The organism is Dorea sp. AGR2135 (assembly GCF_000420885.1).
In the GTDB taxonomy this organism is placed as follows: Bacteria; Bacillota; Clostridia; order Lachnospirales; family Lachnospiraceae; genus Dorea; species Dorea formicigenerans.
The window spans coordinates 1-115,343 of record NZ_ATVU01000003.1; the positions used below are offsets into that span (position 1 = coordinate 1).

128 protein-coding genes and 1 riboswitch (1 of these 129 running past the window's edge) are annotated in these 115,343 nt (G+C 39.8%); of the genes, 19 read left to right on the top strand and 109 right to left on the bottom strand.

Features of this window, described 5'->3' with window-relative positions; genetic code table 11:
* Nucleotides 1-260: 260 nt before the first annotated feature.
* The 9 genes from G593_RS0102590 to G593_RS0102635 all read right to left on the bottom strand — a co-directional run bounded on the left by G593_RS0102590 (nt 261) and on the right by G593_RS0102635 (nt 7,553).
* Nucleotides 261-593, bottom strand: a complete 333-nt coding sequence (locus tag G593_RS0102590; protein WP_028087922.1) for a DUF3784 domain-containing protein — start codon at nt 591-593, stop codon at nt 261-263.
* Nucleotides 594-668: 75 nt separating this feature from the next.
* Nucleotides 669-1,178: a GGDEF domain-containing protein gene (locus tag G593_RS0102595; protein ID WP_049946446.1), complete on the bottom strand. Its 510-nt coding sequence runs from the start codon at nt 1,176-1,178 to the stop codon at nt 669-671.
* A 46-nt stretch (nt 1,179-1,224) separates the two neighbouring features.
* Nucleotides 1,225-1,533 carry an ArsR/SmtB family transcription factor gene (locus tag G593_RS0102600; protein ID WP_029730636.1) on the bottom strand — a complete coding sequence of 103 codons (309 nt, stop codon included), beginning with the start codon at nt 1,531-1,533 and terminating at the stop codon, nt 1,225-1,227.
* A 135-nt stretch (nt 1,534-1,668) separates the two neighbouring features.
* Nucleotides 1,669-2,379 (bottom strand): 2Fe-2S iron-sulfur cluster-binding protein, encoded by a 711-nt coding sequence (locus G593_RS0102610; protein WP_330360783.1) that lies wholly within the window; start codon nt 2,377-2,379, stop codon nt 1,669-1,671.
* Nucleotides 2,376-3,929, bottom strand: a complete 1,554-nt coding sequence (locus G593_RS0102615) for an FAD-binding protein (protein WP_029730638.1) — start codon at nt 3,927-3,929, stop codon at nt 2,376-2,378. Before G593_RS0102615 ends, G593_RS0102610 begins: the two co-directional genes overlap by 4 nt.
* A complete protein-coding gene (locus tag G593_RS0102620; RefSeq protein ID WP_008703787.1) occupies nt 3,926-4,465 on the bottom strand; it encodes a hypothetical protein in 540 nt (179 codons plus the stop codon). The genes G593_RS0102615 and G593_RS0102620 overlap by 4 nt, the downstream gene beginning before the upstream one ends.
* Before the next feature lie 10 nt (nt 4,466-4,475).
* Nucleotides 4,476-4,994, bottom strand: a complete 519-nt coding sequence (locus G593_RS0102625) for a DUF6921 family protein (RefSeq protein ID WP_009532262.1) — start codon at nt 4,992-4,994, stop codon at nt 4,476-4,478.
* 16 nt (nt 4,995-5,010) lie between these two features.
* Nucleotides 5,011-7,134 (bottom strand): heavy metal translocating P-type ATPase, encoded by a 2,124-nt coding sequence (locus G593_RS0102630; RefSeq protein ID WP_029730640.1) that lies wholly within the window; start codon nt 7,132-7,134, stop codon nt 5,011-5,013.
* Nucleotides 7,135-7,193: 59 nt separating this feature from the next.
* Nucleotides 7,194-7,553: an ArsR/SmtB family transcription factor gene (locus tag G593_RS0102635; RefSeq protein WP_015512809.1), complete on the bottom strand. Its 360-nt coding sequence runs from the start codon at nt 7,551-7,553 to the stop codon at nt 7,194-7,196.
* 443 nt (nt 7,554-7,996) lie between these two features.
* Between G593_RS0102635 and G593_RS0102640 the strand changes: the two genes are divergently transcribed.
* Together G593_RS0102640 and G593_RS0102645 are read left to right on the top strand one after the other, a co-directional pair.
* Complete coding sequence (locus G593_RS0102640; protein WP_029730641.1) at nt 7,997-8,845, top strand: tyrosine-type recombinase/integrase; 849 nt, start codon at nt 7,997-7,999, stop codon at nt 8,843-8,845.
* Complete coding sequence (locus G593_RS0102645; RefSeq protein WP_029730642.1) at nt 8,842-10,017, top strand: IS91 family transposase; 1,176 nt, start codon at nt 8,842-8,844, stop codon at nt 10,015-10,017. The genes G593_RS0102640 and G593_RS0102645 overlap by 4 nt, the downstream gene beginning before the upstream one ends.
* Before the next feature lie 287 nt (nt 10,018-10,304).
* Here G593_RS0102645 and gcvPA read toward each other — a convergent pair whose 3' ends face one another.
* From gcvPA to G593_RS0102695, 10 genes are all read right to left on the bottom strand, one after another.
* Nucleotides 10,305-11,723 (bottom strand): aminomethyl-transferring glycine dehydrogenase subunit GcvPA, encoded by a 1,419-nt coding sequence (gene gcvPA, locus G593_RS0102650; protein ID WP_242827023.1) that lies wholly within the window; start codon nt 11,721-11,723, stop codon nt 10,305-10,307.
* A gap of 234 nt (nt 11,724-11,957) precedes the next feature.
* Nucleotides 11,958-13,157, bottom strand: a complete 1,200-nt coding sequence (locus G593_RS0102655) for an ATP-NAD kinase family protein (protein ID WP_029730644.1) — start codon at nt 13,155-13,157, stop codon at nt 11,958-11,960.
* A 111-nt stretch (nt 13,158-13,268) separates the two neighbouring features.
* The gene (gene hemW, locus G593_RS0102660; RefSeq protein ID WP_029730645.1) at nt 13,269-14,360 is read right to left on the bottom strand and encodes a radical SAM family heme chaperone HemW; all 1,092 of its coding nucleotides are present in this window, start codon (nt 14,358-14,360) and stop codon (nt 13,269-13,271) included.
* Nucleotides 14,360-16,174, bottom strand: coding sequence for a translation elongation factor 4 (gene lepA, locus G593_RS0102665; RefSeq protein WP_005334431.1), 1,815 nt, complete (start codon nt 16,172-16,174; stop codon nt 14,360-14,362). Before lepA ends, hemW begins: the two co-directional genes overlap by 1 nt.
* Before the next feature lie 124 nt (nt 16,175-16,298).
* Nucleotides 16,299-17,285: a DNA polymerase III subunit delta gene (gene holA / locus G593_RS0102670; RefSeq protein ID WP_029730646.1), complete on the bottom strand. Its 987-nt coding sequence runs from the start codon at nt 17,283-17,285 to the stop codon at nt 16,299-16,301.
* Nucleotides 17,269-19,017 carry a DNA internalization-related competence protein ComEC/Rec2 gene (locus G593_RS0102675; RefSeq protein ID WP_242827024.1) on the bottom strand — a complete coding sequence of 583 codons (1,749 nt, stop codon included), beginning with the start codon at nt 19,015-19,017 and terminating at the stop codon, nt 17,269-17,271. Before G593_RS0102675 ends, holA begins: the two co-directional genes overlap by 17 nt.
* A gap of 107 nt (nt 19,018-19,124) precedes the next feature.
* Nucleotides 19,125-19,811, bottom strand: coding sequence for a hypothetical protein (locus G593_RS0102680; protein ID WP_029730648.1), 687 nt, complete (start codon nt 19,809-19,811; stop codon nt 19,125-19,127).
* Nucleotides 19,812-19,872: 61 nt separating this feature from the next.
* Nucleotides 19,873-20,196, bottom strand: a complete 324-nt coding sequence (locus G593_RS0102685) for a helix-turn-helix domain-containing protein (RefSeq protein ID WP_009262568.1) — start codon at nt 20,194-20,196, stop codon at nt 19,873-19,875.
* A gap of 233 nt (nt 20,197-20,429) precedes the next feature.
* Nucleotides 20,430-20,750 (bottom strand): helix-turn-helix domain-containing protein, encoded by a 321-nt coding sequence (locus tag G593_RS0102690; protein WP_029730649.1) that lies wholly within the window; start codon nt 20,748-20,750, stop codon nt 20,430-20,432.
* Between the two features lie 126 nt (nt 20,751-20,876).
* The gene (locus tag G593_RS0102695; protein ID WP_029730650.1) at nt 20,877-21,089 is read right to left on the bottom strand and encodes a hypothetical protein; all 213 of its coding nucleotides are present in this window, start codon (nt 21,087-21,089) and stop codon (nt 20,877-20,879) included.
* Between the two features lie 219 nt (nt 21,090-21,308).
* On the opposite strand from G593_RS0102695, the gene G593_RS0102700 reads away from it, so the two are divergent.
* From G593_RS0102700 to G593_RS0102725, 6 genes are all read left to right on the top strand, one after another.
* Entirely contained in the window at nt 21,309-21,698 is a 390-nt protein-coding gene (locus G593_RS0102700) for a helix-turn-helix domain-containing protein (RefSeq protein ID WP_029730651.1), read from the top strand.
* A gap of 124 nt (nt 21,699-21,822) precedes the next feature.
* Complete coding sequence (locus G593_RS0102705; RefSeq protein WP_029730652.1) at nt 21,823-23,691, top strand: recombinase family protein; 1,869 nt, start codon at nt 21,823-21,825, stop codon at nt 23,689-23,691.
* On the top strand, nt 23,684-24,469 hold the full coding sequence (locus tag G593_RS0102710) for a hypothetical protein (RefSeq protein ID WP_029730653.1): 786 nt from the start codon (nt 23,684-23,686) through the stop codon (nt 24,467-24,469). The genes G593_RS0102705 and G593_RS0102710 overlap by 8 nt, the downstream gene beginning before the upstream one ends.
* The gene (locus G593_RS0102715) at nt 24,426-24,827 is read left to right on the top strand and encodes a hypothetical protein (protein ID WP_009262575.1); all 402 of its coding nucleotides are present in this window, start codon (nt 24,426-24,428) and stop codon (nt 24,825-24,827) included. The genes G593_RS0102710 and G593_RS0102715 overlap by 44 nt, the downstream gene beginning before the upstream one ends.
* Nucleotides 24,824-25,777, top strand: coding sequence for a hypothetical protein (locus tag G593_RS0102720; protein ID WP_029730654.1), 954 nt, complete (start codon nt 24,824-24,826; stop codon nt 25,775-25,777). Before G593_RS0102715 ends, G593_RS0102720 begins: the two co-directional genes overlap by 4 nt.
* Nucleotides 25,778-25,779: 2 nt before the next feature.
* Entirely contained in the window at nt 25,780-26,703 is a 924-nt protein-coding gene (locus tag G593_RS0102725; RefSeq protein WP_029730655.1) for a DUF6551 family protein, read from the top strand.
* Nucleotides 26,704-26,712: 9 nt separating this feature from the next.
* Here G593_RS0102725 and G593_RS0102730 read toward each other — a convergent pair whose 3' ends face one another.
* From G593_RS0102730 to G593_RS0102990, 53 genes are all read right to left on the bottom strand, one after another.
* Nucleotides 26,713-28,110: a recombinase family protein gene (locus G593_RS0102730; protein WP_081646469.1), complete on the bottom strand. Its 1,398-nt coding sequence runs from the start codon at nt 28,108-28,110 to the stop codon at nt 26,713-26,715.
* A complete protein-coding gene (locus tag G593_RS0102735) occupies nt 28,067-29,563 on the bottom strand; it encodes a recombinase family protein (protein WP_029730657.1) in 1,497 nt (498 codons plus the stop codon). Before G593_RS0102735 ends, G593_RS0102730 begins: the two co-directional genes overlap by 44 nt.
* A 149-nt stretch (nt 29,564-29,712) precedes the next feature.
* A complete protein-coding gene (locus tag G593_RS0102740; protein ID WP_029730658.1) occupies nt 29,713-30,675 on the bottom strand; it encodes an N-acetylmuramoyl-L-alanine amidase in 963 nt (320 codons plus the stop codon).
* Between the two features lie 30 nt (nt 30,676-30,705).
* Nucleotides 30,706-31,119, bottom strand: a complete 414-nt coding sequence (locus G593_RS0102745) for a phage holin family protein (RefSeq protein WP_009262581.1) — start codon at nt 31,117-31,119, stop codon at nt 30,706-30,708.
* Nucleotides 31,120-31,181: 62 nt separating this feature from the next.
* Nucleotides 31,182-33,092: a DUF859 family phage minor structural protein gene (locus tag G593_RS0102750; protein ID WP_029730659.1), complete on the bottom strand. Its 1,911-nt coding sequence runs from the start codon at nt 33,090-33,092 to the stop codon at nt 31,182-31,184.
* 16 nt (nt 33,093-33,108) lie between these two features.
* Nucleotides 33,109-33,663: a hypothetical protein gene (locus tag G593_RS0102755; RefSeq protein WP_029730660.1), complete on the bottom strand. Its 555-nt coding sequence runs from the start codon at nt 33,661-33,663 to the stop codon at nt 33,109-33,111.
* An 11-nt stretch (nt 33,664-33,674) separates the two neighbouring features.
* Nucleotides 33,675-35,492, bottom strand: coding sequence for a hypothetical protein (locus G593_RS0102760; RefSeq protein ID WP_029730661.1), 1,818 nt, complete (start codon nt 35,490-35,492; stop codon nt 33,675-33,677).
* Between the two features lie 12 nt (nt 35,493-35,504).
* Nucleotides 35,505-36,962 carry a phage tail spike protein gene (locus G593_RS0102765; protein WP_029730662.1) on the bottom strand — a complete coding sequence of 486 codons (1,458 nt, stop codon included), beginning with the start codon at nt 36,960-36,962 and terminating at the stop codon, nt 35,505-35,507.
* On the bottom strand, nt 36,959-37,609 hold the full coding sequence (locus tag G593_RS0102770) for a hypothetical protein (RefSeq protein ID WP_009262586.1): 651 nt from the start codon (nt 37,607-37,609) through the stop codon (nt 36,959-36,961). The genes G593_RS0102765 and G593_RS0102770 overlap by 4 nt, the downstream gene beginning before the upstream one ends.
* Entirely contained in the window at nt 37,606-40,596 is a 2,991-nt protein-coding gene (locus G593_RS0102775) for a phage tail tape measure protein (protein ID WP_029730663.1), read from the bottom strand. Before G593_RS0102775 ends, G593_RS0102770 begins: the two co-directional genes overlap by 4 nt.
* Before the next feature lie 103 nt (nt 40,597-40,699).
* Complete coding sequence (locus G593_RS0102780; RefSeq protein ID WP_029730665.1) at nt 40,700-41,035, bottom strand: MmcQ/YjbR family DNA-binding protein; 336 nt, start codon at nt 41,033-41,035, stop codon at nt 40,700-40,702.
* A gap of 58 nt (nt 41,036-41,093) precedes the next feature.
* Nucleotides 41,094-41,450, bottom strand: a complete 357-nt coding sequence (locus G593_RS0102785) for a nuclear transport factor 2 family protein (RefSeq protein WP_029730666.1) — start codon at nt 41,448-41,450, stop codon at nt 41,094-41,096.
* Between the two features lie 47 nt (nt 41,451-41,497).
* Nucleotides 41,498-41,749 carry a hypothetical protein gene (locus G593_RS0102790; protein ID WP_005330582.1) on the bottom strand — a complete coding sequence of 84 codons (252 nt, stop codon included), beginning with the start codon at nt 41,747-41,749 and terminating at the stop codon, nt 41,498-41,500.
* A 91-nt stretch (nt 41,750-41,840) separates the two neighbouring features.
* Nucleotides 41,841-42,005 (bottom strand): hypothetical protein, encoded by a 165-nt coding sequence (locus tag G593_RS20455; RefSeq protein ID WP_196801955.1) that lies wholly within the window; start codon nt 42,003-42,005, stop codon nt 41,841-41,843.
* Nucleotides 42,002-42,376 carry a hypothetical protein gene (locus G593_RS0102800; RefSeq protein ID WP_029730667.1) on the bottom strand — a complete coding sequence of 125 codons (375 nt, stop codon included), beginning with the start codon at nt 42,374-42,376 and terminating at the stop codon, nt 42,002-42,004. The genes G593_RS20455 and G593_RS0102800 overlap by 4 nt, the downstream gene beginning before the upstream one ends.
* A complete protein-coding gene (locus G593_RS0102805; RefSeq protein WP_029730668.1) occupies nt 42,373-42,960 on the bottom strand; it encodes a major tail protein in 588 nt (195 codons plus the stop codon). Before G593_RS0102805 ends, G593_RS0102800 begins: the two co-directional genes overlap by 4 nt.
* Before the next feature lie 2 nt (nt 42,961-42,962).
* Nucleotides 42,963-43,280, bottom strand: a complete 318-nt coding sequence (locus tag G593_RS0102810) for a hypothetical protein (protein WP_044993980.1) — start codon at nt 43,278-43,280, stop codon at nt 42,963-42,965.
* Entirely contained in the window at nt 43,280-43,657 is a 378-nt protein-coding gene (locus G593_RS0102815; RefSeq protein ID WP_009266514.1) for an HK97 gp10 family phage protein, read from the bottom strand. The genes G593_RS0102810 and G593_RS0102815 overlap by 1 nt, the downstream gene beginning before the upstream one ends.
* Nucleotides 43,635-43,997, bottom strand: coding sequence for a phage head closure protein (locus G593_RS0102820; RefSeq protein ID WP_029730672.1), 363 nt, complete (start codon nt 43,995-43,997; stop codon nt 43,635-43,637). Before G593_RS0102820 ends, G593_RS0102815 begins: the two co-directional genes overlap by 23 nt.
* Nucleotides 43,997-44,266, bottom strand: a complete 270-nt coding sequence (locus G593_RS0102825; RefSeq protein WP_029730673.1) for a head-tail connector protein — start codon at nt 44,264-44,266, stop codon at nt 43,997-43,999. Before G593_RS0102825 ends, G593_RS0102820 begins: the two co-directional genes overlap by 1 nt.
* A gap of 17 nt (nt 44,267-44,283) precedes the next feature.
* Nucleotides 44,284-45,486, bottom strand: coding sequence for a phage major capsid protein (locus G593_RS0102830; protein WP_029730674.1), 1,203 nt, complete (start codon nt 45,484-45,486; stop codon nt 44,284-44,286).
* A gap of 18 nt (nt 45,487-45,504) precedes the next feature.
* On the bottom strand, nt 45,505-46,212 hold the full coding sequence (locus G593_RS0102835) for a head maturation protease, ClpP-related (protein ID WP_009262598.1): 708 nt from the start codon (nt 46,210-46,212) through the stop codon (nt 45,505-45,507).
* A 297-nt stretch (nt 46,213-46,509) separates the two neighbouring features.
* Nucleotides 46,510-47,769 (bottom strand): phage portal protein, encoded by a 1,260-nt coding sequence (locus G593_RS0102840; RefSeq protein ID WP_029730675.1) that lies wholly within the window; start codon nt 47,767-47,769, stop codon nt 46,510-46,512.
* An 18-nt stretch (nt 47,770-47,787) separates the two neighbouring features.
* Nucleotides 47,788-49,335, bottom strand: coding sequence for a terminase large subunit (locus G593_RS0102845; protein ID WP_029730676.1), 1,548 nt, complete (start codon nt 49,333-49,335; stop codon nt 47,788-47,790).
* A complete protein-coding gene (locus G593_RS0102850) occupies nt 49,335-49,814 on the bottom strand; it encodes a phage terminase small subunit P27 family (protein ID WP_009266521.1) in 480 nt (159 codons plus the stop codon). Before G593_RS0102850 ends, G593_RS0102845 begins: the two co-directional genes overlap by 1 nt.
* Nucleotides 49,815-49,890: 76 nt before the next feature.
* Nucleotides 49,891-50,070, bottom strand: coding sequence for a hypothetical protein (locus G593_RS0102855; RefSeq protein ID WP_009266522.1), 180 nt, complete (start codon nt 50,068-50,070; stop codon nt 49,891-49,893).
* A 92-nt stretch (nt 50,071-50,162) separates the two neighbouring features.
* On the bottom strand, nt 50,163-50,558 hold the full coding sequence (locus G593_RS21690) for a DUF4314 domain-containing protein (protein ID WP_029730677.1): 396 nt from the start codon (nt 50,556-50,558) through the stop codon (nt 50,163-50,165).
* Nucleotides 50,542-51,000: a gamma-glutamylcyclotransferase family protein gene (locus tag G593_RS0102865; protein WP_029730678.1), complete on the bottom strand. Its 459-nt coding sequence runs from the start codon at nt 50,998-51,000 to the stop codon at nt 50,542-50,544. The genes G593_RS21690 and G593_RS0102865 overlap by 17 nt, the downstream gene beginning before the upstream one ends.
* 96 nt (nt 51,001-51,096) lie before the next feature.
* A complete protein-coding gene (locus G593_RS0102870; RefSeq protein WP_029730679.1) occupies nt 51,097-51,987 on the bottom strand; it encodes an amidoligase family protein in 891 nt (296 codons plus the stop codon).
* A 127-nt stretch (nt 51,988-52,114) separates the two neighbouring features.
* Nucleotides 52,115-52,879 (bottom strand): hypothetical protein, encoded by a 765-nt coding sequence (locus G593_RS0102875; protein WP_029730680.1) that lies wholly within the window; start codon nt 52,877-52,879, stop codon nt 52,115-52,117.
* Nucleotides 52,880-52,945: 66 nt separating this feature from the next.
* The gene (locus G593_RS0102880; RefSeq protein ID WP_029730681.1) at nt 52,946-54,223 is read right to left on the bottom strand and encodes a DNA cytosine methyltransferase; all 1,278 of its coding nucleotides are present in this window, start codon (nt 54,221-54,223) and stop codon (nt 52,946-52,948) included.
* On the bottom strand, nt 54,201-55,457 hold the full coding sequence (locus G593_RS0102885; RefSeq protein ID WP_029730682.1) for a site-specific DNA-methyltransferase: 1,257 nt from the start codon (nt 55,455-55,457) through the stop codon (nt 54,201-54,203). The genes G593_RS0102880 and G593_RS0102885 overlap by 23 nt, the downstream gene beginning before the upstream one ends.
* Nucleotides 55,432-55,887, bottom strand: a complete 456-nt coding sequence (locus G593_RS0102890; protein WP_009262608.1) for a hypothetical protein — start codon at nt 55,885-55,887, stop codon at nt 55,432-55,434. The genes G593_RS0102885 and G593_RS0102890 overlap by 26 nt, the downstream gene beginning before the upstream one ends.
* Nucleotides 55,888-56,175: 288 nt before the next feature.
* Nucleotides 56,176-56,529 (bottom strand): HNH endonuclease, encoded by a 354-nt coding sequence (locus tag G593_RS0102895; protein WP_029730683.1) that lies wholly within the window; start codon nt 56,527-56,529, stop codon nt 56,176-56,178.
* 318 nt (nt 56,530-56,847) lie between these two features.
* Nucleotides 56,848-57,123, bottom strand: coding sequence for a hypothetical protein (locus G593_RS0102900; RefSeq protein WP_029730684.1), 276 nt, complete (start codon nt 57,121-57,123; stop codon nt 56,848-56,850).
* A 15-nt stretch (nt 57,124-57,138) separates the two neighbouring features.
* The gene (locus G593_RS0102905) at nt 57,139-58,128 is read right to left on the bottom strand and encodes a DNA/RNA non-specific endonuclease (RefSeq protein ID WP_029730685.1); all 990 of its coding nucleotides are present in this window, start codon (nt 58,126-58,128) and stop codon (nt 57,139-57,141) included.
* Entirely contained in the window at nt 58,121-58,540 is a 420-nt protein-coding gene (locus G593_RS0102910) for a hypothetical protein (RefSeq protein ID WP_029730686.1), read from the bottom strand. The genes G593_RS0102905 and G593_RS0102910 overlap by 8 nt, the downstream gene beginning before the upstream one ends.
* Before the next feature lie 5 nt (nt 58,541-58,545).
* A complete protein-coding gene (locus G593_RS0102915; protein WP_029730687.1) occupies nt 58,546-58,857 on the bottom strand; it encodes a hypothetical protein in 312 nt (103 codons plus the stop codon).
* Nucleotides 58,858-58,953: 96 nt separating this feature from the next.
* Nucleotides 58,954-59,286 (bottom strand): hypothetical protein, encoded by a 333-nt coding sequence (locus G593_RS0102920; RefSeq protein ID WP_029730688.1) that lies wholly within the window; start codon nt 59,284-59,286, stop codon nt 58,954-58,956.
* 115 nt (nt 59,287-59,401) lie between these two features.
* Nucleotides 59,402-59,767, bottom strand: a complete 366-nt coding sequence (locus G593_RS0102925) for a type II toxin-antitoxin system PemK/MazF family toxin (protein WP_009262614.1) — start codon at nt 59,765-59,767, stop codon at nt 59,402-59,404.
* Nucleotides 59,768-59,782: 15 nt separating this feature from the next.
* Nucleotides 59,783-60,271: a hypothetical protein gene (locus tag G593_RS0102930; protein ID WP_029730689.1), complete on the bottom strand. Its 489-nt coding sequence runs from the start codon at nt 60,269-60,271 to the stop codon at nt 59,783-59,785.
* 1 nt (nt 60,272) lies between these two features.
* Nucleotides 60,273-61,619, bottom strand: a complete 1,347-nt coding sequence (locus G593_RS0102935) for an SNF2-related protein (RefSeq protein ID WP_029730690.1) — start codon at nt 61,617-61,619, stop codon at nt 60,273-60,275.
* Nucleotides 61,600-61,884 carry a VRR-NUC domain-containing protein gene (locus tag G593_RS0102940; RefSeq protein ID WP_029730691.1) on the bottom strand — a complete coding sequence of 95 codons (285 nt, stop codon included), beginning with the start codon at nt 61,882-61,884 and terminating at the stop codon, nt 61,600-61,602. The genes G593_RS0102935 and G593_RS0102940 overlap by 20 nt, the downstream gene beginning before the upstream one ends.
* 254 nt (nt 61,885-62,138) lie before the next feature.
* Nucleotides 62,139-64,490, bottom strand: a complete 2,352-nt coding sequence (locus G593_RS0102945; RefSeq protein WP_029730692.1) for a virulence-associated E family protein — start codon at nt 64,488-64,490, stop codon at nt 62,139-62,141.
* Between the two features lie 13 nt (nt 64,491-64,503).
* Nucleotides 64,504-66,444, bottom strand: a complete 1,941-nt coding sequence (locus G593_RS0102950) for a DNA polymerase (protein ID WP_029730693.1) — start codon at nt 66,442-66,444, stop codon at nt 64,504-64,506.
* Complete coding sequence (locus G593_RS0102955) at nt 66,429-66,707, bottom strand: NUMOD4 domain-containing protein (RefSeq protein WP_029730694.1); 279 nt, start codon at nt 66,705-66,707, stop codon at nt 66,429-66,431. Before G593_RS0102955 ends, G593_RS0102950 begins: the two co-directional genes overlap by 16 nt.
* A 50-nt stretch (nt 66,708-66,757) precedes the next feature.
* Nucleotides 66,758-67,303, bottom strand: a complete 546-nt coding sequence (locus G593_RS0102960; RefSeq protein ID WP_029730695.1) for a DUF2815 family protein — start codon at nt 67,301-67,303, stop codon at nt 66,758-66,760.
* Nucleotides 67,304-67,308: 5 nt separating this feature from the next.
* Nucleotides 67,309-68,439, bottom strand: a complete 1,131-nt coding sequence (locus tag G593_RS0102965) for a DUF2800 domain-containing protein (protein WP_029730696.1) — start codon at nt 68,437-68,439, stop codon at nt 67,309-67,311.
* Nucleotides 68,439-68,741, bottom strand: coding sequence for a hypothetical protein (locus G593_RS0102970; protein WP_029730697.1), 303 nt, complete (start codon nt 68,739-68,741; stop codon nt 68,439-68,441). Before G593_RS0102970 ends, G593_RS0102965 begins: the two co-directional genes overlap by 1 nt.
* Before the next feature lie 14 nt (nt 68,742-68,755).
* Entirely contained in the window at nt 68,756-68,950 is a 195-nt protein-coding gene (locus tag G593_RS0102975; RefSeq protein WP_029730698.1) for a hypothetical protein, read from the bottom strand.
* A 9-nt stretch (nt 68,951-68,959) separates the two neighbouring features.
* A complete protein-coding gene (locus G593_RS0102980) occupies nt 68,960-69,364 on the bottom strand; it encodes a DUF7768 domain-containing protein (protein ID WP_029730700.1) in 405 nt (134 codons plus the stop codon).
* Nucleotides 69,365-69,580: 216 nt separating this feature from the next.
* The gene (locus G593_RS0102985; RefSeq protein ID WP_029730701.1) at nt 69,581-70,363 is read right to left on the bottom strand and encodes an NYN domain-containing protein; all 783 of its coding nucleotides are present in this window, start codon (nt 70,361-70,363) and stop codon (nt 69,581-69,583) included.
* 32 nt (nt 70,364-70,395) lie between these two features.
* Nucleotides 70,396-72,297 carry an ImmA/IrrE family metallo-endopeptidase gene (locus tag G593_RS0102990; protein WP_044993971.1) on the bottom strand — a complete coding sequence of 634 codons (1,902 nt, stop codon included), beginning with the start codon at nt 72,295-72,297 and terminating at the stop codon, nt 70,396-70,398.
* A 298-nt stretch (nt 72,298-72,595) separates the two neighbouring features.
* Here G593_RS0102990 and G593_RS0102995 point away from each other — a divergent pair, with 298 nt between their 5' ends.
* From G593_RS0102995 to G593_RS0103015, 5 genes are read left to right on the top strand one after another with little or no spacing between them, the layout of a single operon-like run.
* Nucleotides 72,596-73,003 carry a helix-turn-helix domain-containing protein gene (locus G593_RS0102995; RefSeq protein WP_029730703.1) on the top strand — a complete coding sequence of 136 codons (408 nt, stop codon included), beginning with the start codon at nt 72,596-72,598 and terminating at the stop codon, nt 73,001-73,003.
* A gap of 44 nt (nt 73,004-73,047) precedes the next feature.
* The gene (locus tag G593_RS0103000) at nt 73,048-73,569 is read left to right on the top strand and encodes an ImmA/IrrE family metallo-endopeptidase (RefSeq protein WP_029730704.1); all 522 of its coding nucleotides are present in this window, start codon (nt 73,048-73,050) and stop codon (nt 73,567-73,569) included.
* Nucleotides 73,570-73,575: 6 nt separating this feature from the next.
* Nucleotides 73,576-73,812: a hypothetical protein gene (locus G593_RS0103005; protein WP_029730705.1), complete on the top strand. Its 237-nt coding sequence runs from the start codon at nt 73,576-73,578 to the stop codon at nt 73,810-73,812.
* 26 nt (nt 73,813-73,838) lie between these two features.
* The gene (locus G593_RS0103010; protein WP_029730706.1) at nt 73,839-74,153 is read left to right on the top strand and encodes a hypothetical protein; all 315 of its coding nucleotides are present in this window, start codon (nt 73,839-73,841) and stop codon (nt 74,151-74,153) included.
* Nucleotides 74,150-74,875 (top strand): DUF6557 family protein, encoded by a 726-nt coding sequence (locus G593_RS0103015; protein ID WP_029730707.1) that lies wholly within the window; start codon nt 74,150-74,152, stop codon nt 74,873-74,875. Before G593_RS0103010 ends, G593_RS0103015 begins: the two co-directional genes overlap by 4 nt.
* A 38-nt stretch (nt 74,876-74,913) precedes the next feature.
* Here the strand turns inward: G593_RS0103015 and G593_RS0103020 are convergent, their stop codons facing one another.
* Nucleotides 74,914-75,099: a hypothetical protein gene (locus G593_RS0103020; RefSeq protein ID WP_029730708.1), complete on the bottom strand. Its 186-nt coding sequence runs from the start codon at nt 75,097-75,099 to the stop codon at nt 74,914-74,916.
* A gap of 160 nt (nt 75,100-75,259) precedes the next feature.
* Between G593_RS0103020 and dcm the strand changes: the two genes are divergently transcribed.
* On the top strand, nt 75,260-76,474 hold the full coding sequence (dcm, locus tag G593_RS0103025) for a DNA (cytosine-5-)-methyltransferase (protein WP_029730709.1): 1,215 nt from the start codon (nt 75,260-75,262) through the stop codon (nt 76,472-76,474).
* 33 nt (nt 76,475-76,507) lie between these two features.
* On the opposite strand, the gene G593_RS0103030 is transcribed toward dcm, so the two are convergent.
* From G593_RS0103030 to G593_RS0103155, 27 genes are all read right to left on the bottom strand, one after another.
* Entirely contained in the window at nt 76,508-77,218 is a 711-nt protein-coding gene (locus G593_RS0103030) for a PmeII family type II restriction endonuclease (protein ID WP_029730710.1), read from the bottom strand.
* A gap of 74 nt (nt 77,219-77,292) precedes the next feature.
* On the bottom strand, nt 77,293-77,559 hold the full coding sequence (locus G593_RS0103035; RefSeq protein WP_029730711.1) for a hypothetical protein: 267 nt from the start codon (nt 77,557-77,559) through the stop codon (nt 77,293-77,295).
* A 196-nt stretch (nt 77,560-77,755) separates the two neighbouring features.
* Nucleotides 77,756-78,460 carry a ComEC/Rec2 family competence protein gene (locus G593_RS0103040; protein WP_049946447.1) on the bottom strand — a complete coding sequence of 235 codons (705 nt, stop codon included), beginning with the start codon at nt 78,458-78,460 and terminating at the stop codon, nt 77,756-77,758.
* 4 nt (nt 78,461-78,464) lie between these two features.
* Nucleotides 78,465-79,382 (bottom strand): GerMN domain-containing protein, encoded by a 918-nt coding sequence (locus G593_RS0103045; RefSeq protein ID WP_029730713.1) that lies wholly within the window; start codon nt 79,380-79,382, stop codon nt 78,465-78,467.
* A 14-nt stretch (nt 79,383-79,396) separates the two neighbouring features.
* The gene (locus tag G593_RS0103050) at nt 79,397-80,863 is read right to left on the bottom strand and encodes a sensor histidine kinase (RefSeq protein ID WP_005334435.1); all 1,467 of its coding nucleotides are present in this window, start codon (nt 80,861-80,863) and stop codon (nt 79,397-79,399) included.
* Complete coding sequence (locus tag G593_RS0103055; RefSeq protein ID WP_005337074.1) at nt 80,820-81,509, bottom strand: response regulator transcription factor; 690 nt, start codon at nt 81,507-81,509, stop codon at nt 80,820-80,822. The genes G593_RS0103050 and G593_RS0103055 overlap by 44 nt, the downstream gene beginning before the upstream one ends.
* A 15-nt stretch (nt 81,510-81,524) precedes the next feature.
* Nucleotides 81,525-82,253 (bottom strand): helix-hairpin-helix domain-containing protein, encoded by a 729-nt coding sequence (locus tag G593_RS0103060; RefSeq protein ID WP_005337073.1) that lies wholly within the window; start codon nt 82,251-82,253, stop codon nt 81,525-81,527.
* Nucleotides 82,254-82,378: 125 nt separating this feature from the next.
* Nucleotides 82,379-82,810, bottom strand: a complete 432-nt coding sequence (locus tag G593_RS0103065; RefSeq protein ID WP_005334438.1) for a DMT family transporter — start codon at nt 82,808-82,810, stop codon at nt 82,379-82,381.
* 125 nt (nt 82,811-82,935) lie between these two features.
* Nucleotides 82,936-84,129: an aspartate aminotransferase family protein gene (locus G593_RS0103070; protein ID WP_029730714.1), complete on the bottom strand. Its 1,194-nt coding sequence runs from the start codon at nt 84,127-84,129 to the stop codon at nt 82,936-82,938.
* The gene (gene argB, locus G593_RS0103075) at nt 84,116-85,015 is read right to left on the bottom strand and encodes an acetylglutamate kinase (RefSeq protein ID WP_029730715.1); all 900 of its coding nucleotides are present in this window, start codon (nt 85,013-85,015) and stop codon (nt 84,116-84,118) included. Before argB ends, G593_RS0103070 begins: the two co-directional genes overlap by 14 nt.
* A gap of 56 nt (nt 85,016-85,071) precedes the next feature.
* Nucleotides 85,072-86,295 carry a bifunctional glutamate N-acetyltransferase/amino-acid acetyltransferase ArgJ gene (gene argJ, locus G593_RS0103080; protein WP_005337068.1) on the bottom strand — a complete coding sequence of 408 codons (1,224 nt, stop codon included), beginning with the start codon at nt 86,293-86,295 and terminating at the stop codon, nt 85,072-85,074.
* A gap of 130 nt (nt 86,296-86,425) precedes the next feature.
* Nucleotides 86,426-86,869: a GNAT family N-acetyltransferase gene (locus G593_RS0103085; RefSeq protein ID WP_005337066.1), complete on the bottom strand. Its 444-nt coding sequence runs from the start codon at nt 86,867-86,869 to the stop codon at nt 86,426-86,428.
* 24 nt (nt 86,870-86,893) lie between these two features.
* The gene (gene argC / locus G593_RS0103090) at nt 86,894-87,934 is read right to left on the bottom strand and encodes an N-acetyl-gamma-glutamyl-phosphate reductase (protein ID WP_005334447.1); all 1,041 of its coding nucleotides are present in this window, start codon (nt 87,932-87,934) and stop codon (nt 86,894-86,896) included.
* A 789-nt stretch (nt 87,935-88,723) separates the two neighbouring features.
* Nucleotides 88,724-89,971, bottom strand: a complete 1,248-nt coding sequence (locus G593_RS0103095; protein ID WP_005337064.1) for a glutamate-5-semialdehyde dehydrogenase — start codon at nt 89,969-89,971, stop codon at nt 88,724-88,726.
* A 156-nt stretch (nt 89,972-90,127) separates the two neighbouring features.
* Complete coding sequence (gene purD, locus G593_RS0103100; protein WP_029730716.1) at nt 90,128-91,402, bottom strand: phosphoribosylamine--glycine ligase; 1,275 nt, start codon at nt 91,400-91,402, stop codon at nt 90,128-90,130.
* 82 nt (nt 91,403-91,484) lie between these two features.
* A complete protein-coding gene (gene purN / locus G593_RS0103105; RefSeq protein ID WP_029730717.1) occupies nt 91,485-92,108 on the bottom strand; it encodes a phosphoribosylglycinamide formyltransferase in 624 nt (207 codons plus the stop codon).
* The gene (gene purM, locus G593_RS0103110) at nt 92,102-93,127 is read right to left on the bottom strand and encodes a phosphoribosylformylglycinamidine cyclo-ligase (protein WP_029730718.1); all 1,026 of its coding nucleotides are present in this window, start codon (nt 93,125-93,127) and stop codon (nt 92,102-92,104) included. The genes purN and purM overlap by 7 nt, the downstream gene beginning before the upstream one ends.
* A 48-nt stretch (nt 93,128-93,175) precedes the next feature.
* On the bottom strand, nt 93,176-93,688 hold the full coding sequence (gene purE, locus G593_RS0103115; RefSeq protein ID WP_029730719.1) for a 5-(carboxyamino)imidazole ribonucleotide mutase: 513 nt from the start codon (nt 93,686-93,688) through the stop codon (nt 93,176-93,178).
* A gap of 42 nt (nt 93,689-93,730) precedes the next feature.
* A complete protein-coding gene (locus G593_RS0103120) occupies nt 93,731-95,779 on the bottom strand; it encodes an aminopeptidase (RefSeq protein WP_029730720.1) in 2,049 nt (682 codons plus the stop codon).
* Nucleotides 95,780-96,127, bottom strand: a complete 348-nt coding sequence (locus G593_RS0103125; RefSeq protein WP_005334460.1) for a DUF6142 family protein — start codon at nt 96,125-96,127, stop codon at nt 95,780-95,782. It abuts the gene before it with no gap.
* On the bottom strand, nt 96,111-96,575 hold the full coding sequence (locus G593_RS0103130) for a VanZ family protein (RefSeq protein WP_005337052.1): 465 nt from the start codon (nt 96,573-96,575) through the stop codon (nt 96,111-96,113). Before G593_RS0103130 ends, G593_RS0103125 begins: the two co-directional genes overlap by 17 nt.
* 56 nt (nt 96,576-96,631) lie before the next feature.
* On the bottom strand, nt 96,632-96,784 hold the full coding sequence (locus tag G593_RS20460; RefSeq protein WP_005334464.1) for a hypothetical protein: 153 nt from the start codon (nt 96,782-96,784) through the stop codon (nt 96,632-96,634).
* Nucleotides 96,785-96,884: 100 nt separating this feature from the next.
* A complete protein-coding gene (pyrE, locus tag G593_RS0103140) occupies nt 96,885-97,565 on the bottom strand; it encodes an orotate phosphoribosyltransferase (RefSeq protein ID WP_029730721.1) in 681 nt (226 codons plus the stop codon).
* Between the two features lie 89 nt (nt 97,566-97,654).
* Nucleotides 97,655-98,797 (bottom strand): tyrosine-type recombinase/integrase, encoded by a 1,143-nt coding sequence (locus tag G593_RS0103145; protein ID WP_023923926.1) that lies wholly within the window; start codon nt 98,795-98,797, stop codon nt 97,655-97,657.
* Nucleotides 98,798-98,927: 130 nt separating this feature from the next.
* A complete protein-coding gene (locus tag G593_RS21405; protein ID WP_081646477.1) occupies nt 98,928-99,104 on the bottom strand; it encodes an excisionase in 177 nt (58 codons plus the stop codon).
* Between the two features lie 4 nt (nt 99,105-99,108).
* On the bottom strand, nt 99,109-100,191 hold the full coding sequence (locus G593_RS0103150) for a replication initiation factor domain-containing protein (RefSeq protein WP_029730722.1): 1,083 nt from the start codon (nt 100,189-100,191) through the stop codon (nt 99,109-99,111).
* Between the two features lie 86 nt (nt 100,192-100,277).
* Nucleotides 100,278-100,607, bottom strand: a complete 330-nt coding sequence (locus G593_RS0103155) for a hypothetical protein (RefSeq protein WP_029730723.1) — start codon at nt 100,605-100,607, stop codon at nt 100,278-100,280.
* Nucleotides 100,608-100,856: 249 nt separating this feature from the next.
* Between G593_RS0103155 and G593_RS0103160 the strand changes: the two genes are divergently transcribed.
* The gene (locus tag G593_RS0103160) at nt 100,857-101,540 is read left to right on the top strand and encodes a helix-turn-helix domain-containing protein (RefSeq protein WP_029730725.1); all 684 of its coding nucleotides are present in this window, start codon (nt 100,857-100,859) and stop codon (nt 101,538-101,540) included.
* Nucleotides 101,541-101,768: 228 nt separating this feature from the next.
* On the opposite strand, the gene G593_RS20680 is transcribed toward G593_RS0103160, so the two are convergent.
* Complete coding sequence (locus G593_RS20680) at nt 101,769-102,494, bottom strand: helix-turn-helix domain-containing protein (RefSeq protein WP_242827025.1); 726 nt, start codon at nt 102,492-102,494, stop codon at nt 101,769-101,771.
* Nucleotides 102,495-103,700: 1,206 nt separating this feature from the next.
* Nucleotides 103,701-103,773: riboswitch (Fluoride riboswitch) on the top strand.
* A gap of 172 nt (nt 103,774-103,945) precedes the next feature.
* Between G593_RS20680 and G593_RS0103170 the strand changes: the two genes are divergently transcribed.
* The gene (locus tag G593_RS0103170; RefSeq protein WP_029730727.1) at nt 103,946-105,169 is read left to right on the top strand and encodes a chloride channel protein; all 1,224 of its coding nucleotides are present in this window, start codon (nt 103,946-103,948) and stop codon (nt 105,167-105,169) included.
* A 238-nt stretch (nt 105,170-105,407) separates the two neighbouring features.
* Here G593_RS0103170 and G593_RS0103175 read toward each other — a convergent pair whose 3' ends face one another.
* From G593_RS0103175 to pyrF, 3 genes are read right to left on the bottom strand one after another with little or no spacing between them, the layout of a single operon-like run.
* Nucleotides 105,408-106,310, bottom strand: a complete 903-nt coding sequence (locus tag G593_RS0103175; RefSeq protein WP_005334469.1) for a dihydroorotate dehydrogenase — start codon at nt 106,308-106,310, stop codon at nt 105,408-105,410.
* Nucleotides 106,310-107,095 carry a dihydroorotate dehydrogenase electron transfer subunit gene (locus G593_RS0103180; protein WP_005337045.1) on the bottom strand — a complete coding sequence of 262 codons (786 nt, stop codon included), beginning with the start codon at nt 107,093-107,095 and terminating at the stop codon, nt 106,310-106,312. Before G593_RS0103180 ends, G593_RS0103175 begins: the two co-directional genes overlap by 1 nt.
* Before the next feature lies 1 nt (nt 107,096).
* Entirely contained in the window at nt 107,097-108,023 is a 927-nt protein-coding gene (gene pyrF, locus G593_RS0103185) for an orotidine-5'-phosphate decarboxylase (protein WP_005334472.1), read from the bottom strand.
* A 486-nt stretch (nt 108,024-108,509) separates the two neighbouring features.
* Between pyrF and G593_RS0103190 the strand changes: the two genes are divergently transcribed.
* From G593_RS0103190 to G593_RS0103200, 3 genes are all read left to right on the top strand, one after another.
* Nucleotides 108,510-109,619, top strand: coding sequence for an ABC transporter ATP-binding protein (locus tag G593_RS0103190; protein WP_029730728.1), 1,110 nt, complete (start codon nt 108,510-108,512; stop codon nt 109,617-109,619).
* A gap of 103 nt (nt 109,620-109,722) precedes the next feature.
* Complete coding sequence (locus tag G593_RS0103195; protein WP_029730729.1) at nt 109,723-110,649, top strand: PucR family transcriptional regulator; 927 nt, start codon at nt 109,723-109,725, stop codon at nt 110,647-110,649.
* Entirely contained in the window at nt 110,642-111,142 is a 501-nt protein-coding gene (locus tag G593_RS0103200; protein ID WP_029730730.1) for a hypothetical protein, read from the top strand. The genes G593_RS0103195 and G593_RS0103200 overlap by 8 nt, the downstream gene beginning before the upstream one ends.
* Before the next feature lie 75 nt (nt 111,143-111,217).
* Here G593_RS0103200 and G593_RS0103205 read toward each other — a convergent pair whose 3' ends face one another.
* The 5 genes from G593_RS0103205 to G593_RS0103225 all read right to left on the bottom strand — a co-directional run.
* Entirely contained in the window at nt 111,218-112,414 is a 1,197-nt protein-coding gene (locus G593_RS0103205; RefSeq protein WP_029730731.1) for a S41 family peptidase, read from the bottom strand.
* Between the two features lie 74 nt (nt 112,415-112,488).
* A complete protein-coding gene (locus G593_RS0103210) occupies nt 112,489-113,622 on the bottom strand; it encodes a murein hydrolase activator EnvC family protein (protein ID WP_005337036.1) in 1,134 nt (377 codons plus the stop codon).
* Nucleotides 113,623-113,655: 33 nt separating this feature from the next.
* Nucleotides 113,656-114,564, bottom strand: coding sequence for a permease-like cell division protein FtsX (ftsX, locus tag G593_RS0103215; protein WP_005337034.1), 909 nt, complete (start codon nt 114,562-114,564; stop codon nt 113,656-113,658).
* Complete coding sequence (gene ftsE, locus G593_RS0103220; RefSeq protein WP_005337032.1) at nt 114,554-115,240, bottom strand: cell division ATP-binding protein FtsE; 687 nt, start codon at nt 115,238-115,240, stop codon at nt 114,554-114,556. Before ftsE ends, ftsX begins: the two co-directional genes overlap by 11 nt.
* 17 nt (nt 115,241-115,257) lie before the next feature.
* Nucleotides 115,258-115,343 carry the 3' portion of a PucR family transcriptional regulator gene (locus G593_RS0103225; protein WP_005337030.1) on the bottom strand. 1,003 nt of this gene lie beyond the right edge of the window, so only the last 86 of its 1,089 coding nucleotides appear in the window; its start codon lies off the right edge, out of view — the gene reads right to left on this strand; the stop codon is at nt 115,258-115,260.

Consider the following 115,343-nt stretch of genomic DNA (forward strand, 5'->3'; position numbering starts at 1 on the left):
ATAATTTCTGATTTTTGGCTACCTTAACCCACCGTCTAAAGCCAGTGGGATTGCGGTAGCCTTATTTCAAATTTTGAAACCACAAAATTACGTATGGAATGTAGTTTGAACGAATAATATTTTCCATAAAAAATTATTCAATTTTTGTATAAACTTTCTTATCTTTCCATCAAAAAAAATCTGTATCCCCTTACGCTCTTGGGTGGCGTAAGGGGTTTACAGATTTTTATTACTACTTATTCTCTACATACTGGAAGTTATTACTTTCTGCATAGTGTGTTTCCTAAAATGATAATTACCACGACATCAACCAAAATAATCCCCAATGCAATATATATAAAAAATGCAGGCAAAATATTTTCAAACAAGCTCATAGTTAATGCAAGAATTGCTATAATAGACATTCCAATTCCCATTGTTCTGCATAACTTCTTTTCATCATATTTTTCCTTTTCTTCTCTTGAAGCTGTATTATATCCAGAAATGAACCAGCTTCCATGTCCAGAAAGTAAAATAATAGAAAGTACAGCAAATATCACAAAGACAATCCACACTATCCAATCAGAGCCTGTTGCTAAATCTGCTAATTTCATTTACATACTCCTCCTTACATTTCATTTTCTTAATTTTATAAACTTGAATTTTACAAGTAAAATGACCGAAATTATTTATTTGCTATTTCTACGATCATTATGCTCATAGTATTTCATTTTATCTTGATACATCTGTTCATCGATTCTATTCATAAAATCATCTATTGTTTCGTTACTTAGATTAGTTATTGCGTATCCCATAGATGCAGATAACTGATACGGTTTATCGTTCTTTTCATTCTCTGTCACAAAATTCTTTTTAGCAGATTTGATTATTTTTTGTATGAGCTGATCATCTGTTGTATTTAGCATTATAACAAATTCATCACCAGCATATCTTGTTACTACACCATATTCAGAGAACGATTTCCGAAGTAAATCAGCAACAATACACAATGCCAGATCTCCTTCTGCGTGTCCGTAGTTATCGTTAATCTGTTTAAATCCGTTCAGATCAATCATAATACCGGATACCCAGCAGTCCTTTTTATTACAGACTCGCTTATGTAAAAATTCCAGATACACGCGATTATATAATCCTGTAAGGCAATCTGTAAAAATAATCTCGTTTTTTAGTGCTGTCATTATTCCCGCGACCGGTATTGCAATAGATGCCCAGGTGATTGCAATTTCAACGAAAAATGCCTGAATAACTACCCCTAATATAACAGGAGCAAGTAAGGGATTCTATAAAGTGTTTGTAATTCATCAATGTCTCACAATTCAAAGAATAGTGATGCCATTTTCCTTCCTTACGATCATTCACAAGGCCGCATCCTACCAATATCTTCATATCATGGGATAAAGTTGGCTGGGTAATTTCAAATCTTTCCAAAAGTTTACACCCGCACTTTTCTCCATCCGACAGCATCTGTACAATTTCCAGCCGGTTCGCATCGCCCAAAGCCTTGCATATCAAAGCCACATCCATTGCATTCATATTGACACCTCACATTGATCATTGTCTATGTTCAATATAATATATACATAGATATTTGCCAATGTATGTGTTTTAAAAAAGAGAATCAAGTTTTTGATTCTCTTCATACATTCATTATAGCTTTTATCATCCATTTTATTTGCCCCAAACAGCCGCTGCATTCGACCTTACAAGCAGTTCTTCCACAGGCAGACCAATCGGACAAATATCATGACAAGATAACGACTTCCCGCATCCCTCAAAATATTTCTTCTTATATTCAGCAGAAATCTCATTCAAATGAGTGCTTTCCTGTTCTTCATTCAGAATCCGAAATGCGTTGACTGCAGCAACAGCGCCTGCGAAAGTCCCATTTGCAGAGAAGTTAGGACACACTTCAAGGCAGCAGCCACACATCAGACAGCGTGCCGACTGGTATCTCGGTTCATGTGTCCACGAACTCATATAAGCTTCACTTTCAAGCCAAAGGTTCAGTTTTTTCAAATTTTCAAACAGATTTGACCGGTCAACGATCAAATCTCTTACAAGCGGAAATTTGCTTAAAGGTTCCAAGGTGATTGTAGAACCTTTTAACATATGTAGAAATGTAGAGCAGGCCAGCCGGGGAAGTCCGTTGATCAGCATGGCACACGCTCCGCATTTCCGTACCATACAACCGCATTCCCATCCAATAGGAGCAGCCGTATTCCCACATGCATCTGTCAGTGGGTTACGACTATTCAATTCGTTTAAGACAGCGGCAATAGAACTATTTTCACTTCCGTCAAACTCAAATTCCTGCCAATAACTATCTGATTTCTGACTCTCCTGCCGCCTGATTTTTATTTTATATACCAAGTGAATCACCGCCTTTCTGGAACAGGTACAAAGGAAATCTGTATCTGCTTTCCATCAAATCTGGCTACCGTTGTTTTAAGGTAATCATTGTCATTGCTCTTCGGATAATCCTCCCGCCAGTGTGCACCACGGCTTTCTTTTCTTGCAAGAGCACTCTTTAGAACTGCCATGCCAAGCAATGGAAGATTTCCTGTCAGCGCTTGTACCGTTTGAATCCCATTTAACAACGTATTCTCATTTCTGACAACGCCCATAGTCTCCTGCATCACTTTGTTTAATTGCTTTATTTCTGAAATTTGAGACGCTGGTGGAAAATCTATCTGTGTCGCACAAGATAGATCTACTACATCTGCCTGTTCTGCCTGTTCGCATGCTGATTTTGCCGCAACACGTCCTCCGTATAACGCTCCTAACAGAGAATTTCCACCAAGACGGTTGGCACCATGATATTGGGCACAGCATTCTCCGGCAGCGTAAAGATTCTGAATCGGCGTTCTGTGCTGCTCATCCACCAGAATACCTCCCATAAAATAGTGAATTCCCGGTAAAACAGACACCGGTTCCTTTCGTATATCTTTATGCAAATAGGTCATACAATCGTCTGCCAGACCAGATAGCTTATTTGAAATAATCTCCTCCGATATTTCCGTCATGTCAAGAAATACCTCTGATTCATGGCTGACCTTCCATATCTCTCTGGCGGTAATATCTCGTGGCATCAGATTTCCAAGCTCCGGGTATTTTTCCTCCATGAAATACCATTGTTTTCCATCTTTCATGGCAAACAACCTGCCACCTTCCCCTCTGGCCGCCTCGCTGATGAGCATGCGTTTTCCACCACATTTCACAGTTGTCGGATGATACTGGATCATCTCGCCATTTGCCAGAGGAACACCAAGCCGGAACAATTCTGCGGTGACTTCTCCTGTATTGCTCAGCGAACCCGTTGTATTTCCAAACAATCCGTGCATACCACCGGTGGCAACAATAACCGCATCCCCCGGTAATTCCACAGTCTCCTGACTGTATTCATCCCTGATTACGCAGCCACAACAAATATTGCCACACAGACGAAGTGTTAGGAAAGAATGATGGCTGAACCGTTCTACCATACCAGATGCTTCTTTCCTGCGAACAGCGTCTATCATAGCTGTCATGATCTGCTTCCCGGTATCGCTCTGTGCAAAAGCAGTCCGTTTCTTTTTCTGCCCGCCAAAATTTCGCAGATCCACATCATCATAGCCACTCATGTTAAATTTAACTCCAAGTTTTAGCAGCCAGTGCACCAGCTCCGGTGCTGCCTGTGTCATTCCCCAAACTGCATTTGAATCTGCCAGACCACATGCTGCCTTTATTGTGTCTGTAAAATGTTCTTCGGGACTGTCGTTTTCATCTTTTGTATTCAAAGCTGCGTTGATACCGCCCTCCGCCATAACAGACTGTGCCCGCTCTGACGGAAGGGAGGAAACCAGTTTTACATTGCATCCATTTTCCGCTGCCTGCAAAGCCGCTGAAAGTCCTGCCAGTCCAGCACCTATAATAATAATTGTCTTACTCATAGATATTGCCACCCAATATAATAGAAAATAACTGCGCCCGCTATAAACAGAAGGAGCACCGAAAGAATCAAATAAATATCACCCCTTCGTTCTTTATAACTGATGATTCCCAGCGATACGAGCAATGGGCGGATATTGATAAAAATATGAACAAAGATTGCCGCCACAAACAAAAGCTGAGTTACCATCTTTACCGTTGTAAAAGGGAACAAAATATATGTCCCATTCTGCACCTTTCCAAACAAGCCAATATGGAAGAACAGCAGGATCAGTATTGCCAGCCCACTGGCTCGTCTCGCCCAGAATATGGCGTTCTGTTTCAGATACATTTTTCCGGATTGCTTCGCTGTCTGTAAACTCTGAACTGTCAGGATGACACCAATCACCGTATGCACAACAAGAATACCAACACCAATCCATGCAAGAAGTTTCCCTGCACTACTTCCAACTCCGTTCAGCATAAAGCTTCCCATGATTCCATGAATCATAAAAATGAGAAGCATTAAAACAGACAAAATCGTATTCCATTTTCTCATAAATTCCCGCTCACCTCATTTCTTCGCTGTCCATGATCATATAGTCCATCTGTGTTAGCGTTGTAACGTCAATAAAATCATCCGATGCCAGGAATACATCATACTTTCCACTTACCACTCTTGATAGCATCATTGTGTTACTGTACTCTTTCAGATCTACGGAAAAACCGGCCTGTTTCAATCTGTCACAGAGTTTCTTAGCATAACTGACAAGCGGATAATCCGTCTCAGATACATATAACCGAAAACTAATGTCCGTTTTCATGAGATCTGTTTCATTTGTTTCCGAATCGTCCAGTGCCAATTCTTTTAATTTATTCCGGGTGTTCTCGTTGTCGAGACCATCTGACATCATATTAATACCGAGAACATAAGAGCCTTCCAACTGTGCGGAGGCTTGAGCCGCCTTTTTTGACTTCGGTGTTGCTCCTGTGACTGCATCAATCATAGAAGGCGGTGAATGTAAAATGGCACCAAAACCTACAAGAAAAACAATCGTAACAACTAACAGAATCAGTTTTCGTTTCACATTCCCACCTCATTTCCTATTCTTTCAAAATTCTCATTGCGTTCAAAACAGCAATTATGGTAACGCCTACATCGCCAAATACAGCTTCCCACATTCCCGCAATACCAAGAGCGCCAAGAATCAGGAACACACTTTTAATCCCAAGAGCAATCACTATATTCTGCATGACAATCTGTTTTGTCGCTTTTGCTACTTCAATCGCGTCCACCAGCTTAGACGGTTCATCTGTCATCAGAACTACATCTGCTGCTTCAATGGCCGCATCCGAACCAAGCCCACCCATTGCAATACCAACATCTGCACGGGCAAGGACAGGAGCGTCATTGATACCATCACCAACAAAAGCCAATTTGCTTCCCGGTCTCTTTTTACTATCTAAAAGCTCAACCTTTTCCACTTTTTGGTCAGGAAGCAGCTGTGCATAATATTCATCCAACTGCAATTCTTCTGCAACGGACTTCCCAATTTTTTCATCATCACCGGTAAGCATGACTGTTTTTTCCACGCCGATATGTTTCAGGTCAGAAATTGCTTTTTTACTGTCCGGCTTCACTTCATCTGTTATCAAAATACATCCTGCATATTGACCATCTACCGCCAAATAAACTTTTGTACCTGCGTTTTCACAGGTTGTGTACTCTATACATTCTGTATCCATAAGTTTCGTATTGCCAGCAAAAACTTTCTTTTCCCCTGCCATTACACTGATTCCATATCCTGAAATTTCCTTATAATCAGAAATCACTGACTGATCAATTTCTTTTCCATAAGCAGAGAGAATGGATTTTGCAATAGGATGGTTAGAAAAACTCTCTGCCTCTGCCGCATACTCCAGAACCTGTTCTTTTGAAAATCCATTTGCAGGCAAAATATCCGTCACATTGAAAACACCTTTTGTAAGTGTTCCGGTTTTATCGAACACAATAGCGCTGACATTATTAAGTGCCTCTAAATAATTGCTTCCTTTTACAAGAACACCTCGTTTAGATGCTGCACCAATGCCGCCGAAGAAAGTCAGCGGGATTGAAATAACCAATGCACATGGACAAGATACCACAAGGAAAACAAATCCTCTGCGAATCCACTCTGTCCAGCCTCCGCCAAGAATGATCGGTGGCAGAATCGCCAGAAAAGCTGCTAAGATTACAACCACAGGTGTATAATAACGTGCAAATGTAGTAATAAAATTTTCTGTTGGTGCTTTTCGGCTTGACGCATTTTCCACAAGATCAATAATCTTTGAAGCCGTAGATTCACCAAATGCTTTTGTTGTCTTAATCATTAAGACACCCGTCTGATTCATACAACCGGAAAGTGCTTCGTCTCCTTTATGAACACTTCTCGGAACTGATTCTCCTGTTAAGGCGCTTGTATCCAGCATAGAATCTCCATCCAATACCACACCGTCTAATGGAATTTTTTCACCAGGCTTTACAATAATAATCTCACCAATGGAGACATTTTCTGGAGATATGGTAATCAATTCCCCATTTCTTCTTACTGTAGCAGAATCTGGACGTATATCCATTAAGTCTGATATAGATTTTCTGGAACGCTTAACAGCCAATGACTGAAAAAATTCACCTACCTGATAGAATAGCATAACAGCAACTGCTTCTGGATATTCACCAATGACAAAAGCCCCAATCGTAGAAACACTCATCAAAAAATGTTCATCAAATACACGCCCCTTTGAAATGTTCCTCACAGCCTGCCATACAACATCTCCACCAAGAATAACATAAGAAACAATGAGAAAAGCTAACTCGATAGGCAGTGGCACTTTCGCAAAAACAGTCAATGCCATACCAATGACATAGATTGCTGCACCAGTCGCTAAACGAACTGTCAACTTCTTATCCTCATTGTTATAGGATTCATTGGCCTCCTGCTTTTTTTCCGGTATATAAGATTCCTGTACAATTTCAGAAACTTCCACATCTGGCTCATGGCTATGAACAATCGTTTCAATCTGACTGGCTATCGTATCTGCGGCTGTCTGAGCAACATTGATTGTAAGCGTCTGCTTCATCAGATTTACCACTGAGGATTGCACTCCATCCAACTCTCCGACTTCTTTTTCAATTTTTGCGGAACAATTTGGACAGTCCAACCCTTTTAATAGAAATATGCGTTTCATGATAATCTCCTTATAATTTGTTTAATTGTTCAATTACTCAACTATAATATTAAAAAATATTATTTCTGCCAAAGATGCTCAAATCCCTTGTCAATAATCTCTTTCACATGATCATCTGCCAGCGAGTAGTAAACTATCTGTGCTTCTTTACGGAATTTTACCAGATTCGCTAGGCGTAATGCCTTTAACTGATGCGAAATTGCAGATTTTGTTACCCCCAGTAGCACTGCAAGATCACATACACACATCTCACTCTGTTCTAGAGCGTGTAAGATTTGTACTCTAGTTCCATCTCCAAATAGCTTAAACAAAGAAGCCAACTGGATATAATCATCTTTTGGCTGCATCTTGGATTTCACATCATTCACAATATCCTCATGAATTACATCGCAATTACAAATATAAGACGTTTTTGACATATATTCACCTCCAAATAATAATAGTTGAACAATTACTCAACTATTATTATACTTATTTTTAAATTTATGTCAATAAGCTGATGTTACTTCCCCATAAATTTTACAATTAAAACCAGCTCTTTATTCTTTTCTTAATCTTTTTTCCCAGTATACCGTTTTGGCTTTCTTGTCACACTTCCTGTAAATCCCGATTGAACAAAATCGCTGCGCGATGGCCTGCCAAGGCTGTGGCGCAGTTTTATTTTTATTAAAAAAGCAGTGGAATTACTTTCCATAATCCGTTATTGTTAAGTTACCACACGAAACAACTGAACTAAGAAAGCTCCACTGCCTATGATAAGAATAACATTTTCCAGTCTCTTCCGCAATCGGAATTATGACGCTAATGCACCTCCGAATAGGTAGATGTAATTATTAACACTACTTATTCTGGAGGTTTTATTATGTATAAAGATATTTTTGAATCCATCCGCAATGAAGCGGAAAAACGTAACCTGCGTGAAAGAACGATTCAACTGTATTGCTCGGATGTCAGTTACTTCCTTCGTTGGATCGGAAAAAATGTTTCTAATCTTACACTTGAAGATGCGGAAAGTTTTCTTACTGCAAAACGTCTGGAAGGCAGGTCTCCTGAAACTCACAATCACTATCGGTCTGCAATCAAGTTCTTATATAAAAAGGTGCTGAAGATTCTCTGGGATGATGACACTGTTCCAGCTATGAAAAGAGAGCGAAATCTTCCTGCCGTTCTATCCCGCGATGAAATAAATGCAATCATTGACGCCACTCCGAATCTGAAGCATAAAGCGATTATTGCAACTATGTATTCTTCCGGATTACGTGTATCGGAGGTCGTTCATCTCCATTATGATGACATTTCCCGTACCAACATGACAATTCATGTTCGTGAAACCAAAGGCAGAATTGACAGGTATACGATTCTGTCTCAAAAAAATTTAGACCTTCTCACTGAGTATTGGTACAAATGTGGTCGCCCCAAAGATATCCTTTTCCCAAGTTCCTGGACCGGTGGATATCTTGATATAACCGGTGTTAACCAGTTCTTTAAGAAAAGTGCTAAACTCGCCGGCATTACCCGTCATGTTTCCTCTCATGCATGTCGTCATAGTTTTGCCAGCCACTTATTCGAAAGTGGCACAGATATAAAATATATCCAGTCACTTCTGGGACATGTTGATCCTCGCTCTACAGATGTTTACCTTCATGTGAGCAACAAGACACTTCTTGGGATCCGCAGCCCGTTCGACAACCCGGAAGGTGGTGAATCATGAGTAAGGATTGTACGATTCAGGATGTTTTTCATCGTTTTTATCCATCTTTTGAATCCACACATAGTATTTCTCCCGCTCAGCGAAAGGCCGCTTATCACATCATGAATTGCAAAACCGGTGCCTTTGGTGTGAATGTAAGCGTATGCGAGGACTGCGGCTGCATGTCAGTCCACTATAACTCCTGCCGTGACAGATGCTGTCCTATGTGTCAGGAGTTTCCAAAGGAAAAGTGGGTAGATGCACGGCGTGAGGATATCTTAGATGCTCCTTATTTCCATGTGGTTTTTACAGTTCCAGAAGAACTCAATCCCATTATCTACAGCAACCAGAAATTCTTATATACTGCTCTTTATCATGCGGCTTCAGATACTCTCAGTGAACTTGCTGCTGATAGTAAATATCTTGGGACTGATATCGGCTATATTTGTATCCTCCATACATGGGGAAGTACCATGAATTTTCATCCTCATATCCATGCGATTGTTCTTGGTGGAGGGCTGGATGTGAAAAATCATTGGAAAGACAATGGGAAAGATTTTTTCCTTCCGATTAAGGTAATCTCAAAAACGTTTCGTGGAAAATACATGGCTGAACTTAAGCAGCTCTGGGAAAATGACAGGCTTGAATTTCATGGATCGGCTGCACCTTACAAAAACTACTATACTTTCAAGGAATTGTTAAATACCTGCTATACAAAGGAATGGATTCCTTATTGCAAGAAACCATTTGACGGTGCCGAATCTGTCATCAGATACCTTGGAAAATACACCCACCGGATTGCTATCAGCAACTACCGTATCAAAGACATGACAGAATCTACAGTTACTTTTTCTGCTAAAGATTACAAAAACCAAGGGCTTTGGAAAGAGATCACCATATCCGGCGAGGAATTTATCCGTCGATTTTTAATGCATGTTCCTCCAAAACGTTTTGTACGTATCAGGCACTATGGTCTTCTTTCATCCAGAAATAAGAAGAAAAAGATTACCCTATGCAGAAACATCCTTGGTTGCAAAAAATATATTTCCAAGCTGAAAGATATGGATGCACCTGCCATTATCCGTCTTCTTTATCACAAAGATATATGCAAGTGTTCTTCCTGTGGTGGTAAGATTATTCCTCTGCCTACAGAACAACATTTTATAAAACCAAAACCACATATGCTCTGTTAACGTATCATAACTGTATATTTTTTTAGCTTCCTTAGGGAGGCTTATTTCTGGTGTCATAATACAGGACTGAATGATAAATTCTATGTGTTTCTATGTGTACACGCTATCCTATTATAAATAGAGTGTCAGAATTAAAAGTCCATATAGAGTTGACGCGCTTTGTTCAACCAGAAAAAATCGAAATTGATGCAAACGAAAGGGCAGTTAATGAAAAGTCTCAATACTGCTTTTTCGTTTGCACCACCTTCGATTCTTTCCTTAACGCTTTGTCTTATAATATCCCATCACTATTCCCCCTTTACAATCCGCTTGAGGGCATCACGAAGATGCTCCATCTCTTCTAATGTCGTAATCTCTGATACACAATAAAGTGCACATTGCCCAAGCTCTGGGAAATCATGACTTAAGTCTTTTCCGCCAAATATGTTCTCTTTTAACAATTCTTTATTAATTTCTTCAACCGTCTTTCCAGTCCGGTTAAAATCTATTACAAACTCCTGAAACTTCGCATTTTCAAATCTCTTTGCCCGAACTTTCGGAATCTCATCTAAAATATCCTCCAGATATGCTGCATTCTGAATAATCGTCTCACCGAGTTCGTACATGCCCTGCGGTCCCATACTTGCCAGGTACACACCTGCCGTAATTGCCCAGAGACCTGTTTCTGTTCCAAAATACTCTTTTGCATTCTCACGGCTTCCATGAGAGCTTCGATAATTCATCGCTCTTCCCCATCCATAGGTATCTTCTTTCTCTGTCTCTGTAATTCCATACATATAAGTTGGAAATTGTTCTACCAGATCCATATTCTGATTACATGCAATAAATCCTGCCTGACCACCGCCGAACTGAATGTGCATTCCAAGAGGCTGTATATCTCCACATACAATATCAGCACCCTGATTTACCGGGCTCTCCATAATTCCAAGCGCTGCCGCCTCTGTCTGTACAACACAATAAGCTCCTGCATCATGTGCCAGTTTTGCAATTTCTTCTCCTCTTGTCTCAAAGTTACCAAGATAAGTTGGATTTTCAAAAAATACAGCTGCAACATTTTTCTTTGCCAACTGTTCTTTCAACTCTTCCAGATCCATAAGTCCTGTCTCTGGTTCATAAGCTATTTTTCTTACTTCTGCCACATTTCTACAATACTGTACGACCTGTGAATATATTTCCGGATTCATAGTCTTCGGAACAAGAATCACTTTTCCAGCCATTCCTTTTTCTCTGACTGCTCTGACTGCCATACGAAGCGAAGATGCCACTGCCTGACCGCCATCATAAGTTGTATAACTTACAACATCTGTGTCCAGAAGTTCTCCCATCATGCTTGTGTATTCAAAGATTGCCTGCATCTTACCATGATCAGAATATGTATCTCCACAGTAAGCAGTCAGAAACTCACCTCTGGAATTTATCTCATCGCAAATTGCCGGCACCTGATGTTTGTAACACCCGGCTCCAAGAAAGCTCGTATATTCTTCCGTTGTAATATCACGATTCAAAATTCCCATCACATGTCTTTTCAGTTCATATTCACTTCTGATCGGTTCCGGAATATCTAATCGTTCTTTATACAACAATTCATCTGGAATTATACTTTTGTAAATGTCTTCTACGCTGTTGATCCCCAATTCATCCAACATTGCCTTCTTATTCTCTGATACACTATTAGGCATATATGGATGTACAAAACTGTTTTCCACAAGAATCACTCCTTTCATGGCAGTTCACTTATTGATTATCTAAATATTTTTATTTATTTCACCTACAACACATACATTAGTCTTCAAACAGTGATTTCGTCAAGTTATTTTGTTAATCATTTGATATTTTTGCAATATTTCACAAAAAGCAAAATAAGAAGTCGGCCATTTGTCGATTTCTTTAAATATTCCATAATATTCATCTTTACCAAAGGCTATTTGCAGATTCTTTCTTTATCCAACCTTGTAAATAGCAGAATCAGAATTTTTGAATATAATTTTATAATACCCCTTTAAATACTCATCTGCATCTGCATCGCCAGTATCTACATGCATCGGCTGCCCGCCAAGTCCTGCCAGTTTTTCTTTTGTTGCTACAATTTCAATCTGTTCTTTTCCTACTTTTCTGATTACCCGTGGACTAATCTGCTGATTTCCTCTTCCTAACAAAAAACCATTTCCACCAATACAGGTCACCAGAATTTTTATATGACTGTATGAATTGACACAGTTCCACAATTCTCTTTCATTCGCATCTCGAAGTATGATTTTACCATTTCTGATTACATCCACTCCACGGACAGTTCCATGTACTTTCTTTTTCCCAGTATCCTCCTGCTCGTCATTTTCACACAATAACTCTTTTATCTTCCAGGTCGTTCCTCCCGGGCCGATAATATAAACCCAGTCCTTTTCCATTCGCAAGATTGCTGCCCTCGCTATTATAGTTGCGGACTCGCCTGACCCCAAATCCAATTCTTTTGCCTTTTGTAAATGTTTTCCATCACTTAATACTTCCAAAAATCCGTACAATTGGGGGCTTACGTTTCTGGAATCTAAATCCTTCTCTTCAATATCAAGAACTTCCCTCATTTCATAAGACATCTCTTTTCCTTCAAGCCACCCTGCCAACATCTCACCTGCCTGATATGGATTACAGGCATAACACGCAGAATACATCTTCACTCCTGCCGGGATTCCAAGAACCGTCACATCCGTACCAACAGCTTCACAAATGTCCCTTGCAGTCCCATCTCCTCCACAAAACACGAGAAGATCCACACCCTGTTCTTTCATAATTTGTGCACAAAGCTTCGTATCTTCTGCGCTGCTTGTATGGGCTTTTGGACATAACACCACATCACATGGAATTTTAAGTTTCTCAAGCAAAGCTTCTCCCATATCCCCTGGTGCACTTAAGATTGAAAAATTTTTCTCTCCCACCAATCCTTTATCTCCTGCAACTAAACTTGCGGTAAGATCTGCAATTTTGCTCATACAGCTTTCTGCTCTCTTGGGGGCTGTTCTTTCACAGCCTTCCAGGAAAAGCTTTTCTATTTTTTTGTAATTGTCACTTCCTTTTAGACCGGCTTTTCCACCAATTCCAGCATATGGATTTAGAATAAAACCTATTTTCTTTTTCTTAGTCGCCATCTTTTCCCCTGTGTCGTTGCTGTTTACTGTAAACTTTTTTATCGCTATATAATCTTAAAACTTTCTTTTGTCATTTTTATGTTATCAAATCAACAAATCCAAGAATAATCTTTACAACAAAAACTCACTCATAACATAGTTGCTGACATCGATTCCACGATCTGTAAGTTTCACAAAGTCTTCGCCATCTTCCAGAAGTCCTTTCTGTTCCATGTCTCTTATCACATTTCCATAAACGTTCTCCATGCTCTCACCATACATCTTAAGAAATTTTATTTTTGATACACCTTTCATCATACGCAGGCCAAGGAACATCGTCTCTTCCATCTGTGCAGATACAGTTAACTTTTCCGGCTCTTCTCCATAATTAAATCTACTGTTATTGATCAGTGATGCAGCTCCGGTTCCAATCCCCAGATATTCTGTTCGCTCCCAGTATCCGATATTATGTCTGCAAGCATATCCAGGCTTTGCATAATTAGAAATCTCATATCTTTCATATCCGTATTTCGAAAGTATTTCTTTCGTTCTCCAATACATCTTACGCTCTGTCTCTTCATCAGGTAATTCGTCTGCATGACGCCCTTCCCCATACTCCTCATAAAATGGAGTACCTTCCTCCACGATCAGACTATATGCAGAAATGTGTTCCGGGGCAAGCTCTGCCACTGTTTTTAAGTTTTCCTCCCAGTCAGTAAGACTTTGTCCCGGAATTGCTGACATCAGATCAAGATTAATATTCTCAAATCCTTCTGCTCTTGCCATACGATATGTTTCAAGAAATTCTTCATATGTATGAATACGACCCAGTATCTGAAGTTCTCTATTTTTTGTAGATTGCAGGCCAATGCTTAATCGGTTAATTCCACATTTTTTATAACCGGAAAGCTTTTCCCTGTCTACAGTTCCTGGATTCATCTCAACTGTGATCTCTGCATTTTCTTCTACAACAAATGTATCACGGACTGCTGAAAATATCTGCTGCATCTGAAAAGCTGTCAAAGTAGAAGGCGTTCCCCCACCGACAAAGATACTGATAACACGACAAGCCTCCGCCAGGTGCGCGTATGAGCGAATATCCTGACAAAGGCTTTTCACATAAGATTCCCTCTCATCCGCCGTTGACGGACCTGAGAGGAAATCGCAATATTTACATTTTTTTTTACAAAATGGTATATGAATATATAATTCTAATAATCTCATTATTTGTCATCCAACTTCAGTACACTCATAAATGCTTTCTGAGGAATCTCTACGTTACCAACCTGACGCATACGCTTCTTTCCTTCTTTCTGTTTTTCAAGAAGCTTTCTCTTACGGCTGATATCACCACCGTAACATTTTGCAAGCACATCTTTTCGCATTGCTCTTACAGTCTCACGGGCAATAATCTTTCCACCAATAGCCGCCTGAATCGGGATTTCAAAGAGCTGTCTTGGAATCTCTTCTTTAAGCTTCTCGCACATCTTTCTTCCACGTTCATATGCAGTATCTGCATGGACGATAAAGGAAAGAGCGTCTACTTCTTCTTTATTGACCAGAATATCCAGTTTCACAAGTTCAGATCTCTGGTATCCGTCCATCTCATAATCAAAGGAAGCGTATCCTCTGGATCTGGACTTCAATGCATCAAAGAAATCGTAGATAATCTCGTTGAGCGGCAGTCTGTAATGCAGAACTGCACGGGTCTCTTCAATATATTCCATGCCAAGATACTCTCCTCGTCTCTCCTGACATAGATCCATAATCGTACCGATAAATTCGGATGTTACCATAATCTCAGCCTTTACCATCGGCTCTTCCATATATTCAATCTCAGAAGGATCCGGAAGATTAGACGGGTTTGTCAGTTCTATGACATCTCCGTTCGTCTTGTATACTTTATAAATAACTCCCGGTGCTGTTGTAACAAGATCAAGATTATACTCTCTCTCCAGACGCTCCTGAATAATCTCCAGATGGAGAAGTCCCAAAAAGCCACAGCGAAATCCAAATCCAAGAGCAATGGAAGTCTCCGGCTCAAACTGCAGGGACGCATCATTTAATTGAAGCTTCTCAAGAGCATCCCGAAGATCCGGATACTTTGCCCCATCCGCAGGATACAGTCCACAGTAAACCATCGGATTCACTTTCTTATATCCCGGCAACGGCTCCTCGCAAGGATTCGCTGCATCTGTGATGGTATCTCCTACACGGGTATCTCCGACATTCTTCAAGCTGGCCGTAATATAGCCTACCATACCTGCTTCCAGCTCATCACATGGAATGAATTGTCCGGCTCCAAAATATCCGACTTCAACGACATCTGCCTCTGCTCCTGTCGCCATCATACGGATCTTCGTACCTTTTTTCACGGTACCTTCACGGAGTCTGCAAAATACGATAACCCCTTTATAAGAATCATATAGGGAATCAAAAATCAATGCCTTCAATGGTGCTTTCGGATCTCCGCCCGGTGCCGGGATCTTTTCCACGATCTGCTCCAGAACCTGATCTACATTCAGCCCTGTCTTTGCAGAAATAAGTGGCGCATCATGTGCCTCGATTCCAATGATATCTTCAATCTCTTCAATGACACGGTCCGGCTCTGCACTTGGAAGATCAATCTTATTAATAACAGGCATTACATCCAGATCATGATCCAACGCCAGATATACATTGGCCAGTGTCTGAGCCTCTACTCCCTGAGCTGCGTCTACGACCAGAATCGCACCGTCACACGCTGCCAGACTTCTTGATACTTCATAGTTAAAATCTACATGTCCCGGTGTGTCGATCAGGTTAAAGATATACTCTTCTCCGTCTTTTGCCTTATATACTGTACGGACTGCCTGAGCCTTGATCGTGATTCCGCGCTCGCGTTCCAGATCCATATTGTCAAGCACCTGTGCCTGCATCTCGCGGCTCGTCAGAAGCCCTGTCTGTTCAATGATACGGTCTGCCAATGTTGATTTACCATGGTCAATATGAGCCACAATACAAAAATTGCGAATTTTACTTTGATCTATTCCTGCCACTTATCTTCTACCTCTTTATCTCTTTATCTTAAACTTTTTCTATTATAATGATGTTGGAGTCAAAAGCCCCAACTATGATACCTGCAGATTGTTTCGTGCGATGCACTCCCACAATGCTAATGCGCTACTTCTTTGGTGCACTATACTTTACAATGAACAACTCTACACTCATTGTATCACTGAGCCGTCCGGTCTTTACAGCTTCTTCTGTATCTGCCGCTTCTTCCATGATACCTTTTAGTTCTCTCATTGTAAAGCTTCTGCTCTGTTGCATGTATTTTCCTGCCACAAATGGATGAAGTCCCGCTTTTTTTGCGATGGTGCTTTTGTCTGCTCCCTGGTTCATCAGATCTTTCACCTGCAAAAGCAGACGGAATTGTCTCGCCAGCAAATATAAAATCCTCATCGGAGGTTCTTTTAACGCCAACAGATCATAATAATAATCCAAAGCTTTCCTTTGCTGCCTTGTTGCAACTGCTTCAATCATATCAAAAATCTTATTCGTGATCTGCGTCGTACAGATTGCATCAATATCCGCCACCGTAATCTCATTTCTTCCAAGCGTATAAGAAAACAGCTTTTCCATCTCCCGCTCCAGATTCTCCATGTCGGTTCCAGTTCGGGACAACATGTATTCTGCAGTGGATTGCTTAATCTGCCTGCCTTCACGCTTTATATTACCAGCAAGCCACAAAAGCAATGTCTTCTCATCCTGTCTTCCAAGCTCGACCACTCTTCCGGTATCCTTTACGGCCTTATACATCTTACTCCGCTTGTCAACTTCACTCTCCACAAATACAAAGCAGACCGTTTCCGGCATGCTCTTAATATAATCTGCAAACTTTGCATCTGCATTCTTAAATAAGCCAGAATCTTCCATCACAATGAGACGCTTTTCTGCAAAGAATGGCATTGTCTCTGCCAGATCTATAATCTCCGATACATTGATCCCCTTGCCTTCATAATGCGCATAGTTCACTGTATCACCTTCCGGAAGCACAGCTTTTGTCAATCTGTCACGGTACTGCTTTTTCAGATAAGCCTCTTCTCCATACAAAAGATATGCCTGCTTGATATTCCCTGTTTTCAAATCTTCATTCAGATTCTTCATAAGCTGTCGTTTCGCTCCCTTCCTTAAGAGTATACTGAATTTTCCCACCGAATTCAACCGTGATTTCAATTCCTCCACAATTTGCCGTAGCTAAGATCCGGCTGCCGGTTTTTTCTAATCTTTCAATAGTTTCTCTATGCGGATGCCCATATGAATTCTCTATCCCAGCCGATATGATTGTGTACTTTGGTCTGACTTTCTGAAGAAATATTTCAGAAGAGGAATTTCTGGAACCATGATGTGCCGCCTTCAATACCTCAAATGCTTTTTCAGGACAATATTTTTCTATAGATTCACAAAGTTTTTCTTCCCCTATACCTTCCACATCCCCGGTAAATAAGAAATCAAATTCCCGGTAACTGACAGATAAAACCATGGAAGCTCCATTACCAGTTTCTCCGGAATAATCACTCCCCGGACAAAGACAGAGGATTTTCATTCCCTGTTTTTCAATCTCCTGTCCTTGCTCCATAACCGCTACCTGCACTCCATTTTCTATTGCATATATTGCTAATTTCTTCAGGCTTTCGTCCCAGACACTTTCTTTTGGGAATACAAGTGTTTTAATCTTCACACCGATTTTCTGCCTCGATATCATTTCTTCAATCCCGTTCGTGTGGTCAATGTCACCATGGGAAATGAACACATAATCCAGTGTCCCGACTCCTTTCGATAACAGATATGGCTCGATTCTGTACTGCCCGACATTCTTCACATCACTGCTCCCTCCGTCAATCATACAGGTCATACCTCCGGGACTCTTTAAAAATATTCCATCACCTTGACCCACATCCAACACCGTCACTTGCATCTGCGACAAACTATCAAAACGGTGAAGCAGAACAAATAATCCCAAAGCACATAACATTCCTGTCAATATATTTCCACGTTTTCTTTGTTTTTCACATTCCTGTGCTTCATTGCGTTCCTGCCCTTTCGCATACTCTTTTTTCTGAGGATGTTTCTTTTTATAGTAGTATATAACACATATGACCACTACACAGCCGTAGTAGAACAATATCTGCCAGATCTTAATTCTTCCAATAACGACTCTTGCCCCAGGAAGTTCCAAAAAAAACTCACAGCATCTTTCATAAATCGTCAGAATAAAGCCACAGATTCCCAGCATACACTTTCCTGGAATCTTGAACATACCAGAGCACAACATACATATAAAACTTCCAGTAATTCCCAGGCTCAGCAAAATTGTCATGAGCGGAATTACAAGCAGATTTAAAAATGTTGCATAGAGTGGAAATTCATAAAAAAAATACAGAAAAACAGGTAAAAGAAATAATTGCATTTCTATGTTGCTTATTATCATGCTTTTTATTTGTATTATCCAAGCCTTATTTTCTCTGTTTTTCTGAATGTCTATCTCTGTTCTTGTTTTTGCTTTCTCCATCTGTCCGGCTGGCATTATAACCACCACTGCAAATACTGCAAAAAATGACAGCCAGAACGCCCCGTCGTAAATACTGAGCGGCCGCCAGATGAGTACTACTGCCGCTGCCACAGAAAGTGCCGTCACACTGTCATAATGTCTCCCCGCGATTTCTGCCCCTACCCGGAACAAATACATAATACCGGCACGGATCACAGATACTGTAACCCCAATCATCAATACATAAAGAAAGAAAAAGAATATGCCTCCGATTCCTCCTATCGTATAACTTCCTGTCAGTTTTCTAAGTAACTGATAAATTCCGATCCCGATTACCGACAGGTGCAAACCCGTTTAACCTCACTCTCGGTACACATTATAAAGAAACTCTTTTATATAGAAAGAATTTTACCCCCTTACCCCACTTTCAAAAGGGGGATAAGGGGGTAAACGCTTTATTCCATCTTTCCTTCTGGTGCATAGATAGCCATAATTTCTTCTTCATTTTCTTTGTGATCTACTCTAATCCAAAAATCTCTGATCCAAAATCCTACCCTATGGTTACCTATCGCATATAATTCATTTGTTGCGAAATCCACAATAAATACTTCAGGAAGTCGGCCATTCCCATCACTCCACTCCATTTCTTCTTTGTACATCTCACACACTTTGTCTAAACATTTTTGACATAGAAATTGCTTTGCCTTATCAAAGTCCAATCCACTACCATCGTCATAAGTAACACTTGCTTCGAATATCCCTCGTCCTGGCATACCAGAAATATGGAACATACACTCTCCATTACCATGTCCACTTGTCATAATCCCCATTGTACCGTTCTCCAGAACTTCTGTACCGTCATCAGAATAAGCTCTCGTATCCAAATTGCTAATATCCATTGTATTAAGGCACATCAATCCTATCATTCCACTTTTTCTGAAATATGGCATTAAACTATTTTCATTGTCACCACAAATGTAACAGTCTCCTTTTAATTCAGAATCAACCTGAATACTATAATCTTTTTCTTCTATGCTTTCAGAAAGAACTCTATCCTTAAAATCGGATTGGGTTGCTTTTTCTGTACATCCAGACAACACACACATTGATGCCAATAGTAACGGAATTACTAATTTTTTCATAAACTCCTACCTTTCAGGGCAAAAAAAGAACAGCCCATAGTGTTTTCACTTATGAACTGTCCTACTTTTTCTGTAAACTCCGCACGAAGGTAAGTAATATCTCCCTCTCTTTATCATCCAAATACTCCCAAGTTTCTACCAGTTCCAGTTGACCTGCTGATAAGTCAGGGCGGATTCCGTCTTTGGTAAAAAACTGTGCCAGCGTAATTCCAAATGCATCACATATCTTTTCTATAGTTGGAATCGTTGGGATACTTTCTTTTGAAACAATTTTCCCCAATGCTGTCTGTGACATTCCAGTCAATTGAGAGAGACGGTATCTTGAAATTTTATGCTTTTCACACAACTCAATAATCCTCAATGCAACATAGTCTTCTGTAAGCAAGTAATCTACACCTCTCCTCTGATACTAGATGTATTTATTTTATCCCGTTATCAGAGGTTTGATTAGAGCCGTAATAGTTTAGTATTTTACTAACTTATAGTTTAGTATTAGTACAAAAAAAATTATATGGATGGTTCATAAGTATATCGTTCTTCTTAATTCAATAATCGCTATCCTGTTTCGCTTTCGTATAAAAAAAGAAACAGTCCAATATTTTCTTAGAACTGTCCCTCTTATTTCCTCAGTCCACGAATCATTGTCATGAATACCTTCCGTTCCTCAACATCCAACGAATCCCATATCATAAGGATTTCTCTTTGAGTCTCTGTCAAATTTGGATGACTCTCCTCATTCGAAAAAAACTGCGCTAATGTAATGCCGAAGGCACTGCATAACTTTTCAAGAGTTGGTATGGTCGGAATACTCTCTTTTGATATTATGCTTCCAATTGCAGTTTGGGACATTCCGGTCAGTTGAGCAAGACGATACTTTGTCAATCCACGCTTTTCACATAAATCAACAAGACGATCAGCTATGTAGTCCTCTGCACACAAGTAAATACACCTCTCTTCCGATATACGTTACTTTCATTTTAAACGTAAATCGAAAGATTTATTAGAACCATACTTCTTTAGTATTTACTCAACTACACTTGACTATATAGGCAAAAAAATAAGATGCTATTGTGCATTCTCCAGTTCTATCAGACGATTATCCAGTCTGTTATACTCTCTTTGAGTTTCTTCAATTTTAGCATACATCTTTAAAATTGTCGAACCTTTTACAAAGACTCTTTTTTCGCAGTAGCGGTATAACTTCTCCTTTAACATTCTTAAATGTAATCCACATTTTTGAAGCTCTTTCAAAAGCATTTCTTCTTCATATTCTGACAATTATTCCACCTTCCTTTCGCTACGATAATACCATTTGAAGACAAATTCTGCAATAAAAATCCATCGACGAAATTCCCTTTATTCCGACATCTTCTCGTTATTTTTAACATGTGCTATACTCCTCTTTAGTGTAGTATGTACTTTTGTACAATTCACCTTTAAAAGCCGGGAGCAGATTTCCAAATAGAACTTGCTCAAACGGCGAAAGGAGGTGATAACATGCCTATAAACTATTCATTAATTGGTATCCGCATCAAAGAAACCCGAAATCAGCAAGGAATCTCTGCGGAAGAATTAGCTGAACTGGCAGATTTATCTTCTGTCTATATCAGCTACATTGAAAATGCCAAGCGGAAACCCAGTTTAGAATCTCTTATCAAAATCTGCAATGCACTGGGAATTACGTTGGATGAACTGCTCTATGGAAATCTGCTTTACAATCCTACAGAATATCAAACAGATATTGACTTACTTATGGCAGACTGTTCCAAAAACGAAAAACGCTTCATCTATCTGATTCTTTCCGCAGTAAAGGATATTCTTCGGAGCAATGATTGGTCTTTAATTGAAAAAATACTTCTAAAAGATAACAATTTAAAAGACCTATAATTGAACCACAAATCCATTTCACTTTATATAAACCATCCGTTATTTGATTAACTGGTGGTTTATGTCTTTTTTTCACAAAAAAATTATAATGAGAATAAATCGCAATACAAGGAATTGATGACCTATGAAAGAATATGAAGAAAGAACTGAAACAATCGAACAGCAGAAAGCTCTCATTCGTGAGCGATATAAAGGAATAAATCCAGATGAACTTGATGTCATTCCTGCTCTCCCCAAACCGGATATATTCAAAACATCTTCCATGTTAAGGGTAGCTGTTTATGCCAGAGTTTCCACAGACGATCCTCGGCAGACATCCTCATATGAACTTCAAAAAAATCATTATCAGGATGTAGTAGATCGTAATCCTAACTGGAATCTCGTAAAAATATATGCCGATGAAGGAATTTCCGGTACATCTTTGCAGCATAGAGAAGCCTTCAAACAGATGGTACAAGACTGCGAAGATGGAAAAATTGACCTTATCCTCACAAAAAGCGTATCTCGATTTGCCCGTAATGTGGTGGACTGTATCGGCTATGTACGGGAGCTTCTTTCTCTCCGCCCTCCAGTCGGTGTATTTTTTGAAACCGAACATTTAAATACCCTTGATCCCAAAAGCGAAATGATCCTTTCCTTCATGTCTACCCTTGCACAAGAGGAGAGTCATACAAAAAGTGAAATCATGAATGCCTCTATTGAGATGCGTTTTAGAAGAGGAATTTTCCTGACACCACCTTTGCTTGGATATGATCAAGACGAAAACGGAGAATTAAAAATTAATGAACACGAGGCAAAAATCGTAAAACTGATTTTTTATATGTATTTAAATGGAAATACCTGTCAGGAAATTGCTGACACACTTACGGAACTTGGCTGCAAAACAAAAAAGAATAATGAAGTATGGTCTTCCGGTTCTATTCTTCAAATTTTACAAAATGAAAGACATTGTGGCGATGTTCTTGCCCGTAAAACATGGACACCAAATTATCTGGATCATAAGTCACGGAAAAATAACCAAGACCGTAATCAATATAGAAAACGTGAACATCATGAGGCTATTATTTCAAGAGACGATTTCATTGCGGTTCAAAAACTAATCAGTAATGCTAAATATGGAAACAAAGCCTTGCTTCCTGAACTTCACGTAATCCCGGATGGAGCATTAAAAGGATTCATCACAGTTAATCCCCGTTGGGCCGGCTTCAAACCAGATGATTACCGTGCCGCTTCATCAAGTATATCCGATTCAGAAAGCACACCTTCAGATACAATCCCCATTACTGCACAACTTGGTTCTTTCGACTTAAGGGGATATGAAATCGCACATGGTCAGTTTTTTGAAACCACTGGAAAAATATCAGCAACTCTGTCTTATGAAAAATTAAATTTTAGTACGGAGGCTCTCAGAAAATTTGGAGAAATCAAAACCGTAGAATTGCTGATACATCCAAGTTCTTATCTTCTCGCTGTACGACCTTGCACACTTGAAGATAATCGAAATAAAGTCCAATGGGCGCGTCTGCGAAATGGCGTTCTGGTTCCTCGCTATATATATGGAGCAGCTTTCCTACCAACACTTTATGAATTGTTTGGTTGGAATCCCAACTGCAAATACCGTGTTCTCGGAGTAGCACATCAAAAGGGATCTGAAAATGTTCTGATTTTCAATATGAAAGAAACCGAAGTACGCATTCCGAATGAAGTACCTGCAACAACAGACAAAGATTCCCCTAATAAATCAGCAGAGGCTTCTTCCACGCCTAAAACTATCCTCGGCTATCCGGCAGAATGGATGAATAGCTTTGGAAACAATTATTATAGTCAAACCCACGCACGAGAACTGGTTGCTTTTACCAATAATAAGAATTGGCAGATCACCTCTGAAGGACAACCCTATAAGGAATCAGAACTGCATACCACGTCCAAAGCGGATCTTGCGAAAGGAATCGTGGAAATTATGGAAGAAATAAAGGAGAATCGTAATGACTGACACACCTGTAAACACATGGGAACTGGCACAAAATATTCCCGAAGATATGAGCAAACCTCAAAATCCCCTGCCAGTAACTATCACGCCGGGAAAAGATGGACAATCTGATCTCATTGAAGATATGGATTTCAGCTTTGATGGATATCAAGTTGTCCGTGGCGAATTTTTCGCCCATACATTTGAGCCTTCCTTTACATTTAACAATTACAAAGTATCTGTAAATATGGCCTGTATAAAAAAACTTCCTTCTGTAGAATATGTACAGATACTCGTAAATCCAGAAGAAAAAAAACTTGCTGTAAGGCCATGCCGTGAGGAAGAAAAAGACTCTTTCCGTTGGTGTTCAGCAGGAAAAAAGAAAAATCCAAAACAAATCACCTGCCGGATATTCTTTGCGAAAGTTATCTCTTTGATGAACTGGAATCCTAACTATCGTTACAAACTTTTAGGAAAACTCATCCGATCCGGCGATGAAGTATTATTCATTTTTGACCTGACAACCCCGGAAATATTCATGCGCACTTCCAAAGAAGGAGAAAAGCCAAGAGTATCCCGAACTGCAAGCTATCCTTCTGAGTGGCAGAATCAATTCGGAGTCCCTGTCGAAGAGCATCAAAATGCCCTGCAGATCAATATTTTTGATGGATATGCAGTATTTGATGTCCATGAAAAAAAGAAAACACAGTCTCCTATACCGGAGCAGATACCAGTCCCAAACGAAAGTGAGGTGCTAGATGATGAGTCGAGAAAATCTATATCAACCCATCCTGAGTATTGATTTAAAAAAGAGCCTTATTCGTGTTCATCGTAATACACTACGGCTTCTCGGTGATCCTGATTATATTCAGCTACTGATTAATCCCAATGCCAAAATGATAGCAATAAAGGCTGGCGATAAACGGGATTATCTCGCACATAAAGTTAGAAAATATCGTTTTGAAACAGGATACAGTTATGAATTATACTGTAAAGATTTATTACAAACCATGATGACTGTAGACTGCGGTTGGGAATATGGAAATATTTTCCGCTTATATGGGCAATTTAATTCCAAAGCAGGAGTTATACAGTTTTCCATGTTGGAAACGTCCCCTTCTATGCAACAGAATACTGAATGGAGTGAACAAACATTATGAGCAACTATAACAACTATACCCTTAAATTTGATCCAGAATTTACAAATCTCATTCAGCCTTTAGAAGATCGCGAACATAAATCACTGGAACGCAAAATAAGCTCCCACGCATACAGCGAGCCAATTTACACTTGGAATGGATTGATTGTGGATGGAGTTGAAGCATATCAAATCTGTCATAAACGTGGAGTCAAATTTCGTATCAAACGCATGTACTTTTTAAGCCGGGAGGATGCAATCTCATGGATCTGCACACAGCAACTTAAACGTGAAGACCTTACAGAAGCCAACCGTAAATATGTGATTGGAAAGAAATATGATGCCGTAAAAGCGATTACTGCCCGTATTTCATCTGAAAATTCCACCACCGGAAAAGGCGGTCATACATATCGTATAGAAAAGAAAATTCCTTGCAGACACATTTCCGCCACACAGATAGCATCTGAATGTAACACATCTCCTGCTTCCGTGTACAAATACAATGAATATAGTCGTGCATTGGATAATATTTGCGAGAAAACTCCCCAAATGGTAGAACGAATCCGTTCCGGTAAACTTCGCATTTCTCACGCCAATATTATTGAACTTTCCCGGCTGCCTCATTATGAACTCAAAAAATTATATGATTACATGATTGAAAAAGGCATTGAACATCTGAGCTATCCTGATATGAAACGTGAACTTCAATGGAGAAAAGTTGTCGCTTCAACCCAAAAGGAAAAAATCGCAGAGCCGAAACCCGTCATCAAGCAAATGCCAAAATTTGATCCCGATGCTGAGCTTTCCAGTCTTTCTCTCACAATTCCTTCTTGGTGCAGCTCCATCGAACGGGTAATGAATGTGACTGATTTCCAACGTTCTTCTAAAGAAGGAAAAAAACGTTTAAAAATACAACTGAGTAATCTAATGACTGTAATTGATAAAATTACAAAGATTTTGGAGGAAGCATGATTATGGAAGAAAATATTGAAGAATTACAAAGATATGTCCCAAACGTTCATTTTGAACAGATACCTATCAAAAACCTTGTTTCAGACCAGAATTATCAAAGAAACCTATCTTTGCGCCATGTTGAAAAAGCGGCTACAAACTTCGATTTGTATCAAATCAATCCTGTAAAGGTAAGCCGTAGGAATGGCATTAATTATGTGTTTAATGGACAGCATACTATTGAAATCGTGGCATTGGTATCTGGTTCCCGTGAAACTCCTGTCTGGTGTATGATCTATGATGATTTAAATTATACCCAGGAAGCAGATATCTTTGCTAACCAAATGAAATATGTAAAGCCTCTGCTGCCTTATGAAATCTTCATGGCCAACATCGAGGCTGGAAGTGAAAAAGAATTGATTATTAAAGACTTGGTGGAATCTTATCATTTATCCATCACATCCTCCTCTCATCCCGGAGGAATCTGTGCGGTGTCAACATTGGTAAACATATATGATAAATACGGTTTTCATACTCTTGACCGTGTACTCCGTTTATGTGTGGCTACTTGGGAAGGCGCACCTATGTCGTTCAGTTCCAATATGCTGAACGCAGTCGCACGGTTAGATAACGCTTTCGGAGATAAAATGAATGATACGACATTCAAAGAAAAGGTTGGTCGTGTCTCTGTCCGTGAAATTGGACGTCAAGCAAGAGAACGCCGTGGAGGATCTCTAGGATTTGCAGAAGCAATTCTGATTGCCTATAACAAAAAATCCAAACATCCGCTCCGCATGGATACCCTTTATGCGTACAAAGCCCCAAGAGGAAAGAAAACTGAAATCGAGACCTCGGAAGATGTTGATACCTTCGAAGATGATATGATTGATGGTCAGCTCGCAATTTTTACGGAAGAAACTGAAGGAAATATGGCTCTGTTGGAATAACCTCAGAGCCTATATCCTTACCTTAATCTCCGTGCCATCCAAAAATCGAATAAACAATATTTCTTTTCCCTGTACAATTACCCTTTCCAAAACCATCTGTCCAAGTTCTGGCAGCATCTTTGTAAGAGGTGGTTGCAACGTTAATTCTATCATTTGTTCTGCACGAAGTTTTTCTAACGGATTTCCTTCTTTCTTCTTTTTCTCCCATTTTGGAAGATATTGTTCTCTTTCCGCAACAATCTGGTTCCACGCTGTAACAAAACCCTTAAGCAGGTTTTCATGCGGGAGATTCTCACTGGCGCATCCTTTCACTCCATGATTTTTACTTCTGTTATTACATTGCCAAAACTCTACTCCCCTGCTTTTCCAACTTTTCTTTCCACAAACTGCACCACACTTTCCACAGACTACCCTGCAAGAAAATGGGTTGACCTCCGAGCCATATCCATAGAAAGTCAATCCCAATTCCTGCATATAGGAATCCCTTCTTTCCAATTCAAGTTGTGCCGCTTCCCATTGTTCTTTTGGAATGATTGCTTCGTGGCTCTCTTTTACATAAAACTGCTCCACTTCCCCATGATTCTTTTTTACTTTCTTGGTAAGGAAATCTGCTGTATAAGTTTTTTGCAAAAGGGCATCACCCATATATTTTTCATTTTTTAAAATAGCCCTTACAGATGCACTTCTCCATTCTTCCCTGCCTGTACCAGTCTTGATATGATCCTCCATAAGCATTTTCGCAATAGCAGCCGGATTATAGCCATTCAAAAACTCCCGATAAATTCGCTTCACTATTTTTGCCTGTTCCTGATTTACAATCAGCTTCCCATCCTCGCCTTTATCATATCCGAGAAATTTCGTACAGTCCACCTGCGGAATTCCCTTTTTAAACTTACTTCGTATGCCCCATTTGCAGTTCTCCGAAATATTTCTTGATTCGTCTTGAGCCAGCGAAGACAATATAGTAAACAATAATTCTCCTGATGCATCTAAAGTGTTGATATGCTCTTTTTCAAAAAATATTCCGATTCCAAGATTTTTTAACCTTCTGCTATATTCCAAACAATCCTGCGTGTTACGGGCAAATCTTGATATGGACTTTGTAATGACTAAGTCAATCTTCCCTTCTTCACAGTCACGAATCATACGTTTAAATTCCTCACGCTTTTTGGTATTTGTGCCTGAAATTCCCTCATCTGCATAAATGCCTGCCATCTGATATAATGGATTATCCTGAATATATTTTGTGTAATACTCGACTTGATTTTCAAAACTATTCAACTGTTCTTCCTGATCTGTAGAAACCCTGCAATATGCCGCCACCCGAAGGTTTCTCGTTTTCTGCTGCGTTCTGCCACCCACTCTATAAGGCTGACTCGCTGGTATAACTGTAATGCTTCTCGCCATTTTTATCTTCCTTTCCCATGATATATATTTTTCCATCAGGCAGATTCCATCCCTTTATAATTTCATCTGGAATACGGACTCCCGGACATTTTGCCTGCCCCTTTCTTTTATAGCTCGAACATATCCATCTTACTGTTCCATGTGAAATATACCGTCCAAGCCTGCTTCCGCATCTTGCACAATACAATCGTCTATAGTACGGATAATTTTCCTCATTTAATTCTGGATATAAATCTTTGTGATTGAATTTTTTCTTTTTATGCTTATTCTTCCATGTCCTCTCACCTACATGCTTTAAATGTACCTCTCCATACTTATCTACGGTTTCTGAAAAATATCTGTTTCCTTCAATCTTCATCTTCCGTAAATCATTATCCAAAACGTGAATGCCTGTACAGAATTTTTTTGTCCCTCTCTTCTGTCCGGAGCAATCCCAAGAAAGCCGATGCCCATGACTGTACACCCGTGGCTTCAAAGGCCATCCACATTTTGCACAAAAAATATGATTCATGTAAGGATAATTTTCTTCCGTGAATTCCTGAATCACAGAGTGTTCGGCTCTTTCTGCCCTCATATCTTCCAGCTTCCGCTGTGCTTTTTCCCATGTTTTTTCCGATACAATCGGCGGATGATTGTCTTTTGCATAGTACATGGCTTTTTCGCCACGATTCTGCACTTGGTGTCTTTTCTCATCTATAAAAGTTTTCTGCATAAGAACATCACCCTTGTAAATTTCATTTTCCACAATGCGGAAAACGGTACTCGCTGTCCACTCTGCCCCCTGAACGGTCTGAATATTTCTCGCATTCAATACTCTTGCAATGTTCGTACAGTTCACGCCCTGAATCACCAAATCGTAAATTTCCCTGATAACGGACGCTTCTGGTTCTTTTGCCCGATATTCTCCATTTTCATCTTTTTCATATCCATAAGATCTTTCCAAATAAGCTACGACTTCGCCATTCTCAATGCGGTGTAAATAAGCCATCTTGGAACTCTCACTTGCAGATTCACTTTCTGCTTGTGCAAATGCTGCCAATATGGTAAGCAGCAATTCTCCCGCTTCCGTAAGTGTATTGATGTTTTGTAGTTCAAAAAAAATACCGACATTTCGTTCCTTCAGCTCTCTGGAAGCCTTCAGAACGATTGCGGTATTTCTGGCAAACCGTGATACGGATTTCGTAATAATCAAATCAATCTTTCCATTTTTCGCATCCTGCATCATTTTCTGAAACTGAGGGCGGCTTTCCTTAAAACCGGAAATTCCAAAATCTGCATAAACACCTGCGAACTCATAAGCTGGATTGGACTGAATCATCTCTGTATAATGAGACACTTGATTTTCCAATGAATTTTCTTGCTCAGATGCTTCCGTGGATACTCTCGCATATGCACAGACTTTTAAACGTTTTTTCTCTTTTCCCATATCAGCTTTTCTAACTTCAATTTGCATACTGGTCTCCTCCCTTCTTTTTTTGGTAGTCTATATATCACTCTAACCCCCAAGAATAGCAAGTCTTTTTTCCGATACCGTTTGTTTTCTATGATGGGAAATAACGTAAAAAAATTCTGCCGGACAGCATTTTACCGCCCGGCAGAATTTTATAATCTTTTTACATAGTCAAGTGAAATCCAGCCTGCACCGGATTTCAGTTTTCCCCATCCTTTATTGGAGCCTGTACCAGCTCGTTCTTCAGTAATAGTAAAAACTCCTTTTCCCGTAAATTTCCCAGTTTTTCCATAATTTGTCCCCGGACCTTTACGGATATTTAAATCCGTTGCGGTAACTTCCACTAAATATGACAAAAAGTCCTCTTTGGGATAAACTTGTTTTCCTGACTCATCAAATACAGCATATCCTTTATTCGCATCCGCACACTTCTTTGCATTTTTCAGTTCACGAAATGCTCCTTTTTGTGAAGCGGCATCTCCCCAAGACTTACGAACACGATACATTTCCTTTGTTTCATCTGGTTTTACAGTTCCTCCCTGCATCTTTTCCTTTACATCTTTACGGAAAGTATTCATGGTATATCCCATTCCAAGCCCATTCCATAAATGTTCTGGATCTCCATGATTTGACGCAATACCTCTGGCATGCCCTTCCCTGTGGCTGATAATTACGCCATCCGCAGTTGGATTGAGACCATAAAGTTTACAAAGATATGCAAACAGCTCCACCGCCGATTCATACGTTTTCTTCACAGAAGCTCTTGCTACCGAAAGATTCGAGCAGGTAAAACTAGATCCTCCTGTATAACGGATACTGGCAGGCTCACACATCTCTACACCGATATGGGTATTATTCCCACTTCCTTTTGGACCAGATGCGCAATGCCATCCCCTATAATTCCACGGAAGCGTCTGATATACCGTACCATCATTTCCGTCAATAAAGCCGTGTACACAGGCTGTTCCATAAGATGGCGTATTCCAATTTTTAATAAACACCGATGCATTCGGCTGCGGACATCCCACGGAATGTAGCATTAATCCTTTTACTGTAATCTTTCTTCCTGCTGTATAGCATGGATTTTTAGTCATGATACTCTGTACTAACTTCATAGATTCCTCCATTTCCCGAAAGATCACCGTCTACTCGCGGCGATCTTCGTCATCCTCTTTCAACTGTTCCAATACGTTCTTCAGCTTCTGTGGTACCGGAAGGCCGATTCTTGTCGCATTTTCCAAAATGGAAATTCCTTCATTAGATAAATAGAAGAAAATTACTGCTGTACGGACAACGCTTCCATCACAAATAATCTGTGTGTCCACGATATGTCCGACTGCTACCAAACAAAAAATCACGACTTTTTTCACGATTCCGTGAAAACCAACCTCACTGGAAACTTCTTTATTGATGACTGCTGCCATAAGTCCCGTGATGTAATCCACTACCACAAAGACAATCAGGGCATACAAAAATCCATCAAAGCCTCCAAGAACTGCTCCGATTGCTCCTCCCATTGCTGCAAAAACACATTGCATGGTTGTTACGAATTGTTTCATAGTCTTTCCCTCTCTTTCTCCCTTTCGGGTATTAAAAAAACAGCCTGTCGGCTGTCATTTCCTTATGCTGTACGTTTCCACATATAGCAGACAATATATGGCTGTAAATTCGAATGGGAAGCACCGCCACCTGTACTTGCGATCGTCCCCTTTGGTGTCAGGGAATGCGTATGACTTCCGGCATTGCTTGTCGGTGCTGTTGCATCTGCTCCCGATACACCGCTTCCATGCACGGTATATCTGCTGCTCCCCGCACCGCCGTCTGTATCTCGCCCGATGTTGTGTGTATGTCCGCCTGCACTTCCTGTTGTCGTTGAATTTCCTGTGAAAGTATGCGTATGGGAAGGCATTTGATTTGCGGTAAGCGTTACCGCAGAAGAACCACCTGTTTTTTCCACAGTATTAAAATTCCCATCACCAGTGTTGATACCTACAGGGACTCTTCCTGCTCCCCACGCCACCCAAGTTCCTCCAAAAAATTGGCTCGGATTTGTATTAACCACGCTCATATAAATACTTCCAACCGGATAGATTGTTTTCGCAAACTGTTGGATATAATCCTTAAGAAGTTTTCCATAAACCCGCACATCCCAGTCTTCTGACACTTCAAACACATATTCATCCTCTGCAACTTTACCAACAGCTACTCCTTTTCCGCCACGTTTAAAATCCATTACTACTGCTGCTGTGGAAATAATCTCTTGTATCGAAATAGAAGAAAACGTATCTTTCAGGGTATAACGAACATCAAAGGAATATTCCGTAGAAATATTTCCCCCACCAAAAACAACAGCCGCTCCTGATACAAATGCTCCTGCTGCTATCCATGACTCTGCTGTTGTTCTTTTATAATGAATTGTTCCAGATGCAGTATTCTTTCCCCCACATGATGCAAAATTAAAATTTATCACGCTTCGTACATAAGTCCCGTCCTCATTGACCGCACCATTACTCAAACATCTTTGCGATGTTGAATTGATAAAAGACGGAGGCGAATAGGGAACTACCGTAATCGATACTGTCTTCTCATTTGAAGTTCTCCCCCTAGAATCCGTGACAACAGCAGAGAATGTGATCGTACCTTCCGTATTTAGAAACCCTGTTGTAAAGCTGGATGCCGTGCTGGTATAACCTCCGCCTGTAATGGAATATGCAGTAATACTCGATCCGTAGCTTCCTGCTGCACCATTGATTTTTAATGTTGCTTTCGATTTTGTCTGTACATAAATTCCCCATGCAGATGGCACTTCTCCATCCACCCTCGCTGCAGTCAGACTGGTAATAGATGGCCTAATGGATGTCGGAACGCTCAAAGTCAATGTACATGTCTTACTTCCAATATTTGTACTTCCGTTATAGGTCGTGCAGGTAATCGTACAGGTTCCCGTAACCGCTTTTGGTATCTGATTTGCCAATGAAAGCGGTGGATTCCATGTAACCGAGGTGGACGCTGTTTTTGAAACAATCGTCCCCGTCGCACTGCCAAAAGCGTATGTCAGTGTGTGGGTAAACGAGGAAGATGCACGAGAGATTTGTATCACGGATGCCTTCCCCAATTCTGCATTTGAAGCCGTCACGGAAGATGCTCTTGGAATTGAATCCAAAGTTACGGTTGTATTTGCCGTAATGGAATCATAGAAAGTTCCTGATAATGTTGCCTGAATCTTAAACACAGCACTCATAGAAATTGTCTTTCCACCATCACTTCCATGCGTGACTTTCTGTGATACCGTTCCCAACAAATGTGTTCCTGTTGAACTAATAGAAGGAGATGTGAAATTCTGCGCCTTCCCATCAATCGTCATTGTATTGTTATTTCTGCTGCTAATAGACAAAGACCAGTCATTTACAAGATAAATCCTGCAAGTAATCGTGGAAGTATTCTCCGATACATTCTTTGTCTGCGTCCAATCTACCCGCACCGCATAATGTCCATCACGGATAGATCCCGAAAAACTTCCGCTGGATGCCAACTTTCTCACCTTCTTTCTAAGACGGATCACGCCATTTGATTGACAAATTCCCTGTGCTTCTTGGTATAAAATCAAACCATCCCCGGATTTCATTGCCCAGGGACAACTTATTTCGAATTTCTGCATTGGTTATGACGAGAATCTGATTGGAAATATAAGCAATTTTCTGCCCATTCTCCTTAAATGAGAGTTCTTCATTGGACAGTTCCGCTGTAAATGCATTCCCGACTTTTCCCAATTCAATCAACGCTCCCTTGAAACGAATGTATTCTTCCAAAAGTGTTTGATTGGCAGAGACATTATTAATGATTTCATTTGTTATCTTTGTGAAGTCCATTCGGATTTCTGAACTGTTCTGTGTAATGCTTGCCTGAAAGTCTTTTTGGATTGTTTCCAATTCTGATTTCGTAAGATACGTTTCCCTGACGGTATGCTGAATCTGTTCTGAAGTTTTACTGATTTCAGAATAGCACTCATGGATATTCTCTTTTAACGACTCCACATCATCCTTGACATCCTCATAGTCTTTCATGCTCTGGAAACTGGCTTGGCACGTTGTCAATAATGCCATTAGGCCACCTCCTATCCTTTGGACACGTCACATTGCAGGGTTACAAGACTGTCAATATCCTTTGCGGATAAATAGATCACTTTTCCACTCTTTTCAAAAGTAATCGCTTTTCCATCTTTATCCTGCATATACCATGTATAGGTCAGAGTCTGCTTTTCCGTAGCATTTTTCCACTCTGCGCCATCATACTTCATTAAAACAACACTTTGGGCAGTATGATCCACCTTGTACCAGAAATCTCCTGATTTTGGACTTGACGGAGCAGTTTCCCCAATGTTTCCAAGCAGGGCATCCACTTCTTTCTGATTCGTCCGCACAATCACATATGGAACAACTCCGCCTAAATTATTCTTTACCGTAAATCCTCCGATGGACAGCATTTCTGACACATAGGGATCTGACTTATCTTCCACGGTTATCACATCCGCATAGCTTTTTCCGCCATACGTCATCGTACAACGGTAGGATTGAATGTTGACAATATCCGCTCCCGATACGGTAAGGGACGAAGATGTCGCACCGCTGATATTATTCCATGTTCCTCCTACATATTTTGCCCACTGATAGGTAGCACTTGTAATTGCTGTTGAACCGCTATAGGCAGATGTTGAAAGAAGTAATGTCCCCGACTGATTTAGCACCACAGTTCCATTTGGTGCGTATACAGAAAACACGACTGCACTCGCTCCTGCATTTCCTTTATTGGATTTTGACCATGAAAACTGTTTTATTACCTTTTTCCCTGAAATTGTAAAAGTTAATTCTATCGTTCCATTTAATACAGACGCTCCACCTAATGTTGCATTTGCCGCGAATAAAAGGGACAGCTTACCAGCTATCGTTGCCGTGGCTGCTGTGTTCGTTTTTACCGTAACACCATCCGGCAATGTTCCTACCGTACATGTACAGGGAGTCTGTTCAATTCCGACATACCCAGTAAAAGGAATGTTTACAAGAACTTCTGCCGCTACAGCTCCATTTGCTGTACAAGCAATGGACTGTGTTTCATTTCCTAAAATAACCGAAAGACCACCTTTTCCATCACCACCAGCAGCACCCGGATCACCTTTTTCTCCATCATAAATTTTTGTAATGGTTACCGTATCATAAACATCCACATCATCTGTCAATAATTTAATCTGAGCTACATTATTAAAGAAAACGGAATGTGTCGGTTTAACCACCAACGTTCCACCAGTAATGCTGCCATTATCAGAAGTAGTTGGATAATCCACCCAGTTTCCAGAACTATTTTTATACTGCCATTTGCTGATAGACACTCCCTGTACCTGTGCGGTAAGCGTAGCCTGTGCCGCCCCTACCAAAGAAGAACCCGCATCGTATTTAAATACATGGGTATCTGCCGTCACGGATGCCAACTTAGCATTTTGTGCATTCTTAACCAGCGTATAGGTAATATCTGAAGAAATATTAACGGTGTTTTTTGTTTCTGAATCGTAGTAACTGATATAACAAATGTAAGTGATCATCCCCGAAGATGACGTAGCAAGATTATCCTTATTTACGGTAAGGATTCCTCCCGCCACGGTCTCTCCTGCGATCAATGCGCTTTCCGCTCCTGTCCCATCTTTTCGTTTCCAATTGATAGATAATCCTGACGCACCTAATGAAAGATTCGTCTGATCCAGAAAAATAACAGGGGTTAACTTCAGATTCGTGACCGCCCAGCTTGGAGCATAGGTATGTGGCAGCACGTTTGGATTTTCACTCTGCGTCTTCGGCAGATTGGACGTGATATACGCTGATAGTTTTCTTTGATCTGTAATGTCAACGAATGTCTGCTGACTGGAAGTTAAAATTGTAGCCATATAAAATTCCTCCTAAATCTTAATCTCACAATAAAAGGATGCATTATCCTGCACATCTTCTGTCGTGATTACAATCGATTTCCTTCCTGCATGAAGCCGATCCCAATCCGCATCTGTTTCCTCATTTCCAGAGTTACGATGCCAACAGAATGCAGACGCATCCAATGTATCCGTTATCTCTTTATCCCAAGAATATACCCGGCACCTTATGGTGCTTTTCTGTCCCCGGTCTTTGAAAATATTTACTCCCTCCACCAATAGTTCCGTCCGATACATCTTTGAAGATTGTATTTCTTCTACTTTCCCTGACATATCTTCCAATTTGGAATCTTGATCCATGATATCTTTTTCCAATGTATTCAGATTCCCATGTTGTTTCGCTGATAAGGAAGTCAGCGTTATGCTGGACGCACCGATTGTGATGGTATTTCCCGATGGATTCAGATAATCCCTTGTTTTACTCACGCAAAGGTATCTTCCATCAATTCCATGCGGTGGAGACAAGCAGTCCACGTATTGTCTGGCATGAATATCCATAATATCAACACCTGCATCCGATTCATCCACAATGGAAAGTTCCATACTTGTGATACCTTTTGCCAATTCTGCCACCCGGCTTTTCGCTTTTCTGAGAAGATTCCCCGGCTCGGTTACATCATCCCAAACTTCTACTGTCCAAATCCACCCTATCTCTTTTAAGGCTTTTTCATCATAAACATACTCTACTCCTTCATTTACGCCTGTAATGGTCACTCTTTTTCCAGTTTCCACTTCATTCCCGTCTTCATCAGTTTCTTTAATTTTTGCTCCAAGTGGAATCAAAACCGTGATTCTCTCCGTATGGTCCTGAGTAATTTTTACATCCAAAAGATTTTTCCCATACTCCACTTTTTGTAAAGAAAAGGCTGTGAAATCTTCTAGATAATCCAACATTTTCCCTTCTCGTGTATATCGTACCTGTAAGTAACCGCCATGCGTTTTCATCAGTTTCTCCTGTATTGCGTCCAATGTTACGGAATATTCAGAGCTGCTATAAGAAATATAATCATTGTTATCCTTCACAGTCACATTTCCTATATGAAACTGTTTCTTTTTTTCTACCCGCTTGTTATGCTCTGTCAGAAACAGTTCCAAAAGCCCCTTTAAATTTCCTTTATATGAATACGGCGGCTGCATGGAATCTTTCAAATATGCAAGTGCTGATTCACAAGTCCATGTATGAGTATTATAAAAATCAATCCCATCATCCAACGCCCTGCCTTCAAATACAGTATTCTCTCCTTTTTTACACACGATTTCAGAAGACATCGGTTTCATATCCTTCAGATACGGATGGTTATAAGGTGCAGACAATATCAAACTGTCAATGTTTTCTGCATCTTCTTTTACCTGTGCCTGAGTGATGGCAAGACGAGAAAAATGTGGATGGTAGAACAACTTTCCATCCACATAAACACGAAATAATTTCATAATCTCCCCTCCCGATAGCGGAATGTTGTGACACCCTCTCCCTTAACACTCAGGCGGTTTTCCCCTGCTCCAAGTTCCATTTCCGGGAACTCCCATGTTCCGGCACTTACGGATTTTTCATAGGTATCTTCTCCTATTCTCCAAGAAAATGCGGTCTCCCCTGTGGTGATCACTACCGGAACCACAGGCATAAAATCGTTTTGAAGTGTAACCGTGCCACTTCCAGAAATCACGACTTCACTTTCCTTCACATGGTAAAAATAGGAATCTCCATCCGTACACTCCAACGTGATTGTGCCTTTTCTAAGCAGCGGATCATATACAGGGGCAAACTCTACAGTCCCAAGTGCATATACATCGGGTTCTTCAGAACGGATTACCTTAATCAGCTTTCCAGCATATTGATTCACAAGTTCGGAAACCTTCTGATCATATTGCTTTCTGGTACCTAACATTGACAGAACAATGGTAAAACTTCGTGGCTGATACGATACCCTTCCTAACGCTTCTGTATATCGGATTGGAGAATTTCTTCCCGGAACAACGATTGTATTCGTTTGGGACTGTGGTGTCGGAAAATCAATATTTTCCCGAATCCATCCCATCTCACGAACAGATTTTCCATTTAATTTCACATCAGGGATCATAAACTCAACCTCCTGTTCAACTTCTGTGCCTGTCCCAAACGACTGTCAATAGCCGGAAGCAGATGTCCCACCAATGTTCCATCTTCCAAATAAATGCCCTTACTGCTGTTATTGGCGATTACGGCAAGATACTGCTCCATTTTTCCCGTATTCATCCGGCTTGATAAAATATGCTCTAACTGATCATAAAACCCTTTCAATGGAAGAACCGCTTCCTTACCTGCTTCTCCTCCTGCCATTAAGCTGCTTCCATTCATCCCAAAAACAGTAGGCTTGGTTAAAATACCACCTTCCTTATACCAATCAATGGAAAGATGCGGTACACTCGGAGGCGAAAGTGACAACTTTCCTGAAATCTTAAAATGTGGCAGCTTGATTTTAGGAAGTTCCAGTTTCATACCGGAAAAGAATCCTGTAATTTTATCTATGATTCCCTTCACCGCATTTTTTGCTGCTTCCACTGGTTTTATAATCGCATCTTTGATTCCATTCCATACGGAAGTTGCTGTACTTTTAATCCCGTTGAAAATAGAAGTAACCGTGCTTTTCACGCCATTGAATACGGAACTGACCTTACTTTTTATGCCATCCACCACAGAAGAAATTACGGATTTAATCCCATTCCATACGGATGACGCTACGGATTTCACAGCATTAAATATTGTCGACACCGTAGTTTTGATGGCATTTAAAACAGATGAGACCTTACTGCTTATCGCATTCCATACTGTAGAAATCACGTTTTTTATCGCACCCATCACAGATGAGATTGTACTGGAAACTGCATGGATTGCAGATGACACTACAGATTTAATGCCCTCCCATACGGAAGAAACAATTCCTTTGCAGTTCTCCCAAATCATCTGGAACGGTAATGTTATAATATCAATCGCACCCTGAATAATAGAGCCGAGCAGCATGACCGCCGTCTGTACCACATTACATATTCCTTCCCATACAGACTGTAAGTGCGTCCACAAATTTGAAAACCATGCTTTTAGAGAATCCACCATTGCACCAATTCCGGTACAGATGGTATTCCACAGCTCTCCGAACCATTGTGTAATCGCACCCCAATTTTGTATAATCGCAATAATTCCGGCAATCGCCGCTGCCACCGCTGCAATGACAGCAATAATAGGAAGCATTGAAACATTCAAAGCACCCATCGCCACGGAAATCGCTGCAATGACCGGAGTAAGGGCTGTGAACGCTGCCAGCAATGCCCCTAAAATAATGACGAAATTTTGAACTGGTCCCGGTAATCTCTCAAACCATCCTCCAATCGTGGTAATCACGGATACCAATGGTGGAAGGATTGCATTTGCCAATTCCGCCAGTTTTTCTCCTAAAGGTACTAATGCCTGCTGTAATTTTCTTGTATTGGATTCCATCTGCTGCATCGGTGTTGTTGTTGCATCGAACATCCCCTGTGCAGATCCTTTTACGCTGTCATAGGTACTTCCGACAGAAGTCAGGGAAGTAATGAATTTTAAGTTTCCATCTTCCGCCATTGTTCCAAATGCTAAAGCAGCAAGGTTTAACGCTTCCTGTTGATTCGTACAGTTTCCGATATCTGCCACGATAGAATCAATGACCTGCTTCTGTGTTGCTCCTCCATTCTGCCATGAAGTAAATAATTCCTGTGTTTTTGTAGAAAAAGAACCTATGGACTCTCCAATTGTTCCATCCACAAGACGGGTAGTCACTTCATTGATGGCATCATTTACCTTGTCAAGATTATACGCACCATTCTTCAAGCCATTGTCCAGCAATTGGAAATACTCCGATGCCGAATATCCTGCCTGAGAAAACTTTCCTGCATATTCACTCAGGTTATCTCCTAACTCACTTGTTTTATCCAAGCCATTCTGTGTACCAACTACGATGTAATCCATCGCTTCCTGTGCAGTCAAACCATACTGCTGCATTAAAGAATTCACGCCACGAAGCGTTTCATTCATATCAATTCCATACAATTCGTCCAACGTAATAGCCTGCTGTGTCAAATTAGTAAGGTCTGTTTCACTCAGATCGCCCAAGTTCTTTTTTACCATAAGGACGGCATCTGCCACGCTGTCCATGCTTTCTCCAACGCCATCCGAATACACAGATTTAATAACATTTGCCGATTCTTCTGCTGCCTGTCCGGTTTCTCCAAAATACGCATTTACTTTTGTGACCGCATTCTCTGTTTCCGAATAAGCATCTATTGCTTTTGTTCCGATGTCCTGAATTTTATCTCCTACAGCAGAAAGCTGATCTGCAGTCTGCATCAAGGCAGCACCTTTTGTATTTTCTGCAATCTTCCCCACATCTTCGGCAGTATCCTGAGCCGCATCCCCTGCCTGCTTTAATTCTTCAATCAGATTACGGATAGCTTCTCCATCATCAACCGTATCCAGCGCATCGGTCAGTTGACGGATATCTGCTTTCCCACCTGTTGCAGACTTTCCAATTTTCTCGATGGCTGTCTTCATTTGATCTGAATTGGCAGTTCCATTTTTAATCGCAGATACTAATTTACTTCCAAGAACATCTGCATAATCATCCACTTGTGTTCCTGTCGAAGAAAATAATTTTTCCAATCTCGCTGTATTAGAAGATAGACGGTCTTGTTCCGTTTGGAGAGAGGATAAATCATTTTTATACTGATTCAGCTTTCCTCGTGTTTCCTCTATCTCTCTTTGAAATGCCTGATATTTGTCCTGACCTATATCCCCCCTTTGAAAAGCTGCCGTAACCTGCTCCTGTGCAGATTCCAATGCTTCCAATTTGTCACTTGTCTGACTAACCGCTTGCGAAAGTAACTGCTGCTTCTGTGCCACTAATACGGTATTTGATGGATCGAGTTTCAACAATTTATTTACGTCATTGAGAGCAGACTGTGTCTTAGTAATTGAAGAATTCACGCCACGTAATGCTTTATCAAGACCTGTTGTATCTCCTCCGATTTCAACTGTGATTCCCTTAATCCTGTTTCCCATGTCTGCACCTCCTCCCAAAAAGACATAAAGAAAGCCCGGATTTCTCCGAGCATGAAAAAAGCACCGATTCTTTTTCTGAACCGATGCTATCTTACTATTTTATTTATTTCTTTTTACATATCAAATCATAACTTTCCGTAATCATGCGTTTAATATCAGTATCCGGTATTGTCCCATCTAATATAATAGAATTCCAATGCTCTTTATTTTGATGATACGCTGGAATTACTGAGGAATATGTATTTCTCCAAAAATCTCTCCATTCTGGATCTACCTTTACATTTACCCATATATGTCCTTCCCTTTCATAAGTCCATGCAAAAGCTCTTTTATTTTTCCCATATCTTAGCAATACCCAGTTTGGATCATGAAATGGGGTATCCACATATACATTTGAAAATGTCAAACCATACTCTAAAACATCTTCTCTTGATAACATATTCTTCGCCTTCTTCTTATGTATGATTTGGCTTACACAAGCTGAAATTTTAACACATCTACTCAATAGGCAAATTGTGTTGTTTCAAGAATGAAAGTTTATCCCAATAACCTCTTTGAAACAAAATTTTTCCATTAACAACATGGAAGAAACCACAACCTCTCAACCCTAATGGGTCTTTCCATTCCAAAATTGCCCACTGACCATCTTCAAATATATTTTCTACAATAGCGGTCATATCTGCTGTTGCAAATTCTTCTGTGAACATTGCACGAATTGCTTCAATTCCAATAACCGGTTCATTAGTCACTTGATGATTTGTTGCATTTTCGTAATATAGACTTGTAATTTCTTCTACATCATGATTATTAAAGGCATCTACCCATTTACATACTACTTCTTTTGGTCTTAACATAATTTTCTCCTCCAATCTTTAATTCTCTAAGTTCAACAAACTGGGATTTAGCCTTTTAAACCTTTCGCTTGCCTGTCCATATCCTCAATAACAATGTCGTAAATTTCTCCAAGCTGTGAACAGTATTCTAATACTTTCCATGGTTCGTTTGTATGAAAATGAATTTTTATAAGTTCTTCATCTCCAACTGCTAACAAACAATCTCCGTTAAAATTGTTTGTGAAATATTCGCTAATTTTATCTTCGTCAAGATTTTCGCCTTCTATTAAAAGTTGAGTATCATATTTAAATTCTAACATCTTATTATCCTCCAAATTCTAATTGTTTAAAAACAGCCTTTTCTTTATTGAGCAAATTATATCAAGAAAAGGCTGTTCCTTCAATCTATAATTAGAATTTATCAAAGTCTTCCTGACTGGCTAATCGCTTATATTTCACACTATCATTAGCTCTTTCTGTCCACATATCAATCACAAGACCAATCGTCAAAAAATCCAAATCTACAATTGAAACTCCGATTTCCGTACATCGCAGAAGGAACAGGGGCGTTGTCATCTCCCGCTCACTTCTGCCAAGCCTTTTTTTGCTTTAATATCCGTAGCCACATTATCTCCCCATAATTCCAAAATTTGTGGCAGTACTTCATAAATAGAAAACATATCAAACTGATCGAGCCATTCTTCTATTGTAGAAGGTATACTGTTATCCGCATGGTATGCCATGATATACGCCACATTTTCAAAAATTTCCAGATCATCAATCTGAAATTCTGCGCCATCTTTCTGTGTTCCAACATACGATTTTTCCAGTTTGCTCAAATCTTTAAAGATATCTCTTTTGAATTTTGCCCTGTATAATCGTGGAATCGTCGCAGAAGAACGAAAAGGAATCTTTTTTCCACAGATTTCTATTTCTCTTTTAATCATGCCATTCCGCCTCCTTCTTCCGTTGGTGTGTACACCGTTTTATACCATTCTTTATAGGTTGTCTCATCCGTAGTATCTCCTGTTCGTGCTTTCACCAAACCGTCAGACCGTGGATCTGCCGTAATAGACAAGGTTTCCGTTCCCGGTTCAATTGTATCTTCTTTTGTTTCAGATTCAATAGACGGTCGTGAAGCACTGCAATTATAAAGGACGTGCCTGATTGCATTAATATCCCCATCAAATTCAAATAACAGGGCAAATTTTACACTTTCTGCAACGGAACTATTCTCTACCAACACTCCCTTTGCATCCAGCTTTTCTTGTAAAATTTCTGTTCTAAACCATTCTGGAATCAGCGCCATTTCTAAATCTCCGCTATAACCATTGTTTGTCACAGAACGGAAATATACGATTCCATCTGCATAAAACGGACTGGATTCTCCTTCTGCGTCCAGACTGATACTGACAGCTCCCGGAATAGCCTTTGGTACACCATATTCAAATTTTGTACTTCCCCCTTCTTCTTTTTCTGTCAGCTTTGCCGCATGAACATTTTTCAAATTAAACTTTACTTTATTTCCCATTGCTATACCTCCAATTCGTACAACACTTCATACAATTTTTCTGATTTGATATATGTTTCTGTTTTGTTATAGAAAATCCCCTGTGCATCCAAAATCTTCTCCAATTTTTCTTCAAGTGCAAGATCTTTTTTATCTGTGTATAGTTCCACATCTAATTGCTTTACTTTAAAATACACCATTCCATCTGCGGAGAAATTATGGCTTCCTGGAGTCAAATAAATTAAAAATGGCGGTTCTGGAGATTCTCCTTCTGCAAAGTGATGATATGCGATAGGAATTCCGAGACCACCTAATAGCTTCATAATATTTTTTAATTCCATCATTTCAATCCTTTCACGATCTTATCTTCAAGCTGTGATATGGCATAGGATTCCGCTGGTGCAATATGCACTTTTGCTTCTACCCTGCCCCCTCCTCGCTTTGCATGGCCTTTCTCCAATAAATGAGTTAGTCCGGGTTTGCTGCGATTATAAACGACAACCTCTGTTTTACTTGCAGAATCTTTCATCTTTTTCGCAGTCCACCCTTTCTTGTACCCACCACTATCTGTGGGGGAAGCAGATTGTACCATTTTCTTTGTTTCTTCAGAAACTGTATTGACCGCCTGCTTTACAACATCATCTGTCACTTCTTTGTACTCTTTCAAAGCATTCATGATCTCTGATGCTAATTGATTAGATGTCACCCGTCTGCTCATTCTTTCCACCTCGTATCTCCCGAACTGCTGTCAGTTTTAATTTTTTATGCGTAAACTGCACATCATCCACACAAATGATGTTATAAACCTCATTTCCAAACAAAATCCGATATTGTTTTTTATTGATTTCTCTCAATTTTTCACACCAGCGTAATATAAACACCAATGTATCTTCCGATAGCGTTTCTATATTCGTAACATTTTCTTTTCCAGACGCAAGATTTACATAAGCAAAACATGAATAAAATTTCTCCCACTGGGACTGATGGTTTCCGATTTCGTCTGTGTGTAATATATGCTTTTGAAGAATAATCCGTTGTCGCATTGAACCAATATCCATCAGAACACCTCCTCACGATTGGAAGAAAGAATATTTTTCAATGTAGGAATCATTTTTTCCGTTTCTTCATTCGTGCCACGGTTTTCAAACATCACACCCACCGCATATAATACAGCAGTTTTTACGGCGGCATCCTCCGGCAGAATATCACGCCGTATAATATCTCTACACAGTATTTCGGAAGAATCGATCAGCGTTTGAATCAGGGTGTCTTCATCCTCATATTCCACCTTCAAATATTCTTTCGCTTCTTCTAGTGTAATCAGCATGCAGACACCCCTCCTTCTTATCTCGTTTCTTTCAGTTTCATCGTTTTTACTGCTTCAGGAAGAATTAATTTTCCGTCTACCCTCTGGCTTGCAAGAAAACCAACCTGCCCGGTTGCCGCAAATAACTCATTCAGGCGTTTAAAGGATCGTCCCTGCCTGTCCGCAATCCAGTAATAGGAAAAATCTCCAAATGCCATGATCTTCTGTCCGGCTGCAATTTCCGGTACAAATGAAGACGTAAAATATGGTCGGTTCAAAATCATGTCCGGCACTCCCGCCTGCACGGACGGCTGCCAAATATAATTCCCGTTCCCATCTTTTAATTTACGCAACGCTTTTACGGTGCTGTCATTGAGCATCCATACCGCTTTTTTACGATATGGGGAACGCAGAGAGTAAAATAAATCCATAACATCGTCAAACGTAATGCTTGCGCCTGCGGTCGTGACTCCATCAGAAGCTCCGCCTGTAGCATTAAAGATTCCTGTCGGTTTTCCCTTGCCATCTCCGGTAAAAAATGCTTCTTCTTCCTTCGTTCCGATTCTTCGTCCAAATTCTTTAGAAATATAGGCTTCCAAATTAAACACGTTATCGTTTAACAACTCATCCGAAACTTTAATCATGGTCGCAACCTTATATGCACTAATGGAAATCTGTCCAAAGCTGTCATCAGATTCTGGATATGCCGCTTCTTCATCAATCCACTTTGCTTCTCCTTTGGATGCCACGATAGGAATTTTACGATCTCCGCTGGAGGTCTGAATCACGGTTGCCAGACTGCGGAAAAAGTTTTCTTCTTCCAACGCTTCCACCAGAGTTCTTTCATATTCATCGGGAACCAAATAACCTCCTTCTGAATCTGTTCCAACCTGAAGAGCGTTCTGAATATCAAGATAATTTTTCTTTCTCATCGCATTCCAAAATGCAGTTTTATAAGCCGCTGAGGCTCTTCCTGTTTTTTCTTCTCCACCATTACCTTTCCCCGGCTGATTTGTAATCGGATGACTAGTAGGCTTATTCAGTTCTGCATCAATAGCTGCCTGTCTTTCTAAACGCTCGATCTCTTTTCCAAGATTAACCACATCCGCTTCCATACGGTCATAAGTGGCCGTATCTTCTGCTGAAAGCAACCCGTCCGTTCCTCGTTTAGATTCTAAAAATGCCTTTGCTGCCTCCCACGCTTTTGCTCTTTTCTCTCTTAATGCTAAAATCTGATTCATATTAAAAATCCTCCTCTTTTAATGTGCCAAGAGACTAAGTCTCTTTTCTAACTGTTCAATGGGTGTCTTTTTTTCTGGTTTGGGAATCAGTTTTGACATCAGCGAATTCGTCACCGCTTTTCGTGAAAACATCACTGCTTCCATTTCCAACTCTTTTTCTTCTTCCCCTTCTGGTTCCTCTTTAGAAAAAAGGAGCTTATCTGCAAAGCCAAGTTCTACAGCTTTCTTTGCATTGAACCAGCTTTCCGCATCCATCAAATGTGAAATCCTCGATCTTGATAGTCCCGTTTTAATTTCATAAGCATTCATAATGGATTCCTTTACTTCATCCAACATGTCGATTGCCTTTTTCATTTCTGAAGAATCACCGATAGCAATAGTCGCAGGATTATGAATCATCATCATCGCCACAGGAGACATCTGTACTTCCGTTCCCGCCATTGCAATCACGGATGCTGCTGAAGCAGCCAGCCCATCAATTTTCACAGTCACATTCCCTTTGTAGTCCATCAACATGTTATAAATCTGTGCTGCTGCGAATACATCTCCACCCGGACTATTGATCCATACCGTGATATCTCCTTCTCCATCTTGTAATTCTTCTTTGAACATTTTGGGAGTCACTTCATCTCCATACCATGTTTCATCGGAAATCTCTCCGTTTAGAAACAGGGTTCTGCTCTCATCATTTTCATTCCTTACCCAGTTCCAAAACTTCCGTTTCATCCTGTCCCTCCTTTTACGACTGTGTTTTAAGCACACAAAAAGGACCACAACCAGATACTCTGTTTCTGGTTATCGTCCTTAAAACACACTTTATTATTTTTGATATTTTCATCTAATTTTGGATTTATCCTCCACTTTCAAAAGAAAAAGCCTTCTATTTTTTGTTATATTCCGCTTGTTCTGCTTCAATTCTCCACTTTCATGGGATCTTCTGCTTTTTACTCCTGTCACCAAACAGTAGCATATTGTTCCGCTACGCAACATAATGTTGCTCAAGTCCAGTTGAGCATAAATCTTTTAAACCTGTGGCATATTACCTCCTGCCTTTCCCGCAAAGGCTCCTGCATCCGCCAGCTTTGTCATGCTTCCATTCACAAGATATAAATTTCCTCCATCTTCCTCTGGAATCGGATTCTGATCTTCCATTTCCCGGATATCATTTGCTGACAGCCATCCATTCTGCCGGCCTACAGCATACCCATTCATTCGGCTGGCATAATCCCCTCGTAATAATCCATCCACATTTAGTTTTATAAAATACTCATTCTTTTCCTGTGGCAATAACAATGCTTTCTGCAAAGCCTGTTCCCACCTGACTACCCACGGGTCTAATGTGTATTTCACAAACTCCAAAGACTGCTGCTCTATGTTAGAAAAACTAGATTTCTCCAAGTCTCCTACCATATGTGGCGGAATACGATACATCCTTGCAATCTCATTGATTTGAAATTTCCTTGTTTCCAAGAACTGTGCTTCTTCCGGTGGAATCCCTATCTGCTGATATTTCATCCCTTCTTCCAGAACCGCCACTTTTCCTGCATTTCTTGAACCCCCATACACCTTGTGCCAGCTATCCCTTACCTTTGCGGGATCTTTTAAAACGCCCGGATGTTCCAAAACACCACCCGGTGTCGCTCCATTTGCAAAAAATGATGCACCATATTCTTCACAGGCAAGTGTCATCCCTACTGCATTTTTAGCCATAGCAATCGGAGAATATCCCACTAAACCATCAAATCCTAATCCCGGTATATGCAGCACATCTTCTCTTCGGAGATAGATCCGTCCATAGTCCTTAAAATTGGGATTTTCTTCTGTGTTCCGTGTGTAAATATAATAAAGTTCTCCATTTTCCGCACGGTCAACTTCCATTTTATCTGGCAGAAGCGGATACAATCCTAATATCTGCCCTCTTCCATCTCGGATGATCTGCGCATAGGCATTTCCCCATATCAGTAAATGGCTCATCAAGACTTCTCGGAATACGAAAGACGTCATTTCTTCATTTGGTTCATCGTGAAGAATATGATAAAGCGGATGGTCAAATACTCTTTCTTTTCCTTTATCCGTATAACGATACAAGTGAAGGGGAAGAGAAGCTATTGCTTCTGCAAGAATTCTGACACAGGAATATACTGCTGTTGTCTGCATGGCGGTTCTTTCATTTACGGAAATACCGCTTGTGCTTCTTCCAAATAAAAAAGATACTCCTGAATTATAACTATTTGTCGGTTTGTCCCTTGCTCCCCTTAAACCAAATAATTCCCGTAATCCCATACTCTGCCTCCTGTTTTATCAAAATGAAATAATGCCACGCTCATCATATACACTTCCTGTTGTGCCTTCATTACGGATTGCACGATCAAGTGCCATAACTGTTGCGACTGCCCCATCTATTTTTTCTGTAGATTTTTCCTTATCCATCTTAATATTTCCTGCCGGATCTTGACGGACAAAAACATTATCCATCATCCATCTGAGAACTGGATGACCGCCATGTGCTAGTTTTTTCTCCAATGTCAGCTTCATTAATTCTTTCGTTGGCGGACTCATATCTTTATATCCCTGCCCGAAAGGTACGACAGTAAGCCCCATACCCTCAAGATTTTGTACCATCTGAACTGCTCCCCAACGGTCAAATGCGATTTCCAAAATATGATATTTCATTCCCAAATCCTCGATGAATTTTTCAATGAAACCATAATGAATCACATTTCCTTCCGTCATCTGAAGATGTCCCTGCTTTTCCCACACGTCATAAGGAACGTGATCTCTCCTCACACGAAGTTGTAAATTTTCTTCCGGTATCCAAAAAAATGGCAGTATGCTATATTTTTCTTCCTCCGTTCTCGGCGGAAACACTAAAACAAACGCTGTAATGTCCGAAGTACTGGAAAGGTCAAGTCCAGCATAACATTCTCTTCCAAGCAGACTATCTTGATCTACTTCAAAGTCACATTCATCCCATCGATCCATAGGCATCCATCTGGTAGATTGTTTTACCCATTGATTCAATCGGAGCTGCCGGAAAATATTTTCTTCTGCCGGATTTTCTTTCGCACTCTGATAAGCATTCTGCACTTTTTCCAATGCTATCGTATGCCCCAAAGACGGATTTGCCTTATACCAGCTTTCTTCACTTCCCCAGTCATCATCGTCCGCAATACCATAAATCACGGGATAAAAAGTCGGATCAATCTTTCTTCCCATAAGAATGTCTTCTGCTTTTTGGTGCTGTTCAAAACAAATGGAATTGCGATCCGTTCCGGCGGTCGTAATCAAAAAATACAATGGCTGTGTTCTTGCATCACCTGAACCTTTTGTCATGACATCGAATAACTCCCGATTCGGCTGCGCATGAAGTTCATCAAAAATTACTGCGTGTACATTCAAGCCGTGCTTGGTATATGCTTCAGCAGAAAGTACCTGATAGAAACTGTTTGTCGGCTGATATACTAACCGCTTTACAGACATGATTGGCTTAATTCTTTTCTTCAGAGCCGGACATTGATCCACCATATCAACTGCCACATCAAATACGATCGAAGCCTGCTGACGGTCAGAAGCACATCCGTAGACTTCCGCACCCCATTCTCCGTCACCACAGGTCATCAGCAGAGCCACCGCAGCAGCCAGTTCTGATTTTCCATTTTTCTTTGGAATCTCCACATATGCAGTATTATATTGACGATAGCCATTTTCTTTTACCGTTCCAAAAATATCACGGATGATTTTATCCTGCCACGGAAGCAGCTCAAACGGGACACCTCTCCATTGCCCTTTCGTGTGTTTCAAACAATTAATAAAATTTACGGCATGATCCGCTTTTGTTTGATCATACACTATCCACCACCTCCCTTTATCAGCAGAAGTTCCATTGCATCGCTTTCTTTATCATCACCATTGTCCGTAACAATCCTGCTTCTTGCAGAAGGTGTCAGTCCAAACTGCTCACAGAATTTATTCATGATTTTCAGATAGGTCTGAGCAATGGACACCTGTGGAACCTGCTGCCAATAACCGGATGGTGTCTTTACGATTGTTCCATGCTGAGTAATAAATTCCTCCGCTTCTTTCCATCGCGCATACGCCTGACAGTAACCTGCAAAAGCAGCCATATCAATTTCTGTCAGAATACCCAACTGCTCCATCTGTTTTGCCATCCGCTTCCATTCCTTCTTTGCCTCATCTTCCAGCCACGCAGGACATCTCGGTGCTTTCTTCACAGGCTTCGGCTCGTTTGTATTCAGACTTCTTTTCCCCGGATTGCCTTCCAATACTTTTACTGCCGTAGGCTTAGGTTTTCTTCCTCTCTGTGCCATTGCTCTCACCTCCTTCCAAAACATCACTAAAAAAAGACCTCCGAAGAAGTCTTTTTTATCTCAGCACCTTTCGTTTTTACTTGAAAAGTTCATCGATTTTTACTTTTGCTGCTTTCACAGCATTGTAATCATAAAAATATGAATCTTCACTTGTAATTATTTTCCCATTGTCCGGCGGAGTAATAATAAAATCATATCCTGTAGTTTCACTATTCCAAGCGATTGTAATTTGATACCCTCTGTATGTTTCTCCCATAATAATTCTCCTGTTCTTTTTGTACACACATGTTACCTCTGACTCTTGTTTATATCCAGCAATATCCGTACCACAATCTGCACAAATTTTCTTTAGACGTCTTCTCCATCCGTACAAAAGTCCAATCCCATTTTTAACTCATTATATATCTTCATGTATCGGCTCTGTTCACTCCCTTCACTTCCCAAAATTGCCTGAAAGAAAAATTCTTCTGCTTTCTCCCTCGAATACCACTCCTCTGTCTTTCCATAACAAACAGTTCTGACTATGGGTATCTTTTTTACACAATCTTCCCCATAAATAACATTCAGTCCTGATCCATTATCCCAATGCATCAGAAGGGATGCCGTGTCATCCACTCCGAGAACGGTCCCTGTCATGCCAACTGGCGGTGCCTGTTTATCATGCATTCTTATAAGTTCTACTCTGGTACCGACTGGATATTCTCTGCGAATATTCTCCACAATTTTTCTATTCGGAAATACCATGCTGCACCTCCTCGATTGAATTTTTCAAAGCCTGCTCCAGAACATCTCCCTCAAACCCAAACTTTTCATATGCCTGTTCCAAAATCCGATAATATCCTGCACTTGGCACTCCTATTTTCCTTTGTTCATCCATGATATATACCATCGCACGTTTCATTTTCCCATTGATTTGGACCTCCAGCATCTTCTTATAATAAAAATTCGGATATCCTTCATAATAGTCAAGTCTTCTTTCATCCATTTGACCGATTTCCCAAACCAATACCGGAACGATACTTCCCTCCTTTGGTTCTATCGTAGCATACGAACCTGTTCGAGAGCCTTTGAACATTAACTCATACCCTTCCACGATTGCTGTTCCTACTAAAGTTGCAGTCGGGCATCGGAATGCCATCTGCTCCTCATCCATGTTACTGCCATAGGCAATATACAACTTCTTCATATTTGCTTCATCCTTTCTCTGTTGATAGTGAGGTCTCCCTCCTACCATCTCAAGACGGTCTCTCGACCGCCATTGGTGGGGCTGTGCCTATTCCCTTCAAGCAGCATGTCTCCATGCAGAATTTCCTTCCAAATGTTTCAGAAAATGAAGCCTGCAGGTTTTGAATTCATCCCCGTTTAATCCCAACCGGAGCATCCAACACCGAAATGCGTATTTTTCATTATCTGTAACTGTTCTTCTGGCACTCGCTTTCTTTTGCGTCAATGCCTGATGGCTGACTGCAAGGCAGAATTGTATGTATGCTTTGATTTCCCCTGCATGCGTCGTGCTGTTAAACAATCGGAACTCTACCGTTCCTTTTGTGAAAGTCGCATGAAGATTTAAACCGTGATATCTAGTATCGTTGTAATGGTCTGTCCTTCTTCTATGACTCCCCTCATACCAGATGTCCTTTAATTCTTCCATTGTTTTGGGTTTTCTTTTATTAATCGTTTGAATCAACTGTTCATTTGTCTTTTTACACCATCGAAGCCTAGCCGGATCAATTTGTAAAGCTTTATATAAAATGTCCTCTTTGCTGGCGATGATATTTACCAGATTGCGTAAAGTCTGAGGTGTATATCTGCTTGCATCCACGTGGATATGAATGCCGCATTGGTCACTTGCGAATGCCCCCTTATGCCGAAGCTGACGAACAATTTCCTGCAAATCTTCCAAGTCTTCATATTCTAAAATCGGACTAACAATTTCACATTTATATTCTTCCGAGGCAGGCTCCCTTATTCCACCCTTTTTTCTCTGTGCAATAATACTGGAGTCAAATGTTGCTTTCCACGTTCTTCCTTTACGGTCTTTTGCCCCGTAAGTTTGATAATACGTCCCGATATAAAATTTCTCTGTTCCGAAATATTCTGCGATAACATCTGCTGCTTTTTTTCTGGTGATTCCGGTTAATTCAATTTCAATCCCGAACTTCTGTGTTTTCATTTTGTTGCGCCTCCTATGTGTTTTTTTTCGTAGTCTATATATCACTCTAAAAGCACATATTATCCAGTCATTTCAAACAATAATGTACACAAAAATTCGGAAAAGAAATTGTGTATTTTACAGAAAACTATTCCTGTGTTACTTTCCGTTCAGCGGCTCTCTGCCGATTGCGCTCTTTTGCACGTTCCTTTTCTTCTTCCGTCCGAAAAGCCGTGTTCCCTTTCAGATTCTTCAAAAGGAGATCCCTTGTTTTCTTTCCGCCTTTTCCTCCAAGTCCTAGACGAATCAACCAGATGCGCATATAATATTTTTCATTTGCCTCAATTGTCTCCGCAGGATTAATCCATTTCAGCTCTTTTGCACGTTCTGCCATCATGCAGGTTAATTCCGCAAAAGAAATTGTACTTTCTGCTTCCATCGGAAATCCGTTAAAAACAATCTTATCAGCCACAAACTCTAGCCCAAAGCAATGTACTTTTTCTTCTTCAAAAATCTCCATTACCCTGTTCATATCCGCATCTTTTTCTTCTGATAATCTCTCAATCAGACGTTCACTCATGTGCAGCACTTCTGTACCGACAGCCCGCTTCAAAAGATACTGTTTACTATGAATCATAAAAATAAGATTTCGGATGCTCTCGGCGGTATGACCTTCTATTGGAATCTGTAAATTTAATTCCTCCTGATTATTTTCAATGAATCCCCTTCGCTGCAGTTCTTTCTGAAGCATTTCGCCATCCTCTGTTTCAATGTTTCCATCACGATCCACAATTGCACCCCCTATCTGGTATCCAAAACTTGGTGGTCCTAAATATTTTGAAGGTTCTCCCAATATTTCTGCCATCGCTTTTACCAATTCTTTTCTGTTTTCACATATCGTTTCAATTCTCATGTATGCAGTCTCCCTTCTTTTTTGGTACTACATACATCACTCTAAACGCCCACAAAGTCAAGCATTTTAACCATCTTTCTGACTTTCAGGAAGGCACATCGCCAATGCATACGCAACTGTCGCTGTTACGGCATTTCCCGCCTGCTTATACAACTGTGAATCAGAATTCACGGAAGCAGCGCGCTCGTATAATTCATCTGGAAATCCCTGCAATCGAAAGCATTCTTTTGGTGTCAATCTCCGAATTCTTCCACACCTCATCAATGTCCCCATCTGACATCCGGTATCTAATGTCTGTGAACATCCTTTTCCGACTCTTCCACGGCGGGTATCGCTATTCGGATACGCAAGTACAATTCCATCTCCCAGATGTGCTTCTTCATATCCAGTTTTTGTTGCGTTTTTCACTTTCACAGATTTAACGGGTTTCTCACAAAAATACACACCGTGTCGATCTTGGGAAGTCAGCGTAAACATTGGCTCTCCATCTTCTTTCATTCGTCTTCCATTCTGACGTTTTTCCATCCGCTCTGGTGTCAAAACAGGATGCACTTCCATAACCGCAGAATTCATTGCCGTATGATTTACCATTCCCGCTGTGTATCTCGCTGTCAAACATCTTGCAGTATCCGTAATCTTCGGTGCAACTTTGCTTTGATCTATAAAATAAAGTCCCGTCTTCGCTCCCATTCCTCCCGCATTTCCAATCAATGTAGTAGAAACTCCCTGAGAATCATATACTCGGTATCCCTGCATTCCGCCTATAATCTGGTTAAGAGCTGCTTTGTTTTTTCCTCTGAGAGATAATATTTCTCGTCTACCTCTGCTTCTAAGATTTGCGATAATGAACACGCGCTCTCTGTTTTGTGGAACTCCGTAGTCTTTTGAGTTAAGCACCTGCCAGCGACAGTCATACCCTGCTTCTCCCATTTCAGACAAAACCGTGGCAAAATCGAATCCTGCATTAATTGATAGCAGGTTCTTAACGTTTTCAACAAAAAGGTATGTGGGCTTATCACTTTCTTCTTTGCCTTTGAGGAGGTCAATAATGTTAAAATATATTCCACTTCTTTTTCCGACCAGTCCCCGCTGCTTTCCTGCGACTGAAATATCCTGACAGGGGAATCCAAAGCACCAGATGTCTGCTCTTGGCACATCGGATGGTTTAAGTTTTGTAACATCATCCGCTTTCCACTCTCCTTCCGTATCATACATTGCTTCGTATGAAGCCCTTGCAAATTTATCATATTCACAATATCCCACACACTTATGGCCGGCAGATTCCAAACCTAAACGGAATCCTCCAATGCCTGAGCATAAATCAAGGAAGGTCAACTGCGTCATGCGTGTCACCTTCCTTCATTAGCTCTGAATATTTTATTTTCTTCCCATCCCGTATTACATATACGTCTTCTGCACTTCCCACAAATTCCATATAACGATGTACTATCACATCCGCATATTTTTCATCCAGTTCTATCGTCCTGCAAATACGCCCTGTCTGTTCACAAGCAATCATCGTAGAACCGCTTCCACCAAATGGATCTAAGACAACGCAATTACTCATACTGGAGTTACGGATTGGATATGCCACCAGTTCCACAGGTTTCATAGTCGGATGCATATCATTTTTCTTCGGACGGTCATATTCCCATATGGTGGACTGCTTTCTGTCTGAATACCACATATGCTTTCCACCCAACTTCCATCCAAATAAAATCGGCTCATGCTGCCATTGATAAGGACTTCTTCCTAAAACCAATGACTGCTTTTTCCAAATGCATGTACCGGAAAGATAAAATCCTGCTGCTTTAAACGCCCTGCGAAAGTTTAATCCCTCGGTATCCGCATGGAACACATAAATGGAAGCATCACGTTCCATGTTCTGTTCCATATTCACGAATGCGGCAAACAGAAAATTATAAAATTTATTATCTTCCAAATTATCATTTTGGATTTTCCCCGCACTGCCTTCATAATTTACATTATATGGCGGATCAGTTACTACAAGATTGGCTTTCTTTCCTTCCATAAGTTTTTCATAAGTCTCAGGTAAAGTGGAATCCCCACACACCAGTCGGTGCATTCCAAGCATCCACACATCTCCCTGCTTTGTCATGGCGGGTTTCTTCAACTCAGCATCCACATCAAAATCATCTTCTTTGATTTTTTTATCATGAACCTTATTAAATAACTGCTCAATTTCCGGTGGCTCAAATCCGGTAAAACCAACATCAAAGTCTGATTTTTGTAAATCTTCAATCAAGTCCGCCAATAGTTCTTGATTCCATTCTCCTGTAATTTTATTCAGGGCAATATTCAGCGCTTTCTCTTTTGTTTTATCAATTTCAATGACAATACAATCAATTTCATCATACCCTAATGTTTGAAGAACCGTGGCTCTCTGGTGTCCACCGATAATCGTCATATCTGAATTCACAATAATCGGCTCAACATATCCGAACTCCGTAATACTGTTTTTTATTTTTTCAAATTCCTTATCTCCCGGCTTGAGTTTTTTTCTCGGATTATAGGATGCCGGAATCAAATCCTTAATCCGCAGCTTTCTGAACTCCATCTTCCAATCCCTCCCAAAATCGTGCTTTTATATAACAGTCATGACTACAATACTTTCTATTCTTATTTCCATAACTCGTAAATTCTTTTCCGCATCTCGCACAGGTCATGGTATAAATTGCCGTGTCTTTCCGATGCAGTTTTTCTGGGTGTGCTTTCCACCATTCCCGTCTGCACTTATCTGAGCAAAACTTCTTTGGTCTGCCTGTAGATGGTTGTATCAGTTCTGCTCCACAATACAAACACGCCTTTCCTAACATCATCTGTTCCTGAATGTTTTTTGTAAGCGCAGAAGCATATCCATCCATACCATGCGACCGACAATAGTTCCTCACAATGTCACGGGACAGCCCTACCACGGAAGCGATGGCACGATAGCCAACTCCCTGCGTCCGCATTTTCCTAATCTGTTCGGCTTGTAATTCTGTCATGCCTCTCACCATCCTTCCTGTTTCCAGACATAAAAACAGGTCAAAACGCAGCCATTTTTACTGCATTTTGACCCTTATAATTCCTATTTTTCCTAACTTTTTAACAAAATACTCATACCCCATTTTGCGAACAACTGCTTGTTTTACAACACATTCTGCGAAAACTCTTATCCTCTTTTCCTATCCCCCCTGTTTAATTCTGCGAAAATTCACGTTTGAGGGGGCGGCGGTCAATGTTCAACAAATTTGTAGAGATTTGATACCCCCACCATTGTCTAGTATTTCCAATCAATATCGATATTCCTGATACCGATCTTCCGTCATGGTTTTTACATCATGATGATGTTTGCATAAAGGCTGCCAATTCTCTTCATCCCAAAAGAGGATTGGATCACCACGATGTGGTTTAATGTGATCCACAATTGTTGCTCTTACATATTTTCCTTCTTCCTCACATTTACAACACAGCGGATGTTCTTTTAAGAATCTTTTCCTCGCCCGCTGCCACTTACTGTTATAACCACGTCCCGATGCACTTTTCCGTTCTCCACGGTGTAGTGCTTCATGTTCTTCACAATACCTTCCCTCTGTCAATTTGGGACAACCGGGATGACAGCACGGTTTCATTGGTTTTCTAGGCATACTAATTTCCCCTTTCCTTTATGTACGCAGCGTGGGAAAGGATGGAAAGCCACGCTCCGACAGAAAAAAAAGACCAAAAGCAAAATGCTTTCAGTCCCGTTTCTTTTTTCCGCATCTTAAGAATAACACAAAAGAAAAGTAATGTCAGTCTACTCTTAGTCTACTTTCAGTCTACCAATCTAATACTGTTTTTTGTTCTAATATGGCGGAGGGGAATGAGCCCCTCTTTACAATCGCCCATGCATGGTTACAGGTTACGCCATCTGTCCACCCGTGTAGCTTTGCAGCCATGCGCATACAGCACGGGGGATTTTTCCATTACAACACTTCTTTCAAACGAATATAAGTTTCTGTCAATATCTTCCGAAAATCTCGTTCCTTTTCTATCTCATTTCCCGGTTCATCCACATTTATAATACAACAGTCAGGTATTGTTTCAGAAAATATCTTATAAAAAGAAGTCTCTACAATCAAATGACAATACTGCGAATAAAAAGGCTCTGCCATAGCTTCATATTCCTCTTTCGTAATTTCTCCATCCAAATATTCTCGTATTTGCCCCAAAAGTATTCTTTTAACTTTTTCTTGATTCATATTCTTTCTCTTTCTTTATGGATGACATCTTTTACAAGGTTCATATCCCTGTTGAATTAGTTCATCTCTTGTACCCGTAAACTCTCCTTTATTACTCTCGTTCATTTGATTTAAACTGGAACAACTTGGTAAATGAAATTTCTTTGTATTAGTGTTCAACACATAGGAGGACTCTGTCTTTTGCTCATTTTCCGCTTCTTTATTGCCTTCCGTACTTCCTGCTGAAGAACCACCATCATTGGAAAGCTGGCTTTCTCCTGTAGCATAATCAATAGTAACGCCCGGTTGTACATTGTAGCAATACACATTAAAAAGAATTCCTTCCCCGTTATCTTCCACGGACTTAGCTTCCATCTGCACACCGCTTACTACCAGATTATCTCCTTCATAAATTGGTGTTACTCGATACAACACATGGTTTCCAGTTTCTTTTATGTAATCAGCCACCATATTTTCAAATGGCAGCATCCCCTCCACGTTTAAATATCTGGTTCCTGTAATCAGGTTCTTTGTGTTTGCATTCTCGGCAGTTAATTGAAATCCAATCAAATGACAGCGGTTATAAAGGTACTTTCCATCGACACAGTCATATTTTACAGTATGCCATCCAGAAGGTTTGACCTGACCAATAGAACCTCTGTCTTCTGTCGGCATCAAATCCTGACCGATATTTGAATACGCTATACCACATCTTCCCAATGAATCCAAATCACTATAGGTTTCAAATGATTCCGTTTTTAATTCCGCTTCTGTAAAGTTTGGAATATTATTTGCAATCGTAACATAGGCTTCTCCAGAATACTCTGGTATCTCGCCCATATTTATTGTCGGTTCGCTTTCATCTATAATTTCCCAATCTTCTTGTTCCACAGTTTCCTGTTGTTGCTCCGTAACTGTCTGATCTTTCGATGGCTGTGATTCTTTCTGAACATCTGCACCACATCCACTAAGTATCAGCATCAGAGCCATAAAAATCGGAATCCATCTTTTTTTCCACTTATTCATGCTCGTATACCTCCAACGTTATTTTCTCATGAGAGCTTCCCGAAAATTCTTCCACATCTATTAGTTTCCAATTTCCATCATTCACATCAATAGTAAAGAAGAAATCTCCCGGATACTTGCGATTCCATTTACACAATATTATTTTTTCAATCTTATCACGGAAATTCTCGATCCCCAAATTTTCAACGAAGCAGTAATCCTTTTCTCCTGCTTTCTCCAAAAAGTCCTCCGCTTCCTGAATCTGTTCTGTAGATTCAAAATCCACAAATTGTTTATGCGAATACGCATTCATCCACAGCTTTCCTTTTTTTGTTATGGAAAGTATCCGTTCCCTCAATCGTTTATCTTGACTCTGTCTCCGATGATTAAATGTCATGCCATTCCTGTCATCTACCGCAACAATTAAAATCATATTCTCTACACCTTCTCTCCCGGCATCTGAAGTTTCAGCTTCTCACAAAAAGCAGGGTAGTCATGATGCCCCATTAGTAGCATTTTTTTCTCCAATTCATCTAATGCCTTTAGGAAATTTTTCTCATCTTTTTTTCTTACTTTGCAAAGAATAATCAGGTAATCATTTCCCTTTTTTCCAAATTCTTTTCCAAAAGAAACCTCAACTTTCTGCTGAATAAATAACTGATCTCCAAGATATTCTTCAGTATCTACAAACGCATAATATTTATAAAACAATGAAAAACGCCTCAATCTCCAATAATTCTTTCCTTCCATCCTTCTCCTCCCCATTTATCTCATTATAACACGAACAGCGGTATCTACATAGACCCGCTGTTGTTATTCTCTGCTATTTTGTTTTAACCTTTCAATTTAATATTCCTGCCAAAAGTCATCAATAAATTCCGCAGTCTCTAGCAAGGAGCTTGATGCCTTTTCAACGGTACATTTCTCTGCCAGTTTTCTTAATTCTTGAACCGTATCATCAACTTCTTCTCTAGACAGCTTAAAATGAAACTCTGTGCTTTCCTGTTTTTTCCCTTCTGATATGTCCTGTAATGCTTCATCTGCATCTTCTTTACTGATTAACTCTAACACCAGCAATAAAATAATACTATTTTGGAGCATATCTGCTGCTTGGTCATTTCCAAGTATATAGACCATAACAAAAGTTTTCGCTAATAAAAGAATTCTGCTACTCTGCATAGGGTACACCTCCTCTCTGTTCGTGAGTATGTTAGCTCTACATCCGATATTACTCCAGTTCTTTCTTCTCCGTATTCTACACAAATTTCTCGCATCATTTTTGTTCATATTTTTTTTAATTATATTCTGCATAAACCCCTATCTGTATCTGAAGGGCAATCGTAATCTGTTGCATAACCATCTCATCGTAAACCTCTCCTAGCTTCTCCAGTAATTGGTTCTTATCCAAAGTCTCCACCTGTTCAGCTAATGCCATACTTGGTTTTGATAATCCAACACTTGCTTTTAATGGTATCTGTACGTGGGTTGGAAGATATTTCTTCTTCCACACCCTCGCAGTCAATGGTACAACCGTTACCACCGGAGAGTTTTCATTTGCCCTGTTATTGCTCACAACCAGAGCTGGACGGACACCACACTGTTTATACGAATTTTCATTATTTCCAAAATCCACATTATAAATTTCGCCTCGTCTGCACATTTCTTTATGTCCTCCTTATCCCAAAATAAAGGCTTCCGTCTGTTTATCACGAAGCTCGTACAAAAAATCCAGTTCCTTCATTGCTGCTTTCCTGTATTTTCCTATCATGGCATGACTTACATTATATTTTTGTTCCATTGTTTCCCATGTAAGCTCTCCTCGTACCAGATCCATTACCAGTTCCGGCAGAATCCCACCCAAACTTGCAACGCTATGTTCAAAAAATTTCAGTTCTTCTACAACTGCCTGATATCTGTTCCAAAGAAACTCAAACCATTCATCGTTTTCCCGATCCATCACACTTTTATAATTTATTGCAACGGATGCAGTTTTATCTGATCGGTTGCTTGTCTGTACCCTGTCATTGTCATCAGCATGACCGAACATCATGGAATCGATAACATCTGATTCCTCAATCCCACTGAATTGTTCCAACTGAAAAAGTAAAATTCCCTGTTCCTTCTTCAAATTCTTATATTCCCTAAACATCCTTTCTGCTGTCATGTCACATTCCTCCAATCCTCGCCCGTACTGCATGGATCAATGCGGACTGTCCAGTTTCCTTCTTCTCCAACGCTTTCATGACATCTTCATCGTGTGTTCCCTTTGTAATCAGATGATGTATAACCACGGTATGCTTCTGTCCCTGTCTCCAAAGTCTGGCATTCATCTGCTGATATAATTCCAACGACCATGTCAATCCAAACCACACGATAGTACATCCTCCTTCCTGAAGATTCAGTCCGTGTCCGGCTGATGCTGGATGAATCAATCCAATCGCAATTTCACCATGATTCCAGTCCGTTATGTCCTTTGAAGTATCAATCACTCTTGCTTCTGGAAGACGCTTCTGTATTCTCATGAGATCATGCTTGTACCAGTACGCTACCAATACTGGTTTCCCATTTGCCGCTTCCACCAAATCTTCCAAAGCATCCAATTTCCTGTCATGAATGGAAATCACTTTTTTATCTTCTCCATAAACAGCACCATTTGCCATCTGTAATAATTTATTGGAAAGTGCCGCTGCATTCATGGCATCCAGTTCTTCCCCGCCTATGGAAAGAACCATATCTCTTTCAAATGACTGATACAATTTTTCTTCTTTGGCATTCATACTCACTTCCACACGGTTCTCTATCCGTTCCGGCATATTTAGATAATCGGCCGCCTTCATGGAAATACAAATATCACTTATAAGACTATAGATTTTTTCTTCTGCACCCTGTTTCGGTTTATAAGAATAAATAATCTCACGATTTCTTTTGTCCGGTAAAAAGAATCGTTCTCTGTAACCGCCTATATATCTTCCAAGCCTCTGCCCCATATCCAACAAATACATTTGTGGCCATAAGTCCAACAATCCATTCGGAGATGGGGTTCCTGTCAATCCGATCACTCTGGAAACTTGCGGTCTCACACGTTTTAATGCTTTAAATCTCTGAGCCTTACTGGATTTAAAAGAAGACAGTTCATCAATTACTACCGTACTGAAATCCCAACGATGATTCTCTACCAGCCACACCACGTTTTCCCTATTGATGATATAAATATCGGCATCTTCTGCCAATGCCTGTTCTCTCTGCTTTTTTGTTCCCATTACCAGACTTGCTTTCATCCCTATAAGATGTTCCCATTTTTTTAATTCTTTCGGCCAAGTATCTTCCGCTACCCTTTTAGGTGCTATGACAAGAATTTTCCCCGCCGTAAAATAATCCAATGCCAATGCAAATAATGCCGTAAGCGTGATTACTGTCTTTCCAAGTCCCATATCTAAAATCAATCCACAACAAGGATGTTCTAAAATAAACCTTGAAGCATACGATTGATATTCATAAGGTTCGTATTTCATGCAGCACTCCTCCAATCATTTCCTCACTATCCACGCAGAATACCAAAAAACCCAGTTCTTCCAATGTCCGCTTTCTCTTTTCCTGAAGTGGTCTCATCTTTTTTCCCGGTGCTTTCAGTTCCACAAATCCCAACTTTCCACCGGGGAACAATACCAAGCGGTCGGGCATCCCATCCAAACCGGGAGAGCTGAACTTTACCGCCCAGCCTCCCATCTTTTTTGTCTCCGTTCTTAACTTCTGTTCTATGCTTTTTTCTGATACCATTTTTACTCCGTTTCCGAATATCCCTATTTCGCGCGTATATGACGCAACACGCATTTTACACGCACATACAAAGCGATATTCTATAATTTTTATTATTTAAGATACTATCGGCAACATAGGAAACTTCTGTCTGTTTTCCTCATAAACTCTAAGATTTTTTATGTTTCCATTCCCCTCTTTTTTCGGATACCTCATCGGCAATGGCAACTTCCGTAAAGGGCTACATATTGCCGATTGTTTCCGATAAATTGCCGTTATTCTTCCTCACGGACATAACCCTTCACGACTCCGTAAATAGAAAAACGCATCTTTCCTTCCGGGCGTTTCCACCCCTCGATATTACTCATAATCGCAGCAATCTCATTCGCATCCTGACGTTTCAAATTGCCGCGTTCTTTTCCAAAACACTCACACCAAATTTCCATATTACAGACACGGGTTCTCCGATTCACTCCCACCTTATGGCTTCCTTCAAATTCCGAACCATTGATAAAATTCCGGCGCTCATACAAAGTCATGGAATCCCAACCTTCCGGCAGAAGCATATCCAAATAATCACGGATCGTTCCCTCTCTCTCATCCTGTTCCATCGCTTCTTTCTGTTCATGGACTGCGATTGGTTCCAGCTCTTTCGGAAGATGAATGGTTTCTCCATCTTTGTAGTAGTGCAACGCTTCTGCCCAGATCTGTTCCACTTCATCTTTAGTAATCTCCCAAGAACCCCTTCCAGTTCCTCCCGGTGTTTTTACCGGCCAAAATCTTCGGTTACCCGTAATATCCCTAAGATAAGTGTCCGCATTCGTTGTCCCGATAAACACACATTGTCTTGGATGGGGAGTTGCCCTGCGCCCAAAAGCGGCACGGTAAATATCGTTTTGTCTTGACAAAAATCCTCTCAGCGTTTCAATGTCCGTTTTCTTTAATCCTGCGAGTTCCCCAATTTCCAAAATCCAATATCCCTGTAGTTTCTCTGCTGCAGTCTTGTCCTTTGTGTCTGAAAGAAGAAGGGAATCGTTGAACCACTCTCCACAAAGTTTTGCAATCAACGTGGATTTTCCTTTCCCTTGCGGTCCGGACAACACGAGCATCGTGTCAAACTTACATCCCGGATTCATTACCCTTGCTATCGCCGCCACCAATGTTTTCCTTGTAACCGCACGAACATAGGCATTGTCGGCTGCTCCAAGAAAATCCACCAATAAAGTATCCACTCTCGGAATTTCATCCCACTCCGGCAAAGCCGCTAAAAATTCTTTAATGGGATGATAGGAACGATCATCGGTTACTTTTGAAACCGCAATGTCATAATTTCTTGCAGAAAAGTTTCCATAATTCAAATCAATATAGGAAATTAACTGTGCATCATCCGCATCTCTCCAAAATTTTGACGGATGATTCCACGGAACTTCCCCTTTAATTTCCATTCCATCCGATAACTGATTAAATACAATTGATTTCAACTTTTCGTCATTATTTAAAATTAACAACAAATTTCTCAGATTATTCACTACAATTCCCTGTCGGTTATACTCCAACTGCATCTTCCAATCTTCTTCCGCAAAATCTAACCGTGCTGATTCTTCCCGTTCTTTAGATAAAGTCTGGCGTACCGCTTCATTTTCTGATGCAAAATCCTGCATAGCCTTAAAAGAAGGAAGTTTGGTAGTTTCTATTTCTTCCGTCACTTTTGCATCTAAATTTCCAAACTTATGAATCCTTACTACATCAAACGCATTCATAAGTTTTCCGCATGCCGGATCAGTAGCATGATGGCTATACGCAAACACATCATCATAAATCACCACTCCCGCAGAAGAATCCGCTGGAATGTAATCATATCTTCCTGCCATCTCGCTCGGCTGATATACATCTGAAATAAAAGTATCAATTGCTTGTTGAATAGTAAATGTCCGATTGAATGCCCCAATAATGCCTCTCTTTTCCAATGGATTCTCTTGTTTTTTGAGACTTTTCTGCACAATTATCCTTTGACGGTTAGATACCGGCCATGAACTGGCATCTTTCCAATCTGTATATAAAGCCAATACGTCTTCTGGTTTCAAAAGCTCACCCTTAATTTCCCGAAAGATAAACTCTCCATCGGAAGATGTGGATGGCCAATACATCAATCGGCTTGGTTCATACGTTGTATCATCAAACAGCTCCATTCCAATTTGTTCAGCCACCTTCCGGCTGACAGCCATATATTCATCCGGCGATACTTCGTGGGACAATGGAATAATCAAACGAAGTCTTGGTTTTTCCGCTGTATGTTTATGGGTGGAATACAGATAGCATTGAAATGAAAAAAACAATTCCAACTGATCCCCAATATCTGCAACTGCATAATCCATATCTAACGTCAAAGCGGATCTGGAGATTACACAATCCTTCTTTCTTCTCCCGCCTTTTAATCTTCCAAGCACAAAACCGCCTACATCTTTAATATCGTCCTGTTGCGACTTCTTCATTTTCCGATACTGTTCCATTGTTTCCGCAGTACGTCGTGTCTTGGAAATCCGTTCTCTAAAATCCTCAAGTTCCATTTCTGTCAGATTCCATTTTTTATCCATACGGGAGTTTCCCGTAGACACCGCAATCTTCATTCCGCATCTCCTCCTAATCCTTTTTATAAAATGGACTTTCAAATCCTGCTGCTTTTAATGGAAGTCCTTCTGTCCATACTGGATTGACTGCCATGATTTCATTCACTTCTTCCACGGAAGATTTCCCATCAGGCACTTCTAAAACCACCTCATCATGAACATGACATACAATGTCAAATCCCTCCTTTTCCAAGCGAAGCATCGCTTCCGCTAAAATATCCCTGCTTGCTGCCTGTACAATATTTTCGACTAGCTTTGGACCATATGTTTCCAAACGCATCCATTTCTTGGATTCCCCGATTCCCTCATATGTCAGTCCTTCCCTGCCGAATTTATTCAGCATCATCCGTGGCTTCACATAAGAAAGTTTTCGTCCTGACGGAAGCGTGACAAATAAAATCCCGCTTTTATATTCAAATGATACCCTTCCTACTTTGGATGGTTTTTTATCCCGTACTGCCGTTATCGCAGCCTCATCAACCGCCCACCAAAATGCTGTAATATGAGGATTCGCACTTCTCCATGTACTCACAAGTCCCGGAAGTTCTTCTTCCGTCAGTCCCATTTTTAAAGCCCCCATCGATGTCAATGCTCCAACTGCACCCCCATATCCCAATGCAAGTTCGCTGATCTTTCCTTTCTGTCTAAGTGGCGAGGTTTTTGTAATTTCTTCTATCGGTACATGAAACATTGCTGATGCAGAAGCCTCGTATATTTTTCCATGCGTTTCAAATACCTGTAATCTCCATTCCTCTCCTGCAAGCCATGCCAATACTCTGGCTTCAATCGCAGAATAGTCGCTGATAATAAATCTGCATCCCGGCTTTGCCACAAAAGCAGTCCTGATTAGTTCCGACAGTACATTTGGAGTGCTTTCATAGAAAAGTTCCACTTCTTCATATCTTCCTTCTGATACCAACGCTCTCGCCAGTTCCAAATCCGGCAGATGATTCTGCGGAAGATTATGAATCTGCACCAATCTTCCTGCCCATCTGCCGGTCCGGTTTGCCCCATAAAACTGTAACAGTCCATGAACACGATTTTCTGCGCACACAGAACGGTCAATTGCTTCATATTTTTTTACAGAAGTCTTAGATGTTGCCAGCCTAAGTTTTAACACTTCCTGCACATCTCCCTCTGCTTTCATTGACAAATCTTTTACTGTATCTTTTGCGAGAGAATCCACCTCCAAACCTTTTTCCTTAAGCCAAAGTTTCAACTGTGACACGCTGTTCGGATTCTCCAGTCCCGTTAATTCATAGGCTCTCGCTGTTGCGGTTTCTTTATATAAAAGATCGCAAGCAACCGCATGATTCACAAGATTACGATCCACCATGATTCCACGGTCATTGATTCTCTGATCCAGACAGTAAATTTCCTGCTCCCTTTTTGGAATAGGAAATTTCGCCAGTCTCTGCCGTATCTGTTTTTCCACATCAACATCCCGAATACAATATGTTTTAAACTGTCTCCATTTTTCCGGTGCATCTTTCGGCAGATTTCTTGTTCTTCCTCCATTTGATTTTGTGGCTTTACACGGGCTGCAAAAATATTTAATCAATTCTTTTCCTTCCGTCATTTTCTGCTTGTCCAATCCGAGAACCGCACCTACTCCTTCCAATGAAAGAGGCAGGGCTAACATGGCCGCCTGTACCGCCGTACATCTCCACGCTTCTGGTCTGAATGAATGCTGATAATAATTTGAAAAGCAGGTTCTCTCAAAATTTGCATTAAACGCTGTTTTTGTCACGGTATCATCAAATAACATCTCAATAAATTCCTTCGGAGGTTCTTCTCCGTTCGCCACGTCAATGCAGACCGTTTCCTCATCATCTACAGAATATGCAATCAGCAAAATTTCAAAATGAGGAGAACTGCTGTACTTATATACACCGCAGGAAATCAGATCCACATCCGAATATGTTTCAATATCTATCGCTAACATTCTACCCATGCATAAGACCTCCCACTTTTAATTTTGCTTACCACTTTTCTTGAAATGTTAAACTCCTCTGCAATCTTCAACACATGCTCTCCCTCTTCTAACTTCCTTTTGATTTTCTTTACCTCATCATAGGTAAGCTCCAGCATCTGCATTGGCAGTCTCCGCAGCAACCCATTCTTTCCTTTTACATATCTTGGCATTCTTCTAAGTCTCCCTGTACTGCTGATCTGATACCGGCCTTCCTGCCCTTTTATGTCTTTCCATATTTCCATCCTTACGTCTCCTTTTTATGTAGGGGACGGAAATCCGCCCCCGTTTATTCTTAAGCCAGAAAATCATCCTCACCGTCTACTGCATCGAATTCATCCTTTGCATTCATTCTGGAACCAAGTGGCTCTCCATCACGAACTTTCTGAATATTTCCGAGTCCTGCCGCAATTCCTTTATTTCCGTTGCTGTTATATGCGTAAAAAGTAACGGAAGCACGGATATAACATCCTGAATATAACTCACTCTGATCCAAAATCGGCTGTACGTTTCTATCCACTACCTGTGGTGCCTGTTTGCTATTCGCATTAATAAAATAGGCTCCTGCATAGGCTTCATCTTCCGGCCTGTCCAAATCTCCGTCACGAAGTGGTAATTTCAGATTTGCGGGGATTTTGCCTCCCCATTTTGACTTCCCGTCTTCTTTTGCCTGTTCAACCGCTTTCTTTATCTTTGTAATCAAATCCGTGTCTTTTTTATCGATAATCAGACTGACGGAATATTTCGGATCAGATCCATTGATGGAATCCGGCTCAAATGCGTGAAGATAGGACGCTCTCGCTGAAATAATAACTTTCGTGTTGTTTACTCTCGTACTCATAATCATTAATCCTCCTGACTAAAATCCGCTTCTGCGGTTGAAATATAAATTGCTTCTCTTTTATCTGAATCCGGTACTAATGTGACTTTCCCATCCGGTTTGTACACATAACTGCCCAAGATTTCATTAAATTTCTTTTTTCCCATCAGCTTTTCCATTTCCGTAATACTGATAAGACTCGTCCGGTAAATATCGGTATAGCCCGCTGTCTTTGCAGCTTCCGCCACTTCCTCTTCATCGGTATATTTCCGGTTGCTTCTTCCAAGCACAAGTTTGAATCCCGGCCATTCTTTTCGATTCGTGATTGCTTCGTTCTGTGCATAAGTGTATATTTCTTCTGCCCACTTCTTTAGTGCATCCGCTTTTGACAGCACTTCTGCAATTTCTTCATCTGATAGTAACGCTGGCTGTGAAAATTCCATCTGTGCCAAATGAAGATACTCTTCTGCCCTTGCCCTGCATTGAAACCTCGCCTTGCAAAAACGACACCACTCCCCAGCTTTGTATTCTCCTTCTCCGTCCAACGCCATTTTCGCTTTCGGTTCAAATTCCTGTTCTGCCCATTGATGCAGTTCTTCTGCTGAGATTTCCCATGTGGAAAAATGGCTGATTCTCGGCTGAACGATGGTAAGTTCTACGGTTTCAATATCAAAAAGCATCTCCGCTATATCCAACATCCCCAAACCATAAATCATCAACTGCGTATTATTTTCAGCATCCACCTGTACGCCTTTTCCCAGTTTCAGATCGATAATATGAACCTTTTTATCCGTGACAATCACCATATCTGCCGTACCAAAACAATCCTTTACATGAAAGCTCAAATCTACTTTCTGTTCCACGGAAAACACCGGATCAGAGCAGATATGCTTTGCTTCTTCTATCTGTTCAATCACATACTGAACATATTCATCTACAGCTTCCAAAAGTTCATCGCTGTAGTAATCGGAAGTTGGTCTTCTGCTTCGAATCTTCAAATGCTTCTTTATCAGATGCTCCGCCAGCTTATGCCCTGCTGTACCTTCAGCAGCATAAGGACTTTCTTCATCCGGGAACTGTTCCTCCAGCAAAAGAGCTGGAGGACAATTCATATACCGATGCCCGCTGGATGGCGAGTATTTTGCATGTTTCCCCATTACAGCACCTCCGCCCTTTTCATTAGTTCTTCATATCGTTCTTCCGGTACTGAAGATAACTTATCCGCACCGAACTCTTTCAATAACTGTTTGATTTCCTGCGTTTTTCCTGCACGGGATTTTTCTGCCATAACAGCCCTAACCTCTGTAATAGAAATCTTTTTCTCCGGTGTACTTGATTTTTCCGGCTTTTCCTCTCTCTGAATATCTTTTGGAATTTCCATCCCTTCAGATGCCATTTTCCTATAACCTTCTGCTACCATTGCAAAACCTTCCGCAATTTGTAATAATCCTTTATTCATGATTGTTATCCTTTCTATCGATGAATGAGCCTGACCGCTTCTGTCAGCACATCAATTTTGTTGATACTTTCCTTATACATCCCAACGTCCACAAGAATGTGATACGGATACTCTTTCACTACCGTTACCTTCCGTTTTCTTTTTGCCCGGATGACCATCAATCGGTCACCCGGTTTCAAAAAGTAACATGCATTTACCTGCCCTAACATTTTCAGTACCTACCGTACAAGTTTTAAACGATGAATGGCATCCCTGTATTCTGGTGTCACTCTCTTATCTGCTTTAAGGGTTCTGAGATTGATACGGTTCATATGCATATCGTAGAGACGAACCGGAAGTTTCAATTCCCTTGCACAGTCCAGTTCCATTTTCATTCCTTCAGAAATATTAAAACCGAACAGCCACACCTCATCACAGCACTCCATAAGTGTTAATCCACAATCAATGCCTTCCAATCTCTCAGCTTCATCTTCTTCGTTTAAAAAATGTGGAAAATACAAAGCAGTTGCAATCGGAACTGTGCCGGAACGAACAGCTACGGCTGCGATAAACTTCATATTTTTTTCGTTATTCTCCTTGTCATCCCTAAATGGATGAATGATATATGCAATCTTTTTGCTCATCTTCTTTATCCTTTCTGTTTGCTTTTTATTGGGGTTGATCAACCTTATGGCTGTATGATATTGCAAAAATAGATTTTTGCCCCGGAAACTAAACTTCCGATTTTTCTCTATAATTTGTCGTTTAGATTTGAAATAGAATATACTTTTTAACGAAACCTTTATTTTTACGCAAAAAAAGAACCGGAAATTTTTCTTCCGATTCTTACAAAAATTTTTTTAATTAAAACTCCAAAGTCCTTGCTTCGCTAATTCTTCCCAATTTGCTGCTACTACTTTAACTTCTTTATTAAAGGCAACTCTCTGCAATCGCTGATATATAAGACCTTTATCTAACATTTCTTGCAATGCCGCATGAATCAATTCTTCTGGCACTTCATTATGTCTTGCTACTGCTGATACCGTTCCATTAAAAGTTGGTATAATATTTGATTTTTCCGATACATATGCTAAGTTTGATACAATCATTTCATAGTAACCACGCAAGGTTTCCGCATCTGTTGGTAACATATAACATTCTGACGCGACTGTCCGCAATTGTTTACTGACAGAATCTCTCACCCCATAAATAATTACTTTTTTATTCAACTTTTGTATCAAATATTTTGTAACTGACTGAAAATGTCCATCTCCTGTAAAAATAATAAATGTCGTGATATCTGACTTGGTATATGCAGTCTGATATATGTAGTCTAACATAATAAAATCTGTCATATCTTTTTTATATCGACTAAATGTTTGCTGTGTTTCAATGATTGTATTTGTCATATTCCTCAGCTTTGTTAATTCTCCATCGATACCTTTATGACCAAAATCTGCAAATACCATCACGTCTTCCAAATCGTATTGCTCTTCTAATTTTCTTCTCCATGAAACTGGCTCCGGCTTCAATCCAAAATTTTTTTGAATTGAATAATACCAATGCTCATAGTCAACAAATGCAATTGCTTTGTCTTTCTTTACTGCATTTTTATTTTTAAATAATTTCTGAAATATACTCACACTTCTTTTCCCTCCATTTCTTTTACACTTCCTTATTCTTGAGCTCCTGTTCCCAGTTCTGGGAAATCATACTCCGTTAAAAGTTCGTTACATTCATAAATAGAAGCTTTATAATGATTATGAACTAAAAACTGCAATACAAAATCTTCTTCCGTTGACTTAAATGTATTTCCCGATTTTCTAATTAAGTCTTCACTTAATAACGGATGTAAATGCAATCCAATGCAAATTGCAACCACATTTCTTAGTGACTTATTTACGGCTTCGTTGTTTCTCATCGTTTGAATTGTCTTATACCCAACTAAAGATAATTCTTCTAATTTTTCCACCGTAACTTTCAAACGCTTCATGTGATATTTTAAAGTAGCTCCAAAACCACCCGGTAACTCTTGCTGAATTTTTGCTATTTTTACTGCCTCTTTTAATAATTTTTTACTTTCTGCTGCCTTTTCTTCTTTTGTTTGATTATCCGGTGTCTCCACATATTTCGTTTCTGTAAATGAATCTGATAAAATATCCCTACATAAATAGCACTCACGATAATACGAAATTCCATACCGATTATTTGCACGACTGATTTGCTCAAATACCAAGCAGCATTCATCTACATGGCTTCTTGCATAAGAAGTCAGGCACAGCTTTCCATCCTCATTTTCTTCTATATATTTAGAATCATTCATGCAAAACAATGCGTCAATATATAGAAAATGATTCTGATTTACCAGTTCTCTTAATTTTAAATTTCTAGCATATTCATATACTGCATCCGCAATTCCAAGAACAAAGGTCTGATTTTTCTTTAATGCTCCTTGCTTAAAAGTATAGCTTGGAAGATATCGTCCATCCACGTATTGCAATATTCCAACTGCCTGATTGTATCCTAAATCAACAGCTCTTAATTTTGCAGCTTGCAACGACACACCAAAAAAATCCGACAACTCTGTCAACACCATTTGCATAATATCCGCTTCATTCAATCTGCTAAACTCTACATGGTATCGGATAAGAAGCTCTTCTATTTTCCTCTTAGTCATTTCAGCAGGCATCAATATTTTAGGTGCTAGCGCATTCGCTTGCCACTCCATCCACTGTAATGCGTTTCTTTTCTCCTCTGGTCGTTCTCCTTCCACAACATGACAACTAATAGAATTCAAATTCTTATTAAAGAGCTTCTGTAACTCAAAAAATTTTGAATGTCGATCCCAATGTACACATTCATGTATAATCGTGTTATTTACACATCCGATGTTTCTCATAAAAAACACTTTAGGATCAACTAACATTGTCCCTGCCTCTACAGTTACTTCTTTGTATTCCTCCGTTTCTTCATCATATACTGCCGTTTCTGTATTTGCAAAAAATATTCTACCAAACACATTACAATTTTTGGTAATATGAAGAATTTTTAAATTCAACCCCATATTTTCCACAACTTCTTTTACGGGAATACGCATTGGACTTTCTAATGCTCTCGGATAATATTTCTTTAGAAATTTCTCAGCCTCTTTATCTAAATCCTTTGCGTATACATATGGCACAAGATGTTTTGACAAACGATTCTCCGATTCAAATTTTCTTTTACAATAAGGCTCTATACTATTAATTGAAAAATTTTTTAATCCATCATGTAATAATCCTTTGCATGAAATTCTACACCAAACTTCCACATTATCTGACTCTCTGTCGTATCTGCCCCATCCTTGAATTTCTATATCTGCAATTACAATCATGTCAAACTCTATTTCATAACCCGGTGTATTAGAAAATAAAATATTCGATATCTTAAAATCATCCAACTCTATATATTGCGGATTCGGTACCCGATTAGTTTCCAATTCCAATCTAGCTCTATTCTTCAGAATATAAGACTTAAGTGCGTCAAATATCTCATTATAATATTCTTTTTCCATAAACTTTTCAAACGTATCTACCATGATTTCCCTCCTGCGATTCCGCTCAGAATCTCAGCCACCACGCTAAGTCTTTGAATTCTCTATAAACATTTTACCATAATCTTTTACATAATAATAGCAACCAAACTTACAGATTTGCACACAAAGAATTTTGCATTACCATCAATCATATATCTAAACCTTTTTTGCTTCATCCTATTGACATTTATGTGCAACTTGTTGTAATATATGTGCAAGTAAATTTCACATCTTGATTATATGAAACTACTTTCCGCTTGTCAATAGCAGAAAAATTTTTAATCTCACAAAGGAGGTCTTCATGAAATTCGGGGAAAAACTAAGGCAGCTTCGCTTAGAAAAAGGATTTACACAAGAAGAAGTAGCTTCTGCAGTTAATGTATCTAGGAGAACATATATAGGCTATGAACAAGAGGGACGTTATCCTAGAAAAAGAGAACTCTACTCACGTCTCGCCCAAGTTCTTGATACAGAAACAAGTTATCTTTTAACTGAAGATGAAGAATTTGTATCTCAAGCAAGTGATAAATATGGCAACCGTGGAAAACTTCAAGCTGAAAAGCTCGTGGCAGAATTATCCGGAATGTTTGCAGGTGGAGAGTTATCTGATTCAGATAAAGATGCTGTTATGATCGCATTGCAAAAAGCATACTTCGATTGTAAAGAAGATAATAAAAAATACACGCCTAAAAAATACCGCAAAAAATAATTGAGAATAATATATTGCGATATATATTAGGAGGTGTATCTCTATTGGATTCTTATCAAATTTTTAAACAAGCAAATAATCTTGTCCGCCAATGTGGTACTAGAGATGCATTGAAAATCGCAGAAAATATAGGTATTAAAATATACTATGAACCAGCATTTACAAACTTATTAGGTATGTACACCTTTCGATGGAATCACAGAATGATGTTTCTAAATCCTCGAATGGAATCCTATCTACTACAAATGGTTGCTGCCCACGAAATCGGACATGATATAAGACACCGTAACCTTGCCAAAACAGATGGGCTACGGGAATTTGTCCTTTTCAATATGAAAGATACCACCGAATACGAAGCAAATGCTTTCGGTTCACATCTTTTATTAGATAATGACAAAGTATATGAACTAGCCAAACAAGGATACGATGTTGTTCAAATTTCCGCTGCATTAGGTTCTGATATTAATCTGATGCTGATAAAGCTCCAAGAAATGAATAAACTTGGATATGATTTTAACATTCCATTTACACCTGATAGTAAATTTTTCCGTAAGATCGAGAGGTGATATATTGTGGAAACTATGCTACAAGAACAAGTCGAAAAGTTAACCAGTTATGAAAAAATGCAAAAAGCGGTTCGTCATGAATATAACTCCATCAATAATCAGATGGGAATCTTAATAAAAAACGGAAAATACCACTCTGCCCACTATCAAAAATTAGCTGGAAAAAAAGCTACCTATAGGACAATTTTAGATCTTTTTACATTTTACGGATTAGAGCATACCGTAGAAGAAATATCTGAATAACTGAAAACAGAAAGGATAACAAACAAATGAAAAAATATAAATTATATCGGTCACTTGGAGATTTAGATCAACATGTAAAGCAACATGAATTAATTGCCATAGAAAATGGGAAGGATATATTTTCTGTGACTGATTCTCTAATTCATGCTGTTATTGATGATTTACAAGAAAGTGAAGAATACCGCAATTTTAAAGCAACTGCTTATGCACCAGAACCCGTCAATACAAATATCCGTCGTGTTAAACGCTATGATTATGAAATGTTAGGTATTGTCATGCCAACAAATGCGGATAAAAATATTCTTATTGATTATGGCATTATTGAGGAGGATGCGGAATGATTGTCAAAGATCTATTAGACTCTTGTAATATTGAGAATGTAACCTCTGTAATTATGGAAATTGCCTCAGTTGATGAATCTGATAGGCTTAGCGTAAAAAAAGCGCATTCTTTATACATTCAAAGAATACGCTCGATTGAACCTGTAAATACCAATCACATAATATTTGGTGTCTCATTCCTTAATGATGGAAAAGAAACTCCTGATGCTTTACTATTTTCCAAAAATGAAATAGATAAAAGTCTTTTATCCGATTCCATGCTCAGTACGCTGAAAAATATACAGTCACTCGACTTAAACGATATTGAGCAAATTTTAGAAACAACTACGTTACCTTCTAGTTACGCTTTTGAATTCTCACCGTGGAATGAAATATTAGGTTATGAATTATTCGTCCCAAATATTAATTCATTTGGTGCTGATACACTGCTAGCCGTAATTATCTATGAAATGACTTTTTGTGGTTTTACTGAAGAAGACCACCAAAAAGAGGTTCAGAAACTCCGTGAAGCAATTGCAGAAACCGAGTCTATACAGAAGCTTCCTGAAGAAGAACGAAAAAAATATTACAAAGATGCCAAAGACGTATTTGCTGAATTTGGCTATCAAGACACTAGAACAGAAAAAGAAAAACAGCAAGAACGTGAACAACTGTATCGTGAAACCTTTATCAATCATACACGCAAATATGCTATACTCAAAGAATATCTTAAGAGTCTTTAATAGACAATGCCACCGGAAATCCGATGGCATTGTTCATTTTACTTGTTTTTTCCATATTCTTTCAGCTTACTTAATGTATCTATATCCGATACATCTTCTTCCGTTATAAGGGGATATCCTTTTTCTTTTCGAAGCCGATTAGCTTCTTCTAGTAATGCTGCACGCATTTCTTTATCAAATCTTTCCATCAATTCTTCTGTTTCTTGATGCAATTCGTTACTCATACTTTACCTCCATAAACGCAAGAGCCAAACTATTATCGATTTAATTATACCACTCTCATTTTATAGCGTCATCATTTTTCTATAAAAATTTTTCTTATATTGACTGCAAGGGTTTTTTTATGTTAATATATTTTCATAACTTTCCTAGGAGTGAATAGCGATGATAATTAACAAAGTAAAAGTAATCGAAGCAATGGATAGAAAAGGAATACATACTCAAACTGATTTAGCCCAAGCTATGAATATTACAAAAAATCAGTTGTCTGTGCTACTTTCCGACTCTTATAACCCTATAAAATCAAGTGTGGAAAAACTTTGCACAACTCTTGATATTTTACCCGAAGATATTATGTCTTCTAATCCTCACCATGATAAAACTAAGCCGTCCATAACTCCCGGTGAGGTAACTGCTATTGAACTGTTTGCAGGCGCTGGTGGCTTAGCGTTAGGTCTAGAACAAGCTGGAATTCATACTCTTGAATATGTGGAAATTGATAAATTTAGTTGTGAAACTTTAAAGAAAAATAGACCTAATTGGAATGTCGTATGTGATGATATTCACAATGTAGATTTTACTGAATATAAAGGGAAAGTTGACATTGTAACAGGTGGATTTCCTTGTCAAGCATTTAGTTATGCTGGAAAAAAATTAGGTTTCGAAGATACTCGTGGTACTTTATTTCATGAATTTGCACGATGCGTCAATGAGGTTCAACCATCAATATTTCTTGCTGAAAATGTTAGAGGTTTAATTTCTCATGATAAAGGACGTACACTCGAAACAATTCTCAGCGTTCTTCGTGGTCTTGGATATTCTGTTCAGTATAAAGTTCTTAATGCTGCCTACTTTGGTGTTGGACAAAAAAGAGAACGAATTGTAATAGTAGGTATAAAAAATGGTACCGATATACATTTCACTTATCCTACTCCAGATGAGCATATGACCACCTTGCGCGAAGTGTTAAAAGATTGTCCAAAATCTGAAGGACAACAATATAGTGAAAAAAAGCGATACTATCTTGAAAAAGTTCCTGCTGGTGGCTGTTGGGTGGATTTACCTGAGGAAGATCAAAAAGTTTATATGGGTAAAAGTTATTACTCTGGTGGTGGAAAGCGTGGAATGGCTAGAAGAATTTCTTGGGATGAACCATGTTTAACTTTGACTTGTAGTCCTTCCCAAAAACAAACTGAACGTTGTCATCCTGATGAAACTCGCCCATTTACAGTTAGAGAATATGCTCGAATTCAAAGTTTCCCCGATTCTTGGGAATTTTCTGGTGGTATAGGAGAAAAATATAAACAAATTGGAAATGCCGTGCCTGTAGAATTAGCACGCCGAATTGGCTTAGAACTTATTAAAAGCATTAATGGATAAAATTGAGAGAGGTCAAAATGATCTCTCTCAATTTTATCCATTTTTCTTTTCAATTTCTTTTGCTAAAGATTCAATCACTTTTTGAACTGACTCAGAACAATTTATCTCATCTGCGACTTCTGCAAACGCGTTAACTAATTCAGAATAAAAATCTTCATCGCCTGTTAAACGATGCCAAAATTCTTTTCCGCAAATAACTGGATATTGTTTCATTATGTCCTTATAATGTTGACCCAAAGAGTTCGGCGTTCCATAAAACACACCTACAACACAATCAAACAATGGGTTAAATTCCACCATTCCATTTGTACGTGCCAAATTCTTTATTGCATTAAAATGGTTACAAATAGTTGTCACATCATCATGATTTATTGTCGTAGGACCTGCTTTTACTTGGCAATATTTTCTTCTTCCATCTATTGCATCTACAAATTCTATATCAATTCCTGATGTTGTTGATGCAAAAGAATCTAATACTTCATTACAAAAATACTGTAACTGAGTACCAAAAGTTGTAGAAATTGATGTTCCTAATACTCTTGGATAAACTAATGCCTTTGCCATATTAATTGATGATGAGTCTCCAAATGCAAAATTAGCAAGATACTTATGCGTAAATGGATTAATATTAAACTTCTCTAAACTTGTTAATTTTTCAGTATTTTCTTTATGCTTTTTAGCTACACGTTCCCTAAAAAATATTTTTGACTTTTCTAATATCTGTTTTCTTTCGGCTTCTGTCATAAGAATCCCTCCAAATAAATCTCAGTAAAATTATTATAACAAAGCACATTTAGAAACACAACTAACTTTTAATACTATATTCCATTCTTTACCCTTCCTCGAATATACGAATAAAAGTTCCATATATTCGCTTTCAGTGGAAAATCTTTTCTGTATACAAATTTGGAATTATATTTTATTCCATGTCCTTGACACCACTGATAAATATCTTTCATTATTACCTGTTCTCCAGCATCAATTCGATCTGTCAAATATGATATTTTTACCATATCCTGTTCTGAATTGACATGCAAATAGAACCATACATTATAATATCGGATTGCCACAATCTTTTTTTCCATATATGTTCCTTTCGTAAAATAATATGTTTTCGCCAAATATTGTACATCTTCTGCGAAATTGTATTTAATTTCGTTAAAAAGTTTTATTATCACTTACCCCATCAGTTTTGCAAATCACTCTCAAGTGCAAAACAAGGCATAAAAGCACAATTAAAATATGTATTTTTTCCAAACTTAATGCTCACAAACGCCCATTTCAAGCCATTCTTTCGCCTATTAGAAATACCCAACACAGAAAACAGACACCGGAAATTGCCAATATATGTCCGATTCCGTTCACCTGATATAGTTTTTTTATCTCTGGGTCCATCTGGGATTTTTCTCCAAGAAGTATGGCGCTTAAAATACTGCCGTTTTTCTCTCCCGCTTCACTCAGTAATGTATTTCTACAATGTACTCGTATATTCTCCAATACATTTTGTATCCGTATTACTGTGTGGTCTGTTATTCTTAAAGTTTCACTCCATACCTTTCCGTGAATATTCTGCCTTTGATAATAGGCTTTCTGATCAAAATTCCCCGGATTACGCGCAGTTTCAAAAAAACTAAGCTTCCCTTCCGCCTCCACCTCATTTCCTATCTGTATCTTATTTTTCTTCTCATCATAAATGAGCATTCTGGATTCTTTTATTAACGATTGCTGACTTTGTTGATTTTGTTGACTCTGTTGATCTTTCTGAAAATAGACAGAACATTTTTTCAGATATAATATCTGATACTTTTCTTTTTCTTCTTTTTTATATACCTGGCCCCTGACAATCAGCCAATCATCTTTTTCTCCATATTGTTCAACAGGAGAAGGGCGAAGCTCTGACACGAACTTCGCACCTGCCCCGGCTGTCAGGATTCCGATTAAAATTGCGATCACCAGGCATAAACTGCATAGTGGTCTGTTCTTCAAATGATTAGTCCTCCACAATATCTTCCCGCTCTGTAAGCGGCTGGCTAAGATCCACCTGATCCTGATACTTAAGATTTGAATCTCCATTAACCAGAATCTGTACTTTTGATGCACTTCCTCCTCGAATTATAGAATTTACGATAGAATAAATAGTAACTTCCGGCTGTATATCTGTCATATTCAAAAATCCATTATCAAAATTCACATAACATACATCATCTTTCACAGACACACCCAAAAGTACCGTATCCATAGGAATGACCTTTTTATGAGTTTCTGCAAAAGGTCCTTTCATCAGTTCTTCTACAATCAACTTCTCTTTCAATGTATTGCTGTTGTACCGGACATGTTCTGTCTCAGTCACAAGCTTATCTCCCTCACTGTTTGCAAAATACAATTCAAGATCTACACTTTGATATGTATGAAGTGTGGAACCTATATTCTGAACAAAATATTCGTCATTCATAGCTCCGATTTCGTTACCATTCACATCACACAATGGATCCCCACCAATATATAATTTTACAGAATCAACCCCATCAATCTGTATCAGTGACTGAACCAGTGACGCACGAAAAAGAAGTTCCGGCACTTTTTTCACATTTTTATATTCCTGATTAAAAGATATCCCCAGTCGTCCATTTGTAAGTTCCCATTTTTCCACTTTTATCTTTTTGGGGAATATACTCTTTACTTCTACATCTTCTGGATTTTTCTTCAGTTCTTTTAGCATAGATTCAATCTTCTCTTCCGTAGTATCCCCTTCTATTTGAACTTTTTCCTGTTCCAGTGCCTGGGTCTGTACATTTACATAATACAGTTCATAAGTTTCCTCACCCGTATCATTTTTCTTACAGGACATAAGGAGAACCACGCATATAAGAATCCCTAACAAAGCTGTAAATTTCCTTCGTTTATTCATACTGCCTCTCCTTTCTATGACACGTAAGTCAATGGAATTTTCACTGTAAATGTTGTTCCTTTTCCCGGCTGACTGTAAACCTTAATCGCACCTCTGTGCATAACAATTGCACTTCTTGCAATCGCAAGTCCAAGTCCGGTTCCTCCGATTTCTCTGGAGTGAGACTTATCTACCCGGTAGAATCTCTCAAAAATATGATCTGTCTCCTCCGGTGCGATTCCAATGCCGGAATCAGCCACTTCAATATAAAACAACTTGTGATCTGCATTTAACGCCACATGCACCCAGCCATTTTCCTGATTATATTTAATCGCATTTTCCACCAGGTTTGTGATTGCAAGCGATAATTTCACTTCATCTACCTCCGCAGTCACCGGTCGGAAACTTTCAAACACCACCTCTATATTATTTTTTGCCGCAATTGGACGAAGCTGTTTTAATATTCTTTCCACAAGAGTATTAATGTTCACGGAAGAAATATTCATCGTATCCGCTGTTTTGTCCATTTTAACGAGAGATAGAAGATCATTAATAATCTTGTTCTCACGCTCTATTTCTTCTGACAGATCCCCCATAAACTCCTTGTACAACTCCACCGGAACATCTTCCTGTGTCAGCAATGAATCTGATAATACCTTCATAGACGTAAGTGGTGTTTTCAATTCATGAGACACATTTGACACAAATTCTGTCCTTGAATCATCCAACACCCGGAGTCTTCCCAGCATTTTATTAAATGCTTCTGTCATCTGTCTCGTCTCTGTATATGCATTTTCATGAAGCATACTTTCATCATAGCCTGCCGTTGCATTTTCCAGTGATCTGGTAATTCTGATGAATGGCCGGACCATAAGCTTACTGAATACCAGTGCTATAAGCACCCAGATGATCAGGATTACGCCTCCTACTGTTCTGACACTTGACCGAAGTTCATGAAGTGTATCTACGATCGTATCTGTGGACACACTGACTAACATAACACCCTTTACTTCATTGGTCTGTGAATCAGCAATCGGTGAAGTCACTTCAATATAGCGGTTCCCTGAATCATAATGGCTGGTTCCCTGCCCTTTTAAACACTGAATCACATCACCTGAAACAATGGTCTTTCCATCGTCCATTCCATATGTATCTTCCATAATCTGAAAATTATCATCGATCAACATCACCCGGCCATTGTAAATATTTGTCAACTGGTCGAGTTCTGTCTTTATAAATTCTGAATTTTTTCCCTTCAGGTCACTGCTGTCACCCAATTGATTGCATAGAATTGTACATTGACTCTGAATCTCGGCAGTGCGTACATTCACTGCCCTTTTTTCATAAGTACTAAGGAGTACCCCTTCAATGATCAGCACCGGAATGATCCCTGCCAGAATGATCAGGAATCCAATCTGAAACCTGAGACTCCCTAGTCTGCTTCTTTTCAAATACTTCTTAACCCCTAAAATAATAACCAACTCCCCACTTCGTATGTACATACTTCGGATCACTCGGATTCTTTTCTATCTTCTCCCGAAGTCTCCGGATATGTACATCGACAGTTCTTGCGTCACCGGGATACTCATATCCCCATACGATATTCAGAAGATTCTCTCTGCTGTAGACTTTATCCTGATTCATTGCAAGAAGCTCCAGAAGATCAAATTCCTTTGCTGTCAGATTCACTTCCCGTTCTCCGATCACAACTCTTCTTCCTTCGCAGTCAATCTTCATATCGCCTTTGACGATCTGTCTTCCTTCCGGCCGTTCCTCTGTCTGTCTTTCGGTTCTTCTCATGATTGCCTTGATTCTTGCCTTCACTTCCAGAATGTTAAATGGCTTCGTGATATAATCATCTGCACCATATTCCAGTCCGAGGATCTTGTCCATATCCTCGCCTTTTGCTGTCAGCATCACAATTGGCACATCAGAAAATTCACGTACCTGCTGACACACCTGAAATCCATCCAGTTTAGGCAGCATCACATCCAAAAGTATAATGTTATACTTATTCTCACGGATCAGTTTCAATGCTTCCTCACCGTCATAGGCACAGTCCACATCCATACCATCTTGTTCCAGACTGAACCTTATTCCCTTCACAATCAGTTTTTCATCGTCTACTACTAATACTTTTCTGCTCATTGCCAGTCTCCCCTGTCAAATCTTAATCTGATCTTTTAATTTCTGAAAGGTCCCCTTTTTGATTCCTTCTACTTCCATAAGCTCTTCTATCGAGCGGAATTCGCCATGTTCTTCCCGGTATTTTAAAATTGCCTGTGCACGCACATCACCAATTCCATTTAATGTCAGCAATTCTTCTTTTGAAGCTGTATTCAAATTAACTTTTCCGTCATCCTGCCCGGATACATTTTCCGCAGCCTGCACACTGAATGTCTCATCACTCTCAGATGCATTTCTGGTTGACGTAACTTTTCCGGAATCTACCTCTTCCTGTGACGGAACATAAATCTGCTGCCCGTCCTTTAGAAGCTCAGCCTGATTCAGATAAGAAAAAGCGGCAGTTGTAGTCATACCTCCTGCTGCCTCTATCGCTTCAAAAACTCTGCTATCCTGTTGTAATTCATAGACTCCTGGCTGATTTACATTGCCGCACACATGTACATACAGCTTCTCTGGTCTATCTTCTGTGTCAGGCACCGCATCATCTTTCTTCTTAGCAGTGTCTTCTTCCTTCACTTTTCCGACATCTTCTGTGGTATCTTCTCTTGAGTCTTCCGGTGTACTTTCCGGTTCTTCTTCCCTGACAGACACTGTCTTAAGATCTGTCTCCTGTGACTTTTTCTGGCAGCCCACACAAAATACCACGCACATAATTACAACTACGCTTCTGATAAAATACCTGTAATTCCACCTTGTCCTACTCATATGTCCTCCTTTGTAATTCTCATACAAAGTGGCTTGTACCCTCAAAATGTAAGACAGTTTTATTGTACTATCTCCATTCCAAAATTGCAACTGCGATCCGCCAAAGAGACGTAAAATCACTTCTATTATTTCCACTGAAAAATTGCAATTCCAATCAGTGCTATCCCCATGCCGATTACTTTTCTCCATTCCAGAGGTTCTTTATCAACCCCAAACAATCCGAGAAGTTCAATCCCATAAGCTACGATCAACTGTGCGATAACGATCAGTAATGCTGCTTTTGCCGGGCCAAGCTGGTTCATTGCCCGAATTACTGTAAGTGTAATTCCAGCTCCGATCACTCCTCCCAAAAGCAGATATCTGGGCTCTACTTTCATAAGTACCATCGGATTATCTCTACCTGCAATCAGCCAGGCAATCAGACAGACGGCAAATGCAGTAAGCTGCACCCATGCATTGCCAACCCACATACCTGTCGTCTTGGTAACTTCTGTATTAAAAACACCTTGTATACTCATCAATGCCCCTGATAAAAGAGCAATAAAAAAACCAACCATTGTGATACCTCCTTACCTGTCGTAATTAGTATATCCGTGCGTCGGTTTTTATATTCCTTTTTATAAATGCCAGATACATTTCATGATGCCTGCGGATTGCTCCACATTTTTTCACTCTGCTATTATTACAGAACCTTTTTCAAAATCTCCAGCATCTCATCTACATGCTCTTTTTCAATCACAAGTGGCGGAACCAGGCGAAGTACATTTCCCTTTGCACTGATAATAAGAAGTCCTTCTTTCAGTGCCTCCGAGCTAATCTCTCCTACCGGCTTCTTAACCTTAATCCCCTGGATAAGTCCAATTCCTCGTCTCTCCAGAACTGCGTCATTTGCTGCAACAAGTTCATCCAGCTTTTCTGTCAGATACGCGCCAATCTCACGCACATGAGCTGTGAGATCGTATTTTTCAAATAACTCCAGCGTCTTGGCAACTGCCGCACACGCCAGCGGATTTCCACCGTAAGTTGTTCCGTGATCTCCCGGCTCAAGAGAATATTCTGCCACTTCTTTTGTCATGGCAAATGCTCCTACCGGAACTCCATTTCCAATTGCTTTTGCCATCGTCATGATGTCCGGTTTTACACCATATCCCTGCCATGCAAACATAGAACCTGTACGTCCCATACCACACTGAATCTCGTCACAAATCAGAAGAATTCCTTCTTCATCACAAATCTGGCGGAGTCCTTTCATAAATTCATCAGTAGCCGGAGTGATTCCGCCTTCCCCCTGAAGAGCTTCCAGAATAATTGCGCATGTCTTATCACTTACCAGTGCTTTTACACTGTCAAGGTCATTGTATTTTGCAAATTTCACGCCCGGTATCAATGGCTCAAATGGCGTTCTGTAATGCTCTGTTCCGGTAACAGACAATGCTCCCATACTTCTTCCATGAAAAGAATCCTCCATAGCAATGAACTCATAACGTCCGGTACCTTTTTTGTAAGCATATTTTCTGGCAGCTTTTAATGCACCTTCAATTGCCTCCGTACCACTGTTAGTAAAAAATACTTTATCCATCTCACATGCTTTCAAAAGTGCTTTTGCTGCTTTTCCGCACGTTGTATTATAGTATAAATTCGAAGTATGTGTCAGAAGATCGATCTGATTTTTTAATGCCGTCTTATACTCTTCATTACTGTATCCAAGTCCACATACCGCAATTCCTGCCGCAAAATCCAGATACTTCTTTCCTTCTGTATCATAAAGATAAACACCCTCACCATGATCTAAGACAACCGGAAAACGGTTATATGTATGGACCAGTTCTGAGCTTGTCTCTTCCATATATGTATTTGTCTGATTATTCTCCATCATAATACCTTCTCTCACTGTCATTTAAAATAGCTGTACCAATTCCTTTGTTTGTAAAGATTTCAAGCAGCAGGCAGTGTGGAATTCTTCCATCCAGAATATGAACCCTGGATACCCCACTCTCAATAGCCTCGATACAGTTGTTGATCTTCGGAAGCATTCCGCCGCCGATATATCCATCTCCCACCAGCTTATGAGCCTCTGATACTGTCAGTTCAGAAATCAATGTGGATGGGTCCTGTGGATCCTTATAGACTCCTTCAATATCTGTCAGAAATGCAAGCTTCTCTGCTTTCATAGCTTTTGCAATCGCACATGCTGCATCATCTGCATTAATATTGTATGTATTGTTGTCATCGTCCAGTCCTACCGGGCAAATGATTGGAAGGAAATCTTTTTCCAGAAGATCGTAAAGAATATCTGCATTTACATTTGTCACATCACCGACAAATCCGATATCTTCACCATTTGCATATTTTTTCTTTACAGAGAGAAGTCTTCCGTCTTTTCCACTGATGCCGATCGCGCGGACTCCCAGGCTCTCTACAAGCTGAACAAGACTTTTATTTACCTTGCCCAGAACCATCTCAGCCAGCTCCATAGTTGCCTCATCGGTCACACGAAGTCCATTCTTAAATTCCGGTTTCATACCAACTTTTCCAACCCAGCGGCTGATTTCCTTACCGCCGCCATGAACAATGATCGGTTTGAAGCCTACCAGTTTCAAAAGTGTGACGTCCTGAATGACTCTTGCTTTGAGTTCCTCGTCAACCATGGCACTTCCACCATATTTTACTACGATAATCTTACGGTTAAAACGCTGGATATATGGAAGCGCCTCAATCAGTACTTCTGCTTTATCCAAATATTGCTGCATATCTTTATTCATGTCCAAAAACTTCCCTTCTGTCGTCCAACTACTAGTTTCTAGCAATTATCTGTACTTTAACTTCTGTAATCTGCGTTAATATTGATATATTCATGTGTCAGATCACAGCCCCATGCGGTCGCACTGTAATCGCCCATTTTGATATCTGCCGTTGCTGTGATCTCAGGCTCAGATAAAATCTTTGTGGCTGCTTCTTCACTATAATCTGTTGCCACACCATTTTCAATAATCTGAAGCTTTCCAGCCTTACTTTCAAAGAACAGATCCACCTTTTCCGGATCAAACTGTACACCGGAATATCCCATTGCACAGAGAATTCTTCCCCAGTTTGCATCATGTCCGGCAATTGCAGCCTTTGTAAGATTGGAGCATACAACTGATTTTGCAAGTGTCTTTGCCTGCTTTATACTCTCTGCTCCTACGACTTTCACCTCAAATAAAGCAGTCGCTCCTTCTCCATCTCCTGCCATTTTCTTGGCAAGTGTCTCGTTGACCATGTGAAGTGCCTCTTTAAATGTCTCATACTCCGGACTTGCGTAAGTGATCTCCTGATTGCCTGCCAGACCATTTGCAAGAAGAATTGCTGTATCATTGGTAGATGTATCTCCATCTACAGAAATCATGTTATAAGTATCTTCTACGTCTTCACTCAGCGCCTTCTGCAGTGCCTCTTTTGTAATTGCGGCATCTGTTGTGATAAATGCAAGCATCGTGCACATATTCGGGTGGATCATACCGGAACCTTTGGACATCCCTCCGATTGTGACTGTCTTGCCGCCAATCTCTATCTCAACTGCCATCTCTTTTTCTACTGTATCAGTCGTCATGATTGCAAGAGCTGCATCGTGTCCGCTCTGTAGACCTTCTGCTTTCTTTCCTGCCAGCACCTGGATTCCGTCCACCAATTTCTGCATCGGAAGCTGCATTCCGATGACTCCTGTGGAACCAACCAGGACACCTGCTGCGTCAATATTAAGCGCTTTCGCTGCTGCTTCGGCTGTCTCTTTGCAATATCCCATGCCTTCTTCACCGGTACATGCATTGGCAATTCCTGAGTTTACAACAACTGCCTGCACGCCTGCGCCACTGTCTACTATCTGGCGATCCCATTTAACCGGGGCTGCCTTTACAACATTTGTTGTAAAGGTTCCTGCAGATACACAAGGCACCTGGCTATAGATCAATGCCATGTCGGTACGTCCCTGATATTTAATCCCTGCGGCTGTACTTGCAGCCTCATATCCCTTCGCAGCTGTTACGCCGCCTTTTATCTGTTTCATATATTCCTCCTGAAGTTTCCTTCTATTTATTCACTTATTTTACAAAGCTTTTTCTTCATATTCAAGAATGCCTCGACATTCTTATGATGCCTGCAGATTGCTCTGCACTTCGCACTTGCCTCATTCTCAGTTACTGAATAAATGCAGTGATATTCGCCTCATTTAATATAAAGTCGTAATAATTCAAATCTTCCCGCTTCTTCCAGCCAATCTCTTTCCAGAATGCATTTCCTATATCATTCTTTGTAAATGCAATTAAAGAAACGTTGTTGATTCCTTCTGTTTTTAGTGCTTCCATTGCAAATACAACCATTGCTTTTCCGATTCCGCGCATGCGGTATGCTTCATCCACACAGACATGATAGAGACACCCTCGTCTTCCATCATGTCCACATAAAATAGCACCAACAATCTTATCATCTTCAACTGCCACCACACTCGTTGTTGGATTTCTCTTTAAGAAGCGCTCCACACCTTCTTTTGAATCATCCACACTTCGAATTCCAAAACCATGTATTTTCATCCAAAGATCATGCACCTGTTCATAATCTTCAATTGTCATTGTTCGTATCATTTTATTTCTCCCCTCAGATTTGTTCTATGGGAACATCGGAACAAGTTCCAGTCCTTCGCTTTCCGGAAGTCCGAAAAGAAGGTTCATATTCTGAACCGCCTGTCCAGCTGCACCTTTTACAAGGTTATCGATGGCTCCCATCATAACAATACGGTTCGTTCTTGGATCCAATTTGAATCCGATATCTACATAATTGCTGCCTTCTACCCATTTTGTCTCCGGACATACGCCTTCACCAAGCACACGCACAAACTTCTCGTCTGCATAATATTTATCATAAATTGCTTTTACTTCTTCACCTGTTACATCTTTTTTCAATGTAGCATACTCTGTTGCCAGTATTCCACGATTCATCGGAACAAGATGTGGTGTGAAACTGATGGTCACATTTTCACCTGACGCATATCCAAGCTGTTCTTCAATCTCCGGTGTATGTCTGTGAGATGCTACACCGTAAGCTTTCATGTTCTCATTGACTTCACAGAAAAGATTTGGAACCTTTGCTCCTCTTCCTGCTCCGGAAGTACCGGATTTCGCATCTACAATGAGTGTCCTCATATCAATGATCCCTTCTTTTGCCAGCGGATATGCTGTCAGAATAGAGCAAGTTGTATAGCAGCCCGGATTAGCGATCAGTCTTGCGCCTTTTACTTTATCACGGTTCACTTCGCAAAGTCCATAAACAGCTTCTTCAATAAATTGCGGACTCTTGTGCTCGATACCATACCATTTTTCATATACCTTAACATCTTTGATACGGAAATCTGCACTTAAATCTACAATTTTTGTCTTGCCTAAAATATTCTCGTTAATGACAGAAGCCAGAAATCCCTGAGGAGTCGCTGTAAAAATCACATCTACCTGATCTGCCAATGCTTCGATATTGTCATCCATGCATTTTGCATCTACAATCTGAAACATATTGCGATATACATCTGCATACTTCTGATCAATATAGCTTCTTGAGCCATACCACACAATTTCTGCCTCCTTATGTCCCATTAAAATACGAACGAGTTCTCCACCTGCATAGCCTGTGGCTCCGATGATTCCTACTTTTATCATTTTTGTACCTTCCTTATATTGTAAAATCTAAAACTATCTAAGGTATGTGACAGCTAATTGCAGACACAACCAGTTTTTTTCGCCCGTTGTGCCGCTTATCTCTGACTTCTTCCGCAAACTCGCCAAAAGGTGGCTCAAACAGTGCTTCAGAAGTCAGGCTATGCTCACGGGCTTACCAAAAAACTGATTGACTGTCTGAAATCAGCTCTCACATACCAATTATACTTTTACTACTTAAATATGGCGTCAAAACCAGGGGCGTTCCACCTTACCTTTACCGGATAAAATGAGCTGGTTCTTTCCCCGTTGCTTTGTTGACCAAAGTATCATTATGCTCCATCTTTACTTTGTTGGTCAAACTATCATTGTATACACTTCAAGCTATGTGCATGATTATACAACTTATATGTATAATATTCAAGTGTTCATGCATAACTTTTTAATATTATGCATATTATCCAATCTCATGAATACTTTTGCACAATTTCACAGCATATTTTAATCTTTACTCTTTATCCTTCTACCTGTAAAAGTGCGACATATGATAAACTTTCGTCCCCAAGTCTACCTCTTAATTCTCTCTAAGAAACTTGCAAAATTCGTAGAACTCCATATTTGCTATCGAAAGTATTATGACCGTCCGACTTTGCATTATGGAGACAAGACTGTAAAAATCATGGTAGCCTTTGCTGACATGATTTTTGTTCTGTCAGGCTTGTCGGAATGCTTTGTGCAACGGAGTGACGGCTCAAATACTTTCGTAAGCAAATTCATAGTTTTTTCTGTTTCTTACGGGCGAATCTGTCCATCTCCAAAAATCACATACTTTGTCGTAGTGAGTGCTTCTAATCCCATTGGTCCTCTTGCATGCAATTTCTGTGTGCTGATTCCTATCTCTGCTCCGAATCCGAATTCAAATCCGTCCGTAAATCTGGTCGATGCGTTGACATAAACAGCTGCCGCGTCAATCTCGTCCTGGAATTTTAGTGCATTTGTATAATCTTTTGTAATAATGGACTCGGAATGTCCGGTATTGTATTTGTTAATATGTGCAATTGCCTCTTCTATGGAAGAAACAATCTTCATGGAAATGATCGCATCCAGATACTCTGTGCCCCAGTCTTCTTCTGTTGCCGTCACAATCTCCGGTACAATCTTGCGAGCACACTCATCCCCCCGGATTTCTACGCCTTTTTCACAAAGCGCTTTATAAATAACCGGAATGGCCTGTTCTGCGATTTTTTCATGAACCACAAGTGATTCACATGCATTGCATACGCCGAGACGCTGTGTCTTTGCATTGACAACAATCGGGACTGCCATGTCAAGGTCTGCAGTCTCGTCCACAAAAATGTGACAGTTTCCGGTTCCTGTCTCAATAACCGGGACCGTACTGTTCTGCACTACATTTGCAATGAGTCCTGCTCCTCCTCTTGGTATCAATACATCAATATATTTATTTAGCTTCATCATTTGATTGACAACTGCACGATCTGTATTTTCAACAAGAAGAATCGCATCCTCTGGAAGATTACATTTTTTCAAACCTTCCCGAATCGCCTTTGTCACGGCAAGATTGGAATGGATTGCATCAGAACCTCCACGTAGGATTACAACATTTCCTGTCTTAAAGCAAAGTCCAAAAGCATCTGCCGTTACGTTCGGGCGCGATTCATAAATGATTCCGACTACCCCAAGTGGAACCACTCTTTTTCCAATACGAAGGCCATTCGGTCTGACCTTTTCCCACAATGTTGCACCAATTGGATCTTCCAAATCAGCAATCTGTCTGAGACCTTCAGCCATTCCGGCAATTCTTTCTTCCGTCAGGCGAAGACGGTCAATCAGAGATGCTTTCATACCGTCTTTCTTAGCTTTTTCAATATCCTTTTCATTTTCTGCCATAAGATAGCTTTTCTGATTTTCCAGTTCTTCCGCTACTCTTCGAAGTCCTTCATTTTTCTGATTTTGGGAAAGATGCTGAACCTGTGCAGAAACTGATTTTGCACGCTTTCCAATCTCGTGTATGTAATCCATATGACGCCCTCCTGCTTCTATTGTACTTGTTCTTTTTAACAAAATGCCTTTTCCTATACGAAAATAGACAAGACTTACATCTTGTCTATTTTATCTTATCCTTTTGAAATGATTTGTCAAGTTTTTACTTCCAGTCAAACTTCCGATAATAGTAAACTAAGCTTCATCAATAGCTTTTCCAATATCATGTCTCATATACTTATTGTCAAATTTTACCCATTCTGTTGCTGCATAAGCATTAGCTCTCGCTTCTTTCAAGTTCTTTCCTTTTGCTGTCACACCAAGGACACGGCCTCCGTTTGTAACGATCTGGTCTCCGTCAAATTTTGTTCCGGCATGGAAGCAATAGTAACCATCGTGTTTATCAAATTCCTCCAATCCTGTGATTGGCAGGCCTTTGTCATATTTTACCGGATATCCGTCACTTGCAAGCACGACACACACTGCTGCATTGTCTTCGAACTGAAGGTCAATCTGATCCAATGTTCCATCAATGCAGGCTTCCATGACTTCAATAATATCATTCTTCATTCTTGGAAGTACGACCTGAGCCTCCGGATCTCCAAATCTGGCATTATACTCCAGTACTTTCGGTCCGTCTGGTGTCAGCATGAGTCCGAAGAAAATAATTCCTTTGAATGGGCGGCCTTCTGCTTTCATGGCATCGACTGTTGCCTGATATACATATTTGTTGCAGAAATCTTCAACTTCCTTTGTATAAAATGGACTTGGTGAAAATGTTCCCATTCCTCCAGTGTTGAGTCCAGTATCTCCATCTCCGGCACGCTTGTGATCCTGAGCACTTGTCATGGTCTTAATTGTGTTGCCATCTACAAAAGAAAGTACGGAAACTTCACGACCTGTCATAAATTCTTCAATGACCATCTCATTTCCTGCAGAACCGAATTTCTTATCCATCATAATCTCTTTGACACCATCTTTTGCTTCCTCCAGTGTATTGCAGATCAAAACTCCTTTCCCAAGAGCCAGTCCATCTGCTTTTAATACAATTGGAAATTTTGCCTCTGTCTCCAGATACTTAATTGCCGCATCCGGATCTGTAAAATTCTCATATGCTGCAGTTGGGATATTGTATTTTTTCATTAAATCTTTTGAAAATGCTTTGGAGCCTTCCAGAATTGCTGCATTTTTCTTTGGACCGAATGCACGAATCCCTGCTTTTTCCAGTTCATCTACAAGGCCACCTACAAGCGGATCGTCCATTCCTACAATTACAAGATCTACTTCTTTTTCCTTAGCAAAGGCTACAATCTTATCGAACTCCATCGCTCCGATAGGTGCACATTCTGCCAGTGCTGCAATTCCGGCATTTCCCGGTGTACAGTAAATCTTATCGACCTTCTCACTCTTTGCAACACTTTGTGCAATTGCATGCTCTCTTCCGCCGCCACCTACGATTAATACTTTCATTTTATTCCCTCCTGCTGCTTTTACGATATAGGTTTTCATGCATCAAAACGAACTGCAAGTTTCCCCACAGTTCGTATTCTTACTATACAATATGAGTTCTTCCATCCTCTACTTTTACTTTTCCATTTGCGATCAAGTCAATTGCTTTCGGAAGTATCTTCCACTCTGCCTGCTCCATGACACGTCTCTGCAATACTTCCGGTGTATCTCCTTCTTCAACTTCCACTGCCTTCTGTAAAATAATCGGACCGGTGTCTGTTCCTTCATCTACAAAATGAACCGTCGCGCCCACAACTTTGACTCCTCTTGCGAGTGCTGCCTCATGAACTTTCAATCCATAATAGCCTGTTCCGCAAAATGACGGAATGAGAGACGGATGGATATTAATGATGCGATTGCGGTATTTTGCAATCATTTCTGGCGGAATCACTACAAGGAATCCTGCCAGCACAATCAGATCTGGATTCAGTTCATCCATCTTCTCCAGAAATTTCTGATTGAATGTTGCTCTGTTGGCATAATCTTTTGGGGAAATGCAGCAATTTGCAATTCCATGTTTTTTAGCCCGCTCAAGTGCATATGCATTTTTATTATTGCTGATCACGCCTGCAATCTTCGTATTCGTAATTGTCCCATTTTCCACCGCATCAATAATAGCCTGAAGATTCGTTCCGCCACCAGATACAAGAACTACTACATTTAACATAATGTAACTCCCTTTTCTCCGGCCTCAATATGACCAATCACATACGGTTTGTCTCCTGTTGCTTTAATTGCTTCCATAGTCTTATCTACATCAGCCGGATCAACTGCAACAATCATTCCGATACCCATGTTGTATGTATTATACATCGCATGCTCATCAACATTTCCTTCTTTTGCAAGTTTTGTGAAGATTGGCGGGATTGGATAGCTGTCTTTTTTCACCACTGCTCTCACACCGTCGATTAACATTCTTGGAATATTCTCGTAGAATCCACCACCAGTAATATGACTGCATGCCTTTACAGTCACACCGGCATTCTTAATGCTCTTTAATGCTTTTACATAAATTCTGGTCGGAGCAAGAAGTGCCTCGCCAAGTGTTGTTCCAAGATCATCATAATATGTGTCCAGAGACTCTTTTGTCATGTCAAATACTTTTCTTACAAGAGAAAATCCATTGCTGTGTACTCCTGTAGATGCCATACCGATCAGAACATCTCCGTCTTTTAAATTCTCACCTGTAATCATATCCTTCTTATCACATACACCAACTGCAAATCCTGCCAGATCATACTCATCCTCCGGCATCAGTCCCGGATGTTCCGCAGTCTCGCCACCGATCAGTGCTGCTTCTGACTGGATACAGCCTTCTGCCACACCACTTACGATAGAAGCAATTTTCTCTGGGCAATTCTTTCCGCATGCAATATAATCCAGGAAGAATAATGGTTCTCCACCTGCACAAGCGATATCATTTACACACATTGCAACTGCATCAATTCCGATGGTATCATGCTTGTCCATGATCATAGCCAGTTTTACTTTTGTTCCACATCCGTCTGTTCCTGAAAGAAGAACCGGCTCTTCCATTTCTTTAATCTTTGCAAGAGAAAATGCACCGGAAAATCCACCAAGACCGCCAAGTACTTCTTCGCGCATAGTTTTCTTTACATGCTCTTTCATAAGTTCTACTGATTTGTAACCAGCCTCGATATCCACACCTGCATTCTTATAATCCATAACTCGTCTCCTTATGTACGTTTATTGTATTTTTATTTACTGATCTTTTTACTTAGATGCCAGATATGCCTCATATCCAACTTCATCTAATTTTGCTGCTTTTGCTTTCACTGCCTCTTTCTGTCCGGTTGTATAATCTTTTAACTTCTGAAGTAATGCCTCATCGGAAGCTGCAAGGATCTTTGCCGCAAGAATCGCTGCATTCTTTGCTCCGTCAATTGCTACTGTTGCTACCGGAACTCCCGGTGGCATCTGCATAATAGAAAAGACTGCGTCCATTCCGTCCAGATTCTTTCCCGAAAGCGGAACCCCGATAACCGGAAGGGCAAACAATGCTGCACACATTCCCGGAAGGGCCGCTGCCATTCCAGCTCCCGCGATCATAACTTTCATTCCGCGTCCTTCTGCACTGCGTGTCCACTCAATCAGTTCATCCGGCTCACGGTGTGCGGAGATGATTGTCATCTCATAATCAATTCCTAATTCTTCCAGCATAACTGCTGCTTTGCTCATGACCTTAAGGTCTGAGTCGCTTCCCATTATAATTCCTACTCTTGGCATAGCATTCACCCTTTCTTATAAGTTCAACAAATAAATCATACCCTATTTATTAGAATTTTTCAATGGTTCATTTAAAATCTCTGTACCCGGAAGCACAAATATTCCGTCACGGATAATTTCTATCTCTTTTCCATCCGCGCATTCTACGGTAATACTCTTCAATTCTTCATAAGGAATCGTAATATCCGTATGACAATGGAAATATGCTGCTGAGACGTCTTCTTTTCTCTGAATGGATACCGAATTATCTCTTGCCACAATTTCTTTGCCATTTGGATTGTAAACTTTTATGTCCTCTGCCCAGCTATAGCATGTGTCACCAACTGCAAAATGCGGTCCCATTTTCTCGGCGATCAGAATTGGCATCTTATCGGCAATATTGTATTTCTTCGCTGCTACATACGCAGTCGTGTTCGTACCGATTGCAAATTCGCCAAGCGGCAATGTCGGGTGACGATAAAGAACATTATCTAAAAAGTATTCTTTATTCTCCAGTTCATGTTCAAAGTTCTTGCAGCTGTAATCTGCTACCATTCCATTTGAAAACGTTACTTCCAGATCTTTGTATAATAGTTCATTCAGGTAAACCTGACTTACATGAAGAACCCCGTTCGTTCCTTCCAGAACCGGTGATGTAAAAACTTCTCCCACTGGGATGTTAACATCTGCCACGCAGTTTTCAAAAATCGTCTCCTTCTTTGGATCTTTCAATTTATAAAGCTGCACCCGAAGATCTGTATGGTTACCGTTGTTTCCAAGAATGTGCACACTTGTTCCCTGATCTAATGCATCAATAATGGTCTGTTGAACCTTCTCATAAACTTTTGCATCTAATGTATTGATCTTGATAATCTCATCAAAAATCTCTTCGTACTGATCTCCAATCTCCGGAACAGGATACGCTACGATTGTGAAACTTCTCTCGTCTCCCGGAATATAGCTATTTACAATCTGACTGGATTTACTGTCATATTCAAGCGAGATTTCCTTCTGCTTATCATTAAGTTTTACCGCCTCTGATTTTGACACTGGTGTAAATGGTTCCTCGCCAAATGTCTCCATGCATGCCGGACCTGCATGACGTCTTGCCAGGTCTTTATACTGTTCGTAAGTTGTCCGCATGACTTCCAGCTTCCGTTCCATGAATTGACGATCTAAGATCAGTGCCTGATCGTCCTTGTGGTCATACTCGTACTGCTTATTTGCAATACCTCCGTAATATCCGATTTTCAAATGTTGCCTCTTTGTAAGGACACTGACACCGGCACGGTAAATCGTCGGCTTTAGTCCCATTTTTCGAAAATTCTCAATAGCAATCCGAATCACCCGCTCGAACCCAAGCGTATAGCGAATATTGACTGTTGCTTTCTTTGACAGATTCTTGCCTGTATTTACAAATCCAATCCGGTAACCTTCTGTATACACATCTGCCATTTTCTGTATTGTCTCAAGTGGCAGCTCATTCAGGTGCATGGCAGTGCGCTTCTCGTTTTCACTGACATACTCTCCGTAATAATAGAGATAACGCACATCATTAAAATCACTGTTCATAATCAGATCCGCAGCAAAATTATCTTCCGGGTCAATCTGTTCTTTGATGCGGTCTGCCAAAAATACGTCACAATAATCGCTGGCATACCAATAAATCGTCTGTCTCACATGCTCATATTCCGGCTCGTTTTCTTCCTCAAACTGATTATAAACTTCAATGAATAATTCAAACAAAATATCTAGATATTCTGTTTTCTTTTCAAATGCATATGGAATCACACCACGAAGTTCTGTATATAGAAAACTCAAAAGCCGGCCGTATTCTATGCCGAATTTTTCTGTTGCAAATGCCGGATTGGCATAACTTGTCTTATAATGCTCTCCAAGCACGTCATCATACAAATGTGTATTCCAACACTCTAATTCTTCAATTGAAAACTTATAATACTCACCATTTTCAATTTTTTCTTTTAATTTATCAACTAAAAGTGCAAAATCAGCCAGTGTCCGGAAATAATCCCGGTATTTTTCACTGACTGTATTTTCACCCTTTATATTCTCAATTCTCTCGATTGCTAATTCATATCTCATCTCTGTCATCTACACAAGCCCCCTGATAAATATTGCTGCAACTCCTGCAAGAACCAATCCATTGACCCCGATTCCGACTTTGCAGGTTATGTATTTCTTATCTCGTTCATTCAGACCCCGAAGTCCGAGTCTGAATCCATAAACTGCCAGTGCAAGCAGTGCAAAACAAAGAAATCCTACGATTATATTTACATTTCCCTTCATCAGAAATGACACAAGAATCATCACAATTAAAATCACTGCACAAAGCACAGCCATCATGCAGGATTGGATTCCCTTTCTCGCATGTTTCAAAGTCTTCTGGCCATATTTTGTATTTACACGTCTGCTTCGTTTTTTCTTATCTTTTCCGAACATGTCTCCTCCTTATTGCTACACAGATCACAAATATAATATGACCTGCCACTCCTCCGATCGTGTTGAGTAGAATATCATCTACGTCGAAACTTCCGACTTTCGTAAGAAGCTGAAATATTTCTACACACAAGCTTAATCCAAAGCTCCAGAACAGTGTAGCAAAACAGCTACGATATTTGCTTGCCATAGGTAAAAAGAACCCGAATGGTATAAATATAATTACATTTCCAAACAGGTTCGTGAACATGGCAAAAAATCCCAATTGATGCCGGTACTGCCAAAATCTCTTGATTTCTTTGAACAGGACGAGATTATAATGGTATTCCTGCATCTCGCCCGTTCTGCCATACCAGTCGGAAAATATAAGAAAATATATCAGGAACCCGATGTAAAGGACAAATAATACTTTTCCAAGTCCTCTGAGTGCCTTTCTTTTTCTGGAATTCAAAAATATTGCTTCCTTTCCGTCCAATCAAATGTCTTATTCTCTGATCTTATCAGATTTTAAAACGTAAGTCCTTTTTTGTCTTTTAATAACTTTGCTCCGCTGACAATGGAGATAATTCCTGCAGCCACGCCTGTGACCATCACAATAATCCCGACTGTGATTCCGGCCGCACCTGCAAGGCTCATTGTCTTATATGCCTTCTCGTTCATATTATCCTCTTTCTATTTCTTATCATTCAAACCCTGTCAGAGCTTTGTGATGCCTACGGATTGCTACGTGCTTCACACTCCCGCAATCCTCTGGCATCATTTATTTTGCACCGTACTGTTCATAGTATGCGTCGATTGCTGCCTTCAATGTATCGTCGATGACAACTTTTCCCTGACACTCTTTGTTATACAGATGCTCTACTACATCTACCATACTTACAATTGCTGCTGTTTCAAATCCATACAGATCTTTGATCTCATCAAGGGCACATTTTTCTCCGCCTTTTCCAACTTCCATACGGTTCAAAGATACCATAAGTCCTACAATTGTAACATCAGCAGCTCCCTTTACCTTCGGAACAGTCTCTTCCATAGATTTTCCGGAAGTTGTTACGTCCTCGATCATAATCACACGGTCACCATCTTTTAACTTGCTTCCAAGAAAGCTTCCCTTATCTGCACCGTGATCTTTCTCTTCTTTACGATCAGAACAATAACGAACCTCTTTTCCATATAATTCACTGTAAGCGATTGCTGTTACAACTCCAAGCGGGATTCCCTTGTATGCAGGTCCGAACAGTACATCAAAGTCATCTCCATATGTCTCATGAATCGCTTTTGCATAATACTCTCCGAGCTTCTTAAGCTGTGAACCAGTCACATATGCTCCCGCATTCATGAAGAATGGGGACTTTCTTCCACTCTTTAATGTGAACTCTCCAAATTTGAGCACATCGCTCTCTACCATAAAGTCAATATATTCCTGTTTGTATGCTTCCATATCTTCTAAAACCTCCGTATTTATAGGCTTTTCTCGCCCTTATTTTCTATTTTTATCCCCTACTACACCATTTTTACACCATTTCACACTCAACTACACCTTTTCTCGAACTTTTCCATTTCCAAGAACAGCGTGTCCTCTGTTACGTGGCAATACAAGTCCATTGTCATTTGTAATGTGCCATGTCCCAAAAGTTTCTGCAATGTTTTGGGGTTCATGCCACATTCGATTGCTCTTGTAGCAAAAGTATGCCGAAGTGTGTGCAATGTAAAGGGGGAAAAATCTATACCTGCTTTGTTCATGTTCTGAATAACCAACTGCATACATTGATTGATTAAAAACTGTTGTGTCGGCTGATTATTCTTTGTAACAAAAACAAGATTTTGAAATTCTTCCTTTGCAGTTTTGCCTTTTAGAATAATTTCCTGTTTTTGCAGTTTTTGACATTTTAGACTATTGATTGCTTTTGCAGTCAATGGAATGGTTCTTTTTCCGTTATTTGTTTTGGTGTCGTGCATTTCAAATACATATTTTCCATTTTTACTGAAATAACACAATGTATGCTTTACATGGATAACTTTTTTCTTAAAATCTATATCTTCCCATTGTAAAGCTGATAACTCTCCCACTCGCAATCCTGTTTCTAACGCTAAAATAAACAAATTTTCATAAAATGTTCCTTTTGCCTGTTCCAAGAAAAGCTCTGTTTCCCTTATTGTCAGAACACGCCTTTCTTTTTTCTCTTCTTTGGCAATCACAGTATTTATCTGTTTTGCGACATTCTTTACAAGCAAATCTGTATCAACTGCCTTATTCAGCATATCTACCAGTATCTTTTTAGAATTTTTCCTTGCATTATCTGTTTTCAATTTATTAAACGCTTCTTGCATAACAATTAGGTTCAACGACGTTAATTTTCGCCACCCTAATTCTTCTTGAATACGCTTATAGTGGGTAATATAAGAACCCTTTGTAGAACTTCTGCAATTTTTCTTGCAAGTGCTTAGCCATATATCGAACCATTCATCTAATGTCATATTCTTATCAACAACATTGATGGCTTTTTCATCATTATACTGTTCGGTTCGCAACTTATGTCTTACCTCATTTAAAGTTTTTGCATAAATTGTCTGTCTTTTACCGAAACGATTGATAAATCGGGCTTGATATAATCCATCTTTTCTTTGAGATATACCATTCCCTAATTCTTTCCCGTTAAGTGATTTACCCATCACTGCCTCCTTTCCTAGCAAAATCGGGAAAAGAACTATTAAATCTTCTCAATTTTATCATATATTTCCTGTTATTTCAATCGAGGAACTTCCTTAAAAATGTACGAAAAACTGTCAAATAGTCCTTTTCTTACTCTACAACTTGATTATTCAGCCATTTATCTAATCTTGCTTTGTGAGCATACAGACGATTTCCAATCTTAACCGTAAAATTATTATATGGATTATGTAAAAGCTCCCTTGCTTTCGTATCACCAATCCCTAGATATTCTGAAAGTTCCTTTACGTTTAATAATGCTTTTTCGATACGATTACCCCCTTTCGTCTAATTTTCTTGCTTTTATGTAATCATCATACAACTGCTTCTGTGTGATATTCATTTCTCCATTTTTTACAAGATTACCGATATAATCTCTCTGCTCTATCTTCCCAACCTCTGCAAACAGTTTCAAAGACGGGGCAACATACTTTTCCAACCACTCCCACACCTTTTGCAGACTTTTCTTCTGTGGTTGCATGGTAAGTTTTACCTTACCTATATCTTTCATCAGTTCCGCCCATGCTTGATAGGTTGGATAAAGCCTTTTTCGTGTCGTCATGCTGTCTGTCGGCTTTTCTAAAAATCGTATTTTGCTGTTCAATACTTCCATTGCCAGTCCTGCCACATCTCTATATCTCAATAATTCCTGTACGACACTTACTGCCATTTCCTGCCGAAATCTCAATTCATATCTGTTCCAATTTTCATCTAATTCTATTCCATACTTTTTATTCTGTTCATATCCCTTTTCATAAAATACCAATCTTAAATTACTGGCTGAACTGCCGAGATAAAGACTACCACCTTTGCTCTGAAACACTTCCTCTTTCAGTTCTCCCGAGTCGTGAAAATCTATATCCCGTAACTTTGAAGAAAGCAATCCCTCTTTTGTCCGTATAATCAAATCGGGAATACTCAAATACAGTTTTCTGTCGTCTATCGCCAAATCAATCCGAGGAAAATTGATGTGATACTGGCAAACTCTGTTTAAGAAATCAAACCATGTTTCCTCATTGAGTTGTAAAAAATTCTCATAGTTGCGACAGCCTTTCCCACTCATTAAAATCTGAAAGCCTTGATACTGTGCATTTCCTGTCGGCTTTAGCACCTTGATATTATCGAAGATTGCCACAACCTCATGTCCTGCAATCCCCTTTTCATAACCTGTTACCGTCATAAGTTCCAAAGGTATTCTCAGCACATCTTCTATAACCGCTTCTAACGGAACTTCCTTAATGGTTATCTGACACCAATCTATCAAAGCACTTAATGCTTCTTTCTGTCGTATTACCCCCCTGTTAGTGTAGGGGAGTTCTGGAAGAAAACTTCCGCTTCTTTCTTCCAAATTTATCAAACCTCCTTATCTACAATGGCATTGCCATTGCCCTGCCCTCAACCTGCCGTTTAGTACGTCAGAACGAGGACAGGAACTTTGACCGCCTACATAGTTTTATTTGGAACAGAGTGGATACCCTTACAAGTAATCTTCTCCACTAATACAGGAAAATTTCCTCTCTGCACATAAGGGGCATAAACTGGTTCTTCCAGTTCCACCACAGCATAAGGCTCAATCTTTGGAAGTTCCGTTGCTTCCAAACGAATATCCACGCTGTTCCCAAGCTTCATGCTTCCAAGATGAAGTTTTAAGGCTTCTACTTCTTCTGTTTTCTTCTTACTGTCTTTATCATAGCGATAACAGTTATCCGCACCCATGAAACGAAGTTCTCCAAAGGCTTCTTTTACCTGTTCTTTTGTCAATGTAATCTGCATACACGTTCCTTTCTCCCCGTTGAACCGATAGGGCAGTTGCTCATATTTTCATTTTCCTATTACGACGTCGTTTTAGTTCAGTTATTTCTGAACTTAATTGTATATTAGCACAGACATATTCGTTTTGCAATACAAAGTTTAGTTTTTTATAAACTTTCTGTTTTCTTTTTTCTGAACTTGTGGTATAGTGTCCTTAGACGATAAGATATGAGAAGTTATAACGAGATATGGAAAGAGAGGGTTTTTCAGATGAATACAATCGCAGAACGGATTAAATTTGCCATGAAAGCAAAAAATAAGAAACAGGTGGATATCGTCAAAGATACCGGTATCAGCAAAGGGGCGTTCAGTTCCTATCTTTCGGGACAGTACAACCCGAAAGCCGATAAAATGGAATTGATTGCTGACTCCTTAGATGTAGACTTGCGGTGGCTTTACGGACAAAATGTACCTATGGAACATACAAACCAAAATAACAATGCCCTGCAATATATCTTTTATAACAACTCCTGCTCCGAGTATCTCCTTGATAATTTAGACGATATATATATTGCCATGATGACGCAATATGCCGCCCTCATTCCACGCTTTTATGTTCTTGTCAATCGTGCTGGAAATGCAATGCACATACTGCCATTATTTTTGAAAGAGGATAGTTCCCAATTCTATGAATGTCCGTCTGATTTCTTCTATTCGGACAGACATACCATTTTTACAAGAGATTTTGAAAGTATTCACATGGTATTAACAACCGCCACGATTTACTATTACGGAATTGATACAAAGACCTATGAACCGAAAGTTACCAAACTTTCCTACTCACAGGCTGACGATTGCTTTTATATCGACAATGAAGTACATGATTGTCATATCAAAGCATTTGAAAAAGAAGTGGTAAAAGAAGCACTTTACTTAAAGAATAACGCCCAGTAACAGACAAGAGGACTTGCAAGGTTTCCGACCTTTCAAGTCCTCTGCTGTATCATGGTGCTGTTGGCTGTGTCCGTTCCGTCAAGGACTGCCCTACGGCGTATCGGCTTCGCCTTGCTCCTTGACCTCACTACTTTCTCAAAATTATCACTGCCAGTTTCCCAATACTTGAATTGTTTTTTAGCTTAGTGCTTAAACAGTAAATGAACAAAAACTATAAATTAAAATCGCTTATTTATTGATAGTGTCCCACAATTCCAATGCTCTATTGATAATCGGAAGAATTTCTTCCTTTCTATTTATCAACAAATTATTCATGTGTGTTTTTTGTACGTCTGTTAATTTTTTAGATGTATCAATTTCATTCCCTTTTTCGTCTATTTCAATTTCTCCCGGATATAATGCCAAAAATATTTTTCTATTCTCATCGATGTTTATAGTAATGTCCATATCGCCTTTACGAGCAGTAAGCCAAAAATTATTAGTATCTAATTCATATTTTCCAATAGTTTTAGGCGTTACCAAATAATCAACACCATCTTCTGTCAAAGCATAATTTCCTTGATATTTTTCAATGAAATTTTCATTTAATTCTTTAGTGAAACCAGCACGCTCAACACTTTTATACATATTATTGTGTTGAACTTTACAGATACCGATATATGCACACCCCAAAATCCCAACAGTTAAAACACCTGCTGTCAAACCTATAAATGCCTTTTTGTAAACTTTAAAGTTGTCAATTTTTTTAACCATGACCATATCCTCCTTTAACAAAGTATCTAGCGAAACATCAAATTCATCGCTAATTTGAACAAGCGTTTGTAAATCAGGATAACTTTTTTGATTTTCCCAATTAGAAACCGTTTGTCTTGTTACATGAAAGATTTTTGCAAAATCTTCCTGTGTCATATTTCTTTTTTTCCTTATTTCGATAATTTTTGCACCGATATTCATCTTGTTACCTCCTTCGAGTTATATTATTAAGTCCATAGCAAAAAAAAGCTAGCAACCTACCTTTACACACCTAAAAAAAGTAGCGCAAATAATCTTTGACAGGTGAAAATTCAAGGTTTTTCACCTATTTATAGTCGATAACGAATAGAAAAGCATATTTAACCTCTTTCTCTAATTCCCTTTATATTCTTTTTAATTTCCATAATTACTTTGCAACATCATAACATACATCAATAAATAAGCGGAAGATTATCAATACCTAAACTCTTCCGCTCATTCTCATTTATTAAATTTAATAATTCTCTCCGATTTACTACACCATTTAGTACACCATTTTCGTATCAAACTATACCATTTTATGATATAATACATCACTTTACTGTTTTTCAAAATCTTGCAGAATACCAGTAAATACAAGGATTTAAGAAGTTACATCAACTTATGGAAAGGCATTATCAGAAATTCAATAAATTCCTGTTTGTAAGCTTCCATTGTTATTCTTCCTCCATATTCTACAGGTGCATATACCTGATACGTTCTTTTTCAGAAAACTGCTTTATATTATTACATATGTACTGCAACCGGCAGTTGTCCTTTACTTCTCTTTATCTTACCATAACACCAAAACATTTTCAATTTGTAACTGAAACTCACATTGATGAACTCACATAACAACATATTCGCATTACCAACCTCTCTCCGTTTCCTACTAGAAACATCTTCGCAGATTCTACTGGCATTCAATAACACTCCTTTGTTTTTCAAAAAGCAGCAAAAAATTATAGAATATATGTTTGTTTTATGTTATGATGATTATATTAATTTTAAATATTATATTTTTTTAATACAAATTACAACTGAATGCAAGAATTAAACAAAGTAAGAATATTACACACAGAAACGCATAAACTATTAATACCACTAGAAAAAAATACTGTTTGACATCACAGGATATCAATGGTATAGTATCTATAGTGGTTGTGCTACGTAGCTTGCGAGGCGCGTGGCCGGTGGAGTTCCGTGCGTGGGCTCCACTTTTTATTTTCCCAACAATACCTACCGCTCGTGTCAATAATTTGCATTATATCATGTACACTAATACTTTTTCAATCTCACTATAAACTTAAAAATTCATTTTAGATTTATTTGAGTTTTCAATTTGTAACTGAAACTCACATTGACAACTTACTTTTCTAAATGCTATACTCTCAGACAGGGAATGAGGTTCCCCCTCAATTACGATTGAAACCGCCAAATGGCTGATGACTTCTGTGATTTACACAGAGTTACCAGCTTTTTTTATATAATTAGGAAATTTCATTTCCTAATTATATAAAAGCCTCCGGCAAGATGTGCACTGCGGCGTACAATGATGATGTTGCAAGTAACCACCGCAGGCGCTAGAATGTGCCAAGGCACATTCTTTATTCTTATTAAAAAAGGAGTTTACAATGACAAAGGAAAAACAAGAACATTTGATTTTACAGATTAAATATGCATTTCTCGCATTAATTGTAGGTATATGCGTAGGAATTGTAGATACTGTATTTGGCCGGGGACTGTTAGCAATTTCTGTCTTTCGCACCACCCATTATCAATTCCTGCTTCCATTTCTTCCACTGACGGGACTTCTGATCATCTGGTTATATCAGCATTTCAGCAGTCTGAGCCTGAAAGGCATGTCACTGATTTTTGAAACAGGGCAGAAAAAAAGAGAAGAAATTCCACTGGCGCTTGTTCCATTAGTTATGATCTGCACATGGATCACACATCTTTTTGGCGGCAGTGCCGGTCGCGAAGGTGTTGCCGTACAGATTGGTGCTACGATTTCACATGAAGCAGGGCGCAGACTTCATATAAAAGAAAAAACACCGGTCATGCTCATCACCGGTATGGCAGCAGGATTCGGCGGCTTATTCCAGACCCCGCTGGCGGCTGTATTTTTTGCTATGGAAGTGATTGTTGCCGGATATATGGAGTATGACGCACTTCTCCCGGCTCTGATTGCAGCATATACTGCCTCTATGACCTCACATATGCTTGGGCTTGAAAAATTTGCAGTAAATATTACGGAAAACTGGAACATTTCCGGCAGCAGAGATGTTTTAATCTTGATTATTCTTGGAGTAGTTTTCGGTCTTACAGGAAGATTCTTTTCTGCTCTTTTACAGAAAGCCAAGAAATTGTTCGGCGAAAAGATTTCCAATCCCTTTATCCGAATCGCTACCCTGGCAGTTCCGCTTGCAATCCTCCTTTTTGCAATCCACAGCGGACGCTATACCGGACTGGGAACCAATCTGATCTCCGCTTCATTTGCCGGAGAAACGATCTACGGATATGACTGGATTTTAAAATTACTTTTTACGATTTTCACACTGGCAATTGGTTTCCAGGGCGGTGAAGTCACACCTTTATTTTCCATCGGTGCTTCCCTCGGAATTATCCTCGGATCACTTCTTGGTATTCCACCTGTAATCTGTGCCGCCCTGGGGTATGCCGCAGTTTTCGGAAGTGCAACCAATACCCTGTTTGCCCCGATTCTGATTGGCCTTGAGGTCTTCGGCAGTCAGAACATCATTCCTTTGGTGCTGGTATGCATCATTGCCTATCTGGTCAACGGAAATCGTTCTATTTACGGGGCACAGCAGAAAGCATTATGCCGGTTTGAGGAATAAAGGCATGCATATCCGTGACAAATTCAAAAAAGAACCGTCCTGACCATTTTAGATAATGGTCAAGATACCAATCAGGATATTGATTAAACTCTTTGAAAACAAAAATGGTACAAACCTTCAACTTTCCAGAAATGTAATGCTTGGAAGGACTGTACCATTTTTTATATTTTATATCCCATCATTTGATATCTGATGTAATTAACATCATCCACAAATCTCGCTTGTGTCCGACTTCAAACTACTCCACAATGCCAACCATATCAGCCACGTTCTCAAAGCCGTTTTTCTTCATATAAGCTTCGATTCCGTCAATGACTTCCATAGTCACTGCAGGATTATGGAAGTTTGCTGTTCCGACAGATACTGCGCTCGCTCCTGCTAAAATAAACTCAATTGCATCTTCTGCACTTGCGATTCCGCCCATTCCGATGATTGGAATATTGACTGCATGTGCTGCCTGATATACCATGCGCACAGCTACCGGTTTCACGATTGGACCTGACACTCCTCCTGTCTTATTTGCCAGCGCAAATGTCTTGCGGTTGATGTCAATCTTCATACCTGTCAATGTATTAATTAAAGAAATTGCATCTGCTCCACCCGCTTCTGCAGCTTTTGCTATCTCAGTAATATCTGTTACGTTCGGTGTCAGCTTCATAATGATCGGCTGTTTTGCGATTTTCTTAATATCTGCGGTAAGCTTCTCTACATTCTTTGCATCCTGCCCAAATGCCAGAAATCCGGCGTTAACATTTGGACATGAAATATTGATTTCCATCATGTCAATCGGCTCATCTGCCAGACGTTCTACAACTCTGAAATATTCTTCCGGTGCATGACCGCATACATTTACAATAATCTTCGTGTCATACTTCTGAAGATAAGGAATATCTCTTTCGCAGAACAGATCAATTCCAGGATTCTGAAGTCCGATTGCATTCATCATACCGCCGTAAACTTCTGCCACACGCGGGGTCGGATTACCAGCCCATGGCACATCAGCTACACCTTTTGTCGTGATAGCTCCCAGTTTATTCAGATCCACAAATTCAGAAAATTCTTCTCCGGAACCAAATGTTCCAGATGCTACTGTAACCGGGTTCTTCCATTCTACTCCGGCGATGTTTACATTCATATTCATTATATTTCCACCTCCGTAGCAAGGAATACCGGACCATCTTTACAGATTCGCTTGTTGCACACATTGCTGTGGGCATCTTTCTCTTTTGTCTTGCACACACAGCCAAGACAGGCACCAATTCCACATGCCATACGCTCTTCCAGAGATATATAGCATACAATCTTATGTTCCTCGGCATACTGCTTGATCGCACGAAGCATAGGAGTCGGTCCACAGGCATAGATCATATCCGCTTCCAATCCATTTTCACGGATTGCGTCCATAACATTTCCCGTTGTTCCGACACTTCCATTCTCTGTGGAAATGTATAACTCACCGTTCTGCTCGAACTCTTCCTTTAAAAATGTCTGTGCGTCACGATAGCCTGCGACAATCTGTTTTTTGTCGCATTTCATCTGTTTTGCAAGTTCCAGAATCGGTGGTACACCAATTCCTCCACCCATAAGAAATACTTTCTTTCCTTCAGCCGCTTCAAACGGGAATCCATTTCCAAGAGGTCCGATGATCGGGATTGCATCTCCTGTTTTTAACTTTGAAAATTCTTCTGTTCCTGTATTCTCTCCAGTCACTCTGTATACAACACGAAGGCGACTGTCTTCTTTGTTAATCTCACAGATACTGATCGGACGAGGCAATAACTTTGTTGCATCCTTTGTATACATAGAAATAAACTGTCCAGGTCTGGCGCTCTGCGCTGCCTCTGTATGAATCCACATACTGAAAATCCCATCAGCGATCTGCTCCTGAGAAACAACCATTGCCTGTTCTTTTTTCTTATCCGCCATCTTATCTTGCCTCCAATGCGCCTCTAATATCAGCAACCATGTCCTCTACTGCTGCTCTGGATGCATCTGCAAATGCTTCTTCACCATAGTTTGCGTATTTTTCCTGCTTGTATGCCGCAATGATTCCACGAGAAGAGTTTACGATTGCTCCAAGTCCATCTTCATTAAAGAAATGTACCAGGTCTTTTCCTTTTCCTCCCTGCGCACCATATCCCGGCACAAGGATGTAAGATTTCGGCATCACTTTACGAAGTACTTTTCCCATCTCCGGATAAGTAGCTCCGACAACTGCTCCAATGTAGCTGTACTCGTCACCCATGCAGTCTTCTCCCCACTGTGCAACTTTTTCACCGACCAGCTCATAGAGCGGACGTCCATCGATCATCTGATCCTGGAACTCTCCACTTGACGGGTTAGAAGTCTTAACAAGGATAAAAAGACCTTTCTTTTCCTCTTTGCATACATCTATAAACGGATTCACACCGTCAGATCCAAGATATGGATTGACTGTCACAAAGTCCTCATCAAATGGTGCGTAAGTCTTGCTTCCTACCTGCACTTTACCAATATGTCCAACCGCATAAGCAGAAGAGGTTGATCCGATATCTCCACGTTTGATATCTCCGATTACAACCAATCCTTTTGATTTACAGTAATCTACTGTTTTCTTAAATGCAACAAGTCCCGGAATACCGAACTGCTCATACATAGCGATCTGAGGTTTCACAGCTGGAATCAGATCATAAGTCTTGTCCACAATTTCCTTATTGAACTGCCATATAGCCTCTGCAGCTCCCTCAAGTGTCTCACCAAACTCAGCAAACGCCTTCTTCTGGATATGCTCCGGAATATATTTTAACATTGGATCCAGACCAACCACGATCGGCGCGCCCGTCTTCTTAATATTCGCAATTAACTGATTAATCACAATCTCATCCTCCTGCTTCTATCTTTATTACTTTTGTTAGAAATTACATATTTAATTTATTTTACCACACTAGTAGCTCACTTGACAAGAAATCAATCCCTCTTTGCATTTTAAACAGTTAATCTAATATTTTATCATAAAACAAAATATCAAATCCTTCCGCATATAAAATCTCCCAGTCTTTCATCTATTTGACTTATACTCTATGAAAATGAGACATAAACATCATGGAACACTCATGCGAACATGATGTTTGCTTTAAATGGCTCATTAGAATGCTCAGAGTATGGAGAACAGATGAATGCTGGGAGATATGTAGTACGGTTCTGACAATATTTAATAAGATATTAGATTCAACTAGTCAAAATGTACATCATTTCACCAATTTTTTAGTCACTGCTTACATTGTACCTCCCTCCCATTTGTTCTATACTGATATCAGATTACAAGAGAACTATTTATTTTCTTTAAGGAGGATTACACAAAATGGCAAGTTTATCATTAGAGGGAATCCAGAAAGTATATTCTAATGGATTCCAGGCAGTTAAAGACTTCAATCTTGAAATCGCTGACAAAGAGTTCATCATCTTCGTTGGACCTTCCGGATGTGGAAAATCAACAACACTTCGTATGATCGCAGGTCTTGAGGATATTTCCGGCGGTACACTGAAGATTGATGGAAAAGTAATGAATAATGTAGAGCCAAAAGACAGAGATATCGCTATGGTATTCCAGAACTACGCTCTTTATCCACATATGACAGTATATGACAACATGGCATTCGGACTGAAACTTCGTAAAGTACCAAAAGACGAAATCGACAAAAAAGTTCGCGAGGCAGCAAGAATCCTCGACCTTGAGAAACTTCTTGACCGTAAGCCAAAAGCTCTTTCCGGTGGACAGAGACAGCGTGTTGCTATGGGACGTGCAATCGTTCGTAAACCAAAGGTATTCCTTATGGACGAGCCTCTTTCAAACCTGGATGCAAAACTTCGTGTTCAGATGCGTATTGAGATTGCAAAACTGCATGAGAATTTAGGTGCTACAATTATCTATGTAACACATGACCAGACAGAGGCTATGACTCTTGGTACAAGAATTGTTGTTATGAAAGATGGAGTTGTTCAGCAGGTAGATACACCTCAGAACCTCTATACAAAACCATGCAACCTGTTCGTAGCTGGATTCATCGGATCACCTCAGATGAACTTCTTAGATGCTGAAGTTAAGGTTAATGGATCTGATGTTACACTTTCTGTTGGTGAACATGAGCTTCCAGTGCCAGCTGATAAAAAACAGGCTCTCATCGATAAAGGATATGACGGAAAGACAGTTATCCTCGGAATCCGTCCGGAGGATGTACATGTTGCATCTACATTTACAGGTGAGAATGCAGGTACTGTTCACTCTACAATTAACGTATATGAGCTTCTTGGAGCTGAAGTATTCTTATACTTCGATGTTGCAGGAACTCAGGTAACTGCAAGAGTTGGTTCCGGTACAGAGCTCAGAAGCGGAGATAAAGCTTCCTTCACATTTGACATGAGCAAGATCCATATCTTCGACAAAGAGACAGAGTTGACGATTTCAAACTAATCGTATAAAATAACAATAACGGTTCTACTGTTATGGAAGATACAATGAAAGAGCTGTACGAAGGTGCAGCTCTTTCTAATTTATGCAAAAGAGGGTTATTTTTATGGAGCAATCTCAGGAACTTTCCAAAGCATTAGAAGAACTTACACGGGCAACCGGCATCGCTTTGGATATTCACATACAACCGGAAGCTTCCAAAGAGAAGATAAACGAATCAATCCGGCAGATCCGTTCTCTTTGCGCTGCTTATAAAGAGAAGTATAACAAGAATTATTTTTTGTTAAATCTCATGACAGGTACTGCACAGGATTGCGAGATTAGTGAACGTGCCGCCAGATTACATATTCGTGTTGTAAAACCTCGTTATCTTTTTTTGCTCGAATCCCCAAAAAAAATGGACGAAACAGTTACAGAGGTATTGAAACAGTTGTTTCCATTTCAAGAAAAAATATATCTCGTTCCTGTAAATGAATTTCAACTTGCAATGCTTTATCCGGTAAAAGATGGCTGCACATCCGAAGATATTCACGATCTGGCACATACCATGATCGATACTCTGAGTATGGAAGCGCTGACTCATGTACAGATTGCCTACAGCGATCTTATTCCCGATCTGCACGCCCTGCCTTCTGCTTATAAACAGACTGCGCTTGCATTGAGAGTTGGTAAACTTTTTTATTCAGAACAATCTGTATTTCCTTTTAACAAGTTAGGGATTGGACGATTGATTCACGAGTTGCCTGAAAAACTTTGCGAAGATTTTCTTTTTGAGATATTCGGTGATATAACTTCCGAACATTTAGATAAGGACACTTTAGCTGCCATCGACAAATTCTTCCAGAACAACCTGAACATTGCAGAAACTGCACGACAGCTTCATATGCATCGCAATACACTTATTTACCGACTGGAACAAGTCGAAAAAAGAACAGGTCTTGACCTTCGTCAGTTCGAGGACGCTATGACCTTTAAAATTGCGATCATGATACTGAATTACTTACAATCAGAAAGGAATGTTTCACATGAATGATAATTTTCATGAACAACTTATAACAAAAAAGCAAAAAGGAAATCCGTTAGTTATTCGCATCATCGTTGTAGTTTTCATAATTTTATTTTTAACGATCGGTGCTCTGTTTCTAGGATTTCTGTCTATTATCATCGCTGTAGTACTTGGTGTCACTGCTTATTTTTACATTTTTCCAAATCTTAGTGTTGAGTATGAGTATTCACTGGTCAACCATGAACTGGATATCACCGCAATTTACAGCAAGTCAAAAAGAAAAGAACTCTGCTCTTTTGATATCAAAGAAGCTGAGATGATTGCCCCAAAAGGATCCAGTAAGCTTGCTTCTTTTAAGCCAGTAAAAACCTGCGATTATACTTCCGGAGAGGGAAATGCGGCAATTTATTCCATCATTATTTTTCTAAATCAGCAGATGTATCATATTCTGATTGAGCCTGACGAAGAAATGATTGCCGGAATCCGGCCGTGGATGGGATCAAAATTTTCACAGTTTTAACTTAATTGGGGACATAGCATTTTAAAAATTTGCTACGTCCCCATCTGCGATTAACGATGTTCCCAATTGAACTGCTTACTGCATCTCTCCCTGTAGGGTTTCAATTGCTTTATTCAACTGATTATCTGCTTCCGGATTGTTTTCATCTGCCTGATAATCAATTGCTACATCCGGTGTAATTCCTTTTCCATCAATGTCCTGACCTTTTGCCGTAAAGTATTTGGCAATTGTAAGTTTCACACAAGTTCCGTCTTTCAAATCAAAGATCTGCTGTACAACACCTTTTCCATAAGTTTGCGTTCCCACAATTGCACCCAGATCATAATCCTGAATCGCACCTGCAAAAATCTCAGAAGCACTGGCGCTATATTGATTTACAAGAACAGTCATTGGAATATCGATTTGATGCTCTTCATCTGATGTAAAGTCTTCTTCTTTTCCGCTTTTGTCTTGAGTATATACAATCTTTCCTTCTGGAAGAATCTCATCTAATATTTTACACACAATACTCAGACTTCCGCCTGGATTACTTCTCAAATCTACGACCATTCCTTTCATTCCCTGGCTTTTCAGGTCATTATAGGCATTCTTATATTGGTCGTATGTCACGGAATCAAATTCTGTAATTCTAAGATACCCAATTCCATTATCCAGCATCTTAGAGCTTACTGTGGGATACTCAATCGTATCACGGGTTGCCGTTACTGTAACCTCTTCTCTGTCATCACCTCTAAGAACTGTCAAATTAACATCCGTTCCCTTTTCTCCTTTAATCTTACTGACGACTTCTGTCAGATCTTTTCCTGTCACTTCCTCATCTTCTACTTTATAGAGAATATCATTATCCTTCATTCCAGCCTGTTCTGCAGGTGAACCTTCATATACCTGGCTGATGGTAATGATTCCAGTCTCCTTATTCTGCGACATCACCGCACCAATACCGTCATATTCTCCATCTGTAGATTCCTGAAAACTCTTCGTAGCTTCTTCATCATAATATACAGAATACGGATCATTCAATCCGGCAATGTATCCTTCGTAAATTCCCTGCTGAAGTTCATCTTGATCTACATCTTTCAGATAATACTGGTTAATCAAAGATTCCAGTTTTTCCAGCTTTTTATCGGTCTCTGAACTGATTGCTTCTGTTGTATCTTTCTCTCCACTGTTGCTGTCTTTTGCTTTTAATCCACATGATACCAGTCCTGCTGCCAATAACATGGCAAGGGCGCCACAAAGCGCCCCCTGTAAAAATCCTTTTTTATTTTTCATATTTTTAGTCCCGTCTGTCTTAAATTCAATTTGATTCAAGAATGCCTCTGCAATCCTGCCAGAGGCTTATTTTTCTACAAGTAATTCATCGGATTTACCGGTGTTCCATTGTTCATCACCTGAAAATGCAGATGCGGTCCCGTAGAGTTTCCTGTTGTTCCTACTTGCCCGATATTCTGTCCTTTACTGACCTTCTGTCCTGCTGATACAAAAATTGTATTGCAGTGCATATAATAAGTCAGAAGTCCATTTCCATGGTTAATAATAATCAAATTTCCAGCCTTACCACTGTAACCTGCTGAAGTTACAGTTCCGGCTGCTGCCGCATAAATCGGTGTTCCAGTTGATGCTGCAAAATCAACTCCTTTGTGATTTGTACTGGCCCCGGCAAGTGGCGCATTACGATATCCAAATGTGCTGGAAATACGACTATATCCCGGACAAGGATGCGTAAACATTCCATTTCCGCTGACTACAGCTCCTCCCGCACTTCCACTATTATTGTTCTTCTTTGCTGCTGCAGCTGCGGCTTCTTTTTCTTTCTGTTTTCTTGCCGCCTCTTCTGCGGCCGCCTGCAGTTCTGCAAGCTTTTGATTCGTCTGCTCCAGCTCTCCGCTGATACTTGAAATCTCGCTTTCCTTGCTTGCTTTCAAGCTCTCGACATTCGTTTGCTTTGCAATCAGATCATTCTGCAAGTCTTCTAGTTTTGCATACTCCTCTTCCAGTGCAGCCTGCTGTTCCTGAACTTTCTTGCGAATCTGCTGATATGCCACCAATTGTTCTCTGTCATATGATGATATAGTGGAAATATATTCTGCATTATTTAAAAATTCGCTAATATCTTTTGACTGACATAAAATATCAACAAATTTAGTATTTCCATTCTCATACATATATTTGATACGCTTTTTCATACTCTCATATTGATCATTTTCCTGAGCCTGAGCCTCAAAAAGCTCCTCTTCTTTCTGCCCCAGCTCTTCTTCCTTCTGAGAAATCTGATTTTTCGTATCTTCCATCTCCGAAACAATTGCCATAAGCTGCGTTTCCAGTGACTTCTGTTCCGATTCTGCCGCTTCCTTCTGTTTTTGAAGTTCTTCAGCCTTTTGCTTCGTGTCATCAATCTCGGCAGCTCCTACTTGTGTCGACATCCCCAGGCATAATGTACCGATCAGTAAAGCACTGATAATTTTCTTCCCCTTTATCATATGTACCCCCTTATCAATTCAGTACGTATGTTATTATACTTTCAGATGTTTTCTGATTGTAAAGAAACTTCCTACAAAACCGATTCCCACTCCCAAAAGAATTCCTACTGGTAAAAGTGTTCTATATACTTGTGTGACCGGAAGGAAATTAATGATATTCTGAAGAAGATGGAACTTCTCAAGAATATAGTGAATTGCCTTCTCATATACTAAGTACAGAATTCCAAGTGGAATCACAGCTCCGATTGCTCCGATGAGCAATCCTTCAAACACGAACGGTGCTCGGACAAATCCATCCTTCGCTCCGATATATTTCATAATAGCTATCTCTTCTCTTCTGACAGTAATACCCATGGTAACTGTATTACTGATCAGGAAAATTGATACCGCTAACAGAATTCCAATAATGGCAACTGATACATAACCTACCAGTTTATTTACACTGGTCAGCGTCTTCGCAACGACATCTGATTTATTGACTTTACGGACTCCATCCAGGCTTTCTGCAAAACTTACTACATCTTTCTGTTTGGAAACATCAGACATATATACTTCATAGTTATCAGAATTTGCAAGCGGATTATCATCTTTAAATCCTTCTGCTGCTTCTTCTGATCCCTGGAAATATTGCTTCTGGAACTTTGCCCATGCTTCATCAGGACTCACATAAGTGACGCTTAATACTCCGTCTTCATTCTTAAGCTGAGCTCCAATGTTATCTTTTTGTTCCTGTGTTGCTTCTTGATCAAAAAATACCGTAATGGCAACTCCCTCTTCTGCCTTCTGTACGATATAATTAAAATTCATAACAATAGAATAAAACAGGCCAAACAGGAAAATACAAGCTGACATAGTCGCAATAGATGCAATGGAAAACATCTTATTTCTCCCTATGTTCTTGACACCCTGCTTCATAGAATATCCAAAAGTACTAATTTTCATTATTATACCCACCTTTTTTCTCGTCGCTTACAATGACTCCCTTTTTCATCGTAACAACTCGCTTCTTCATCTCGTTTACAATTTCCTGATTATGAGTTACGACCAAAACGGTAGTTCCTCTGTCATTCGCCTCCTCCAAAAGCTTCATGATCTCCCATGAATTTGTCGGATCCAGATTTCCTGTAGGCTCGTCAGCGAGAAGAATCGCCGGTTCATTCACGATTGCTCTTGCAATCGCTACTCTTTGCTGCTCTCCACCGGATAACTCCTTTGGAAATGCTTTGTACTTCTGTGCAAGTCCCACCAGTGACAATGCTGCCGGTACTTTTTTCTTGATCACTCTTGCAGAGGTCTCTGTAACTCTCTGTGCAAAAGCAATATTCTCATAGATATTACGATCCTTTAAAAGTCTGAAATCCTGGAACACTACTCCAATATTTCTTCGGTACATCGGGACTTTTCTATGGCGCATGCGACCCAGATTATGTCCGTTCACAATAATAGTACCTGATGTAGGCTCCAGCTCCTTCATGATCAATTTGATAAGTGTTGACTTACCTGATCCACTGTCACCTACGATAAATACGAATTCGCCCTGCTCGATCTTAAGGTTGATGCCATTTAGCGCAGAGATTCCCTTCGAGTACTCTTTGGTTACGTCCTTTAATTCGATCATAGTTTCCTCCTAATTATTTAATACTCCATCGATTCCATATACTTCATATATTTCACTACCATAAGAGCGATTTTAAAAGTAATGGCATCCTCAAACACACGAA

What these genes read in the sequence shown, in the direction of transcription:
- G593_RS0102590 (WP_028087922.1), bottom strand. Translation starts at nt 593, where the DNA reads ATGAAATTAGCAGATTTAGCAACAGGCTCTGATTGGATAGTGTGGATT.
- G593_RS0102595 (WP_049946446.1), bottom strand. Translation starts at nt 1,178, where the DNA reads ATGACAGCACTAAAAAACGAGATTATTTTTACAGATTGCCTTACAGGA.
- G593_RS0102600 (WP_029730636.1), bottom strand. Translation starts at nt 1,533, where the DNA reads ATGAATGCAATGGATGTGGCTTTGATATGCAAGGCTTTGGGCGATGCG.
- G593_RS0102615 (WP_029730638.1), bottom strand. Translation starts at nt 3,929, where the DNA reads ATGAGTAAGACAATTATTATTATAGGTGCTGGACTGGCAGGACTTTCA.
- G593_RS0102620 (WP_008703787.1), bottom strand. Translation starts at nt 4,465, where the DNA reads ATGAGAAAATGGAATACGATTTTGTCTGTTTTAATGCTTCTCATTTTT.
- G593_RS0102630 (WP_029730640.1), bottom strand. Translation starts at nt 7,134, where the DNA reads ATGAAACGCATATTTCTATTAAAAGGGTTGGACTGTCCAAATTGTTCC.
- G593_RS0102635 (WP_015512809.1), bottom strand. Translation starts at nt 7,553, where the DNA reads ATGTCAAAAACGTCTTATATTTGTAATTGCGATGTAATTCATGAGGAT.
- G593_RS0102640 (WP_029730641.1), top strand. Translation starts at nt 7,997, where the DNA reads ATGTATAAAGATATTTTTGAATCCATCCGCAATGAAGCGGAAAAACGT.
- G593_RS0102645 (WP_029730642.1), top strand. Translation starts at nt 8,842, where the DNA reads ATGAGTAAGGATTGTACGATTCAGGATGTTTTTCATCGTTTTTATCCA.
- G593_RS0102655 (WP_029730644.1), bottom strand. Translation starts at nt 13,157, where the DNA reads ATGGCGACTAAGAAAAAGAAAATAGGTTTTATTCTAAATCCATATGCT.
- hemW (WP_029730645.1), bottom strand. Translation starts at nt 14,360, where the DNA reads ATGAGATTATTAGAATTATATATTCATATACCATTTTGTAAAAAAAAA.
- holA (WP_029730646.1), bottom strand. Translation starts at nt 17,285, where the DNA reads ATGAAGAATCTGAATGAAGATTTGAAAACAGGGAATATCAAGCAGGCA.
- G593_RS0102680 (WP_029730648.1), bottom strand. Translation starts at nt 19,811, where the DNA reads ATGAAAAAATTAGTAATTCCGTTACTATTGGCATCAATGTGTGTGTTG.
- G593_RS0102700 (WP_029730651.1), top strand. Translation starts at nt 21,309, where the DNA reads ATGCCTATAAACTATTCATTAATTGGTATCCGCATCAAAGAAACCCGA.
- G593_RS0102705 (WP_029730652.1), top strand. Translation starts at nt 21,823, where the DNA reads ATGAAAGAATATGAAGAAAGAACTGAAACAATCGAACAGCAGAAAGCT.
- G593_RS0102710 (WP_029730653.1), top strand. Translation starts at nt 23,684, where the DNA reads ATGACTGACACACCTGTAAACACATGGGAACTGGCACAAAATATTCCC.
- G593_RS0102715 (WP_009262575.1), top strand. Translation starts at nt 24,426, where the DNA reads ATGATGAGTCGAGAAAATCTATATCAACCCATCCTGAGTATTGATTTA.
- G593_RS0102720 (WP_029730654.1), top strand. Translation starts at nt 24,824, where the DNA reads ATGAGCAACTATAACAACTATACCCTTAAATTTGATCCAGAATTTACA.
- G593_RS0102725 (WP_029730655.1), top strand. Translation starts at nt 25,780, where the DNA reads ATGGAAGAAAATATTGAAGAATTACAAAGATATGTCCCAAACGTTCAT.
- G593_RS0102730 (WP_081646469.1), bottom strand. Translation starts at nt 28,110, where the DNA reads ATGGCGAGAAGCATTACAGTTATACCAGCGAGTCAGCCTTATAGAGTG.
- G593_RS0102735 (WP_029730657.1), bottom strand. Translation starts at nt 29,563, where the DNA reads ATGCAAATTGAAGTTAGAAAAGCTGATATGGGAAAAGAGAAAAAACGT.
- G593_RS0102740 (WP_029730658.1), bottom strand. Translation starts at nt 30,675, where the DNA reads ATGAAGTTAGTACAGAGTATCATGACTAAAAATCCATGCTATACAGCA.
- G593_RS0102745 (WP_009262581.1), bottom strand. Translation starts at nt 31,119, where the DNA reads ATGAAACAATTCGTAACAACCATGCAATGTGTTTTTGCAGCAATGGGA.
- G593_RS0102755 (WP_029730660.1), bottom strand. Translation starts at nt 33,663, where the DNA reads ATGGCATTATTGACAACGTGCCAAGCCAGTTTCCAGAGCATGAAAGAC.
- G593_RS0102760 (WP_029730661.1), bottom strand. Translation starts at nt 35,492, where the DNA reads ATGGCTACAATTTTAACTTCCAGTCAGCAGACATTCGTTGACATTACA.
- G593_RS0102765 (WP_029730662.1), bottom strand. Translation starts at nt 36,962, where the DNA reads ATGAAATTATTTCGTGTTTATGTGGATGGAAAGTTGTTCTACCATCCA.
- G593_RS0102770 (WP_009262586.1), bottom strand. Translation starts at nt 37,609, where the DNA reads ATGATCCCTGATGTGAAATTAAATGGAAAATCTGTTCGTGAGATGGGA.
- G593_RS0102775 (WP_029730663.1), bottom strand. Translation starts at nt 40,596, where the DNA reads ATGGGAAACAGGATTAAGGGAATCACAGTTGAAATCGGAGGAGATACA.
- G593_RS0102780 (WP_029730665.1), bottom strand. Translation starts at nt 41,035, where the DNA reads ATGTTATCAAGAGAAGATGTTTTAGAGTATGGTTTGACATTTTCAAAT.
- G593_RS0102785 (WP_029730666.1), bottom strand. Translation starts at nt 41,450, where the DNA reads ATGTTAAGACCAAAAGAAGTAGTATGTAAATGGGTAGATGCCTTTAAT.
- G593_RS0102790 (WP_005330582.1), bottom strand. Translation starts at nt 41,749, where the DNA reads ATGTTAGAATTTAAATATGATACTCAACTTTTAATAGAAGGCGAAAAT.
- G593_RS20455 (WP_196801955.1), bottom strand. Translation starts at nt 42,005, where the DNA reads ATGACAACGCCCCTGTTCCTTCTGCGATGTACGGAAATCGGAGTTTCA.
- G593_RS0102800 (WP_029730667.1), bottom strand. Translation starts at nt 42,376, where the DNA reads ATGATTAAAAGAGAAATAGAAATCTGTGGAAAAAAGATTCCTTTTCGT.
- G593_RS0102805 (WP_029730668.1), bottom strand. Translation starts at nt 42,960, where the DNA reads ATGGGAAATAAAGTAAAGTTTAATTTGAAAAATGTTCATGCGGCAAAG.
- G593_RS0102810 (WP_044993980.1), bottom strand. Translation starts at nt 43,280, where the DNA reads ATGGAATTAAAAAATATTATGAAGCTATTAGGTGGTCTCGGAATTCCT.
- G593_RS0102815 (WP_009266514.1), bottom strand. Translation starts at nt 43,657, where the DNA reads ATGAGCAGACGGGTGACATCTAATCAATTAGCATCAGAGATCATGAAT.
- G593_RS0102820 (WP_029730672.1), bottom strand. Translation starts at nt 43,997, where the DNA reads ATGGATATTGGTTCAATGCGACAACGGATTATTCTTCAAAAGCATATA.
- G593_RS0102825 (WP_029730673.1), bottom strand. Translation starts at nt 44,266, where the DNA reads ATGCTGATTACACTAGAAGAAGCGAAAGAATATTTGAAGGTGGAATAT.
- G593_RS0102830 (WP_029730674.1), bottom strand. Translation starts at nt 45,486, where the DNA reads ATGAATCAGATTTTAGCATTAAGAGAGAAAAGAGCAAAAGCGTGGGAG.
- G593_RS0102835 (WP_009262598.1), bottom strand. Translation starts at nt 46,212, where the DNA reads ATGAAACGGAAGTTTTGGAACTGGGTAAGGAATGAAAATGATGAGAGC.
- G593_RS0102840 (WP_029730675.1), bottom strand. Translation starts at nt 47,769, where the DNA reads ATGGGATTACGGGAATTATTTGGTTTAAGGGGAGCAAGGGACAAACCG.
- G593_RS0102850 (WP_009266521.1), bottom strand. Translation starts at nt 49,814, where the DNA reads ATGGCACAGAGAGGAAGAAAACCTAAGCCTACGGCAGTAAAAGTATTG.
- G593_RS0102855 (WP_009266522.1), bottom strand. Translation starts at nt 50,070, where the DNA reads ATGGGAGAAACATACAGAGGGTATCAAATTACAATCGCTTGGAATAGT.
- G593_RS21690 (WP_029730677.1), bottom strand. Translation starts at nt 50,558, where the DNA reads ATGGTATTTCCGAATAGAAAAATTGTGGAGAATATTCGCAGAGAATAT.
- G593_RS0102865 (WP_029730678.1), bottom strand. Translation starts at nt 51,000, where the DNA reads ATGAAGAAGTTGTATATTGCCTATGGCAGTAACATGGATGAGGAGCAG.
- G593_RS0102870 (WP_029730679.1), bottom strand. Translation starts at nt 51,987, where the DNA reads ATGAAAACACAGAAGTTCGGGATTGAAATTGAATTAACCGGAATCACC.
- G593_RS0102875 (WP_029730680.1), bottom strand. Translation starts at nt 52,879, where the DNA reads ATGAGAATTGAAACGATATGTGAAAACAGAAAAGAATTGGTAAAAGCG.
- G593_RS0102880 (WP_029730681.1), bottom strand. Translation starts at nt 54,223, where the DNA reads ATGACGCAGTTGACCTTCCTTGATTTATGCTCAGGCATTGGAGGATTC.
- G593_RS0102885 (WP_029730682.1), bottom strand. Translation starts at nt 55,457, where the DNA reads ATGGAGTTCAGAAAGCTGCGGATTAAGGATTTGATTCCGGCATCCTAT.
- G593_RS0102890 (WP_009262608.1), bottom strand. Translation starts at nt 55,887, where the DNA reads ATGACAGAATTACAAGCCGAACAGATTAGGAAAATGCGGACGCAGGGA.
- G593_RS0102895 (WP_029730683.1), bottom strand. Translation starts at nt 56,529, where the DNA reads ATGCCTAGAAAACCAATGAAACCGTGCTGTCATCCCGGTTGTCCCAAA.
- G593_RS0102900 (WP_029730684.1), bottom strand. Translation starts at nt 57,123, where the DNA reads ATGAATCAAGAAAAAGTTAAAAGAATACTTTTGGGGCAAATACGAGAA.
- G593_RS0102905 (WP_029730685.1), bottom strand. Translation starts at nt 58,128, where the DNA reads ATGAATAAGTGGAAAAAAAGATGGATTCCGATTTTTATGGCTCTGATG.
- G593_RS0102910 (WP_029730686.1), bottom strand. Translation starts at nt 58,540, where the DNA reads ATGATTTTAATTGTTGCGGTAGATGACAGGAATGGCATGACATTTAAT.
- G593_RS0102915 (WP_029730687.1), bottom strand. Translation starts at nt 58,857, where the DNA reads ATGGAAGGAAAGAATTATTGGAGATTGAGGCGTTTTTCATTGTTTTAT.
- G593_RS0102920 (WP_029730688.1), bottom strand. Translation starts at nt 59,286, where the DNA reads ATGCAGAGTAGCAGAATTCTTTTATTAGCGAAAACTTTTGTTATGGTC.
- G593_RS0102925 (WP_009262614.1), bottom strand. Translation starts at nt 59,767, where the DNA reads ATGTGCAGACGAGGCGAAATTTATAATGTGGATTTTGGAAATAATGAA.
- G593_RS0102930 (WP_029730689.1), bottom strand. Translation starts at nt 60,271, where the DNA reads ATGACAGCAGAAAGGATGTTTAGGGAATATAAGAATTTGAAGAAGGAA.
- G593_RS0102935 (WP_029730690.1), bottom strand. Translation starts at nt 61,619, where the DNA reads ATGAAATACGAACCTTATGAATATCAATCGTATGCTTCAAGGTTTATT.
- G593_RS0102940 (WP_029730691.1), bottom strand. Translation starts at nt 61,884, where the DNA reads ATGGTATCAGAAAAAAGCATAGAACAGAAGTTAAGAACGGAGACAAAA.
- G593_RS0102945 (WP_029730692.1), bottom strand. Translation starts at nt 64,490, where the DNA reads ATGAAGATTGCGGTGTCTACGGGAAACTCCCGTATGGATAAAAAATGG.
- G593_RS0102950 (WP_029730693.1), bottom strand. Translation starts at nt 66,444, where the DNA reads ATGGGTAGAATGTTAGCGATAGATATTGAAACATATTCGGATGTGGAT.
- G593_RS0102955 (WP_029730694.1), bottom strand. Translation starts at nt 66,707, where the DNA reads ATGGAAATATGGAAAGACATAAAAGGGCAGGAAGGCCGGTATCAGATC.
- G593_RS0102960 (WP_029730695.1), bottom strand. Translation starts at nt 67,303, where the DNA reads ATGAGTACGAGAGTAAACAACACGAAAGTTATTATTTCAGCGAGAGCG.
- G593_RS0102965 (WP_029730696.1), bottom strand. Translation starts at nt 68,439, where the DNA reads ATGGGGAAACATGCAAAATACTCGCCATCCAGCGGGCATCGGTATATG.
- G593_RS0102970 (WP_029730697.1), bottom strand. Translation starts at nt 68,741, where the DNA reads ATGAATAAAGGATTATTACAAATTGCGGAAGGTTTTGCAATGGTAGCA.
- G593_RS0102975 (WP_029730698.1), bottom strand. Translation starts at nt 68,950, where the DNA reads ATGTTAGGGCAGGTAAATGCATGTTACTTTTTGAAACCGGGTGACCGA.
- G593_RS0102980 (WP_029730700.1), bottom strand. Translation starts at nt 69,364, where the DNA reads ATGAGCAAAAAGATTGCATATATCATTCATCCATTTAGGGATGACAAG.
- G593_RS0102990 (WP_044993971.1), bottom strand. Translation starts at nt 72,297, where the DNA reads ATGGTAGATACGTTTGAAAAGTTTATGGAAAAAGAATATTATAATGAG.
- G593_RS0102995 (WP_029730703.1), top strand. Translation starts at nt 72,596, where the DNA reads ATGAAATTCGGGGAAAAACTAAGGCAGCTTCGCTTAGAAAAAGGATTT.
- G593_RS0103010 (WP_029730706.1), top strand. Translation starts at nt 73,839, where the DNA reads ATGAAAAAATATAAATTATATCGGTCACTTGGAGATTTAGATCAACAT.
- G593_RS0103015 (WP_029730707.1), top strand. Translation starts at nt 74,150, where the DNA reads ATGATTGTCAAAGATCTATTAGACTCTTGTAATATTGAGAATGTAACC.
- G593_RS0103020 (WP_029730708.1), bottom strand. Translation starts at nt 75,099, where the DNA reads ATGAGTAACGAATTGCATCAAGAAACAGAAGAATTGATGGAAAGATTT.
- dcm (WP_029730709.1), top strand. Translation starts at nt 75,260, where the DNA reads ATGATAATTAACAAAGTAAAAGTAATCGAAGCAATGGATAGAAAAGGA.
- G593_RS0103030 (WP_029730710.1), bottom strand. Translation starts at nt 77,218, where the DNA reads ATGACAGAAGCCGAAAGAAAACAGATATTAGAAAAGTCAAAAATATTT.
- G593_RS0103035 (WP_029730711.1), bottom strand. Translation starts at nt 77,559, where the DNA reads ATGGAAAAAAAGATTGTGGCAATCCGATATTATAATGTATGGTTCTAT.
- G593_RS0103045 (WP_029730713.1), bottom strand. Translation starts at nt 79,382, where the DNA reads ATGAATAAACGAAGGAAATTTACAGCTTTGTTAGGGATTCTTATATGC.
- G593_RS0103050 (WP_005334435.1), bottom strand. Translation starts at nt 80,863, where the DNA reads ATGTACATACGAAGTGGGGAGTTGGTTATTATTTTAGGGGTTAAGAAG.
- G593_RS0103055 (WP_005337074.1), bottom strand. Translation starts at nt 81,509, where the DNA reads ATGAGCAGAAAAGTATTAGTAGTAGACGATGAAAAACTGATTGTGAAG.
- G593_RS0103060 (WP_005337073.1), bottom strand. Translation starts at nt 82,253, where the DNA reads ATGAGTAGGACAAGGTGGAATTACAGGTATTTTATCAGAAGCGTAGTT.
- G593_RS0103065 (WP_005334438.1), bottom strand. Translation starts at nt 82,810, where the DNA reads ATGGTTGGTTTTTTTATTGCTCTTTTATCAGGGGCATTGATGAGTATA.
- G593_RS0103070 (WP_029730714.1), bottom strand. Translation starts at nt 84,129, where the DNA reads ATGATGGAGAATAATCAGACAAATACATATATGGAAGAGACAAGCTCA.
- argB (WP_029730715.1), bottom strand. Translation starts at nt 85,015, where the DNA reads ATGAATAAAGATATGCAGCAATATTTGGATAAAGCAGAAGTACTGATT.
- argJ (WP_005337068.1), bottom strand. Translation starts at nt 86,295, where the DNA reads ATGAAACAGATAAAAGGCGGCGTAACAGCTGCGAAGGGATATGAGGCT.
- G593_RS0103085 (WP_005337066.1), bottom strand. Translation starts at nt 86,869, where the DNA reads ATGATACGAACAATGACAATTGAAGATTATGAACAGGTGCATGATCTT.
- argC (WP_005334447.1), bottom strand. Translation starts at nt 87,934, where the DNA reads ATGATAAAAGTAGGAATCATCGGAGCCACAGGCTATGCAGGTGGAGAA.
- G593_RS0103095 (WP_005337064.1), bottom strand. Translation starts at nt 89,971, where the DNA reads ATGGATTACATACACGAGATTGGAAAGCGTGCAAAATCAGTTTCTGCA.
- purD (WP_029730716.1), bottom strand. Translation starts at nt 91,402, where the DNA reads ATGAAAGTATTAATCGTAGGTGGCGGCGGAAGAGAGCATGCAATTGCA.
- purN (WP_029730717.1), bottom strand. Translation starts at nt 92,108, where the DNA reads ATGTTAAATGTAGTAGTTCTTGTATCTGGTGGCGGAACGAATCTTCAG.
- purM (WP_029730718.1), bottom strand. Translation starts at nt 93,127, where the DNA reads ATGGATTATAAGAATGCAGGTGTGGATATCGAGGCTGGTTACAAATCA.
- purE (WP_029730719.1), bottom strand. Translation starts at nt 93,688, where the DNA reads ATGCCAAGAGTAGGAATTATAATGGGAAGCGACTCAGACCTTAAGGTC.
- G593_RS0103120 (WP_029730720.1), bottom strand. Translation starts at nt 95,779, where the DNA reads ATGACAGAGATGAGATATGAATTAGCAATCGAGAGAATTGAGAATATA.
- G593_RS0103125 (WP_005334460.1), bottom strand. Translation starts at nt 96,127, where the DNA reads ATGTTCGGAAAAGATAAGAAAAAACGAAGCAGACGTGTAAATACAAAA.
- G593_RS20460 (WP_005334464.1), bottom strand. Translation starts at nt 96,784, where the DNA reads ATGAACGAGAAGGCATATAAGACAATGAGCCTTGCAGGTGCGGCCGGA.
- pyrE (WP_029730721.1), bottom strand. Translation starts at nt 97,565, where the DNA reads ATGGAAGCATACAAACAGGAATATATTGACTTTATGGTAGAGAGCGAT.
- G593_RS0103145 (WP_023923926.1), bottom strand. Translation starts at nt 98,797, where the DNA reads ATGGGTAAATCACTTAACGGGAAAGAATTAGGGAATGGTATATCTCAA.
- G593_RS0103155 (WP_029730723.1), bottom strand. Translation starts at nt 100,607, where the DNA reads ATGCAGATTACATTGACAAAAGAACAGGTAAAAGAAGCCTTTGGAGAA.
- G593_RS0103160 (WP_029730725.1), top strand. Translation starts at nt 100,857, where the DNA reads ATGAATACAATCGCAGAACGGATTAAATTTGCCATGAAAGCAAAAAAT.
- G593_RS20680 (WP_242827025.1), bottom strand. Translation starts at nt 102,494, where the DNA reads ATGAATATCGGTGCAAAAATTATCGAAATAAGGAAAAAAAGAAATATG.
- G593_RS0103170 (WP_029730727.1), top strand. Translation starts at nt 103,946, where the DNA reads ATGACAAAGGAAAAACAAGAACATTTGATTTTACAGATTAAATATGCA.
- G593_RS0103175 (WP_005334469.1), bottom strand. Translation starts at nt 106,310, where the DNA reads ATGAATATGAATGTAAACATCGCCGGAGTAGAATGGAAGAACCCGGTT.
- G593_RS0103180 (WP_005337045.1), bottom strand. Translation starts at nt 107,095, where the DNA reads ATGGCGGATAAGAAAAAAGAACAGGCAATGGTTGTTTCTCAGGAGCAG.
- G593_RS0103190 (WP_029730728.1), top strand. Translation starts at nt 108,510, where the DNA reads ATGGCAAGTTTATCATTAGAGGGAATCCAGAAAGTATATTCTAATGGA.
- G593_RS0103195 (WP_029730729.1), top strand. Translation starts at nt 109,723, where the DNA reads ATGGAGCAATCTCAGGAACTTTCCAAAGCATTAGAAGAACTTACACGG.
- G593_RS0103200 (WP_029730730.1), top strand. Translation starts at nt 110,642, where the DNA reads ATGAATGATAATTTTCATGAACAACTTATAACAAAAAAGCAAAAAGGA.
- G593_RS0103205 (WP_029730731.1), bottom strand. Translation starts at nt 112,414, where the DNA reads ATGAAAAATAAAAAAGGATTTTTACAGGGGGCGCTTTGTGGCGCCCTT.
- G593_RS0103210 (WP_005337036.1), bottom strand. Translation starts at nt 113,622, where the DNA reads ATGATAAAGGGGAAGAAAATTATCAGTGCTTTACTGATCGGTACATTA.
- ftsX (WP_005337034.1), bottom strand. Translation starts at nt 114,564, where the DNA reads ATGAAAATTAGTACTTTTGGATATTCTATGAAGCAGGGTGTCAAGAAC.
- ftsE (WP_005337032.1), bottom strand. Translation starts at nt 115,240, where the DNA reads ATGATCGAATTAAAGGACGTAACCAAAGAGTACTCGAAGGGAATCTCT.